This window comes from Streptosporangium sp. NPDC002544 (assembly GCF_040295965.1).
Taxonomy (GTDB): domain Bacteria; phylum Actinomycetota; class Actinomycetes; order Streptosporangiales; family Streptosporangiaceae; genus Streptosporangium.
Genome location: NZ_JBEOWJ010000026.1, coordinates 1 through 115,343 on the forward strand (window position 1 = coordinate 1; position 115,343 = coordinate 115,343).

Here is a 115,343-nt window from a genome sequence, read left to right on the forward strand (position 1 = left end):
CCGACGCCGGCCGGTGATACGACCACAGGCGCTCCATGATCGTGGACTCCAGGTCTCCCAGACCACGCATCAGGTGCGACTCCCATCTACCAGCGAATCATTCAATGCTACCGGCCGTCGTAGACGCCTGGCGATGCGTCACCTCCGCCTCCGGTCCGCGAATCGCCGGGTTCGCGATCCGGGCGGGCCCGATGCCCGGAGCCTCCTGGCGGAAAAGGTGTTGTCCGTATACCCCCCACCCGTATATGGTGACCGGAGTTACGGAGAAGATGCGCAAATCGGGAGAGTGTGATGGCGGAATCGATGCAGCCCATGGATCGCACCGGACACGAGGAGCACCATGGGCATGATCACCACATGCACGCCGACCACCCCCAGAAGGTCACATGGCGGGTGGCCGCGTCGGCGACCCTGCACTGCCTCACCGGATGCGCCATCGGCGAGGTGCTCGGCATGGTGATCGGCACCGCTCTGGGCTGGTCCACCGTGCCCACCGTCGTCCTGGCCGTCGTGCTGGCCTTTTTCTTCGGCTACGCACTCACCCTGGTCGGGTTGCGCAGGGCCGGCCTCGACTGGCGCAAGGCCCTGCGGCTGGCGCTGGCGGCCGACACCCTGTCCATCATCGTCATGGAGATCGTCGACAACGCCGTCATGGTCGCGGTTCCCGGCGCCATGGACGCCGGACTGACCTCCGGCCTGTTCTGGGGCGCCCTCGCCTTCGCCCTCCTGGTGGCCTTCCTGGTCACCACACCCATCAACAAATGGATCATCGGCCGGGGCAAGGGGCACGCCGTCGTCCACGCCTACCACCACTGACAAGTCGCGCGACCCCCGGGAGGCCGCGCCGCCGCCCCCGGCCGCGGACGTCCGGAGAAAGATTCGTCCGGTGACCGCGCATGGGAGCGTGAGCGGTTGACCCATCAGGAGGGCTAGCTGTGCTCGGCGTGAGCGCCATAGTCGCTCACCGTCGGTAAGTACAGCGAAGCGACATCATCCGGGATACATCAGTCTCCACGGAAACCGGGGCGATTCAGTGTGCCGGGGAACACTCGGCCAGTCAGCCCACGTACCGTACTCACGCGTCTCGTCCACCAGACACTCGCCGACGTCGAACACCGCAGCCCTGATCACGACCAGCAGCCTACGACGCACCACCGTCTTCCATATGTCAGCCCCAGGCTCTCATGGCAAATTTCGGTGGGCTCGGCCGCTCGCATTGGGGATGTCCGGATACGTAGCTCTGGTCATGGGAAAAGCCGCTTTGGTGGGGCTTCTGGTCTTATGATCACTCGCATCGTCCGGAGATCGCGAGGAAGGACCCCAAGTGGCCGACAAGCGGGATGAGCGGGACGCCGGTATCGACACGACCAGGCCCAGCATCGCCAGGGCCTACGACGTCGTCCTCAACGGCAAGGACAACTTCGAGGTCGACAGGGCCTTCGTCGCGGAGATCGTGAAGATCGTCCCCGAGATCTACGACGTGGCGACCTACAACCGTCAGATCCTCGGCCGGGGGGTGCGGTTCCTGGCGGAGCAGGGCGTCACCCAGTTCATCGACCTCGGCTCGGGGCTGCCGACGGTGGAGAACACCCACCAGGTCGCCCAGGGCGCGAATCCCGAGGCGCGGGTCGTCTACGTCGACAACGACCCGATGGTGCTGGCCCACGGGCGGGCGCTGCTGGCGGAGAACGACCGTACCGCGGTGGTCACCTCCGACCTGCGCGACACCGAGGCGATCCTCGCCGACCCTGCGGTCAAGCGGCTCATCGACCGCGACCGGCCGGTGGGCGTGATGCTGGTCGGGGTCCTGCACCACCTGCATGACGACGACGATCCCCGGGGAATCGTCGAGGCCTACATGGCGGCGGTCCCATCGGGCAGCTACCTCTTCATCACCCACTTCTGCGCCTCCAGTCAGGACTCCCGTGACGCCGAGCAGAAGTTCCTCGCGCTGCTCGGCACCGGCCGGTTCCGGACGCCGGAGGAGATCACCGCGTTCTTCGACGGATTCGAGCTGCTCGAACCGGGCGTCGTCGCGCTGCCCCTGTGGCGGCCCGACGGGCCGGTCCCGGCGGAACTGACCGTGGGCCAGCGGCTCATGTACGGCGGGATCGCCTACAAGCGATAGTCCCGCGGGTGCCCCGGTCGACCTCCGCGCCGGCGATGATTATAAATCTACATTGTAAAGGGCGGGGGCCGTCGCAGGAAACGGTGACGACCTCGCCGACGCGGTCCGCGACGGTGTGCGCACGTTCCTGCGCACCTTCGCCGCTCGTCCCGCCGCCCCCGCGAGTCCCGAGCCTCCCGTCGCGCGGCACGCCGGGGGTCCGGCGCGGGACTTCCTGCCTCCTGCCGGCCGGAATTCTCATAGTTCCCCGGCTGACCGTGGAATCGTGGACTTCGATGCCCCGGCGGTGTTCGTCACGCCACCGAATTCCCTGGGCCGAGGGCGCCGGCGCCGCGTCACCTGGAACCTTGATCGCCCGAGTACGGGCTTCCGGCCGCTGAATCCGGGTCCTGCCGGAGCGTGGGCGGTTCTCGTCTTTACCGGCGAGGCCGGTCTTTCAGCGTATTTCTTTATCTTTGCGGCCTGCTGCTGATAACAGATCGGTAAGACCGTACTGTCATGGGCCGCATACAGTGTGTGATTTTTGCCAGGCTGGGGGAGGTCGGACGCGATACGGGAGGCGAGATGTACGGTGAGCGTGATCGGACTCACGGCCACGGCCTCAACGCCAGACCGCGAGGGCGCATGCCGTACAGCGACTCGTGGCTCCGGCCACCGGATCCTCCCCGCTCGGCCGGACCCGCGACACTCCCCGAGCCCGATGGGCAGTGGCAGGAGGAAGCGCCGGCACCCCACGGGACCGCGCGGCACCGGAAGGACGAGGAGTCGGGTGACGACACCGCCCGATCGCCGGTCGGCCGCTCCTGGACATACCTCGACAGCAGGCCGTTCTCCATGCCCCCGCCGCCCAGCCCCTGGCGGCGGCCGTGGACGAGGCTCTCGCGCGACCAGCTCCTGGGACCGGCGCTGGTCGCCGGATTCCTCGTCGCCGCGGGGGTCGGCGTCTGGTCGTCCGGCTGGTCCCCGTGGGCCGGGACGCCCACCGCGAGCACGGTGCCCGCGCCTCCCGCGGAGCGCCTCCTCGCGGATCACGACATGGTGTTCACGCCACCCCGAGCCCCGGCGGCGGCCGGGGCGGGGGCCGGGGCGCGGGCCTCCACGGGGGAGCGGAAGACCTCGGCGGGCAAGGGGAGGGCGGCCGGGCGGAGGAAGGCGCCGCGCCGAGACCCGGTGCGGGTCATGCCGGCGGAGCGGGCCCTTTCCGGTCCTGCCGGAAGGTCCGGCAACGAATGGGTCAAGCGGGTGGAGCGGCACCGCGAGAGCGGGGAGGGGCGAGGCTCCGCGCGGACCGGCACCAGATCGGGAGAGGCTGGAAACGCCGCGCCGGTGACCGGAAGCACCGGCCGGGGAGCGGGCAATGCCACAGGAGGCTCCGCCGGTGCCCGGGGGAATGCCGGAAGCGCCGCATCGGGGCGGTCGCGCTCCGGGGTACGGAAGGCCCGGTCACAGCCCCGCACGGCCAGGACGGGTGCCCCGGACGCCAGGTCGCCTTCGCCCTCGGCGTCCAGGAGCAGGCCGGCTGATCCGGCCGCCGGGGGCGGGAGCGCCGCCGGCATCAGCGCCGCCTACGCCTGCCGCCACCTGCCCTCCGGCGACTGGCGCTACGCCTACTGCGTACGGGTCTGGAACGACTACAAGAGCAGGAACGGCCTGCCCTGATCGGGCTCGAAGGCCGGGAGGGCGCGACGGTGCCCCCGTCGTGGCACAAGAAATTGACTGATCGTTCTAATAAAGGGTACGTTCTCGGTCATGGCGAGAACCAAGGAGTTCGATCCGGACGCGGTGTTGCAGCGGGCCATGGAGCTCTTCTGGGAAAAGGGCTATGAGGCGACCTCGATGACCGACCTGGTCGAGCATCTGGGGATCGGCAGGGCGAGCCTCTATGCGACGTTCGGTGGCAAGCGAGAGCTTTACCTGAAGGCGTACGACCGCTACCTGGAGAACGGCGTCGACTTCGTCGACCTGCTCTCCCAGCCCGGCCCCGTGCTTCCCGCCGTGCGGGCGCTGGTCGAACGCTATGCGGAGGAGGCCGCACAGGACGAGCTTCGCCGTGGCTGTCTGGTGGTGAACACCGCCGTGGAGCTGGCGCCGCACGACCAGACGCTGGCCCGGCGGGTCGAGGCGAGCTGGGACTTCGTCGAGGCGACCCTGACCTCGGCGCTGGCCAGGGCCCGCGCCCAGGGCGAGCTGGCGGCGGAGAAGAACCCGCGGGCGCTGGCCCGCTTCCTGCTGACCCTGATGCAGGGCATGCGTGTCATCGGCAAGGGTTCGAGGGACCCTGCCCGGTTGCGTGACACCGCGGAGCAGGCCCTGTCCGTTCTCGCCTGATCCGAGGCCCGCTTGCCGACGAGTTCGGTTTTCGCTGCTCAAATAATAGAACGATTGGTCAAATAATGAGGTGCCATGCCTGCCCTTCCGATCGGCTCCGCAACGCGTACCGGTCCGGCCTTCGCGCGGCTTGGCACCATCGATACCTCCGAATACCCGAGGAGAACGCGTCAGATGAGCAGGAGCCGATTCCACGGCAAGGTCGCCCTCGTCACCGGTGGCGGCACCGGCATAGGCCACGCCACCGCGCGGGCCTTCGCCCGCGACGGTGCCACCGTCGTAGTGGCCGGGCGTAGTGCCGAAGAGCTCGCCCGGACCGTCAAGCTGATCGAGCAGGAGGGCGGGCGTGCGAGTTTCGTCACCGCCGACGTCACCGTGGAAGATGATGTCACCCGTATGGTCGCGACCACCGTGGAGCGCCACGGCGGCCTCCACATCGCCCACAACAACGCCGGGATCTTCGGCCGGGCCGCCCCGGTCGCCGACCTCGACACCGAGACCTGGCGGCGGGTCCTGGACGTCAATCTGACCGGCGTCTTCCTCTCGATGAAGTACGAGATCCAGCACATGCGCGCCCACGGCGGCGGCGCGATCGTCAACACCGCCTCCAACATCGGTGCGCACGGCCGGCTCCCCTGGCTGGGCTCCTATGCCACCTCCAAGGCCGGTGTGAGCACCCTGACCCGTGCCGCCGCTCGCGACCACATCGGCGACGGCATCCGTATCAACGCCGTCAGCCCCGGTGCCTCCGACGGGCCGATGTCCTACCTGCCCGGTGAGACCCGCGAGCGGCGCGACGCCCGGATCACGCCGTCGATCCCCCTCGGACGGGTCGGCACGCTCGACGAGGTCGCCGCCGCCGTGCTCTGGCTGGCCTGTGACGAGGCGGGTTTCGCCGTCGGCCACGACCTCGTCGTCGATGGCGGGGCCACCGCCTGACCGGGTCACGCGCGCGTGCTCTCTCCCTGTCGGACGCGGGCCGGCAGGGGGAGACCGTCCCATCATGTCGCCGGTGGCGGTCCGGTTCGTGATCTGGGTGAGCGGGGTGGCGGATTGCGGCCGATGTCCCAGCTGGGACCGTGGGAGTGCGCGGTGCTCACGATCCTTGGTGTGAACTTGGGGTATCCCGGCGATTACTCATGGTCATCGCGGCGCATGAGGTCACGTGCAGATCAACCCTCAGCACCAACGGGAGTACCCATGCACATCCGCATCGCCGCGACGGGGCTCGTCGCCGTCGGCCTTCTCGCCACCCTGGCCACCGCCGGCGTCGCCACCGCCGCCACCGACATCGCGGTCGTCCCCGCCCCGTCCGCGTGTGCCCAGGAGCACCTCGCGCTGCTGGACGCCGAGGACGCCATCGCAGGCGTCGAGGCCGTCCCGGAGGTCAAGGCCGCCCATGACGCCTTGGTGAAGGCCGGCACCGCCGCGGACGTGGGCAAGCTCTCTCGGCAGACGCCTCCGAAACCGCTCGGGGCAGGCGCGCCGGAGGCGGATCCCGCCACCGCGAAGGCAATGGAGGCGTACAACGCCGCCGGGGCCAAGTATCTGCAGGCGCGCGACGCGGCGCTTTCGAAGGTCACGCCACTGCACCAGAGCTCCAGGGACGCGCTCAAGAAGTGCCTCCAGGCCGGCTCCGCCTGAACCTGATCGGATGACACGGGCCGGAGTCTCCCAAGCCGCGACCAGGGTGGACGGTCAGTGGTGGCCGGGGACTCCGGCGGGGGGCGACACAGGCTGCTACCGAACTTCTGCTCAGGGACGGATCGCCCTGCCACGTGACCACTTCGCACCGGAGGGCGGAGTTCTGAGGAGGCGCCGGTATCGCCCGGGTCTGTCGTGCCTCTCCGTGTTCTTCCAGTGTCCCTCGTGGTTCCGGTTGCGTCGTTCGGCGTGAATACGGATGTCCGGTCGCTGTAATCTCCAACAATCCCGCAAGTGGCGCCGTGTTCGGCTGCGCCCGCAAAATAAGGCTGGACATCTCATGATAAATACTGCTGAAATGGTGTTTTTCGTGAATAAGTAATTCACCCTACGCAAGGGGCAGTCGGACACTCCCTGATGGTGGCGCATGGACACTGCTCTGTCGTTTCGCGTTCTCGGTCCACTTGAAGTCCTGGTAGGTGAGCGACGGGTCTCGATCGGAGGGTCACGCCAGCGCATTATTCTCGCCACGCTCATCCTGCGCGCGGGGCGGGTCGCCCCCGTCGACCTGCTCGCCGGGGCGATATGGGGCGAGCACCCGCCGCCCACCGCCCGCAGCCAGGTGGTCATCTGCGTCTCCGGGCTCCGCCGGGCCTTCCTGGAGGCGGGCGCCCCGGCGAACCTGCTCGGTACCTCCTCGCCCGGGTACATCCTGCAGGCCGACCCCTCCCAGGTCGACGTCCTGCTCGCCGAGCGCCTCGCCGCCAAGGCGAGGGCCGCGGAGAACGCCGGCGACCTCTCCGGCGCCGCCCGGCTGTTCGCCGAGGCGTGCGGTCTGTGGCGCGGTCCGGTTCTGGCCGGCATCGAGAGCGCGTTCGTCGAGTCCGAGGCACGACGGCTGGACGATCGCCAGCTGACGCTGACCGAGGAGCGCGTCCAGCTGGAGCTCGCCCTCGGCCGGCACCGGGAGCTGATCGACGACCTCGCCGTCTTCGTCGACGCCAACCCCCTGCGCGAGCGGCTGCGCGCCCAGCTGATGCTGGCCAGATACCGGTGCGGGCGCCGGGCGGAGGCGCTCGACACCTACCGGATCGGGCGGATGCAACTCGTCGAGGAGCTCGGCATCGAGCCGGGCACCGAGCTGCAGGCCCTGCACGACGCCATCCTGCGCGACGCCCCCGAGCTGACCCCGGCACCCGTCAGGGTGAGCGTGCCTGTCTCCGAGGCCGCCACCGGACCGGAGCCCGTGCCCGCGGAGCCCGTCGTGGTGGCCCCGGTCGAGCACGGGGTGGTGCCCGCGCAGCTGCCCGCGGACGCGCCCTGCTTCGTCGGCAGGACCACCGAGATCGCCGAGTTGGACGCCCTGCTGGACAAACGGATCGGCCAGGGGTTGCTCACCATCGCGCTCATCACCGGGGTGGGCGGGGTCGGCAAGTCGGGGCTCGCCGTGCACTGGGCGCACCGGGTCGCCTCCCGCTTCCCCGACGGCCAGCTCTTCGTGAACCTGCGCGGCTACGACCTCAACGCCCAGCCGTTGACCCCCGGCGCGGTCATGGACCGCTTCCTGCGGGCCTTCGGCATCGCCGGCGAGCGCATCCCCGAGGACCTGGACGAGCGCGCCGGCCTGCTGCGCACCGTCATCGGCAGGCGTCAGGTGCTGCTGCTGCTGGACAACGCCCGGTTCATCGACCAGGTCAGGCCGCTGCTGCCCGGCTCCGGCACCTGCTGTGTGATCGTGACCAGCAGGGACCCGCTGGGCGACCTGGCCGCCAGGGAGGGCGCCAGCGTGATCCATCTGGAGGTGCTGGGCGCGGCGGACTCCGCCGCGCTGCTCGCCGGGGTCGCCGACTCCGTGGTCATGGACGAGGACCCCAAGGCCGCCGCGCTGCTCGGCGAGCTGTGTGACGGGCTGCCACTGGCGCTGCGGATCGTGGGCGCCCGCCTCACCGCCCGCTCGTACTGGACCCCGGCCCGCCTGGCCAAGCGTCTCGCCGACGAGCGGCGCCGGTTGGACGAGCTGAGTTACGGCCAGCTGACCGTACGGGCCAGCTTCGCCCTCAGCTACCGCGACCTGAGCCCCGAGGCGGCGCTGATGTTCCGCAGGCTGGGGCTGCTCGAGGCGCCCGACTTCGCCTCCTGGGCGGGTGCGGCGTTGCTCGACATCGACGGCCTCGACGCCGAGGACCTGATCGACCAGCTGGTGGACGCCCAGCTCGTCGAGGTGCTCGGCCCCGACGGCGCCGACCAGATCCGCTACCGCTTCCACGACCTGGTCCGGCTGTACGCCAGGGAGCGGGCCGATGAGGAGGAACCGCCCGAGGATCGGCTCGCCGCCGTCACCCGCGCCCTGAGCTGCTGGCTCGTGCTGGCCGAGGAGGCACACCAGCGGGAGTACGGCGGGGCCTTCACCCAGCTGCACGGCGCGGTGCCCCGGTGGCGGCCGGCCGACGCGGACGAGCTCCTGGAGCGGCCACTCGACTGGCTGGACGCCGAACGCGGTGCTCTGGTCGCCGCCGTCTCCCAGGCCGCCCACCTCGGCGCGTCCGAGCTGTGCTGGGACCTCGCCGTCACCGCCACCACCCTGTTCGAGGCCCGGAGCCACTTCGACGACTGGCGTACCACCCATGAGACGGCCCTCACCGCCGCTCGCCGGGCCGGTGATCTGCGCGGTGAGGCGGCCGTTCTCTGCTCGACGGGAAGCATGTATCTCTTCCAGCAGGTGCCGGAGCGGGCGGGCGAATGCCTGTGGGCGGCGCGCGAGCTGTTCGAGCGGCTTGAGGACTCGTACGGGATGGCGCTGGCGCTGCGCAACATCTCACTGCTGGACCGGCTCGCGGGCCGCTTCGACACGGCGCTCGACGGGTTCCTCACCGCGAAGAGGATCTTCGCCGCGGTCGGGGACCGCTTCGCCGAGGCCCACGTGCTCGGCGGCATCGCCCAGGTCCACGTCGACCAGGGGAGGGTGGAACTCGCCGAACCCCTGTTGAGACAGGCCCTGGAGGTCTTCCGGCAGCTGGGCAGTGAGCGGGGTCAGGCGCAGATACTCAACAGGCTGGGGGAGACACTGCTGCGCCAGGACCGGCTGGGGGAGGCGGAGGTGACCTCCCGGGCCGCGCTCGCCCTGGTCAGGGAGCGGCAGGACGACATCGGGCAGGCGTACATCCTGTGCGGGCTGGGGGAGATACAGGTCCGCCAGAACCGGCTGGAGGCCGCCGTGGAGAGTCTCGACGAGGCGCTGGCCATCGCCCAGGGGGTGCGCGAGCGTTTCGTGGAGGCGCGGATCCACCTGGCCTTCGGCCAGTTGCACGCCCGGCGCGGCCGGTTCGACGAGGCGGTGGCCTATCTGCTCGAGACCTTCGAGATATCCACCGAGCTGGATACCCGGCTGTGGCAGTTCAGGGCACTGTCCGCGCTGGGGGAGGTGTTCATCCTCAAAGGGGACGAGGCCGCCGCCTCCGATGCGCTGAATCGCGCCCTGGATTGTTGCACCGATACCGATTCCGAGGATTACCGGCGAATCAGGGCGCGACTGGCTACTTTATCGGGAATTTCCGCTGAATCATCAGGTCCATGTGCTGTCGCCGGTGATGTGAGCGACTGACGAGGCTGCGGTGATCGTACCCTGAACGACGGCCACAGGCAGGGTGAAGAGCGCGGCAGTGGCGGTGACCTTCGCGACCCAGGTAATCCACCGAGACATTTTCAACCTCATTCATCCGTGGTGTTTTCTTTCCTTCTTCCGTTCTGCGACAAACGTAGAATGGGGCGCGATCGAGTCGATATCACATCGGCTACCGCTTGATATCCGGGGTCGCGTCACGCATCAGCACCGCTGTGAGCAGCACGTCCGCTCCCCACGCCAGGTGCTCGGGGGCGGTGTACTCCCCGGGGGCGTGGCTCACCCCGTCTCTGCTCGGCACGAATATCATCCCGACGGGCGCGATCCGCGCCACGATCTGGGCGTCGTGGCCGGCGCCGCTGGGCAGGCGGTGGTAGGGCAGGCCCTGCTCGGCCGAGGCGCGGGCGATGAGCTCCCGCAGGCCCGCGTCACAGTCGACCGGAGAGGTGCGCGCACCGGGGACGACCGTGACGCGGGTGCCGGTCGCACCGGCCACTTCGGCGGCGACCTCGGCCAGCCGCGCCAGTGCCGTGTCCAGCGCCCCGGCCGAGGTGTCGCGGAACTCCACCCCCAGCCGGACCCTGCCGGGGACGACGTTCCACATGCCGGGCTCGACGGCGCATGTCCCGGTGGTGGCGCGCAGCACCAGCCGCTCGTCGGCGGCGATGGCCCGCACGGCCAGTACCAGCCGGGCGGCGCCGTCCAGCGCGTCCGCCCGGTGCTCCATGGGCGTGGTGCCCGCGTGCCCGGCCACGCCGTCGACCGTGACCGAGACGTTCACCCGCCCGGTGATCGTCTCCACCACCCCGATCGGTACGTCCAGGCGTTCCAGCACCGCTCCCTGCTCGATGTGCAGTTCCAGGTAGGCGGCGATGTCGCGGGGTGACCAGGCCGCCTCGGCCAGCCGCTCGGCATCGCCCCCGACCGCGGCCAGCAGGTCGGCGACCGGGATGCCGCGATCGTCCAGGGCGCGCGCCGCGCCGGGCGGCAACACCCCGGCGAAGCCGTGCGAGCCCAGCATGCCCATCGTCCCGTGGGCGCCCTCCTCGTCGCAGAAGGCCACCACCGCGAGCGGGTGGTTCAGCCGCACGCCCTCCTCGTGCAGGGTCCTGGCCACCTCGATGCCGGCCAGCACCCCGTAGGCCCCGTCGTAGGCGCCGCCGTCCGGCACCGTGTCGATGTGCGAGCCCAGGACCAGCGCGGGCGCCCCCGGCGCGGCGCCGGGGCGGCGGCCGATCAGGTTGCCGGCCGCGTCGATCCGTACGGCCAGCGCGGCCTCCTCCATGAGCCGCGCGACGTAGGCGCGGCCCTCCACATCCGCGGGGGTGAACGCCAGCCGTGTCACCCCGCCGCCGGGCACCGCGCCGATGGCGCCGAGCCCGGCCACCTGCTCCACCAGACGCCCGGCGTTGACACGGGGCCGGGTCCCCTGCAGGACGGTCATGGCGTACGCAGGGATTTGGGGCGCATGTCCGTCCAGACCCGCTCGATGTGCGCCAGGCAGTCGTCCCGGCCGCCGAGGGTTCCGGTGGCGCTCCACCCGGCGGGCAGGGCCCGGTCGTGCGGCCAGATGGAGTACTGCTCCTCGTGGTTGACCACCACTACGTAGGTGCTCACGTCAGACCTCCAGGTCACCGATCGTGGTCGAGTCGTCCCGCACGGCGCTCGTCCGGGAGGAGCGCGCCGCCCGCGCGGTACGCGGTGTCATCTCGCAAGGGGAAGGCCGGGGCCGGACACCAGGGCGGTGATCGACCGCTCCAGCTCGCCGGCCATCGCGGCGACCGTCTCCGGAAGGAACAGTGCCGTGTCGTACTCCAGGACCGCTCGCGCGTGGCCGCCCAGGTCGGTGACCTCCAGGGCCAGGTCGAACTGCGAGGTGCCCAGCGGCATGACCAGCCGGTCGGCCGTCACCCCGGGCAGCCGGTCGTCGGCCGACTCCAGCAGGCGCCGGTCGTGCAGGGTGAACAGCACGTCGAACGGGGTCCTGCGGTCCCTGCCCAGCTCCGCGGTCAGCTTCGACAGCGGTAGTTCCTGGTGCTCGTAGGCGCCCAGCAGGCTCTGCCGGACCCGGCCGACGACCTCGGTGAAGGTGCGCGCCTCGGCCAGCGGGGTGCGGACCGCCACCGTGTTGACGAAGTGCCCGATCAGGTCGGCGACCTCGCTCCTGGAGCGGCCGGACACCACCGAGCCGACCGTCACGTCCCAGACGCCGGTGCGGCGGGCCAGCCAGACCTTGAAGGCGGCCAGGTAGACCATGTGCGGTGTGGTGTCGGTGGCGCGGCACAGCCCGCGTACGTCGACGGGCAGTTCGAAGGAGTGCTGGGCGCCCTGGAACAGCGGCCGTCTGGGGCGGGGCAGGTCGGTGCGGAGCGCGGTGCGCGGTGCGCCCGCCAGTTGCCTTCGCCAGTAGTCCACCAGGCCGGACAGCCGCTCACCGGTCAGCGACTCGCGTTCCCAGACGGCGAAGTCGACGTAATGGGTGCCGGGCGGCGCCGGTTCGGCCGAGCCCTCGACCCGGTTGCGGTAGAGGGCGCACAGCTCCCGCCAGAAGATCGCGGTCGACCAGCCGTCGAAGACGATGTGGTGCGCCAGGACGAGCAGCACGTGCTCGGTGGGGGAGACCCGGTACAGGACGGGCCGCAACAGCGGGCCGCCGGCGAGGTCGAACGGCCTGCGGTACTCCTGGAGGATGAGCCCGGCGGCGTTGGCCGTCTCCACCACCGGCAGTGGCACCGGCGCCGGGTCCGCCACCCGCTGTACCGGTCCCTGCCTGGTCATCGTGAACGTGGTGCGCAGTGACTCGTGCCGGGCGACCACCCGCCCGATCGCCCACTCCAGCGCCCCGACGTCCAGGGGGCCACGGAGCCGGAACGCGTGCGGCGCGTTGTAGGCGAGGCTCGCCGGGGCCAGGTGGTTCAGCACCCACAGGCTCTCCTGGGCGTAGGAGAGCGGGTAGCCGGCGCCGGGCGTCCTGGGCAGCGGGCGGGGCCCGGTCCCGGCGGGACCGGCCAGCCAGGCGGCCAGCTGGGCGGCGGTCAGGTGGTGGAAGACGTCGGAGATCGACACCTGCACGCCCAGCCGGTCCTGGATCCGCATCGCCACCTGGACCGCGGCCAGCGAGTGGCCGCCCAGGCCGAAGAAGTCGTCGTCCGGGCCGATCTCGCAGGGTTCCAGATCGAGCACCTCACTCCAGACAGCGGTGACGACATCCAGCAACTCGGCCGGGGCGTCCGCGCGCGGGGCCGGGCCGTGTGGGACCGCCGGGGGACTCACCGCCGCGGCGGCCGGGTCCCCGCTCCCTGCCCCGGTACCGGGACGGGGCTCCCAGGCGAAGGCCGTCACCGGACGGCCGGGGTCGCCGGCCGCGAAGTCCAGTACCCGCAGGTAGCCCTGGGCGAGCCAGGCGATCGTGTCCGCGTCGAACAGGTCGGTGTTGTAGCGCAGCAGGCCGGAGATCTCGCCGTCCGCGGCGACCAGCTCCAGCTCCACGTCGAAGCGGACGGTCCGCTGGTCGAGGGGGTACGTCGACAGGGTCAGCTCGCCCAACCGCAGCAGCATGCCCCGCTCGCCCGCCGAGGAGGCGCCCAGCGGCGACGCCGCCTCGGGGGACTCGGTCCGGACGATCTCCCCCCGGTGCGAGGCGCGCAGCGTGAACGCCACGTCGAACAGCGGGGAGCGGCTGGGGTCGCGGTGCGCGCCCAGCCGTTCCACCAGCAGCGGGAACGGGTAGTCCTGGTTGTCCAGGGCGCCGAGCACCGCCCGCCGGGTGCGGTCGAGCAGCTGCGAGAACCCGGGGTTCCCCGACAGGTCGGCGCGGAGTACGACCGGGTTGACGAAGTAGCCGGCGACGTCGGAGAACTCCGGGCGGCTGCGCCCGGAGGTCCAGGTGCCGAGCAGGAAGTCCCGCTGGCCGGAGGCCCGGCCCAGCAGCACCTGGAAGGCGGCCAGCAGCGTCGTGTACAGGGTGGCCTCGCCGCCCGCGGCCAGCTCCCCGACCGCCGCCGACCGTTCGGCACCCAGCCGGAAGGCGTGCGAGGCGCCCCGGAAGGTCTGGTCGGCAGGGCGCGGCCGGTCGGCGGGCAGTGCGAGCACCGGCGGCGGGTCGGCCAGCAGACGCGTCCAGTAGGCCGCCATCCTGGCCCCCTCCGGCCGGGCCAGCATCGTCGCCTGCCAGGCCACGAAGTCGGCGTAGGTCGCGGCGGGTGGCGCGCAGGCGGGCTCGGAGCCGCCGCGCAGCGCCGTGTACGCCTGCCCCAGCTCCTCCAGCAGCGTGAACAGCGACCAGCCGTCGATCGCGATGTGATGGGTGACCCAGAGCAGCACGGGTGCCGCCGCCGGGCGCCGTACCAGCACGACCCGCAGCACCGGGCCGCGCTCCAGGTCGAACGGGCGGGCCGCCTCGGCGCCGAGCAGGGCCGCGAGGTCCTCCTCGGGCGCGAGGGCGACGACGCGGAAGTCCAGCTCCCCCTGCGGGGCGACCCGCTGCACCGGCGTGCCCTTGACGTGCCCGTACGTGGTGCGGAAGATCGGGTGCCGCGCTACCAGCCAGGCGAACGCGCCGCGCAGCGCCTCCGGGTTGGCCTCGCCGTGCACCGTCCAGGCGAACGGCATGTTGTAGGCGACGCCGGCCTCCCCGCGCATCCGGTCCATGAACCACAGGGACTGCTGGCCGTAGGAGAGCGGAAAGGGCGCGGCGCCCGATTTCATCAGCTTGGCGAGCAGGGCGCGCTTGTCCGCCTGGGACAGCGGCGCTCGGGTCTCCATCGAAGTCCTCCAGTGGGGGGTCAGGTCGCCGGGACGGTCAGCCGCTCGACGAGGGAGACGGCCTCCTCCGGGGAGGCGACGGAGTGGAACATCGACTGCCCGGCCAGGGAGATCAGCTCGAACCGCCGCAGGGTCTCGACCAGGCTGATGAAGCCGTCCCAGACGCCCTCGGCGTTCACGATGACCAGTGGTTTCTCGGACATGCCCAGGTAGGTGGCGGAGATCACCTCAAGGATCTCGTCCAGCGTCCCGTAGCCTCCGGGCAGCGCGATGAAGGCGTCCGCGCCGCGCAGCATGTGCTCCTTGCGCCGGTGCAGGCTGTCGGTCAGGTGCGTCTCCTGCGCCGGCGCGGCGATCGCCCGCTCCCGCTCGTACAGGAACCGGGGGATGATCCCCCGGATGGTCGCGCCGGTCTCCGAGGCGGCCCACGCCACCTCGCCCATCAGGCCGGAGCCGCCACCGCCGTAGATCAGGCGGTGGCCCCGCTGCCCGATGAGCCTGCCGGTCGCCCTGGCCATGTCGACGATGATCTGTGAGTTGCTCCGTCCCGCGCCGCAGAAGACGCAGATCTCCAGTGGTTTGCCGCCCCCGCGCACACCCGCGCCGGGTTGGAGGATCGTCGAGGTCATCGCTGTCTCCCTAGGAGGACCGGTAGCGCGTGATCGCCGGCAGGTGCCGTTCGCGGAGTTCGTGGTCGCGCACGCCGAGACCCTCGGCGGGGGCGAGGCAGAGCACGCCGATCTTGCCCTGGTGGGTGTTGCGGCGGACGTCGTGCACGGCCTCGGCGCTCTGCTCCAGGGCGTAGGTGCGCGACAGGGTCGGGTGGACGCGTCCCTGGGCGACGAGCCGGTTGGCCTGCCAGGCCTCGTGGTAGTTGGCGAAGTGCGTGCCGACGACGCGCTTGAGGCTCATCCACAGGTACCGGTTGTCGAAGGAGTGCATGAACCCGGTGGTGGAGGCGCAGGTCACGACCGTCCCGCCGCGCCGGCAGACGTAGACGCTCGCGCCGAAGGTCTCCCTGCCGGGGTGCTCGAACACGATGTCGGGGTCGTCGCCGCCGGTCAGCTCGCGGATACGGCTGCCGAAGCGCCGCCATTCGGCGACGTCGGGGGTGTGCTCGTCGAGCCAGAAGGAGAAACCCTCCGCGGACCGGTCGATGATCAGGGAGGCGCCCGCCTTCCTGGCCAGCTCCGCCTTCTCGGCGGAGGAGACGACGCAGATCGGGGTGGCGCCGCCGTTCAGCGCGTACTGGGTGGCGTAGGAGCCGAGCCCGCCGGAGGCGCCCCAGATCAGCACGGTGTCGCCCTGCTTCATGGCCGCGCCGTTGCGTGAGACCAGCTGCCGGTAGGCGGTGGAGTTGACCAGGCCGGAGCAGGCGGCCTCCTCCCAGGTCAGGTGGGCGGGCATCGGCATCAGCTGGTTGGCCTTGACCAGCGTCAGCTCCGCCAGGCCGCCGAAGTTGGTCTCGAATCCCCAGATCCGCTGCTGCGGGTCGAGCATGGTGTCGTCGTGCCCCTCGGGGTCCTCCAGTTCCACCGACAGGCAGTGCGCGACGACGCGGTCACCGGGCTTCCACTTGGTGACGCCGGGGCCCACCCGCAGTACGACGCCGCTGACGTCCGAGCCGAGCACGTGGTAGGGGAGGTCGTGGCGGCGGGCCAGCTCGCTGCGGCGGCCGTAGCGGCGCAGGAACCCGAAGGTGGGCACCGGTTCGAAGATCGCTGACCAGACGGTGTTGTAGTTGACCGAGCTGGCCATCACCGCCAGCAGTGCCTCGCCGGGACCGACCTCGGGGGTGGCGACCTCCTCGACGTGCAGCGATTTGCGCGGGTCCTTGTCCTCGCTGCGCATCCCGGCGAACATGTCGACCTCGTCGGCGTGCACGGTGACGCCCCAGTAGGACTCCGGTACGGCCAGCGCTTCGAAGTGGCCGGGGTCGCTCTCTCCGGACAGGATCGCGTCTCGGATCGCGGTGGTCATCGCGCTGCCTCCAGGGCGAGTCGGTCGAGCTTGCCGTTGGGGTTCAGGGGGAGGAGGGGAACGGTGCGGAACCGGGCGGGGACCATGTGCGCGGGCAGCCGCTCGCCGCACAGGGAGCGCAGCTCGCGGGGGGAGAGCGGGGTGCCGACCAGGTAGGCGACGATCAGCGGCTCGCCGCCGGGCGGGGTCCGCACGATCACGGCCGCGTCGCTCACGCCGGGCGTGCGCCGCAGCACGGCCTCGATCTCGCCCAGCTCGACGCGGAAGCCGCGGATCTTGACCTGGGAGTCGATGCGGCCCAGATACTCGAAGGACCCCGACTCCAGCTGCCGTACCAGGTCGCCGGTGCGGTACCAGCGCCGCCGGCCGTCGCCCAGGTCGGCCACCGGGAACTTCTCGGCGTTGAGCGCCGGGCGGCCGACGTAGCCGGTGGCCAGGGCGGTGCCGCCCACCCACAGCTCGCCCTCGGCGCCGGTGGGCACCGCGTGGCCGTCCGTGCCGACGACGGCGGTGCGGACGTGGCGCAGTGCCCGGCCGATGTTCGTGGGCCCCGAGGTGTCCTCCACCATCGCGCGGTCCACGACCGTGCAGGTGGAGAAGACCGTCGTCTCGGTGGGACCGTAGATGTTGACGATCTGTTCGCGCCCGCCGGTCAGGTCCATCCAGGCGCGGATGGTGTCGCGGTCGATGGCCTCGCCGCCGAAGATCAGGTAGCGCAGCGCGAGCGGCCGGGGGCTCTGCTCCATGGCCCAGGCCAGATACCTGAACATGCTGGGCACCTGGCAGAGTACGGTCACCCGCTCGGCGTCCAGTGTCGTCAGCAGCAGCCGCGGGTCGCGCCCGGCGGCGACCGGGACGGCGACCACGCGCCCGCCGTGCAGCAGCGCCCCCCACATCTCCCAGACCGAGAAGTCGAAGCAGTGGCTGTGAAACCAGCTCCACACGTCGCCGGATCCGAAGGAGAACCGCTCGCGGGCGGAGCGGAACAGCTCCAGCACCGCGCCCTCGGGGGTGGCGACGCCCTTGGGGGTCCCGGTCGAGCCGGAGGTGTAGATGATGTGGGTGGGGATCTCACCGGAGCGCTCGACGGGCGGCAGCACGTCTCCGGTCGCCCCGGTGACCTCGACCCTCGGCACCCCGGCGAACGGCCATGGCCCGTCCGGGTCGGCGCAGATCGCGCGCAGCTCGCTGTCGCCGGCCATGAACCGCACCCGCTCGGCGGGGTAGTCGGGGTCGAGGGGGACGTAGGTGCAGCCGTGGCCGATCACCGCCACGATGGCGGCGACGACCCGCCAGGAGCGCCGCATGAAGATGCCGACCCGGTCGCCGGGGACCAGCCCCAGCTCGTCGAGCGAGCGGCGGATCTCGGAGGCGGCGCCCGCCAGTTCCGCGTAGCTCACGGATCGGTGTTCGTCGGTGACGGCGAGCGCGTCGGGCCGCCGCCGCACGTGCTCGTAGAAGGCCGAGGCCAGGGAGCCGAATTCTTCGTCCACAGATCAGGACGATCTCCAATAGCACGACATATAGGTATTCGTCGGCGGGCTAGGCTTTCCCCGGCGACCCGGCCGGGAGACTAGGTGCCGTCCGCGTCCCGCGACGGAAGACGCCGGAGCCGCGCCTGGCGATGCTTCTCGGCATGAACGGTGTCGTTTTCGTCTTTCCCGGCCAGGGTGCCCAGTGGCGCGGCATGGGAAGCGCCCTGCTGGAGCAGGAACCGGTCTTCGCCGCGGCGATCCGGGAGTGCGAGCTCGCGCTGGAACCGTACACGGACCGATCCGTCACCGACGTGCTGGCGGGCAGGGCCGACGCCGACCGGATCGACGTGGTCCAGCCCGCTCTCTTCGCCCTCCAGATCGGGCTGGCCAGGCTCTGGGCGGCCAACGGCGTCGTACCCGCCGCGGTGGTCGGGCACAGCCTGGGCGAGCTCGCCGCCGCCCACGTGGCGGGCGCCCTGACCCTGGCGGAGGCGGCCAGGGTCGTCGGCGTCCGCAGCCGGCTCTACCGCAGGCTCAGCGGGGCGGGCGCCATGGCGCTGGTCGGCCTCGGCTGGGAGGAGACCGCCGCCCTGGTCGCCGAGCAGAACGGCCGCCGTAGGGCCGCACCCGAGATCCCCGGCGTTCCCGGCGACGGTGGAACCGGCGCCGGCCGGATCTGCCTGGCCGCCGCCAACGCGCCCGGTTCGACGGTGGTGGCGGGCGACCACGACGCGGTCCACGCGCTCGTCGAGCAGCTCCGCTGGGAGGACGTCTTCTGCCGCCTGGTCGGCGCCGACGTCGCCGGCCACAGCCACCACGTCGACCCCCTCCTGCCGGAGCTGCGCGAGGAACTGGCCGCCCTGGTGCCGAACCGCGCGGGGATCCCGCTCTGGTCGACGGTCACCGGCCGCCCCGGCGCGGTGCTCGACGCCGGCTACTGGTGCCGCAACCTGCGCGAGCCCGTCCTGTTCTGGCCGGTGATCCGGCAACTCCTGGACGCGGGCTACGACACGTTCGTCGAGCTCAGCCCGCACCCCACCCTGCTGTCCGGGCTGCGCGACATCGACGCCCGGCTGCTGGCGTCCGTGCACAAGGAGGACGGCGCCGCCTTCGCGGGCTCGCTCGCCCGCCTGCGCGAGGTGGAGCTCACCGCGGACGGCCCTCTGGGCGACCACCGGGTCGAGGGCCGGCCGGTCTTCCCCGGCGCCGGATACCTGGCGGCCGCCCTGGAACACTCCGGTGCGCTGGCCGGGGTGGAGTTCCACGCCCCACTGCTCCTGGACGCGCCGCGCCGCCTGGCCACCCGGCTCGACGGTGACGCGATCGACCTCACCGTCGAGGGACGGACCCACGCCTCGGCCTCCCGCGCGACCCCGCAGACCGTGGCGCACCTGGAGCTGTCGCCGCTCAGGTCCAGGTGCGCCACCCGGATCGGAGCGGAGGAGCTGTATTCGGGCTTCACCGCAAGGGGCATGCGGTACGGTCCGGCCTTCCAGCGGATCGAGGAGGTCTTCACCGCCCCCGGAGAGTCCCTCGCCCGCCTGCGCGCCGTCTCCCCCCTCTCACGGGCCCGCGACGGCGAACCCGCCGCCGACCCCTGGCCGTACCGCCTCGACGTGGCGCTGCTGGACGCCTGCCTGCAGGCGGCGGCGCCCGTCCTCGCCGAAGGCGACGACCTCTACCTGCCCCGGGCGGTGGCCCGGGTGTCGGTGCTCGGCGAGGTCGGCGCGGCCCGCTGGGCGCACGCCAGGATCGCGTCCGCGACGGGCACCGGCGACGGGGCCAGCAGTGGAGCCGGCAGTGGGGCCGGCAGTGGGGCCGGCGCGCACCCGGAGGCGGACGCCGCTCCGTACCAGAACGCCGGAACGGGTGACGGGACGGAGGTGACGCTCGACATCGACGCCTGCGACGAGGACGGCCGGGTGGTACTGGCACTGCGCGGGGTGCGGCTGCACGGGATCGCGCGCGGCGCCGGGGCCGGCGGCTGGACGTACAGCACGCGCTGGGTGCCGGTGGAGACGGGCGCGGACGAGCCGTTCGACGGCGTGGTCCACCGGGTCGAACCGGGACGGCCCGCCGAGGAGGCACTGCGGTCGCTGCTGGAACTGACCCGGGAGCTGATCGCCCAGCCGGAGCCGGACCGGCTGTGGGTGGTGACCAGGAACGCCCAGCCGGTCGAGCCGGGCGACCCGGTGGACCCCGACGCCGCCGCCGTGTGGGGGATGGCACGCACGATCAGGCACGAACACCCCGAGCTGCGCTGCACCCTGATCGATCTGGACGGCGAGCACGAGCCGTCCTGCTGGACCCCGGCCGACCTGGGCACGGGAGGCGGATCGTCCTCCCGGACCCCGGGCGACGCCGGCGCCGAGCGGCCCACCTGGAGGCTCGCGGGTGAGAACGAGGTCGCGTTGCGAGGTGGCAGGCCGTTCGCGCCGCGCCTCACCCCGCGACCGGCCGGGCCGCGTGGCCCGCACCGGCTCGTCCAGCGCGCCCGGCAGGACCTGGCCACCCTCTGCCTGGCCGAGGACGTTCCCCGGGAGCCGGGGGCGGGAGAGGTACGGATCCGGGTACACGCCGCCGGGCTCAACTTCAACGACGTGCTGCGCGGGATCGGCATGCTGGGCGAGCAGCCGGAGCCACTCGGCTACGGTCTGGAGTGCGCGGGGGAGGTGACCGCCGTCGGCGGCGGCGTCACGGGCCTGGCCGTAGGCAGCCGGGTGGTGGCCCTGGTCGCCGAGATCGGCGCGATGGCCTCGCACGTCACCGTGGACGCCCGGCTGGCCGTGCCCATCCCCGGCGATCTGGACTTCACCGCGGCGGCGACGCTCCCCGCGGCGTACGTCACCGTGCTCTACGGCATGGAGCGGCTGGCCCGGCTGGAGGCGGGGGAGCGGGTGCTGATCCACGCCGCGGCCGGGGGCGTCGGCCAGGCGGCGGTGCGGCTGGCCCGGCGGGCGGGCGCGGAGGTCCTCGCCACCGCGGGCTCGCCCGGCAAGCGGGCCTGGCTCAGGGAACAGGGCGTCCGGCACGTCTTCGACTCGCGCTCGCTGGACTTCGCCGACCAGGTCCTGGAGGTCACCGGCGGCGCCGGGGTCGACATGGTGGTCAACTGCCTGGCCGGACAGGCCGTCGACGAGGGGCTGCGGATCCTGGCGCCCTTCGGCCGGTTCGTCGAACTCGGCAAGCGCGACATCGCGGAGAACCGGCCGCTGCCGCTCGCCCCCTTCGCCAAGAGCCTGTCCTTTCACGCGGTGGAGGCGTTCTCGCTGGCCGGACGGCGCCCGGCACTGGCCGGCGCGATGCTGCGCGAGGTGGTGGACGCGGTCGCGGCGGGCGATCTCGGCCCGCTGCCGGTGACGGCCTTCCCGGCGGTGGAGGCCGAGGCGGCGTTCCGGCACATGGCCTCGGCCAGGCACATCGGCAAGGTGGTGCTCACCTTCGACCGGCCCCGGCTGCGTGCCGACGGCACCTACCTGGTCACCGGCGGTCTGGGCGGTCTCGGCCTGGCCGCGGCCGAGGGGCTCGTACGGCAGGGAGCCAGGCATCTCGCCCTGCTGGGCAGGAGCGAGCCCGGGCAGGCCGAGCGGGAGCGGATCGCCGCGCTCCGCGAGGAGGGCGTGCGGGTCGTGGTGCTGGCCGCCGACGTCGCCGACGCGGGCGCGCTGGAGCGGGCGCTCGACGGGCTCCGCGCCCAGGCGCCGCCCATCCGCGGTGTCCTGCACGCCGCCGGGGTGCTGCGCGACCGCACGATCGCCGCCGTCGACCTCGACGAGGTGGCCGAGGTGTTGCGCCCCAAGGTGGCCGGCACCCGCAACCTGCACCGGCTGACCTGCGGCGACCCGGTGGAGCTGTTCGTGCTGTTCTCCTCGGCGGCCGGGCTGCTCGGCTCCGGCGGCCAGGCCGGTTACGCGGCGGCCAACGCCTTCCTGGACGGTTTCGCGCACTGGAGGAGAAACCGGGGCCTGCCCGCCACCAGCGTCGACTGGGGCGTCTGGTCACAGATCGGGCTCGCCGCCCGGCCGGACCGGGCGGGCAGGCTGGCCGACCGGGGCATGGGCTCCATCGACACCGCGTCGGGCCTGCGGATCCTCGCCGAGCTGCTCGCCGAGCTGCCGGCCCAGGTGGCGGTCGTCCCGCTGGACGCGCCGACCTGGTTCGCGCACAACCCCGGACACGAGCACTGGTCGATCTTCGCCGGGCTGGCGGCCGGCCACGCCGGGGCAGGCCGGCTGAGCATCACGACCCCCCAGGAGCTGGAGCGGGCGCTCGTCGAGTGGGTGGCGGGGGTGCTGCGCACCTCACCGGCCGCGATCGACCCGAAGGCGTCGCTGACCCGGCTGGGACTGGACTCGCTGATGGCCGTCGAGCTGCGCAACCTCCTGGAGGCCCGGCTCGGGGTGCGCCTGCCGGCCCCGGCCTTCCTCGACGGCCCCACCGTCACCGAGCTGGCCGGGCGGGTGAGCGCCCATCTGGACGACCGGCCGGCCGGCGAGACCGATACCCGTGACCCGATGGCGGCGCGGCTGGACGCCCTGTCCGACGCCCAGGTGGACGCCCTGCTGGACGAGCTTCTCAACGACCACATCGGAGGTATGGCATGACATTTCATGATTCGGTGCTGGCGTCGCTGCTGAGCACCGCCGACGAGCACGGTGAGCGCCCGGCGCTGACCTTCCTGGGCAGGGACGAGCGCACCCGGTGGACCTTCGCCGAGCTGGCCCTGCGTGCCCGCCAGGTCGCCACCCGCCTCACCGAGGCCGGCGCGTGCGGCGAGCGCGTGCTCCTGGTCTGCCCCTCCTCCGCCGAGTACGCGCCCGTCTTCTACGGCTGCATGCTGGCCGGGGCCCTGCCCGTGCCCGTCTACCTGCCCTCCCTCGCGCACTTCAGATCCGCCTGGTCGAAGATCGCCTCCATCGCCCGCGACTCCGGCGCCGCCTACGCGATCGCCCCCGAGCCGCTCCCCGACGCGGACGCACTGGCGACCCTGCCCGGCTTCCGCGGCTGGCTGCACTTCGCCGACCTGTTCCTCGGCGACGCCGCCGACCACTGGAGGCTGCCCGCACCCGGCGACCTGGCGTTCCTGCAGTACACCTCGGGATCGACCGGCGACCCCAAGGGCGTCATGGTCACCCACGGCGGTCTGACGCACAACGCCCGCGCGGTGGCCGCCGCCGTCGGGGCCACCCACGAGACGACCACGGTCTCCTGGCTGCCGCTCTACCACGACATGGGGATCATCGGATCGCTGCTGTCGCCGCTGCTGTGGGGCGCGCACGTGGTGAAGATGTCGCCGCAGACGTTCGCCGCCCGGCCGTTCGCCTGGCTGCGGGCCATCTCCGAGTACGGCGGGCAGCTCTGTTACGCGCCCAACTTCGCCTACGAGCTGTGCGCCCGCAAGGTCACCGACGCCGAGATCGCCACCCTGGACCTGAGCGGCTGGCGGGTGGCGATCAACGGTGCCGAGCCGCTCAGGCGGGACACCCTGCGCCGCTTCGCCGAGCGGTTCGCCCCCGCCGGATTCGACGCCGCGAGCCTGCACGGCGGGTACGGCATGGCCGAGGCCACCCTGGTCGTCTCCACCGGACCGCTGTCGGTCGCCGACCCCGGCGTACGGGTGAGGGAGCGCCACTACGTGCGCTGCGGCACCCCGCTGGACGACACGGTCGTCCAGATCGCCGACCCCGACACCGGGCTGGCGCGGGGGCCCGGCGAGGTGGGCGAGGTGTGGGTGTCGGGACCCTCGGTGGCGGCCGGCTACTGGCAGCGCCCCGACGCCACCGCCGAGACCTTCCACGCCCGGCTGCCGGGACGCCAGGAGAACTTCCTGCGTACCGGAGACCTCGGCGTGCTGGACGACGGCGGCGTGGTGATCGTCGGCCGGCACAAGGACCTGATCGTGCTCAACGGGGTCAACCACTATCCCCAGGACGTCGAGTACACCGTCGAGCGGGTCAGCCCCGCCGTGCGGGGCGGCTGCGGCGCCGCCTTCGCCGTCGAGCCCACCGGCGACGTGCCGCAGGCCGAGGCCGCGGTGGTGGTCGCCGAGGTCACGGCCGCGACCGCGGGGGATCTCGGCGAGCTGATCACCGAGATCCGTCTCGCGGTGGCCAGGGAGCACGACGTGCTGCTCGACGGGGTGTTCCTGGTCGAGCCGCGCAGCGTTCCCAAGACCACCAGTGGAAAGATCCGGCGCCGCGAGTGCCGCGCCATGCTGGCGGAGGGCCGCTTCACCGTGCTGGCCGGATGGACCTCGCCCGCCCTCGCGGACGCCGATCCGGTGGCGGCCGGGCGATGAACGTCCTGGACCTGCTGACCTCCCTGGTCGCCGAACGCGCCGGCCTGGCCGAGGTCGACGCCGACCGGCTGTTCATCGACTACGGCATCGGCTCGGCCGACGCGGTCGCCCTCGCCGCCGAACTGGAGGCCCGGCTGGGCACCCCGCTGCCGAACACGGTCTTCTACGACCACCCCACCCCGCGCGCCCTGGCCGGACATCTGGCGGGAGCCGTGGCACAACCGGATCGCAGGATCCCCGGCCACGGCACCTCCCGCGCCCTGGGCGGGCATGAGGCCCCCGCGGGTTCCGCCGAACCGGTGGCGATCGTCGGCATCGGCTGCCGCCTGCCGGGGGCCGACGGCCCCGGACGGCTCTGGCGGCTGTTGGCGGACGGCGTCGACGCGGTCGGCAGGGTGCCGGGCGAGCGGGCCGCGCACCACCCGGGCTGGCGCGAGCCAGGGGTGGGCGAGGGCGGGTTCCTGCCGGACGTGGAGGGCTTCGACCCGGCGTTCTTCACGGTCAACGCCCGCGAGGCGGAGGCGATGGACCCGCAGCAGCGGCTGCTGCTGGAGGTCGCGCACGAGTCCCTGCAGGACGCCGGGCTCCGCCTCTCCGATCTGGCCGGGAGCCAGACGGGCGTGTTCGCGGGCATCAGCAGCGGGGACTTCCTGGTCAGCAGCTTCAGCCCGGGACTCGCCGCGGCCGAGCCCGGCCTCTACACCCCGACCGGTGTGGCGCACAGCGTGGCCGCCAACCGCATCTCCTACGTCTTCGACCTGCACGGCCCCTCGATGTCCGTCGACACCGCCTGCTCGTCGTCGCTGGTCGCCGTCCACCAGGCGGTGACCGCACTGCGGACGGGGCAGTGCGACATCGCCCTCGCCGGCGGGGTCAACGCCATCCTCTCGCCGGAAATCGGCCTGTGCTTCCGTACGGCGGGCGTGCTGGCCCCCGACGGCCGGTGCAAGTCCTTCGGCGCCGGGGCCGATGGCATGGGCCGCTCCGAGGGCGCCGTCATGGTGACGCTCCGGCGCCTGGGCGACGCGCTCGCCGCCGGGGACCGGATCTACGCCCTCATCCTCGGTGGCGCGGTCAACAGCGACGGGCGTACCAACGGTCTGATGTCGCCGAGCGCCCCCGCGCAGGTACGGCTGCTGCACGCGGCATGCCGCGCCGCGGGGGTCGACCCCGGTGACGTCGGCTACGTCGAGGCGCACGGCTCGGGCACCCGGCTGGGCGACCTGATGGAGCTGCGCGCCCTGTCGGAGGTGCTGGGCACGGCGCCGCGCCGCGCCGCGCTGCGGATCGGCTCGGTCAAGAGCAACCTGGGGCACCTGGAGGCGGCGGCCGGTGCGGCCGGCCTGGCCAAGCTGGCCCTCGCGCTCTTCCACGGCACGCTGCCCGCCAGCCTGCACGCCACCGAGCTCGCCGAGGACTTCGACTGGTCCGGCGGCGGCCTGCGCGTGCAGCGGAGCCTGGAACCCTGGACCGGCCGCCTGGCCGGCGTCAGCTCCTTCGGTTTCGGCGGCACCAACGCCCATCTGATCCTCCAGGCACCGCCTGAGCGGCGGCGCACACCCGTCACGCGTGGAGGCGTTCCCGCCCGGCGGCAGACCTGGGAGGACTGCGAGGGGGGACCGCCCGCCGAGACGTGGTCGTATCCACCGGCAGCGGTTTCGCGCACCCGCCACTACCTGCCGCTCTCGGCGCACACGCACGCCGGGCTGCGGGAGCTGGTCGTGCGCTGGCGGACCGCGCTGGACGATCCGGAACTGGACCTGGCGGCGGCCTGCCACACGGCCGGGGAACGGCGCGACCACCACGCCTACCGGGTCGGGGTGACCGGCGCCGACGCCGCCGAGCTGAGCCGGGAGCTCGACAGGGCACTGACCGACCTGGCCGCCGCGACACCCGGGGGCGCGGCACCCGGCGGCCTGGCCCTGGTCTTCGCCGACGAGCCGGGCGCCGGGACGGCCGCCGCGCACGCCGGCCTCGCCGCCGAACTGCGCCGGGCGGGCGTCCGTCCCGACCTGGTGATCGGCCACGGCGCGGGGGAGGTCGCCGCCGCCCGCCACCGCGGCGTGCTGTCGCCCACCGCCGCGGACGCCGTCGCCGGGCACCGCGCCAGGCTGCTGGCCAGGTCGGCGCCGGTGCACGCGCTACGGGTGCGGCTGGCGCGCAGGCTGGCGGAGGCGCTGTGCGCGCGGATCGGTCCCGCGCTCGCGGTGGCCACCGTGGAGGACGCGCAGACCTGTGTCATCGTCGGTCCCCGGGCCGCGCTGGCCACCCTGGCCGCCACCCTCAGCGCGGGAGACGTGCTCTGCGGCGACCTCGGCCCCGCCACCGCCGACCACAGCGCGCTGGCCGCGCCACTCGCCGCCGAGCTGGAACTCGCCCTGCAGGGGCTGCCCGTCAACACCGGTGAGACGGCGGCGCTGTCGACGCTCACCGGCGGGCCGGTCGACGGCCGCGCGCAGGGCGCCCGGCACTGGGCGCGCCACCTGGCCACCCCGAGCCTGCTCGGCGACGCGCTCGCCCTCGCACTGGACCGGGGAGTACGCACCTTCGTGGAGATCGGTGCCGCCGAACTCGGCCCCCGGCTGCGCGGCGCCCCGGGGGGCAGGCAGGCTCGCGTGGTGCGCCACGCCACCGCGAGCGACCTGCCCGGCGTGCTGATCCGCCTCTACGAGCTCGGCCACGACCTCGACTGGGCCGTGCTCAACCCACCGGGGGCCGTGGCGTCCATCCCATTGCTGCCCTGGTCCCGCGAACGGCCCGCGCACCTGCCCGAGCGCCTGCCCGCGTCCGGCCACGCCGGCACCGTCCCGCAGGAGGTGGTCGCGTGAACACCGTCCTGCACGAGGTGGCCCGGCAGGTGAGACAGGCGCCCGGCGCGGTCGCCGCCCTCGACCCGGCCTCCGAGCTCAGCTACGGGCGACTGGCCGCCCGTGCCAACGCGGTGGCCGACGTCCTGCGGGAGAGAGGGGCGCGCCCCGGTGACGTGGTCGGTGTCGCGCTGCCCCGCTCGGCCGACTACGTGGCGGTGATCCTGGGCATCTGGCAGGCCGGCGCGGTCTTCCTGCCCCTCGATCCGGCCCTGCCGCCCGAGCGGCTGCGCTTCCAGCAGCGCCAGGCGGGCATGAGCCTGCTTCTCGACTCCGTACCGTGCGCCGAGGGCACGGCCGAGTTGCGGACCGGTGACGCCGAGCCGGAGCGGTGCGCGTACGTGATGTTCACCTCCGGTTCCACCGGGCGGCCCAAGGCGGTGCTGGTCTCGCACGCCTCGCTGCACAACTGCGTGCGCGCCGTCGCCGAACTGCTCGGCCCCGGCCCCGACGACCGGTACGCCGCCAACCAGACCTTCTCCTTCGACATCGCGCTGCTGGAGATGTTCGTCCCGCTCAGTCACGGCGGGGCGACCCTGGTGACCTCCGAGGCGCTCCAGGCCGCCCCGGAACGGCTGGTGGGCTGGCTGGAGAGGCACCGCGCCACCGTCGTGCACGCCACTCCCACCGCCTGGCGCTTTCTGCTGCCGTACCTGACGCCGGGGCGCGAGGAACTGCAGGCCGTCTGCGGCGGCGAGGTGCTGACCGCCCGGCTGGCCGCCGAGCTGGCCGGGCGCGCCGGGCGCGTCTGGAACTTCTACGGCCCCACCGAGGTCACCGTGTGGTGCACCGCCGGGCTCGTCACCGCCCAAGAGCCGGACCCGCTGCCGGTGGGCAGGCCGCTGGCCGGTTACCACGTCGTCCTGCTCGACGACGCCGGTGAACGGGTACCGGACGGCGAGCAGGGCGAGATCCACGTCGGCGGGCTCGGCGTGGCCCTCGGTTACGGCGGCGCCCCCGAGCTGACCGCCGAACGGTTCGTCGACCACCCCGAGCACGGCAGGCTCTACCGGACCGGCGACCTGGGCCGGCTGCGCCCCGACGGCCGGCTCTGGTTCACCGGGCGCCGTGACCGGCAGGTCCAGCTGCGCGGCTACCGGATCGAGCTGGGCGAGATCGAGTGCGTGGCCCAGGAGCACCCGCTGGTCGAGCTGGCCGCCGCGCACGTCGTGGACGAGGGTCTGCTGCTGTTCGCCCAGGGAGACGTCACCCCCCGGGCGCTGCGCAAGCACCTGGCCGCCCACCTGCCCGCCTACATGATCCCGTCCAGGATCGAGGTGCGCGGCGCCTTCCCGCTGACTCCCACCAAGAAGATCGACCGCGTCGCCCTGCTGGCGTCGGCGAACCGTTAGGAGAAGTCGTGGCCGGATTGCACGAGCTGGTCGAAGCCCAGGTGGAGCGGACCCCCCGCGCCGTGGCCGTCATCGATGCCGACGGCCACACCCTGACCTACCGCGAGCTGGACCGGCGCGCCAACCAGCTCGCCCACCACCTGCGCGAGCTGGGAGTGGTCGCCGACACCCCCGTGGCGGTGTGCGTGCACCGGGGACTGGACCTGGTCATCGCGCTGTGCGGCATCCTCAAGGCGGGCGGAGCCTACCTGCCGATCGACCCCGACGCGCCGCCCGCCCGGGCGCGGCTGATGGTCGCCGAGGGCGCGGCGCCGGTGTCGGTGGGCGAGCAGGCACTCGCCCACCTGCTGCCCGGCGACCTCACCCGCGTCGTGCTGCTCGACCGCGACAGCGCGCTGATCGACCGCCACCCGACGACCCCCGCCGGCTCCGGGGTACGCCCGGGCAACCTGGTCTCCCTCTACTACACCTCCGGCTCGACGGGCACTCCCAAGGGGGTCGCCAGCACGCACGGGGGCTGGGTCAACCGGATGCGGTGGATGCAGGCCGAGCACCGCCTCGAACCGGGCGAGGCCGTGCTGCACAAGACCACGCTCAGCTTCGACGACTCGGCGGTGGAGGTGTTCTGGCCGCTGTCGACCGGCGGGGTGGTGGCGATCCTGCCGCCGGGCGAGCATCGGGACCCGGTGGCGCTGCTGGAGGCCACCTCGCGCTTCGGCGCCGCCGTCGTGCAGTTCGTGCCCAGCATGCTCGCGCTGTTCCTGGCGGCGCATCGCCGCGCCGGGCTGCCGCCGCTGCCGCACCTGCGTCACGTGATCTCCAGCGGGGAGGCGCTGACCGCACCCCTGGCGCTCGCCTTCCACGAGCAGATCGGCGTGTACGGCTGCGGGCTGCACAACCAGTGGGGCGCCACCGAGGTGTCGATCGACTCAACCCTGTACACCTACGACCCGCACGACCCGCACGCGGGCCCGGTCGTCTCCATCGGGACGCCCTTCACCGGCAACACCGTGCACGTGCTGGACGAGGCGGGAGAGCTCGTACCCGACGGCGAGGTGGGCGAGCTGTTCATCGGCGGGATCGGCCTGGCGCGCGGCTACCACCGCAGGCCCGCGCTGACCGCCGAGCGCTTCGTCCCCGACCCGTACGGCCCGCCGGGCTCGCGGCTGTACCGCACCGGCGACCTGGGGCGCCGCCGCCCCGACGGCGCCCTGGACTTCCTCGGCCGCACCGACCACCAAGTCAAGATCCGCGGGGTACGGGTCGAACTGGGCGAGATCGAGGCCACCCTGGACGCCCATCCCGGGGTCGAGCGCTCCGCCGTCACGGTCGCCGGGGAACGCCTGCTCGGCTACGTGGTGGCCTCCGGCGCCGCCCCCGACCCGGCGGAGCTGCGGGCCCATCTGGTCGACCGGCTCCCGCCCTATCTCATCCCCGCGCAGCTCGCGGTGATCGACCGGATGCCGCTGACCAGCAGCGGGAAGGTGGACCGGGCCGCGCTACCGGAGATCGCCCCGCCCGCCGAGCGGGCCGAGGGGCGGCCCCCGGTCACCGCCGTGCAGCAGGCGCTGGCCACCATCTGGGCCGACGTCCTGGACCTGGACACGGTCTGCCTGGACGACAACTTCTTCGAGCTGGGCGGCAACTCCCTGCTCGCCACCCAGGTCATGTTCCGCATCCAGGACGATCTGCGCATCGACTTCCCGCTCTACCTGCTCTTCTCCGCCGAGTCGCTGGAGGAGCTCGCCGAGGAGGTGGCCGAGACCCGCGCCGAGCAGCTTCCGCCGCTGCCGAGGGTGTCCCGCGAGGGGACACTGCCGCTCTCCTACGGCCAGGAGCGCCTCTGGTTCCTGCACCGGCTGGCACCCGGCTCGACCGCGTACAACGTGCCGACCGCCTGCCGCCTGCACGGCCATCTCGATGTGGCGGCGTTCCGCCAGGCGTTCGACGAACTGGTCGCCCGGCACGAGATCCTGCGGACCCGGTACGTGGAGAGCCCCGAAGGCATCCCCGAGGTGCGCGTCGACGCTCACGGACCCCGGCTGAGGTTCGGTGTCGCGCCCGGCGAGACCCGCATCGCCCGCGAGAGCGCCGCCTCCGACGCCCTGCAGGCCGACTGGGAAACCCCCTTCGACCTCGCCGCCGCCGCGCCGGTGCGGGCCAGGCTGACCAGGTTGGACGCCTACGAGCACGTGTTCTCCCTGGTCGTCCACCACGTCGGCTACGACGCCGCCTCCGAGCAGGTGCTCTGGCAGGAGCTGGCCACCCTGTACGAGGCCGCGCTGGCCGGGCGGCCCGCCGTGCTCCCCGAGCCGGCCGCGCAGTACGTGGACTACGCCGCCTGGCAGCGTGAGCACGCCGCGGGTGGCGAGCAGCTCGACTACTGGCGCGCCCAGCTGGCCGGGATCACCCCGGCCGAGCTGCCCATCGACCGGCCGCGCCCGCCCGTGCAGACCTACGCGGGCGCCAGGGTCTCCTTCATGATCGAAGAACGGGTCACCGAGGAGCTGCGCCGACTCGGCCGCGAGGCGGGCACGACGCTCTTCGCCGCCCTGCTCGGAGCCTTCCAGGCCACGCTCTTCCAGGCGTGCGGCGGCGCCGACGTCGCGGTGGGCTCCCCGGTACCCGGCCGTACCCGGCCGGAGACCGAGCAGATGATCGGTTTCTTCGTCAACACGCTGGTGCTGCGCACCCCCTGCGGCGGCGACCCGACCTTCGTCGAACTGCTCGGCCGCGTCCGCGAGGTGGTCCACGGCGCCTACGCCCACCAGGACGTCCCGCTGGAGCGGCTGGTCCAGGCGCTGCGCCCGCCGCGCGCGCCCGGCCGCTCCCCCTTCTTCGACGTCATCTTCAACGGCGTCCCGCTCAGCGCGCTCACCGGCGCCGAGGGCGTACGCCTGCCACAGCTGACGGTGACCCCCATCGACCTGGCGACCCGTACCACGGTCGCCGACCTCGTCTGCTCGGTCGCGGAGACCCCGGACTCGATCATCGGCGAGGTCGCCTACAACACCGGCCTGTTCGACGAATCCACCGTCGAGAGTCTGGTGGATGCATGGCTGCATCTGCTGGGAGCGGCAGTGCGCGACCCGCACGCGCCGCTCTCGGCACTGTCACCAGCCTCCCATGTGTGAACGGAATCCCGAGATGCTGCGCACGATGTTCAAATCCAAGATCCACCGAGCGACGGTCACCCACGCGAACCTGCACTACGTCGGCTCGGTGACGATCGACGAGAACCTGATGGACGCCGCCGACCTGCTGGACGGCGAGCAGGTGGCGATCGTCGACATCACCAACGGCGCCCGCCTGGAGACGTACGTCATCGCCGGGGAGCGCGGCAGCGGGGTGATCGGCATCAACGGAGCCGCCGCCCACCTGGTCGCGCCCGGGGACATGGTGATCCTGATCTCCTACGGCCAGTACTCGGGCGAAGAGCTGCCGGGCTACCGGCCCCGGGTCGTCCATGTGGACGGGGCCAACCGGATCGTCGACGTCGACCACGACCCCGCCCGCCCGGTGCCGGGGGCAGAAGACCAGCTCGCACCCGCGGGTGCGGCGAGGAGGACACGATGAGCGCGCCCACGCACACCCCCGTCCACCAGGCGCTGGCCGACGACTGGACGCTGCTGCTCGGCCTGGACGGTGTCGGTTTCGACGACGACTTCTTCGAGGCCGGGGGCCACTCGCTGGTCGCCATCCAGCTCGTCGCCAGGATCCGGGCACGGCACGGCGTCGAGGTGCCGGTCGCGGACGTGTTCACCCACCCGACGGTGGGCGAGCTGGCGCAGGTCGTCATCGGCCTGCTGGAAGACGGAGCGTCACCCCTCCCACCGCACTCGCCGCTGGAGGTGGAAGGTGCCGGTCGTAGCGCCTGAGACATCCTCGTCCGGGACACCCCTGTCCGAAGAGCCCCCGGCCGTGACCTCTCATGCCGGGACGCCGCTGTCGTACGCCCAGGAACGGATGTGGCTCGGCCACCAGCTGGACCCCGCGGGGACGGAGTACAACGTCTGCCTGGCGCTGCGCCTGCGCGGCCCGCTGAACGTCCCGGCACTCGCCGGGGCGCTCGGCGACGTCGTCGCCCGCCACCAGGCGCTGCGCACCGTCTACCCGAACGTCGAAGGACGGCCGGTGGCCTCGGTGCTGCCACCGGCGCCGGTCGAGCTGCCGGTACACCCCGTGGCGTCGGAGGAGGAGGCCCGCAGGACGGCCGTCGCCGAGGCGCGGCGGCCGTTCGACCTGGCCGCCGGGCCGGTGCTGCGCGTCCAGCTCGCCCGGCTGGCCGCCGACGACCACGTCCTGGTGCTCGCCGTGCACCACATCGCCTTCGACGAGTGGTCCATGGGCGTCTTCCTCGGCGAGCTCGACGCCCTCTACCGGGCACACCTCGCCGGGCTGCCGGACCCGCTGCCCCCGCTGCCCGCCGGGTACGACGAGGTGGTGGCCGCCGAGCGAGCCGTGGATCTGGCGCCCGCCCTGGCGCACTGGCGCGGCGCCCTGGCCGGCCTGCCCGCGCTCGACCTGCCCACCGACCGGGCCCCCGCCACGAAGACCGCCGCCGAGCCCGCCACGGAGGGGGCGACGCTGACCTTCACCGTGCCGGCCGCCACCGCCGCCGTGCTCGGCACCGTCGCCCGGCGCTGCCGGGCCACCCCGTACATGGCCGGGCTCGCCGCGTTCGCCGCGCTACTGTCGCGCCACTGCGGCCAGGACGACATCGCGCTCGGCAGCACCGTCGCCAACCGCGCCGCGCCGCACTCCGAGCACCTCGTCGGCGCCTTCTTCAACACCGTCGTGATGCGCGCCGACCTGTCGGGCGACCCGAGCTTCACCGAGTTGCTCCGCCGGGTCCGCGCCTACTGCCTGGACGCCCTCACCCACCAGCACCTGCCGTACCCGATGCTCGCCCAGGGCCGCGCCCCGCTCTTCCGCGTCCTGTACGAGCTGCACGCCGGCCTGCCGGGGAGCACGGCCCTCGGCGACCTGGCCGTGGAGCCGTTCGAGTTCCCCGACACCGCGGCCAAGTACGACCTCGCGCTGTCCCTGATGCCGGCAGGCGGCCACCTGCTGGGACACCTGACCTACCGCGTCGACCTGTTCGAGCCCGGCACCGCCCGGCGGCTCGCCGAGTCCTTCGTCCACCTGCTCGCCCAGGTCGCCGCCGCACCCGACGTACCGCTCAGCGCCCTGGAGATCCTCCCGCCCGCCGAGCGCGAGACACTGCTCGCGGCCTGCCGGGGGCCGGAACCACTGGGTTCGCCGGACGGTTGCGTGCACCAGCTCTTCGAGCGGCAGGCCCGGCGTACCCCCCAGGCCGTCGCGCTGACCTTCGGCGGGACCCGGCTGAGCTACCGGGAGCTGAACGCCAGGGCCAACCGGATCGCGCACTGGCTGCGCGGCAGAGGCATGGGCCCGGAGAGCGTCGTCGCCGTCCGCCTGCGACGCTCCGACTGGCTCGTCGCCGCCTTCCTCGGCATCTGGAAGGCCGGGGCCGCCTACCTGCCGCTCGACCCCCAACTGCCGTCCGCCCGGCTGGAGTACATGCTGGCCGACTCCGGTGCCCGGCTGGTGCTGGACGATGAGGCCGCCCTGGAAGCCGAGAGCGCCGGATATCCCTCCGGCGACCCGGACCCGACCGCCGCGTCCGGCAACCTGGCCTACCTCATCTACACCTCCGGCTCGACCGGGCGTCCCAAGGGCGTCATGGTCGGGCACCGGGGCCTGGTGAACTTCCTGCGCTGGTGCGTGTCGGCCTACGCCGTCGGCGGCGTGGGCGGGGCCCCGCTCTTCTCCTCGGTCGCCTACGACATGGTCGTGCCCAACATCTACACGCCGCTGGTGGTGGGCCAGTGCCTGCACATCGCCGCCGAGGACACCGCCCTCGACGAGCTGGGCACCGCGCTGTCGGCCCGGCCGTACGGGTTCGTCAAGCTCACCCCCGGACACCTGGAGGTCCTGGCCGGGCAGCTCTCCGCCGAGCAGGCCGCGGGACTGGCCGGGGTCCTGGTGGTGGGCGCCGACGCCTTCCCCAGCCGGGCGCTGGCGTTCTGGCAGGCGCTGGACCCGGCACCGGTGCTGCTCAACGAGTACGGCCCGACCGAGGCGTCCGTCGCCAACTGCGTGCACACCGTGACCGGCCCGATCGGCGGAGAGCTGGTCCCCATCGGCAGGCCCATCCCCGGCACCGCCATGTACGTGCTGGACGACGCCATGCGTCCGCTCCCGATGGGGGTGCCCGGCGAGTTGTACATCGGCGGCGAGTGCGTGGTGCGCGGCTACCACGGCAGGCCCGCGCTGACCGCCGAGCGCTTCCTGCCCGACCCCTTCGGCCCGCCGGGCTCGCGGCTCTACCGCACCGGGGACCTGGGCAGGCTCCGCGCCGACGGGGAGTTCGAGTTCCTCGGCAGGCTCGACGACCAGGTGAAGGTAAGGGGATTCCGTGTCGAGTTGGGAGAGGTCGAGGCCGCCCTGGACGAACTGCCGGGCGTCGAGCAGTCGGTCGTCATCGCCGCACCCGTGCCCGACCCCCGAACCGAACCCGGAACCGTACCGGTACCCGAGCCCCGGCCCGGATCCGGAACCGCGCCCGCACCCGGGCCCCGGCCCGGACCTGGAACCGTACCCGTCCCCGAGCCCCGGCCCGGATCCGAAGCCGCACCCGGATCCTCTGGACCCGCATCCGCGATCGGTTCCGGCTCCGGAGGAGGGCGAAGGCTCGTCGCCTACGTCGTCGGCACCGCCACGGCGGCCGAGATGCGCGCGGGCCTGGCCCGGAGCCTGCCCGAGTACATGGTGCCCTCGGTCTTCGTGCCGCTGCCCGCGATCCCGCTCAACCGCAACGGCAAGGTGGACCGATCCGCGCTGCCGGAGGTGAACGCCGCCACCGTGCGGGACGCGGAGGAGGAGCCCGCTCCGCGCCGGGCGCGTACCGCCGTCGAGGGGCAGATCGCCGACCTGATCGCCGGGCTGCTCGGGATCGGCTCCGACGACGTCGGCGCGGACGAGGACCTGTTCGCCAGGGGTATCGACTCCCTCGGCGCGGTACGGCTGATGGCGAGCGTGGAACAGCGCCTGGGCGTGAAGGTCAAGCTCCGCAGGTTCCTGGCCAACGCCACGGTCAGCGGCCTGGCCACCCTGGTGTCCGCGGCCGTCCCCGGTTCCGACCGTGGCTTCGGGCACGCCTCCGACGGGTCTTCCAACGGGTCTTCGGGGCACGACCCGGCCCCCGGCGCCGGCAGCGGCCCCGATCCCGGCTCCTCCGGTCTCGGTCACGGCCAAAAGAACGGCTCCGGCCCCGCCCGGGAGCCCGGCCACGGCGCCGACCTGGGGAGTGACGGTGCTCCGGCCGCCTCGCTCCCCGTGATCACCCCGCTGGCCGTCTCCTCGTCCGCCGGAGCCCCGCTGTACTGCTTCCATCCGCTCGGCGGCTCCGCGCGCTGCTACGCGGGGCTGGCGGCCAGGCTCGCCGCGCACCGGCCGGTCCACGCGCTGCAGGCGCTGGAGTCGGGGGTGAAAGCCGGTTCGCTGCCGGACATGGCCGCCAGGTACGCCCGGGAGCTGGCCGGTTCGGGGCTGGACCTGGCGCGTCCGTACACGCTCGCCGGCTGGTCCGCGGGCGGTGTGCTGGCCTTCGAGACGGCCAGGCGGCTACAGGCGCTTGGCCACCACGTCGACCAGGTGGTGCTGATCGACTCGGTGCTGCCCGAGGTGTTCGTGACCGACCTGCTGGGCGAGCTGGCCGAACTGGAGACGCTGATCGACCGGCTGGCCCCGCTGGGCGCCGCCGAGGCCCGGCAGGCCCTGCTCGATTCCAAGGTGGGCTTCTTCGCCGGGCTGGGCATGACGTCCTCCCAGGTGGCCGCCTACCACGAGGCGTACGGGCCGGAGCTGCTGCGGCTCTGGCGCGACAGCCTGCGCGGCCTGGCCGGCTACCGGGCCGGCTGGTTCCACGGCCGGGTCACTCTGTTGGCCAGCGAGTCGCATCCGCCCGCGCTGCGCGCCGTCCAGGAGGCCGGGTGGCGCCAGACCGTCTCCGACCTGACCGTCCACGAGATCCCCGGAGAGCACCACGAACTTCTCCGCGCCCCGCACGTCGACCTGATCAGCCGTTTCCTCGTCGGCTGAGGGCGCTGGCGGAGGATCGGCCTTGGCTTCCTCATTTGTTTTTGGGTACCCTCGATCTTCAGGTCGAGAGGCGCTGCAACGGGTTCAGGCCCGCCACGCTCGACCGCGATCTTCCACCAAGGGCGCCTCCCACAACGGGAGGTGGTCTGGTGAACGATTCCCTGCGGCACGACGACGAGCACGGGCGTGACAGCGGAGCGGGTCACGGGAACGGCGTGCCGAAAGCGGGCGGCCGGGCACTGCGGGAGCTGCTGGAGCGGCGGATCGCGGTGCTCGACGGGGCCTGGGGCACGATGCTGCAGGGCGCCTCGCTCACCCCGGCCGACTATCGCGACGAGCGGTTCGCAGAGCACCCGCGTGACCTGACCGGCGACCCGGACCTGCTGAACCTGACCCGCCCCGACGTCATCCTGGACATCCACCGCCGATACCTCGCGGCGGGCGCGGACATCACCACCACGAACACCTTCACCGCGACCAGCGTCGGCCAGGCCGACTACGGGCTGGAGCCATGGGTGCGGGAGATGAACCTGCGGGGCGCCCAGCTGGCGCGCCAGGCCGCGGACGAGGCGGGCGGACGTTTCGTGGCCGGCTCGATCGGCCCGCTGAACGTCACGCTCTCGCTCTCCCCGCGCGTCGAGGACCCGGCCTACCGGGCGGTGACCTTCGACGAGGTCCGCGCCGCCTACGCCGAGCAGATCCAGGCACTGGCCGACGGCGGGGTCGACCTGCTGCTGATCGAGACGATCTTCGACACGCTCAACGCGAAGGCCGCGATCGCCGCCGCGCGCGAGGTCGCCCCGCACCTGCCGCTGTGGATCTCGGTGACGATCGTCGACCTGAGCGGGCGTACGCTGTCGGGGCAGACCGTCGAGGCGTTCTGGAGCGCGATCCGGCACGCCGAACCGCTCGTGGTCGGCGTGAACTGCGCGCTGGGCGCCAAGGAGGCGCGCCCGCACGTCGCCGAGCTGTCGCGCCTGGCGGACACCTACGTGGCCTGCCATCCCAATGCCGGCCTGCCCAACGCGTTCGGCGGCTACGACGAGACCCCGGAGGAGACGGCGGCGCTGCTCGACGAGTTCGCCAGGGCGGGCATGGTCAACATCGTCGGCGGGTGCTGTGGGACCTCGCCGGGGCACATCGAGCGGATCGCGGCCGCCGTGTCCGGCCTCCCGCCCCGCCAGATCCCGGCGCCGGAGGCCCGCACCCGGTTCAGCGGCCTGGAGCCCTTCGAGATCGGCCCGGACACCGGATTCGTCATGATCGGGGAGCGCACCAACGTCACCGGTTCGGCGCGTTTCCGGCGCCTGATCGAGGCGGACGACCACCAGGGCGCCGTCGATGTCGCCCTGGAACAGGTGCGCGGCGGGGCCAACCTGCTCGACGTCAACATGGACGCCGACCTGCTCGACAGCGAGCGGGCGATGACCACCTTCCTGAATCTGATCGCGACCGAGCCGGAGGTCGCCCGTATCCCGGTCATGATCGACAGTTCGCGCTGGAGCGTGCTGGAGGCCGGGCTCAAGTGCGTGCAGGGCAAGGGCGTCGTCAACTCGATCAGCCTCAAGGAGGGCGAGGAGTCGTTCCTGGAGCAGGCGCGGATCATCCGGGGCTACGGGGCCGGCGTGGTGGTCATGGCCTTCGACGAGCAGGGACAGGCCGACACCGTCGAGCGCAAGGTGTCGATCTGCGCCCGCGCCTACGACCTGCTGACGCAGAAGGCCGGGTTCGCCGCCGAGGACATCGTGTTCGACCCCAACGTGCTCGCGGTCGCCACCGGCATCAGCGAGCACAACGGGTACGCGAAGGCGTTCATCGAGGCGCTGCCGCTGATCAAGCAGCGCTGCCCGGGAGCGCGGACCAGCGGCGGCATCTCCAACCTGTCGTTCTCCTTCCGAGGCAACGACGTCGTACGCGAGGCGATGCACTCGGCGTTCCTCTTCCACGCCGTGCGCGCCGGCCTTGACATGGGCATCGTCAACGCCGGGCAGCTCGCGGTCTACCAGGACATCCCCGCCGACCTGCTCGAACTCGTCGAGGATGTGATCTTCGACCGGCGTCCGGACGCCACCGACCGGCTCGTCGCCTTCGCCGAGACGGTGAGCGGGTCCGGCACACGTCGGGTCGTGGACCTGGCCTGGCGGGAGGCGCCGGTGGAGGAGCGGCTGGCGTACGCCCTCGTGCACGGCATCGTCGACTTCATCGAGGCCGACACCGAGGAGGCCCGGCAGCTGAAGGCGCGCCCCCTGGAGGTGATCGAGGGGCCGCTGATGGACGGGATGAAGGTCGTGGGCGACCTGTTCGGCGCGGGAAAGATGTTCCTGCCACAGGTGGTCAAGAGCGCCCGGGTGATGAAGCGCTCGGTCGCCTACCTTGAGCCCTACATGGAGGCGGAGAAGGAGCAGGCGCGGCTGGAGGGACGCCTCGACACCGGCCGGGGCCAGGGAAAGGTGGTGCTCGCCACCGTCAAGGGCGACGTGCACGACATCGGCAAGAACATCGTCGGCGTCGTCCTGGGCTGCAACAACTACGAGGTCGTCGACCTCGGGGTGATGGTCCCGGCCTCGGTCATCCTGGACACCGCGGTCGCCGAGGGCGCCGACGTCGTCGGGCTCTCCGGGCTGATCACCCCGTCGCTGGACGAGATGGTCACCGTCGCCGAGGAGATGCGGCGCCGCGGGCTGAAGCTGCCCCTGCTGGTCGGCGGCGCCACGACGTCGCGCCAGCACACCGCGGTCCGTATCGCCCCCGCCTACGACCACAGCACGGTCCACGTGCTCGACGCCTCCCGCGTCGTCGGCGTGGTCTCCGACCTGCTGGACACCGAGCGGGCCGGAGAGCTGGACGCGAGCAACCGCGCCGACCAGGAGCGCCTCCGTGAGCAGTACGCGGGCAAGCAGCGCACCCCCCTGCTGGCCGTCGACCGGGCCCGGGCGAACCCCGAGCGGGTCCCGTTCGACGATCTGCCCGTCCCCGACTTCACCGGCGTCCGCGTCGTGGAGCCGGACCTGGCCGCCCTCCGGGAGATGATCGACTGGCAGTTCCTCTTCCTGGCCTGGGAGCTGAAGGGCAAGTACCCGGCGATCCTCGACCAGCCGGTGGCCCGGGAGCTCTTCGACGACGCGAACACCCTGCTCGACCAGATCATCGCCGAGGGCCACTTCCAGGCCGTGGGCGCCTACGGCTACTGGCCCGCCCACTCCGAGGGCGACGACATCGTGCTTGAGCACGGCCTCCGCCTGCCGATGCTGCGCCAGCAGACGGCCAAGCCCGAGGGGCGGCCCAACAGGTGTCTGGCGGACTACCTGGCCCCGGCGGGGGATCACCTCGGCGGGTTCGCCGTGGCGATCCACGGCGCCGAAACCCTCGCGGACGTCTACCAGGCCCAGAACGACGACTACCGGGCGATCATGGTGAAGGCCCTCGCCGACCGGCTGGCCGAGGCGTTCGCCGAGCACATCCACCTGCGGGCGCGGCGGGACTGGTTCGAGCCGGACGCCGACCCCCGCATCGAGGACCTGCACGCCGAGCGCTTCCGCGGCATCCGTCCCGCGCTCGGCTACCCCGCGAGCCCGGACCACAGCCAGAAGCGGGACCTGTTCGACCTGCTCGGCGCCGACCGGCTGGGCATGGGCCTGACCGAGTCCTTCGCGATGACACCCGCGGCCAGCGTCAGCGGGCTGATCTTCGCCCACCCAGGGTCGCGGTACTTCACCGTGGGGAGGGTCGGCAGGGACCAGGTCGAGGACTACGCCCTGCGGCGCGGCCTGGACCTCGCGGAGGTAGAGCGCTGGCTGCGCCCCAACCTCGCCTACGACCCCGAGTGATCCGAACCGTCGGCCGGTGCCGTGGGTCGCTGACGGCCCGGCCGCCGGGATGTGGTTCATCCCGATGACCGGTGGCGGAGGTCGGGGAGGGGCGAGGGTGACGTGCTCGCTGCTCGCCACGGGAGCTCGTGACCGCGTCCGAGGTAGGCCGGTCCCACGTCTCGCACCACGCCGCCGGCCATCGCGACGATCGAACGGCCCCCAGCCGCGCTGGGGGCCGTTCGCCGCGTTCAAAGAGCGGGAGATCAGACGCCGAACGCCGCCGGGTAGCGGATGACGCCGCCCGGGACCGGCCGTTCAGGGTCGAGGGCGAGCGCCATCATGTACTTGTCCTCGACGTCGAAGGGCGGGCGGATGCCGTACCCGGAGGCCGGGGTGAAGCCGAAGCGCGGGTAGTACTCGGCGTGGCCGAGCACGACCACCAGGTTCTCGCCCTGCTGGCGGGCGGCGTGCAAAGCGGCGCGGATGGCGGCGGAACCGGCGCCTTGCCGCTGATGTTCGGGCCTGACGGCGCACGGGCCCAGAGCGAGGGCGGGTGAGTCGCCGACGTGGCAGCGGGTGAGCAGCGCGTATCCGGTGAGGTCGCCGCCAGGGGCCTCGGTCAGCCAGGACATGCCGGGCAGCCACGCCTGCGGGTCGGCCCGCAGCGCCTCGACGAGGTCGGCCTCGTGTGGGCTGGGGAAAGCAGCAAGGTTGATGTCGCGGATGGCGGCGACGTCGCCGGCGCTCTCGGGGCGGGTGGTCCAGGAAGAGGTCATGGTCGGGTTCGTCTCCTTGTCCTGCGGGTGCAGGACGTAGCCGGTGTACTGGTAGTCCGCGCCGTGCTCGCGGCGCATGGTGATCTCTTGCAGGGTGGCCGTGACCGCCTCGCGCATCCCGGGTACGGCCAGGTCGGCCGCGTGGGCGCGCTGTGACAGCAGGTGGCGGGTGGTCGCGTCGGAGCCGGGGCCTTGACGTGCCAGGTTGTCGTGCAGGGCGAAGAACGCCGCCACTGCGGGATCGCTGATCGGGTCGTGCGGGCTTTCGGGCATGGTGGTGCGGGCTGCTGACGGACGATGAGTGGTCGGAAAGGTCGGTGGGACGCGGCCGGTCATGGCTGCTGGTCCCGGAACCTGTAGGTGGCGCGCAGGTGACTGGTGATGGCCTTCTGCCGGTTGACGCGCTCGTCGCGCAGCCGGGCATCGGTACGTGAGGCCGCCCAGACGTTCTCCCGTTGCAGCTTGCGGTAGCTGCGCAGACGACGTTCGGGCAGTTCACCCGCCCCGATGGCGGCCTGGACCGCACATCCTGGCTCGGTGTCGTGGGCGCAATCGCCGAAGCGGCAATGCGCGGCGAGGTCTTCGATCTCGGCGAAGACCTGCTCCAGGCCGTCGGCGGCGTCGTGCAGGCTGATCCCGCGCAGGCCGGGCGTGTCGATGAGGACCCCACCGCCGGGCAGGGGGACCAGCTCGCGGCGGACGGTGGTGTGGCGGCCCTTGCCGTCCTGCGCGCGTACCGTGCCGGTGGCCAGCAGCTCCTCGCCGAGCAGCGTGTTGCCGAGGCTGGACTTGCCCGCACCCGAGGGGCCGAGCAGCACGGTGGTGCCGCGCAGCAGCGCGGCCAGCACGTCGATGTTGTGACCGGTGGCGACGCTGGTGACCAAGATGTCCACGCCGGGTGCCAGCGCGCCGGCCTCGGCGTGGACGGCCTCGGGATCGGTGGCCAGGTCCGCCTTGGTCAAGACGATCACTGGCTGTGCCCCGCTCTCCCAGGCCAGGGCGAGCAGCCGCTCCAGTTTGGCCGCGTCCAGGGGCGTGGCCAGGGACAAGGCGATGACGACCGTGTCGACGTTGGCGGCGAGCACCTGCCCGTGGGAGGACCTGGACGCCGACGAGCGCACGATCGCGCTGTGCCGCGGCAGCAGCGCCGCCAGGTGCGGCTCGGCGCCCGGGCGCAGCGCGGCCCAGTCGCCGGTGCAGGGCGTCAGGAGCGGGGCGGGCGGGTGTGGCGCGACGAACGTGGCCCGCATCGGGCCCGACGCGGTGATCGCCGTGCACAGGCCGCGATCGACCCGGGAGATCCGGGCCGGCACCAGGCCCGCTTCGTGATGTTCGGTGAAGGTTTGGTCAAGTGCGCCGGTCCACCCGTACCGGGACAGGCCGGATGGAGCGGTGTATGTGTGTGGCAATGTGAGAGACCCTTGCGGAGAAGGGGCCCCGACGAGACGCGGACATCACCCTGCCTGGCGAGCCGGGTGGCTCAAGGCTGGGGGAAGAAGTGGGTCAGACCAGGGCCCGGGACGTGAGGTTGGTCCGGGCGCTGCGCATGGCAGCGGTCTTCACCGCGGTCATCAAACCTCACCTCCCTCCCACGAAGATCCAATACCGAACGAACGGCAGCCTAGCACCCCGGCAGGGTCGGTTGTACCGCTGCCGTTCCCGCTCTTATCCGCCGACGCCTCCGACCTGGTGTTCGGCCAGGTCGGCGATGCGCGGGGAGAACCGGTACCCGCAGATCGCGAACAGCCCGAACACCAGGCCGGCGTAGCCGGTGGTGTCGGTGATGATCGTCTCACGACACCCTCCAACCCTGAAACGAAGGTGCGCCGAACGGGTACGGTGTCGCGGACCGTAATTTCCGCTTGCGTTGCGTGACAAACTCCAGTTCCCTGGGATTTTGTCGCTGTCCGAGGAGATGTTCGGGAGGGCTGGCGCTATCGCTGTCCATCGGCCCAAGGTCCTGGCTTCCGTGGGGCCTCCCGCTGGCGGCTTCGCCGTTTTCCTGGTCAGGAGGGGGAACCATCCTTCACTATTTTCGTGGACGTAACCGTCGACCGCCGACAAGGATTGATCGTGGACGAGACAGAGTTTCCGCCCTCCCTGGGTAAGGTTGCGCCACGTGGACTGGCGGCCAACGGGATAACCCGTTACGAACAGTTGGCCGCCCGGTCCGAACGCGAACTCCTGGACATCCATGGAGTCGGACCGAAGGCCATACGAATCCTTCGTGAGGAGTTGGCATCCCGCGGTCTGAGTTTCCGCGATGACTGATGCTTGACGTGCTGGGATGTGCTGCTGCCGAGACGGCCGACATCCTGGGCACGTCGGTCGGTTCGGTGACGAGCGCACTTCAACGTGCGCGGGTGACCCTCGCAACGAAACAGGCGCCGCCGGTCCCGCTGGATCCGTCGTCTGAGGTGCTGCTCGCGCGGTACTGCGAAGCGTTCGAGAACGATGACGTTGACGCCTCGGCCGGGCTTCTGCACGAGGACGGCACGACATCGATGCCTCCATTCCCCTGGTGGCTGCGCGGTCGCGCAGACATGGAAGCCGCATTGCGAGCAGCGGGCACCCCTTGCGCCGGCTCGCGCGTTGTGCCGGTTCATGCGAACGGGACAACCGCGGTCGCACTGTACTCGCCAGACGAGATCGGGCACCTGCGCCCGTTCGGGCTCACGGTCATCGAGTGGCTCGATGGCCAGATGATCGCCGGGACCACGTTCCTTGAACAGCCATCGCGGATGTTCGAGATGTTTGGTCTGCCCGATGAGTTTCGGGAGGCTGCCTCGTATACCTTGGCATGAGCAACTACATACACCTTGGCGAGGTCGATCTCTGGTACGACGAGAAGGGCACTGGGGAGCCTGTCGTCCTGATGCACGGCAACTTCAGCGACTCTCGGGACTTCGCAGGGAACCTTGACACACTCTCCTCGCACTCGCGGCTGTTGCTGCCCGAACGCCGGGGCCACGGGCACACGGCGGACGTCGCCGGTCCCATCACCATCGACAACATGGCGGCGGACATGATCGCGTTCGCTGAGCGGATAGTCGGCGGCCCGTCCTCGCTTGTCGGATACAGTGCGGGCGCCGGCGTCGCCCTGTGGGTCGCGACCCAGCGCCCCGACCTCGTGTCGCAGCTCGTGCTGATCAGTTGCGCGTTCGACCCGGCCGGCCTGATCGTGCGACCCGATGCCGGCGGAGAGTGGCCGCCCCAAGTGATCAAGGCATATGGTGAGGTCTCGCCCGATGGCGAGGCCCACTTCCCCGTCATCGCACGCAAGATCGCAGCATCCGTCGATGACGGTGCGCCACTCACTTCCGAGGCCCTGGCACAGGTGAAGTGCCCCACGCTCGTGATCGCCGCGGACGACGACATCGTGACCCTTGAGCACACCCTGGAGCTGTATCGGGCTCTCCCCGACGGATACCTCGCGATCGTCCCCGGATCGAGTCACCTGCTGCTGTTCGAACACCCGGAACTATGCACGCGGCTCGTCGGCGATTTCCTCGCGGGACGACGCGGACCACGGTGGATGCCTGTCTCCCGTGCCGGAGAGTGAGCTAGGCCGTGTCTCACAACCTCCAAAGTGAGACGACTCGTCATTCCCGGTAGCCCCAGCTCGGCGGGATGGTCTGACACCAGCAGGCCGCCCGGACGCCCTGCGCGGCGGGATACCTTCACGGCGACCTCGGTGCCCTCTGCCGTCGTGGCTCGCAGGACCGAGGCATCGGTGTCCTGCCCGCCGGCGACGAAAGAGGGCACCGAGCAGCGGAAGCCGAAAATCGCTTCGATCTCACCCTGCAGCACTGCGACGTCGACCGCAGGCCTGGCCGGGGCCGAGAAGGCGCTCATCCCGTCACCGTCCCAGCGCCCGCGGGGAGCGAAGAAGCGTGCGCGTGCACCCACCAGGCGAGCGGAAGTGCGATCAGCACCACCGCCTGGATCGCGAGCAACGCCGGAGCGACGCCCCAACGGTCTGCCACCAGGCCGGCTCCCAGGGCGACGAGCGCGTAGAGCACGCTGCCGAGCAGCGACGCAAGCGAACCCATCGTCGCGCGTTCCCGGTCGGTGAACTCGCGCTGCAGCAACGTCTGCTGGGCGATTGTCGACATGCCGTAGGCCGGTGACCCAAGCAGCACGGGCGAAAACACCGTCGGCTTGACCAGCGCCACGAAGTTCGCCACGTTGTCGAACAGTTCACCGAACAGCAGAGTGCGGGCCGCGCCCACCCGGCCGATCACCCAACCACTGACGCGGAAGCCGACGAAGGCCACGCCATGGCCGAAGGTGCGCCACAGGCCCAGCGCCCAGAGCGGCCACAGCCCTGCCACGAAAACAGGCGACAACTGGGCCGCGCTTTCGCTGCTGTAACGAAGCGCCGACACCAGAGTCATCCGGCGGAGCACCGGATTACGGCGGATGCCGCGCAGGGCCGATCCGAGATGCACCAGCACGTTCGATTCCAGCGGGCCGTGCACCCGCGGTTCCCGGACCCGCAAGGCGACGAGCACGCACAGCACCTGCGGCACGACCGACAGCACGACCACCACACGCAGCGACCACGCGCCGGCGACCACACCACCCATGGCTGCCGCCAGTGCGAGCGCGATCTGGAACATCGAGTTCACCCGGCCCGAGTGCCGGGGGAACTCCTCCTCCCGGCCGGCTTCGAGCAACGTGTCGTAGAGCAGAGACTCGTTGTTGCCGCTCCACAGTGAGGTCGCCAATCCCTCCAGCACAACAGCTGCCAGGAGGAGGCCGTAGCCCGAAGCGCCGGCGTACCCGAGATGGGCGGCCACCATGACGACGGCACCGGTGATCATCGTGCCGCGTCGGCCGAGGCGGTCGGAGAGCACCCCGGTAGGGACTTCGAACGCTGCCGAAGACAGCATCTTCACCGCCAGGAGGCTGGCGGCAGCGGTGTACGAGCCGGTGACTTGCGCGAAGTAGATGACCATAATCGGCCCGTACATGCGGAAGTCGCCGAAGAAGTTGAACCAGCTCAGCAGGCGGACATTCCGGTTGACAGCCTGATCAGCGGAGTTCGGAGCAGGCGGAGCTGACCTCGACCGTTGAGATTTCCTGCCGAACGGGGCAGCGATCAGGCGTTCGACCAGGACACGTACACGGAGCAGTGAAGAATGACGAGCGGACACAGCAGAACTCCCGGAAAGGCGAACGGAGACGCCAAACAGCGCCAAGGGCCGGTGACACGTGTCACCTCGCCCCGGCGACCGGGATGTGTGCTGACTTTGCTGCTACACGCGCGGCGTTACAAGCCTGCGACTGCGGTCACCAAGGGGCGAACGGAAGCTCCGGTCATCGTTGTAGACATCAGTGCTCCTCAATTCCCCAGGCGGACGGGATTCCGCAACAGCTTCAACTCTAGTGACCGAAGGACCTACGTGTCCGCTGAATCACGGACACAACGGCGGGTGACCGCGCCTCATGGCCGCTTGAGCCAATCCAGGACGGCGGCGAGGACAACGCCGCCGCGGTAGACAACGGCATGCTTGTCGTAGCGGGTGGCCAGGCCGCGCCAGTTCTTCATCCGGTTGAAGAACCGTTCCACGACGTTGCGGTTCTTGTAGTCCTCGCTGTCATGGGAGACGGGCCGTAGGTCCGCAGTCGCCGGCCTTCGATACACACGGAGTCACCTTGATTCTCGATCTGGTGGGCAAGGCGCTCAGCCTGCGGATGTAGGGCCCGGTTCACGGGGACGCTCCGGTTCCGCCGTTGGGAACAGGATCATGCTCAGCAGGTGAGGGGTGCGGCCGGGCGCGGGTTGGTTGTCCGTCCTTGACGCGAGGACGCCGCGCAGCGCGTCGATCATCTCGGCGAGCTCGTCGGGGGTGAGCCAGAGGGTGCCCTGCCGGTAGCTCACGGAGTCGGCCGTCGGGTCGGCTCCCTCCCGGTCGAGGTAGGCGTTGAACTCGGCGTGCAGGGCGGCCATGGCCGCGGCGAACCCCTGGCGGTGCTCGTCCAGGGACATCGACGCGGCCGTCTCGGCGTCGATCCCCGCGTGCTCGCGGCGTAGCCGGTAGTGGCGTTCGACGGCGCCGTGCACGCGCTGCTCGTCGACGACTTCCAGCACTCCTGCCTCGGCCAGCAGGCCGACGTGCCGGTACACGGTGGTCTTGGGGACATCGGTCAGGCCGGCGCACAGGTCGGACGTGGTGCGGGTGCGACCGCCGGACATGGCGTGCACGATGCGCAGCCGGACCGGATGGAGGAGCAGCTCAAGGGTGTCCACCGCTCCACGATCCCACATCTGGTACCGTTCCCGAAATTGGGAAAGTAAATGCCGATGGCGTGGTGATCGCCTTCGCCAGGCCGGTGCCGACAGTGAGGGAGTCAGCGATGCAACGTCAAGCGGCCGAGGTAACGCCCCCGGTGGGACGGCACTACCAGGTCGGGGACCGGACACTGTTCCTTCACCGGTCGGGTAACGGGAGCCCGGCGGTGGTGTTCCTGCCCGGGGCCGGCTCATCCGGCATGGACGGCTTTATCGTTCAGCAGCGGGCCGCTGAACTCACCACGAGCGTGCTCTACGACCGGGCCGGAACGGGGTGGAGCGACCGGGCCGAGCTGCCACGCACCTCCACCCAGGTCACCGACGAGCTGCGCGAGCTGCTGCGGGTCGCCGGCGTGTCCGCTCCCTACCTGCTGGTCGGTCATTCCCTCGGCGGCCTCTACGCACGCCACTATGCGCAGCGTTTCCCCGACGAGGTGGCGGGCCTGGTCCTGGTGGAGCCCGAACACGAGGACTACGACTCCTACATGCCCCAGAAGCTGAACGAGCTGTACCAGGCATGGGACCCCGACGAGGCGTTGCCCGAGGAGTTGCCCGACGAGATCGTCCAGTTCTACCGCGGCCTGTTCGCCCGGGAGATGGCCGACTGGCCGCAGGAGATTCGCGGGCCGCTGATCGAAGGTCACGTCAGCCCGGAATGGCTGAGGATCGGCGGCCAGGAGGCGGCCAACCGTTACCAACTCCATGACGAGGTACGCAACGCGGGACCGATGCCCGACGTCCCGCTGATCGTGCTCACCGCTACGGCGATCGACCCCTTCAAAGAAGCGGTCACCCAGGGCATACCCACATCGCTTCTCCACGAGGAGGCCGAAGCAAAGACGCGGCTCTACACCGCGCTGGCCGAATCGGTTTCGCATGGCGAGAACCGCGTGATGGATGACGCCGGACACGCCTCCGTCATCTTCCGCCGCCCCGATGCCATCCTCCAGGCGATCCAGGACCTACTCGGCGGACTCGGCAACTGAATAGTGGCCGAACGCGGTGTCGTCGCTCGTCCAGGTAGCGGGATGCCATGGACGGGCGACAGCCGTACCGGAACCCGCTCAGCCCCCCGGACACGGCCGAGGGCGAGACTCACCTCGATGACCAGCGGCGGAGGTCGGCCAGGCCGGGGCGTAGGTCGGGGAGGGGCGGGAAGATCAGGCGGTTGCCCGAGAGGGTGGGCAGGGCGAAGGCGACGGCCTTGCCGGGGGTGGCGGTGGCGAGGGTGATGGCCGGGTAGGTCTGGCAGTGGCCGCCGGAGAGCTGGTGGGCCAGGAGCAGGCCGCGGCCGTCGCCGGGACGGGCAAGACCTGGCCGGGGACCAGCGGAGAGTATTCCCTCAGCAAGAAGCACCCCGTCATGGCGAAGGTCCTGGCCGGTGTGACGCAGGTAGAGGAGTGGCCGGTCACCGCGTGTGGAGAGGTCGCCGCGATGAACGCGTACCTCAACAGCACCGGCATCACCGATGTGTCCAAGATCCCCAGGGACACCCTCTACTTCCATGCCCAGACCTGGAACGCCATGGCCGGCAAGTGGCAGGCCCGCTCCGGGTGCGGGAACTGCCGCCAGTGGGTGACGAAGATCGGCGCGGCCTGGATCTGAAACCCGCCCTCGCCGCCTGTTTCGCCCGCCGTTCTATTGTGCACAGTGACGGCCGGCCTTGCCCGGGACGGCGAGGCAAGGGCCGGGGCGCCGATCCCCAGGTCGTCAAGGTGCTGGGCATGGAGGTGTTCCGATCCGACGTACCGGCCACGGCCGGGCTGGACCGCAGTGCCTCCGGTGGAGTGGTGGAACAGACGGCGCCACGCCATCTGGGTGGGGAAACTCGTACACCATTTCCGTGGACGCGACCGGGGGGAGTTCAATGTGTGCTCAAGTCGTGCGGCACAGCGGGTCGGATCGCCCTGTGTACCCACCAAGCGCAGGCGTAAAGGGTGAGCGCGCAGGCCAGCGCGGCGCCACCGCCCTTCGCCGAGTCCGAGAGGATTCCCTCCACTACCTGTTGGACAGTTGCCTGGTCGGCTGCGGCAGGTCCGCCCCGGTAGTCCTCCAGGGTCTGCATGTTGACCACGGCGCCGGTGAGGGCGGCAACGGTCAGCGCTGTTATGACGCTCCAGCGTGCCGCTGCCGGAAACCCGGCCCGGACGGTGGTGTCGGCGGGGACTCGGCTCAGGCGGCGCCACAAGTGCGCCGCGATGGCGACCAGCCCTCCGACCGTGCTGACGTGCTGGACCACCCGCGCTACCGTGAGATCCCCCGTGACGTAGGACCGCAGGACGCTCAGGTGAGTGACCACGTAGCCGTCGGCGTGCGTGAAGGAGTCCCATACCAGGTGGGACAGGATGCCGATCACGACGGACAGCAGCACCCAGCCTGTCCGGCGCAGGCCATCACCGCCGCGCTCGGCTGGCCTGGCCGGGGAGAGCCGGGCGGGCAGCAGGTCGGCGGCCGGGCGGCGCACCAGCCAGTACAGCATCAGGAGAGCCAGCGCATACGGCACCCCCAGGGCGATGCCGGACAGGCTGTGGGAGACGGTGGCGTTGAGGAACGGCTCGTACCAGGACTGGGCACTCACGGGTATGCGCGCGCCGGCAAGGAAGTACGGCGCGTCCGGAGCCATGGCTCCGCAGACCAGGGCGGCCGGGGAGAACGGGTGGCGCAACAGCGGCAAGACGGCTGCGGGGTGGGACAGCGTGAACGGCATCGAGGTTCTCCTCCGTGCCGGCGCGGTCCTGCGGGGGCGAGCGCCGGGTGCGGTCGGACATAGGACGGCACACGCAGCCCTATGAGCCGAATAGTTGAATAACTCCCCCAAGGATATATGCCGGTTACCTGACTATTCAGAGGGGTGGTCAGCAAACACGAAGCCGCCCCTCGAGTTGAGGAGGGCTGCTGGCGAAGGGCTTTAGCGCCGGCTGGGCCGGCCGCGAAGGCGAAGTGCGTGCACGCCGGCGGCCAGCGCACCGGCCAGCGGCACAACCGCGGCGATCCCCAGGACGGGAAGCGGCTGACCCCAGGCTCCTGTGTAGGCGTAGGCAAGGAACGGCGGGCAGGCTGCGGTCATCACGGCCGTCTCGGTCAGCCCCGGTGACCTTGACCGCCAAGCCAGCGTGAGGCCGGTGGTCGCGAGTACAAGCAGGGGCCACATGCCGTAGTCGGTGCTGATCGGCAGTACGTCCGCGTAGAGAGCGGTCACCGGCAGCCACGCCGCGGCAGCCATCGCGCCGGCTGCGGCACACACCCTGGGCCCCGGCATCAGATCGGGCGGACAGGCCAACACGACCAAGGCGGTGAGCAGCGCCATGGCTGGGGTGACGATCGGGTCGCCGAACGCGGGCCCGCTGACGACAGCCGCGACGGCCGACCCCGCGAGTCCGACGGCGACCGCGACCACACCTCCCCGCCATCGCCCTGTCAGCGCCGTGACCGCCCCGACGACGACCAGCGCCGAAGCGAGCAGCAGCGCGCTCCACGCGTCGGCGAAGAAACGCACCGGGGCCGGTGAGGCGACCACGCCGGCATACCAGCGGCTCAGATGCACACCGCAACCCGCCGCCGCCGCGGCCACCGCGAACGGCGCCGCGCTTGCCAGTAATCGTCCTGCGGCTGTCGCGGAACTCACGCCCAGCCTCATCCGCACCGCGTGACCGGCGATGTCCGCGGCCTCCCGGAACCTGCCCGCAGGGGAGGCTTCCGTCGCGGTCTGCTGATAGACGGCAAGGATTTCCTCACCGCACTCCAGACGATACCGCCGCGGATACAGGCGCAGAACCAGCCCGATCACGCCTGCGTCACCGCCACCCCGGAGGCCCCCAGTCGCCGGCGGGCTTCACGGGCGGTGGCCGCCATCCGCTCCGCCGCGGCCGCCAGCCTCTCCCGCCCCAACGGTGCCAAAGCGTAGACCTTGCGGGCCCGGCCGTCGACGACCTCCTCACGATGCACCTCGATCAGCCCTTCCTTCTGCAGCCGATCGAGGGCACCGTAGAGGGTGCCGGTACGCAAGATCACTCGGTTACCGGAGAGTGATTTCACCTCCTGGGCGATGGCGTAACCATGCCGCGGCTCGTCCGCCAGGGCTGTCAGCACCAGAAGAGTCGGCTCCTGCAATACACGCTCGCTCATCCACTCAACATATGTCGCCCAGCGACCTATCGACAATGCTGGGGCGCCGCGGTGTCCGGTGTCGACTGTTGTCCTGGCGGGTCCGGCGCGCTGCGTGGGCCGGGCACCGCCGCCGCCGTGACGGCCAGGTCGAGCCGGTTGTTCATTGCGCGTACCCCTACCCTGCTGTTCACCGTCGCCTACGAGATGCTCGGCCGACGGGCGGAAGCCCTACCTGACCCCGTTGGTTCCCCGCCCGGATACGGCCCCCGGCACCCCGAGCGGGGGCATAGTTCACCCCGATGACCAGCGGCGGAGGTCGGCCAGGCCGGGGCGGAGGTCGGGGAGAGGCGGGAAGATCAGGCGGTTGCCCGAGAGGGTGGGCAGGGCGAAGGCGACGGCCTTGCCGGGGGTGGCGGTGGCGAGGGTGATGGCCGGGTAGGTCTGGCAGTGGCCGCCGGAGAGCTGGTGGGCCAGGAGCAGGCCGCGGCCGTTCTCGGCGAGCAGGGGCAGGCCGATCTCCTTGACCGAGTGCAGCAGGTTGAGGATGAGGCGGACCTCGTGGGTGTTGGGGTCGCCGTCGACGATCTCGCACCAGCTGGGGGTGCCGTCCAGGCTGAAGACGCGCAGCTCGTACGGGGGACGGGCGTGCTTTTCGGCGTTGGCGGCGAGTTCGGCGACGATGAGTTCGGCGGTGTCGATGTCGTCCTCGGGCAGCCCCGTGTGCTGGAGCACCTCGCGGACGATGGCGCGGGCGCGGCGGGAGACGGTGCCGGGTCGCAGCACCTTGACCAGCGCACGGATGTCACTCCGCCCCGCCGCGTCGCTGTCTCGTCCCGTCGTCGTCCCGTTGTCCAGCCTGGCCGTGCTGCTTTCCCATGCCGTCGTCCCGCTGTATAGCTCCGTCGCGCTGCTGTCCTGTCCCGTCGTGCCGCTGGCCTTGCCCGGGGTTTCGGCGTTTTGTCCCGGCGTCTCGATATTCCGGTCCGTTGTTCCGGTGTCGTACCTCGGCGGGGCGACCGGTCCGGCCGGGGTGAAGGGCTTCCAGTTGTGGGCGGGTGGGGGAGCCGGGCTTTCTGCGGGGTGGTGCGGGGCACCTGGGGGGATGTCGCCGGCTGGTGGCATGGGCGTGCTCCGTTCGCTGTGGGGCTGTGCCCAGCAGGAAACGCCAGCATGGTGACGAGGGTGAACATCGACATCTGATCATTGATCACTGTCCGATGAGACCCGGCCAACGGCGAACGTGGCTGGGTGTCAGCCGGTCGTATCGAGCGTTGGTGGGCGAAAATCTGTCGTTTGGCCGGGGGGATGGTGGCCGGGGGCCTGTGGACATCACAATGAGTGGTGATTCGACTACCAAGGGAGAGTGATCGTGGGGAAGGTAGGCGGCGGGAAGGGGCGTCCGGATCTGCTGAGGGCGCGGCTGGAGCGGGGGATGACGCAGGAGGAGGCTGCGGGCGCGGTCGGGGTGGCCGTGGGGACGTGGGGGAGGTGGGAGCGGAGCGAGCAGGGGATCCGGCCGCACAGCCGCAGGAAGATCGCGGCGGTGTTCGAGGCGGAGGCGGGGGAGGTCGAGCAGTGGATAGAAGGGTGGGCCCTCGGGGAGACATCTTCGTGGCCGGTCGCGGAGTACGGCGACACATCGACGGCGGCTAGCGTGAAGTCGGCCGCCTTGCTGTGGAGGTATGAGATGGACGAATCCCGCCGCCACCTGCTGACCGCGTTGCCGTTCGTGCCTTCGGTTTTGGCGGGGTGGATAACGGCGTGGAACTACAGCGACCCGCCTCAGGCGGTCGCGCAGCGAGGAAACAGGCGCACGGTGGGCCAGGCCGACATCGACCGGATCAACGAGGCGCGCAAGGTTTTCAGTAACCTGGACGACCAGTTCGGGGCCGGTCTGGTCCGCCCGACGGTGGTTCGGTACCTGGACACCACGGTGACCCCGTTGCTGCGAGGCCGCTACGACGACCAGGTGGGATCGGCGCTGATGTCGGCGGCGGCCGGAATGACTTGGTTGGCGGGTTGGACGGCTTTCGACCTGAACCAGCACGGTCAGGCGCAGCAGCACTTCGGTCAGGCGCTGCGGCTGGCGAAGACGGGGAACGACCCGCTGACCGGTGTCTGGATACTGGTGACGATGACCTCGCAGGCGCTTCATTTGGAGCAGGCCGCCCTGGCGGTGTGGCTGGCCAGAGCCGCGGCCGATACCGCACGCCGCGCACAGGCATCTCCGCATGTCATGGCGCTGATGCTGACCAAGCAGGCATGGGCGACGGCCATGCAGAGTGGGGCGGCCGAGACCCACGACAGGCACGGTGCCAAGCAGGTTGAGCGGCTGCTCGTCGAGGCCGAGCGTGCGTACGCCCAGGGGACCATCGACCGCGACCCGGCGTGGATCGCCAGGTATGACGAGGCGGAGTTCAAAGCACAGATTGGCCGCTGTTGGAGCCTGATCGGCGAGCATAGGCGGGCTGCGGACTGCGCGGAAGCGGCCGTGGCGGAGTTCGGCAACCGTTTCCCGCGATCCGCCCAGCGCAACAGGCTGCACACGGCCGAGGCGTACCTGGGGATGGGCGAGCTGGAACAGTCCCTCGCCGCCGCCCGAGCCGCGATCCCGGCAACGAAGGCACTGACCTCCGCCCGCTCGACCGACCTGATCCGGCAGTTCGCCGACCGGCTTGAGCCGTACAAGGGCAGCATGATGGTCCGTGAGTTCCGCGACCACCTCAACCACGAACTCGCCGCCTGACCACTTGCGGGACGGAGCTGCAACCGGTGAGCGGGTCTCACCGGTTGGTTCACCTCGTTTCCGCGACTGTCTGAACCGTGAGCTTGTTGCCTGATCGTGTGTGGGATGGGGGTGGTCGTTCGGTGGGCGGGTCTCGCCTGGTGGTTCACTTCGTTTCCGTGACCGTCTGAACCACGAACTCGCCGCCTGACGATCAGGCCGGGTCCGATGTCGTAGGGGAGCGGGAAAGGCTGCCCGTCCGGAGCGGATTCGGCCCGGCAGTACCCCGGACCGCCCGCCAAGCCACCAGATGGACCCGCCCACGGCGCCAGAGGCGGGCTGGAGAGACGTCTCATGGATCGCGGTAACACCGTAACGGCAACTGGCAACGGATTTGCATGCAAGCTGCATGCTAGCGTGGAAGGATGGGAATCATTCAGATTCGAGATGTCCCCGAAGCGACCGAGCGGACGCTGAAGGCGCGAGCCGAGCGCGAGGGAAAATCACTGACGGCCTACCTACGTGACCTGCTGAACGAGGAGGCGGCCACCCCGGCGCTGGACGAGGTGATGGCCAAGATCGCCGCCGACGAGCCGGTGCCGTACGACCCCGATTTCGTCCGCGAGACGCTGCGCGAGGACCGCCGGTGAGCCTGGTCGTGGACGCCTCGATCATTTTCCGCCTGCTGGCCAACGTGAAGGGCGACGACCTTCTCCGTCGGCGGCTGGCGCGCAAGGTGCACGCCCCGGCGCTGATCGACGTGGAGATCGCCTCGGTGGTGCGCGGACATGTGATCACCAGTAAGCCGGAGGTGCGGATCTCCGAGACGCGGGGCCGGATCATGCTGGAGCGCTATGCCCAGCTGCGGATCGTCCGGCATCCGATGCTGCCGCTGCAGCCGCGGGTGCTGGAACTGCGCGACAATCTCACCGCCTACGACGGCATGTACGTGGCCCTCGCCGAACTGCTGGGCATGCCGCTGCTGACCGACGACGCCAAGTTCGCCGGCGCGACGGGACACCGAGCGGAGATCCACCGCTACCCACCCCCGCTGTCGTAACCACGAAACAGCGGAGGTGTAATCGGTTGGCTGGTAGGTCCGCCTCCAGCTCAGCCAGGAGCCGCTGCCGTAACCACGAAACGCCAGCGGCGTAACCGGGAGAAAGCGCGAACGCCGGGCTCCCGATCTCACCGGGGAGTTCCCGGCGCCACTTCCGCGCCCCCAGAGGACACGCTTATCGCACTATGCGGTCGGGGCCCACTCGGTGGCGAAGGTTTCCATCTGTTTGAGGACGAGGTCCACGGCCGCGCGTTCCTCGTCCGGAGGATAGTCGAACCTCGTGAGCAGGCGTCGGATGCGGTTGCGCAGCTTGGCGCGTACTGGCTCGCGGGAGAGCCAGTCGACGGTCAGGTTCTTGCGGATGTCCGCGACCAGCGCGCGGGCGATCTGTGCGAGGATGTCGTCGCCCATCAGGGCCTTCGCCAGGCCGTGGTTGGCCACCGCGTCGTAGAAGGCCAGTTCGGCGTGGTTGAGCGGAGGGTCGAAGCGCTCGCCGCGCCGGGCCTCCGTGGAGACCTCCTTGGCCATGGCGACCAGCTCGGCGATCATTTCGGCGCTGCTGAGCTGCTGCCGCATGTAGCGGATCATCAGGTCTTCGAGCCTCTTGGCAAGGCTCTCCCGGCGGATGATGTTGTGCCGGGTCACCTCGCGCATCTTCTGCTCGATCAACCGGCGCAGGGCCTCGGCCGTCAGGTGCGGGGTCTCGGTGTTCTGGAGCTCGCGCAGATGTTCACCGTTGAGATGGGTGATGTCGAGGTTGCCGAGGCCGGCCTCGGCGTACAGGTCTGTGATCGTGTCAGCATCGACGACGGAGGCCGCGAGCTGGGAGAGGTAGACGTTGACCTCCGAAGCCAACGGCTTGCCACTGGCCTCGCGGTCCGCGGCGTCCAGCTTCATCATCCAGGCACGCACCTCCCGGAAGAAGGCGATGTCGTTGCGCCATGAGGTGAGGTCCTCGAAGCGCTCCGAGATGTCCCTGCTGGCCGCACAGAGCCGGTAGAACCGCTCCAGGCGTGTGGCGCCCTCACCTCTTCGAGGCGGGCGATCCGGGCGTCGAGAAATCGGTTGTTCTCGCGGGCGGTCTTAAGCCGCTCGGTGAGCTGCTGGTTGTCGGTGGTGAGTTTCCGGTTGTCTCGGCGGAGAGTCCGGTTCTCTAGGGTTTTTCCGGCCTATGAAAGTGCTGTTCGTGATGTCCGTGGAGGGCAGTGACCTGGGACATCCCGACCTCGTTTGTCGACCGACGTCGTTATGTTCGCGATGTCAGCACAGTTGGTATGGAGGTCACATGGCACAGAGACTGGCGATGGGGCAGCTCAGGGTTCAGAAAGTGCGGCATCGAGACGGCAGCCGTTCATACACCATCTTCGACTCGACGAGCGGGCTTCATCCGGCATCGAACCCGTCTCCTGACGACCCGGTCCGGCAGGCCGCCCCGCCACCGCGCTCGGGCGGCCTGCCCGGCCTCGCTGCCGGTCCCCGCTGGATCATCGGGTTCGGCGGATGAGGTAGCGGACGTGGGGCGTCTCCAGCCACTCCTCGTCGAGTTCCCTGCCGGTGAGCCGGCCAATGGCCGTGAGGGCCGCCGTGATCATCTCCTCGGTGGGCGATCCCACGTCCACGGGAACGTCCCAATCGGTGGGCATCCGCAGACCCTCGGCGTGCTCGTGCAGCGGGTCCAGGATCTCCTCCAACGGCGCGGAGAAGGTGAGCCGGCCGTCGATCGCGTACTCCACGCGGTGCGCGCCATCACCGTGCCAGCCGATCGCGATGGCCCTGCCGCCGTCGCGCGAGAGCTCCGACAACCGAGGTTCTTCTGTGACGTCCATCCACTGGATCTGCACCGCCAGGGTCCAGGCGTCGCAAGGGCCGACGAGGATGATCCCGTCTTCGTCACCAGGCATCTCATCACCCTCGAAGCCGAGTCCGATGTCCTCCAGCGTGAGCGCCGTCGCGCTGCCTGGGTCGGCGCCGAGCCGCCGGGCGGTCTCTTCGACCGTCAGTCCTTCAGCCCAGACAGCGGCGAAGCCGTTCGCGATGTTCTCCCAGCGGGACTCGAGCAGGTCGTACAGGTGGGTGGGGTTCGGCATGTCCATCCAATCGAACATGGGTGTGCCGCTCCCCGGTCGCGGGGAGCGGCACACCGGACTGGCTATCTCAGATCACGCTCACCCAGAAGGCGTCCTTGTGGAAGACGTGGTTCCGGACTTCGAAGAGCTGTTTATGGTTTCCGGCGTTCTTGTTGTGCTCGGTCAGCAGGGGCCTGATGGAGAAGTTCCAGCTCTGCGAGTGGGAATCATGGTCGTTCGCACGATATCCCGGCCCCTCCTTGGTATGGCTCTGGCTCACTTTCGGTGGTGACCAAGCGTGATCGTGGGCGATAAAGACGCGCTTAAGACGAATTAGCTGGTCAGAAGGATGTCATAGCCCAGTCAGGTGAGCACGGTCGGGGGCGAGCACACGGAAGCTTTTTCATCCTGATGGTCCGGTGCAGCAGGTCCTCGCGGAACGGTGCCCCCGGTGAATCTCACAGGAGCTTGTAGCGGAGCGATCCACCGGCTGCGGCCGGCCCGCGGGACCATAGAGGATGGATCTTGCTCACCTCGGTTCGGGGATGGCTCCGCACAGGTAGGTGGACCCCTCCAGCAGTTCCGGTGTCAGCGTGATTCCGGTGAGACGCTCGGCCAGGAGGAACGCCGGCCCGTCGCTGGGGTAGAGGTGTCTGTAGTCGGAGTCGATCCGCTGCATGGTCTCCGCGACCTCGTCCGGTACCTCTTCTGAGTAACCGTCATCAGCGATGAAGCAGAACCGGATCTCTCCGTCTTCGATCCAGTAGAAGTACTCGACGCCTTCGACGTCGCGGAAGTGGGAGACGAGGCGGGTTCCCGCCGACAACGACGTGATGATTCCTTCATCGGCGCCGAGCCCGCCGTTGGGCTCGACGATGAACACCCAGTCGCCGATGGCGACGGCGCCGAAGAACATGCCGTCCCAGGTGCCGTAGGTGCCGGGTCCGGAGTAGGAAGCCTTGATCAGTTCATCGAGCGTCATGGGTGTGAAATCCTCCGGTCGGCCACCGAGCCGGGTCACCAGTTGCTCGGGTGTCAGGCCGCGGACGTAGGTCAAGCAGTAGGCCTCCGCCAGGTCGGGGAAGCGCTCGTAGGAGAACCAGGCATAGTCGTCAGGGGTCGCGATCATTTCGTCATGTTCGCAGCACCGACCGACGCAATGAACCTTTTCATTATTGAGCGATCCGGTGGTTCTGCAGGACGGCGATGGCCTTGCACAGGTGCCCGGCCTTGTTGGGGCTGCAGCGGAGGATGCGCCAGCTCTTGAGCTGGGCATTCGCCCGCTCACCCGGGCCTCGAAAGTGGGCGTGTGACCGGTTGGCCCGCTTCTGGGCCTAGGGCTTGTTCCTGTGAAGCCCCTGGCTGGGATGGGTCTGGTTGTGGTGATCAACCCATCTGGCAGGAGCTTCTCTACGTCATCAGGCGAACGCCGGACCCGCGATCATGCCGTGATGGACAGACCTCGCCCGGGGGATGAAAAGGGTTCACGATGAAGGCCACCGCAATGGGAAATGCGGTTGACGCGGGAACATATGTCGACTTGAGATAGCAGGACGCATATGGTCGGCACTCCCTGGAGAGAGCCACCGCTGAGGCGCCGAAACGAATTTGGGACTGCTGATCCCTTTACCAAACCCAGCAGCCCTGTCCGGGCCGTTCTTACGTGATCACCGCCTGCTCGCCGGAATGCCTTCCGAGAGCCGCCGGGGCGATCGGCATTTCGGTCATTACTTGTTATCTCTCCATGCAATGTCCAGTATTGTTTCTGGAACACCGGCACGGGCGGGCTCCTTTTCGGTGAGTGGGGAGCGTTCCGCACGGTCATCTACGGCCCTGGCATCGCCGATGACAGGTGACCCGGTTTCGGCCTGCGCGGTGAGACTGTCGCATCGTCGGCGAGCGCGTAAACGAGCAGCTGAAGCGCATCATTCGGCAAGGTCTGGCAGGCCGCCGGGATTCGGATCCTGGCGGCCCCTTAAATGTCCAAATAGATGTAAGAGGTCCCATGTGCGGCGAGTGTTCACCGGTTTCAGCCCACCGGTATCCCGGGTGAATATCTGAGTGAGTTCCGCCGACAGTGGCGTGTCTTTTGCGCGCTACGTGCCCGATTCGCAGACGTGGCGGCAGTGGACTTATGGAACCGCTTTACCTGGCCGATCTCACGGGACGGGCCGCGCGAATCAAATGATGACAGCAGCCGGTATGGGCTTACAAATGCCGCGCGCAGCGTCGAGGAAACGTGCCCGGCTGCTGGTGACCGCAGTCTTGTCGTCAGGCCCTCGCATCGGGTGGATGGCGCACAGGGCCGCCCCGGTGGCCGTCGCGACGGCGGCCACCTTTAGAACCCAAGAAGCTCTTGGGGCCTGATGTCATTCGGGCCCGGTCTGTGTCAAGCAGTCGGCATCAGAGAGGTGCCGTTCTCTGGACGGCCCCGGCGAGGACGAGAGATACGGCGGCCAGCACAAAGAAGCCTCCAGGAAAGGCGATGTTGTGGAACACGCGGGCGCGAACGTGGGCGGCGATGGCGCCGATGAAGAACAGAACAAGCCCGACAGCGGCAGCGATGCCGATGAGCCGAACACCCAGGAGCCCGAGTAGGAGCCCGGCGGCTCCAGCGGCTTTCAGGGCGGCCAGCAGCGGGATCCAAGACTGCGAGATACCCACTTCGGTTGAGTTGGCCAGGACGAACTCGGCCCGTGCGAGGTCGGCGAAGGCGGCCCCGGCGTTGGCCACGATCGTGATGACGGTGACGACGACGTAGGCGATGAACATTCGTATGGCCTGCGTTCAGCCGAAGCGATAGGCGCCAAGGACGTCGAGTGGCTGGGGTGTTGGGGCGGGCCCCACAGCCCACCTGGCCACGGTCGCCTGCAGCTGTCGCGCCGCAGCGATGCCGGGCAGTGGATTCTCGACGCCCTCGTCAAGATCCAGCAGGGCGACGAACTCGGTGCTACCGGTACGGCGCAGGTACGCGTACCGGACGCCTTCCGGCTGCTCTGTCGCCACCGCCGCGAAGGCCGTCTCGATCGCCTCGACGACCTCCGCGACACCTTCGTCGGCCACCTGGTAACGAATCATCAGAACAGGCATGGTGTCTCCCCGCCGATCGTGTGAGTGTTGGCGAGCCGCTGCCCGCCTGCTGGGTCAAGCCTCACCGAGTGCCAGGTTGGCGTCCAATACCTGCATCTATAACCTGACGGCATGGATATCGACACCCGGTTGTTGCGGTACTTCATCGCCGTGGCAGAGGAAGGGAGCCTCACCCGCGCCGCGGAACGACTGTTCGTATCGCAACCGGCGCTGACCAAACAGATCAGGCAACTCGAGATCCAGCTTGGAATGCGGCTGTTCACGCGATCCCGGGCCGGCATGGCCCTCACCGAACCGGGTCAGGCCCTGGCGAAGCGGGTACCCGCCCTGCTGGCCGGCTGGGACCAGGTGCTGCGGGAAACCAAGCACGTGGCGAACCGGGCCGCCCGCCTGTTGCGGGTCGGCTTCATAGCCAGCGCCGCCAACGAGGCCACCCAGCACATCGTCGCGGCGTTCGCCCGCCGTCGGCCAGGCTGGAGAGTCGACATGCGGCAGGCCGCATGGTCGAACCCGGCCGCCGGACTCGCCGACGGAGATGTCGACGTCGCCCTGCTGCGCCTGCCCTTTCCCGGCCAGGACACCCTGCGAGTGGAGGTGCTGTTCGCCGAACCCCGCTGGGTCGCGCTCCCCACGGCACACCCGTTCGCCACGCGCGACCTGATCCCTTTCCGGGACCTGTGGGATGAGCCGTTCGTGGCAGCCCCATCGGAAACAGGCCGGTGGCGGGACTACTGGCTGGCCGCCGACGAGCGTGACGGCCACCCGGTCCGCGTCGGCGCCGTCACCGACCATCCCGACGACTGGCTGAGCGCAATCGCCAACGGCTACGGCATTGCCCTGGCCCCCGAATCCGCCGCCCGGTTCTACGCGCGCCCCGGCGTCACCTACCGGCCCGTTGGCGGCGTCAGCCCCAGCCAGGTCGGCGTCGCCTGGGCACCCGCCGGCGACACCGACCCCGTCATCCAGGATTTCGTCCGCTGCTGCATGGAAAGCAGCCCACCCCGACCCGACGCGACCGTCACTTGATCAACATCTTTCCCGGTGATTCCGGTGCGCGTAGATGTCGTCTCATCTGGAAAGTCGGCGATGGCAACCAAGGAACCGCCGCGCCGACTCACCCCTGGCACCTGCCTGGCTCGGCAGCTCGATGAAGGCGTACCAGGCCATGATCGCTGTCTACCCGATGGGGAGGGCGAGGGAGATGAAGAGTGTGCGGCCGGCCGCCGCCTCCGCCTCGTCCTCGATCCACACTGTCGTGGGGTTCTTCGGCAGGTAGCGCACCTTTACCGTCGAGCCGGGATTCCTGCGTTCGCGCATAATGATGACGCGTGATTCGAACCGCGCCGGATTCGATGGGACGGCGTGGCGTCCCATCGAATCCGGCGCGAGATGCTCGACCTCGTCTCTCAGGCGGTCTATGCACGGCCGCGGCAGAATCGGGTCGATCGCGGCCCGAAGCCGAACCGATTCAGCCCCGTCCCCCTCATCGGCGCAGGACTTCAAAGGTCAGGCGTTCACCGCGTGTCGCCCCGGCCGCCGCCTACCCGCGACGAATGCCTCCGCAGCCGAGGCGACGCGCTTTCGACCGCTCACCTGCCGCGAGCGTCCGGTCCGGCCGCTCCTGCAGTGAACGTCAGGCGGTGGTGATCGTGACCGTGATCGCAGAGACGAGAGTAAGGCAGGTTTTTCTGCATGGATACAGAGGGGTCTCCATCTTGCTGGGAAGCATGTCCAGAGAGTTGATGTCGAGTTCCATTACTTCTCTCCTTTCGTTGGGGAGGACCTCCACCGATACTGCGGCGGTCTCCGTAACCGCCGGTCCATCCGGCGGAGTCTGTGTGGTCGGACCCGGTGTGCTGCCTGCCGTGCCGCTTCATCGGCGCGGGCGGGAACTTTCTGCGCGGGGGACCACCCGCCTACCGTGCGGCGCGTGAACGGGGGCGGTGAATCGGACGCAGGGTGTCGAGCTCCAGGAGCGGCGTCCATGTCTTCGGGGCAGGGCCGTGCCGCCCCGCCACCGCGGTAACCGCCGACACCTCGTGTCGCCGGCCCGATCTCGTCACAGGCCGAGCAATGTGCCGTCTCCGTCGCGGACCTGCCGGTATGTCGAGTTCATCGGCCCACCGGGTGGTGTCTGCCTCGGTGCCGACCGCATCACCGCTCACTTCGCCCTCTTCCTCGACCAGGATCGCGCTCCGTGTCCGTGCCGGTACGGCGAATTCGTCGTACCAGGACAGCATCGTGGCGGGCACTTATGAACCACTTTCGGCTGGGATGACAAGGTGTTCCCGACTCTTGGGTCAACTTTCGTCGATCACCGAAGCGACCGGGACGGAAGACACTGTTTTCGGCAGGCCGGATGCCGTTCGCCACAAAACAGCAGCTGGTCACGACCGTGCTCACCCGGGCGCTGGAGGCCGGGGTTCCATTTCGCCGGTTCACCGCCGATGAGCCCTTTTGCGCCGCCGATAATCCGCGGGCGCTTAAGAAGCCTTAACCATCCTTAACGGTCGTTTATGCTGATCTTGAAAGGCTGAGGTGGCCGGTCATGGTTCTCGATTTCCGGCTCATCGCAGAAGAGGGTGTAGTCGGGGTCCGTCGGTTTTCATGCTCGGCTGCACTCCTGTCCGGGCGCGACGAGACGTGCGCCGGGGAACGAGCTATGCACCGTCGCTGCCATCGCGCAGGGAATGGATCATGCTCTGCAGGATCCGGAACGCGTCTGACCGCTCGGTCTCGGTCATGCCGGCCAGCATTCTGACCTCGACGGACCGGACCGCTACGGTCGCCTTCTCGAGGCTCCGTCGGCCACGAGGCGTGAGCCGCGTGGGAAGAACCTTCCCGACGGGTGCCTCCGCAGGCCTGGTCACGTAGCCGTCTCGTTCCAGGGCCTGGAGCAGCACGTTCATCGTCTGCCGTGTCACGAACGCGCCCCGCGCGAGCTCGGAGTTCGACAAGCCCGGTCGTTGAGCCAGCAACTCGAGGCAGGAGTAGTGCGTCACGCCCATCCCGAGCGGCCGCAGCACCTCCTCCATGGCTGCACGGAGGGCGCTCGACGCCTCTTTCAGCAGGTAGCCCAGTGACGTCTCCAGGTCGACGCCGACACCGTTTTGACTCATGTCAGCATTCTGACATAGATTGACCTGTGTCAGAAAACTGACACGAAGAGAAGGAGCATCATCATGCCCGCCACCGGCCCCGACTTCATCTCGCTCCAAGCGCGCGACCTCGACGCTTCGCAGGCGTTCTACGAGCAGTACCTCGGCCTCGTCCGCTCGCAGGCCGGGCCTCCGCACGCCGTCGTCTTCGAGACGAAGCCGATCGCGTTCGCACTCCGCGACGTCGTTCCCGGCACCGATCTCGCATCCGTTGCTCAGCCCGGCATCGGTACCGCGATCTGGCTCCACGCCACAGACGTCCAAGCCATTCACGATGCTCTGGTCGCCGACGGTCACACCATCGTCTCCGCACCGATCGACGGCCCCTTCGGCCGGACATTCACCTTCGCCGACCCCGACGGCTACCAGGTCACTCTCCACGATCGCGCCTGACAGGCCAAACGCCACCGGACGATCACCGGCCCCCGAAGACCGCGGTTGATGGAGAAGCTGATCGACTCCCTCGGCGCCGGCGTCCCGGCTGCCCTCACCGAGCTCGTCACGCTCGGCCGGACACTCAAGAAGCGCGCCGACGACGTGCTCGCCTACTTCGACCGCCCCGGCACCGGCAACGGACCCACCGAAGCGATCAACGGACGACTCGAACACCTACGCGGCTCCGCTCTCGGCTTCCGCAACCTCACCAACTACATCGCTAGGTCCCTGCTCGAGACCGGCGGCTTCAGGCCGCGACTACACCCTCGTCTCAGGAAACGGGAGCGGACGGATCATCAAGGACAGGTTCGTAGCGAGGGTGCGGTGGTTGCGGTGCGGTAGAACTCGGCTGCGGTGACGGTGGCGGGGACGCCGAGTTCGGCGGCGACCGCGGTGATCGCGGTGGCGCCGACGGCGAGGTCGGCTTGGCCGTCGGTGGTGAAATACGGTGCGATGAACGTCTCGTAGTGGGCTCGGGCTTCGTCTGAGGTGTGCCGGCCGAGGAACGTCTGGATGTGCCGCACCGTGGTGTCGGGTTCGTTGTGGATCACCTGCAGGGCGCGCCGGTGGGCTCGTACGACGGCCTGGACCGCGGGGTCGTCCGGGTGGATGTAGGTGGGGTCGACGGCCACGCCTACGGTGGGGATCCGGAAGTGGTCGCCGACCCAGGCCGGCACCTGCCAGCCGTGCTCGGCGGCTATCGCCTCCGGTGCCATGGTGCTGCCGACCAGGGCGGCGTCGATCCTGCCATCGTGCAGCCAGCGCAGGTCCATGCCGTAGTCACCGGGCGGGCGGACGATGGTGTGGATGTCGCGGTCCGGGTCGAGGCCGGCCTGGCGCAGCACGATCCGGGCGAAGCACCCGGGTGCGGTGTGGGGGGCGTGTACCGCCAGCCGCCGGCCGGCCAGGTCGGCCAGGGAGGTCAGGCCGGGGCGGGCGAGGAACCAGAACAGCGGGCGGTGGGTGTTGACATTGAGTGCGACCCAGGGGATGCCGTCGGTCAGTCGGGACAGCAGTGCCCGGCCGAGCCCGATGGTGGCGCCGTGGCGCAGCCGCTCCTCGTCCCAGGAGCAGCCGTCGCGCAGCGCGACGTGGACGCCCTCGTCGGCGTAGTAGCCCTGCTGGTCGGCGATGTAGGCGACCAGTTCCTCGTGCAGGCCCCGCCCGACGTAGGTGAGATCGATCGTGTACATGAACGTTTTTCCTTGATCGTGTCACCGCCGTGCGCCCGCGCGTGCCGCGGGCCCGGCTGCTGCGGTCCATGGCGCTGAGGTGACGGTGTGCCGGATGCGGTCCGGCCGACGGCCGGACCGGGACGGTATGGCCCCGCGTGCGGAGCACAGCGGGGCGTCAGTACATGGACATCCCGCCGTTGACCGCGGCCGTGGTGCCGGTCATGAAGGCGTTGTCCTCGCTGGCGTAGAAGGCGACCGCTTGGGCGACGTCGCCCGGGTGTGCCAGGCGGCCCAGGGGGGTAGCGGCCACCTGCCGCTGCTTGTGCTCCTCGTCGAACACATCCGCCATGCGGGTGTCCTCCACCGGGCCGGGCTCGACGACGTTGACCGTGATGCCCCGCGGGCCCAGTTCCTGGGCGAGGTACCGGGCGAACTGCGCCAGTGCGGCCTTGGCCGTGCCCAGTGCGATCATGCCCTCCCGGGGCCGACGGCTGAGGCCGGTACCGAGATAGATGATGCGTCCCCAGCCCTGTTCGGTCATGGCGGGCAGGACGGCTTTGGTGACCGCGAACGCCGCACGCATCTCGTCGTCGAGCTTGCCGCCCAGTTCTTCCCACGTCATGTCCTGGAACGACTTGATCACATACGGGGTGAGCGCGTTGTGCACGAGCACGTCGATGCCGCCCCATGCCGCCTGGACCTGCTCGATCATGCTCTCGACCGCCGCTGCCTCGCGCACGTCGGCCTGCACGGCCATGGCCTGGCCGCCTGCGGTCTCGATGCCGGCCACGACCTCCTCGGCTGCCGTGCCGCTGCGGAGGTAGTTGACCACCACGCGCATCCCTCGCGCGGCCAGAAGGCGCGCGGTGGCCGCGCCGATTCCGCTGCTGGCCCCTGTCACCAACGCCACCCTGCCGGTTGCCCCGGACACGGTCCCACCTCCTGCTCATCATCGCGGGCCGTCGGCATGACCGCCCGGAGTTGTTCATCGTCGACGCCGGGGGTGCTGAGCGGATCGCCCCGTAGAGCACGGTGTCGACGGTCGCCCGCAGCAGATCGGCCGAGGTCCAGTCGAGTTCGCGCGGCAACTGCGAGGTGAGCAGTTGCCGCGGCGCGTGTGATCCAGCAGGTCGAGCCTGACACCGCAACTCTAAAGACGGGGCCACTTCAAGCCGACATGTCGGTCTGGGAGCACATCACCGATCCGAGACGGGTCCAGCTCAAGCCACCCGGGTGGGGCACTTCAAGTCGCCATAACCATGCCAGGCCGCCCGAGGTAACCGGGTTGGCCGGATGTCCACCGACAACGACCAGACGCTCAACTTCTGTCTCTCGGCGAGAACTCCACTGTGGTCGGGCCGGGCAACCAGGAGTAGATCACGGTTGCGGGTCGTCCGGAAGGAGCGGGCATGACAGGTGCCGCAAAGCTCGTCAGGTCGCCGTCGCGGGTCCCGGCCTGCGGCGGTCGTGGCGTATCAGGGGGGTGCGGGTGGCGTGTCGAGTCCGGTCAGCCGCGACAGCGCGGCGAAGCCGTCGTCGGTACCGGGCCAGTGCCGGCGTACGGCCTGCAGTCCGGCGCGGCGGACCACCGAGCGCAGTACGGCGACCACGATGATGGCGTCGTCGGCATAGCCGAGCACGGGGATGAAGTCGGGTACCAGATCGAGGGGGAAGGCCAGGTAGGCCAGCAGCAGCGCCAGTCGTACCCGCACGCCGCGCGGCAGGTCGCGGTCGGCGGCCAGGCGGCGGATCAGCCGCAGCACGTCCGGCAGCAGCCGCAGCGCCTCACGCAGCAGGCCGCCGCGCGGCCGCACGACGGCCAGTACCACAAGCAGCGCCAGCCAGGTGACCAGCAGCGCGACCGCGATGCCGATCAGCAGGTCCCATCCCCACGCCCCGGTCACCGCCGGCCGCCTTCCCGCTCGTCCACCGTGGCCGTTACGACCTCGGCGGGGGTGTCGGCGGCCGGCGCGTCGGCCACGGGGCCGAAGCGGCCGGCCTGTGCTCGGCGTTCCAGCCGGCGGCCTGCCGGCCGAACAGCGCCGTGACCGTACGGGCCGGCTCCGGGTGTCCAGGCCTGGCCGCAGGCGATCCGCCGGGCCGGCTCCTGCAGGCCGCCCGCGTCACCGACATCGGGTTTGCCCGCAACCGCGGGAGACAGGGCGAACAGGCGGCGAACAGTCATCGGGGCCCTCCCGGGGCGACAGCAGGTCAGTGGGCGCGGACCTTACCTGGAGGCCAGGAGTTCGGCCAGGTCGGCGGGCAGGGGCATGGGCTGGGTGAGGCCGGCACGGGCGCGGCCGGTGTTGCCTTCGGGGTAGCGGCCCAGCGCCGAGCCGGGCGCGGCCACGATGATACGCACCACCTGGCCGAACGCTTCGCGGCGGTCGCGCTGAGCGACGGCCAGGACGAACATCGCCAGGTGGTTGCGGGTGTGGGGCCAGGGCCACGGCTGGGAGATGATGTGGGCCCGTTCCAGATGCCGCCAGCGCGCCGCAGCGTCTCCGGTGGCGCGGGCGGCGTTCATCTCGGCGCGGTAGGCGGCCCGCACACGGGCGGGCATCGGGCGGCCGATCATCGATCGTGCTCCTTCTCAGCGGTGCAGCAGCCGTCCGCGCATCCGGCCGAGGCGCCTGACCCGCCGACGACGGTGGCGGTGGGGACGGCACAGCAGGTGTCGCCGCGCCAGGCCTCGCGACCTTCCTTGACCGCGACGGCCGCGATGACCAGGGCGGCGATCGGGTCGGCCCACGACCAGCCGAAGGCGCTGTTGAGTGCCAGGCCCACGAGCAGCACGGCGGACAGGTAGGTGCACAGCAGCGTCTGTTTGGAGTCGGCCACCGCCGAAGCCGAGCCGAGTTCACGGCCGGCACGGCGCTGGGCGGCCGACAGGAACGGCATGATCACCAGCGACAGGCCCGCCAGGATCAGGCCGGGCGTGGAGTGCTCGGCCTCGCCGGCCCCGGCCAGGGCGCGTACGGCGTCGACGGTGACGTAGGCGGCCAGCACGAAGAACGAGAGCGCGATGACCCGCAACGCCACCTTCTCCCGCCGCTCGTGGTCGGTGGCCGAGAACTGCCAGGCGACCGCGGCGGCCGAGGCGACCTCGACGATGGAGTCCAGGCCGAAGCCGATCAGCGCGGCCGAGGAGGCGAGGGTGCCGGCGGTGATGGCCACGACGGCTTCGATCACGTTGTAGGTGATGGTCGCGGCCACCAGCAGCCGGATGCGGCGGCGCAGTACGGCACGGCGGGCCGGTGCGGGTCCGAGGCCGGGCAGATTCAGCGCGGTCATGCGATCGTGCCTCCAGCGGGCAGGTCGGCGTCGCGGTCGAGGCTGCCGGGGCCGGAGACGGGGCAGAGCGTGACGGAGTGACCGGTGGCGGCCAGCAGCTGCTCGGCCGCGCCCAGCAGGTCCATCAGCTCGGGCCGGGTCAGCGCGTAGAACGACTGGCGGCCCTCAGCCCGGTAGTCGACCAGCCCGCAATCGCGCAGGCAGGCCAGGTGCTTGGAGACCGTGGACTGGGCCAGGCCGAGCTGTTCGGTCAGGTCCACCACCCGGGCCTCGCCTCGGGCCAGGCGTTGCACGATCTTCAGCCGGGTCTCATCGGCCAGCGAGTGGAACAGCGCCGCCGCCGGCGGGATGCCCGCGGCGATGTCGGCGTTCACGCATCGGCCGGCATCATTATCAATCGCCATATGGCGATGATAGCCAGAAATGGTTATGTGTTGGCAAGAGTGCTCGACCTCGAAGTCCGGCACCCGCTAAGGGCGACGCCGCGCACTCTGGAGCCTGGATCGAGGCCACCGGGCGGCAACCCGATGCGGGGGCGGCGGATCGGTGAGGAAGAGCGGGCCGGCTCGGCGCCCGTCCAGCAGGCAGGGCAACAGCCGTGCGGTGGCGGTGCGCCAGACGATGACATCGACCGCGCCGCCGGCATCACACCGTGCTGCGGGGTGGATCGGAGGCGCGCCGCCCCCCGGGTCCGGTCACGCTATCGGGGGGGCAACACACAGAACTCATTGCCATCGGGGTCGGCCATCACCACCCGGCTGACCCCGCGCCGGCCGATGTCGACTCGAGTCGCTCCGAGGGAGACGAGACGGTCGGCCTCCGCCTGCTGATCACCGTGCGCAGATGGAGCGAGGTCGAAGTGCAGCCTGTTCCTCCCTGTCTTCGGCATCAGTGGCGGACCGCCCCACGTGATCTTCGGACCGCCATGGGGCGAGCGGATCGCGGTCTCTTGGTCCTGGTCCCAGACCAACGGCCAGCCCAGCGCCTCGCTCCAGAAGTACCCGACCTCCTGCGAACCGTCGCAGGCAAGCGCTCCGATGAATCCGCAGTCGGCAAGGAAGTTGTTGCCCGGTCCGATGACGCAGAACTCATTGCCTTCGGGGTCGGCGAGCACCACATGACCTTCCTCCGGGCGTTGCCCGATGTCGATGTGCCGCGCACCGAGTCCGAGCGACCTCGCCACCGTCTGCTGCTGGTCCTCCAGGGACGTGCTCGTCAGATCGAAGTGCATCTGGTTCTGGCCGGTCTTCTTCTCCTGGGTCGGAAGACATCGGATCCGGAACCCGGTGTCATCACTCGGCAGGAGCGCGATGCCATCGTGGGGGTCGCCTGCCATCTCCCAGCCCAGGACTCCGGCCCAGAAGCGTGCGAGACGGAGCGGGTCGTTCGCATCGAAGCAGAGCGCGACAAGCTGAGAAGTCATCCCGCATCTCCAATCTGCTGACTCACAGGCGCAGACAGGGCACATCGTCCTGGCGCATGACGGAAGCAACGCTAGCCCGCTCGAGGACTGCGACGCCAACGCATATAAGTCAGAAGGCGACGCTTCCGGCGCACGACCCGCGATCAGGACAGTGGGCGACTGACTCATCGCCGCCGTCACCGAACACCTCGCTCCACCCCGCCGAGGCCGGTAGGGCTGTGCGTTCAGCTGACGTTGATCACGACCTTGCCGCGGCTGTGCCCGCTTCCGACGTCGCGCTGTGCCTCCGCGGCGTGGTCGAGGGCGTATTCCGCTCTGATGTGTACGGAAATTTGGCCCTTGTCGTGGTAGGAGAGCATCTCGGTGAGACCTTCGGCGCTGCGGACACCGGTCCAGTCGCGGATGCCGAGGGCGGCGATCTCGTCGGAGAAGACCATGGTCACCACGCGGTCCGGGTCGTGAGCGATTCCGAGCGCCGCGCGGAGCCCGTCGGCCTCGAATCCGAGAGCGGCGTCGACGCCGTTCGGGGCGATGGCGCGGAGCCGTTCCACGAGCCCGGGCCCGTAGGCGATCGGGACCGCCCCGAGGGATCGCAGGTAGTCATGGTTGGCCTCGCTGGCGGTGCCGAGCACAGTGCTCGCCCCCATCGCCTTCGCGAGTTGGACCGCCATCGTCCCCAGCCCGCCGGACGCGCCGTTGATCAGGACGATGTCGCCGGTGGTCACGCGCATCTGGTTGAGGGCGTTGCGGGCGCCCTGGGCGGCTCCGGAGAACCCGCCGGCGATCTTCCACAGCATGTCGGCCGGCTTCGGCACGACCTGGTCGTACGGCACCACGACCCATTCCGCGTAGCTGCCGAGCGTGCTGAACCCGAGGACGGCGTCGCCGACCGAGAATCCCGTGACGCCCGCACCGATCTGGTCGATCGTGCCGGCGAACTCGTTTCCCGGCACGATCGGGAAGTCGCCCACGAGCGCGCGGGGAAAGCGTCCCTCGCGGACCCCGCAGTCGAAGGGCTGGACCCCGGCGACCTTGACCCGGACACGCACCTGCCCGGCTTGCGGGTGAGGCTCGTCCAGTTCGACGGTGCGGAGCACCTCTGGGGGACCGAACGAGGACAAGGCGGCGGCTCTCACTGATGTCTCCTTCACTCAGTGGGCTGGGCGTCGCCTGCTGGAGGCGCCCATCTCATGGTGAACAGCTCGTATCCGGGGGGTCGGCCGGGCACCAGTCCGGCGGGCGTGGCCCTGAGGCCGTCGAGCGCGATGGTGATGACGCGTTCTCTCGCGTTCTGGGCGGCGTCGTTCAGCTCGGTCCGCCCCTGCCGGTGCAACTGGTCCTGGAGCGGAGACTTCGAAAGTTGTTCGATGAGCAGCTCAAGATCGACCGGAGTAACCCCGGCACGGAGCACCTCGGCCCGGTGCGCGCGCTCGACGAGCATGGCCACCGCGCGGTCGCCCTGTTCGGCCAGCTCGGTCATCTCGGCGGTCACCTCGAAGGTGCCGGCCACCGGCGCCAGCGAACCGGGGCCTGACCGGATCGAGGACATCGCGTAGTGCCTCAGGCCCTCCCATGGATCGCCCATGGCAAGCCCTTCCTTCGCCGCGTCGAGATACTCGCGCAGCGCGATCAGGCATAGCCGCTGGAACAGTTCCTGCTTCGTGCGGTAGCGCCGATACAGCGACCCGACGCCGACTCCGGCTCTGGCCGCGATCGACGCCACCGAGGCGTGCGCGCCGTCCGCCGCCAGCACCTCGCGGGCCGCTCGCAGCAACGCCCGGTCATTCCGGGCGACCTCCTCGCTGCGCCATGAACGCGAACTCGTCATGGAGGCAGTCTACACAGTTGCGGAGTAATTCGCTCCGCACCTATGGTTCGCTGCGGAGCGAATCGCTCCGCAGCGTAGGGAGGACCTCATGACCACCGGCACGACCGGCGTCGACGACACCGATCCGGCGCCCGATCGCAACCGACTTCCCCGGCCACTCCGCCCGTTCCGCACGGGCCGATACCGGCTCCTGGCCACCGCGCTCGGCCTGAGCCTGGCCGGCAGCGGCATGTGGGCGGTCGCGGTGGTGTGGCAGGTGATCGCGATCGGCGCGGGTCCATCCGAACTCTCCCTGATCGCCACCGCGAGCGGCGTCGGACTGGTCGCGACCGCCCTGCTGGGAGGCGTCGTCGCCGACCGCGCGTCCCGGCGGCGCATCATCCTGCTCGCCCAAGCGGCCAAGGCGCTGGGAGCCGGCTCGGTCGCGGTCGCCGCCACCATGGACCTGCTCACTCCCGGACACCTCATCGCGGTCGCCGCGGTGCTCGGGATCGCGGACGGGTTCTTCTATCCCGCCTACTCCGCGCTCGTCCCCGCGGTCGTCCCGCAAGACGATCTGCTCGCTGCCAACGGGATCGAAGGCGTGCTGAGACCGACCCTGATGCAGGCGGCGGGACCCGGCGCCGCCGGCGCACTGATCAGCGTCTTCGCACCGGGTATGGCGTTCGTGGCCATCGCCGCCGTGCATCTCCTGGCCGCGACCTGCACCGCCATCATGCGCGAGCCCGAGACGCGCGACCGTACGGCACGGGCGGGCAACCCCGTCCAGTCGGCGGTGAGCGACCTGCGGGCCGGGTTCGCCTACCTGCTCACGACGCCGTGGCTGGTCGGCACGCTGACGTTCGCCGTCACCCTCGTCCTGGTCGCCGGCGGGCCGATCCAGGTCCTGCTCCCGTTCGCGATCCGCGACCAGGGGGCGGGCGGGCCGCAGGCGTTCGCGCTCGCCCTCGCCTGCTACGGCCTCGGCGGTGTGATCGGCTCGCTCACGATGTCCGCGCTGCCCCTTCCCCGGCGCTACCTGTCGGTGATGCTCCTGGCCTGGGGCGGCGGCTGTCTTCCGCTCGCCGTCCTCGGGGCGGCCGACCAACTGGGGATCATGATTGCCGCGCTCTTTCTGCATGGCGCCCTCACCTCCGGCGCGGGCGTTATCTGGGGAACACTGCTGCAACGTCGCGTGCCGCCCGCCATGCTCGGCCGGATCTCCAGCCTCGACTTCTTCGTCTCACTCAGCGCGGCCCCGCTGTCCATGGCGCTGGTCGGACCGGCGGCGGCCGAATGGGGAATCCGGTCGGTCTTCCTCATGGCGGCCATCGTCCCGCTGACGGTCGCCGTACTGGCCATCGCGCTCGCCCGCCTCAGGCGTGACGAGCTCGACCACCCCCTCACCGGCGCGAGATGAGCAGGTCACGCACCACACTGCCTTGAGGATCAGCAAGATCCAGACCCTTTCCATGAACCGGCGCTGATCACTGGACATGTGCTCCCTCAGGAAGGCGTCGATCCGTGCATTAAGGTTGCGGGCGGCTTCGAGTCCGCTGCCGGTCTTGCGGACGATGTCTCAGCGCCGGTCTTCGGCCAGAGTGAGGGCCAGGTCGAGGATCAGGGAATGTCCGGTGTGCTCGCCGGCGCGATGCCTTGCCTTCTTGGCTGGTCGCGGGAGTCGTGTGCGGAACCGGCGGACTGCCTCGCCGCCCCGGTAGGTAGCCCACCCGCATCCCGCGGTGCCTGCCGGTCTCGCCCTGGCCGGCCTGTCGCGCTGCCCGCCGCCGGTCACGCCTGCGGGGCGTGACCGGCAGCCGAATGTCAACGGGTCACACGATCTGGATGGCGACGACCTTCGGAGGGCGGTTCGGGAAGGTGATGTCGTGCCAGCGCTCGATCTTCACCGAGTCGCCGTTGGCGTCGTAGTAGATCAGGTCGTTGTTGCCCGTGGAGATCCGGTCGACCCACCATCCGCCGAAGTCGGTCTTTCCGCTGTTGGCGTAGCAGTCGACGCTCTGGCGGCCGTCGAGGTGCGACCAGATCTTCAGGAAGTTCTCGCCACCAACGCATTGGACGTGGTCGATGGCGAAGGCGGTGCCGCCCGGGATGGTGATGGTGAAGGCGGCGGCTGCGGCGAGCGCCACGGCCATGGAACGGGCGTTCTTCTTGCTCTTCGAGATCACAGACTCTCCTCCTGCGGAGACCGGCGCGCACGGCCCCGGCCCTGTTGGTGACGTCGCGTCCTGACGGAACGGTGCTTCGTCGGGCCGGCAGACGGCCGACTGCGCACCGGAGCGGCCCCTCGCGGCCGCGCTTTTCCGTGACGCAATTGGGTGGTCCGGTGACTCAAAGTAATACCACCCTTTGTCCGGCCAACACGGGGTCCCAGTAGTAACGACGCAGGAAACAACGGATATGCAGATCAGCTGCTCGCCTTCCAAGCTGTGCCCGAGGGTCCTTAAGGGAGCTTTGACCTGCATATCCGTTGAAAATTTCGCCGATATTACCGGGCCCCCTACCCAGAGCAACACGTTTGACGAACGAAAGGCGCTCCTCGATGGCGCTCATCGGCTTGGTCCGGGTCAGCACCGACAAGCAGAAGACCCAACGTCAGCTTCGGGAGGAGGACGCCCAGTTCGAGGCCGCGCTCGCCCTGGCCCGCCAGATCAAGGCGCACGCCCCGCACTGCCGCGTCATCCTGACCGTGTACGAAATGAAACGACTCGGCCGCCGCCCCTTCCGCCGCCGCTGAGCCGATCAGGCCTCCCGGGTCAGGAACTGGTGGAGGCTCCGGCAGGCCCGGGTCAGCGAGGTCGAACCGCGCTTCTTCGCGTGGGCGGCCACCTCGGGGATCTCGCCCCGCGCGCCGGCCCACGCGGCGATGTCGGTGGCCAGCACGACGGCGTCGATGTGCGGACGCCGGGCCCGCTCGCCCTCCCTCGGAAGGAAGACGGCCAGGAAGTGGCGCAAGATCGTCCATACCTCGGCGTGCGCGCCCTGCTTGGCGGCCAGCTCCAGTGAGGGCAACGCGGGGTCGGCCTCGTAGCGGGTGCGGCGGCCGAACAGGCCCAGCAGGCGGCCCGTCTCGGCGGCGGGGAGCGCGCCCTTGGCCGCCAGCTGAAGCAGTGGAGGCACCACGTCGTCGCCCTCCACGGTAAGGAAGTAGGCCAGCGCCAGGGCCGTCGCCGGGCCGGACGCGCCTTCGGCCAGGGTCAGGTTGCGGAGGTCGTCGATCGCGATGTCGGGCGGGTCGAAACGGTCGATCAGGCCGATCGCCAGATGGGCAGCCGCGAGCTCCCGGTGGTGGGGCGTCATACCGGGCCAGAAGTGACGTGACACGCGCCGGAACGGGCGCATCTCGGGCGCGGTCAGCAGGGCGTCGAGGTGGGCGAGACCGGTGGGCTCCACGGGTTGCCAGCTCACATTGGCGATGCCGCGCTGGTCGAGGACATGGTCGTCGTAGGGCACGGCGCGGGAGCCGAGGTCGAGGGTCCAGGTCAGCTCCACCTCCGGTGGTGGGGGCGCGCCGCGCTCGAACCAGCGGGCCACCACCGCAGCCGCCGCCGAGCCGATGCCCTTCGCGCGTTCGGCCAGGTCGGGGGCGGGATCGGGCGGGAGGCGCAACAGGGCCTGTGCCACGTCCAGCGGGAGCGGTTCGCAGCCGGATTCCGCGCACACAGCCAGGCGGTCGAGCAAGGTCTCGGGGTCGAGGTGGCCGTCGGCGCGGGTGGGGGTGGCCAGCAGTACCGGGGGCAGGGCTCCGGCCTTCGCCGCGCGCAGGAGTTCGTCGAGGCGGGACAGGAGGAAGGCGTGGGGGCGGGCGCACTCTCGCAGGTGGGGGAGGCGGTTCCAGGGAGCGGGGGCAGGTCGCGCCTTCAGGTCGTAGAGGTCGGTCTGGACGTCGATCGTCCGCAGGATCTCCTCCTGTACGTAGTCGGGCATCTCGTGGAGCGGGACGATCGTGCGGAGGCCGGGGAACAGCTGGAAGGCCGTGGCCGCGACGTTCACCATGCCGTCGTACAGGGCCTGCCCGAGATCGCCGGACAGGCCGGGGAAGGCCTGCTCCGCGTCGGCCCGCTGCTCCTCGGAGATCGTCTTCCGGTACGACGGGCGCTGCCTCGGCGGACGGGACATGGGCGGCCCCGGATCTTCGCCGGGGTTGACGAGTTCCCTGGCCAGCGCGGTGCACCAGTCACGCGGGGAGTGCCACGTCGGCGCGTCGTAGAGCACCGGCCGCAGGTGTTCGCCGAACCGCCGGGCCAGCGTTTCCTTCAGGGAGTCCGGGTTCGTATGCGCCTCCCGCGTGACCGCCGCCAGCCACGCCTCGACGTCGATCCAGCCGATCTCCTCCGGCGGGCCGCTCTCCAGGCTAGAGGTGGGGAACGGGCCGGGGATGGTGGCCTCGGGCAGGCGGCCGGGGGTGAAGTCGCTGGTCCAGCCTTCGGTGAAGCGCTCGAAGAGCTGCCGGGCTGAGGCCGGGGGCAGCAGTTCGGCCGACTCCAGGATCGGGGCGGGGTCGGTGAGGTGGTCGGCGTGCTTGAGGGTGAGGGTGACCGCGCGGTCGCGCACCTCGTGAGAGGCGTGCGCGTACGCGTTGGTCAGCGCGGTGACGTGGTCGGCCACACGTTCCGGTGTGGTGGCGAGGTCGCGGTCGAGCCAGGTCAGGCCCTTCACGGCGAGCTTGGCCTCTTGGCGGAAGGTCATCGCCTCGATGGCCTCGGCGACGTCCGCCGGGTCGAGCCGCGCCTGGCGTACCTGCTGCCAGGCCAGCTCGGCTACCGGGCCCGGCGCGGCGGGCAGCAGCCGCAGGTAGTCGCGCAGCCGCCCGGCCGACTCCTCTGGCGTGGGCGCCACGAGCGTGTGCAGCCGGACGAAAAAACGCAGGTCCTGCGCGTCGCCGCCGAGCAGGAAACGGCTCACGCAGCCGGTGATGATCTGCTCGCGCGACAGTGTGCGGGCGGCCAGGGCCAGCCAGCGGGACGGCTTCGGGGTGAGCGTCTCGTTGACCAGCGCCCGGCCCGCGCCGGCCGCCTCGAAGATCTTCGGAAGCAGGTGGGGCGTCAGCGGGTCCTTGGCCACGCCCACCGCCGACAACCAGGCCGCCACCAGCGGCTCGTGGTCGGGTGGGGTGGCCTCGCCGTCGCGCAGCAGTTCCAAGGCCAGCGGCACGATCCGGTCGTCGGGACGGCGGATGCGGCGCGCGAGCCGTACCGCCAGATCGGCACGCCAGGCCACCGGGCGACCGGAGACCGCCTTCACCAGCCGGTGCGGGCTCGGCGCGCCGGACCAGCGGGGATTGAGGTCGCGTTTCATCAGCCAGGTGACCACCCCGGCCGGGCCGGGAATGGTCGCCGCGCCCACCATCATCAGCACCTCGGACCGGCCGGTGACCTGCTCGTCGGCGGTCCAGTCGAAGGCGTCCCAGCCGACGGTGGCGGCTAGTAGCGGGCTCTCGCGAAGCTCGGCGAGCAGGCCCGGCAACCCGGCGGCGACGGTGGCCCGCTCGGCGTCGGTGAGCTTCGGCAACCGCAACGCCAGACCCTCGGCGTCGTGGTTGAGCACGAGATTCCTGATCTCGGTACGGATGTCGTCAGAGGTCATGACGTGGCTCCGGTGAGGAAGAACCAGGGGGCCACGGCCGGGCCGGACAGGGCCCGCCCGCCGGAGGTCGCCAATCCGAGACGACCGTCGACAAGGGAGGAGGGCGCGGCGTACGTGTACGCCTGCGTCGCTGGAGTCATGGCCGGGACATTAGATCGCCTCACCGACAAACCGGCGCGGCAGATATCGAGGAGATGAAAGGATCCTGTGAACATCCATGCCCCCCGCCGGACGAACCGGGTAATTTGTCGTGCGCCAGGGGAGGGGGACGATGTGAAGCACATCCGCGTTTCCGACGCCGAACGTGACCGCGCCTGTGTGATTCCGCGTGAACACTTCGCCGTGGGCCGCCTGAAGAAAGACGAACTCGACAACCGCGTCAACGCCCTTGCGGGTACAGCCGGGCCATGATCAACGGCTTGGCGTTAACCGCTGTATCAGTCCCAGGGCCGTCGCACAGTCCTATCGTTGGCTGATGCGCGCACACCATATCGACCACCCAGCCGATCTCGACGTGGTACGTGAGTCCTATGACCGGGTGGCCGACAACTACGCCCACATGGTGGTGACGACGGGAGTCGGCGACATCCGTAGCCATCCATGGCTCAAGGCATCGATCGACGCCTTCGCTGACACCGTGAGCGAGCTTGGGCCTGTCCTCGACGTCGGCTGCGGACCCGGAACGGTGACCGCCTATCTTGCCGAACGCGGACTCGACGTGTCCGGGGTAGACCTCTCTCCTCGCATGATCGAGAACGCGCGCCGTCTTCATCCGCAATGCCGCTTCAGCGTCGCCTCTGCCACCGACCTCGACCTTGGTGAAGCGTCCCTTGGCGGCGTGCTCGGGTGGTGGTCACTGTTCAACCTCCCCCGTGACGTCCTTCCTCAGGTTCTCGCCCTGTTCGCGCGCGCGTTGAAGCCAGGCGGACACTTCATCACCGCAACACACGTCGGCGACGAAGACGCGGTGCGCACCGAGGCCTACGGAGGCGTACCCGTTCGTTGGACGACACACAAATGGCGACCGGAACAACTCGTGGACCTGATCGAGCAGGCTGGGCTGCGCCCGGTCGCCGAACTTCGGCTCCCCGCAGATGAGCAGAGCGGGCCGGGTTTGGTCGTCATGGCCAAGCAGCCCGGCTGAGGATCGGGCGTCGGAAGCGGCACAGGGTCTCGTGCCGGGCAAGGCTCCTCCGGACGGTTGCGACGCCGGTTGAAGGTGCTGCTCTGGCGGGCAGCAGTCGGCGTGGCGACCGCGACCGGAGCGGGCCTCGTCATGATCATGGCCGACTGGATCAATAGCCTGTTATGGGCCGTTCCTGAACTTGTTGAACCTGCCGAAGTGCCGGTCGACGATCCAGCGCGTCGGTTTGTTCGGGCGGTTGCAGACGGCCCAGTTGAAGGTGAGCCGCCATACGTAGCTGTCCAGGGCGGCGAACGTCCTGGACGACACCACGCTGCGGTAGTAGGTGGCCCAGCCCCGCACGATGGATCGAGCCGGGCGATGACCGCCTGGGCGTTCGAGCCGCGCAGACTGCGCATCTCGGTCGCCAGCCGCGGCTTCAGCCGCTTGACCGCCGTGCGGCTCGGCATGGTCAGCTTCGGATCATGTCCCTGGTGGGGAAGGACCCGCTGGCCTCCAGCAGCCGGGAGTGGTCGATGTGATCGAAGGCCGCTGCCAGGTCCGCGTCCAGCACCCACAGCCGTTTCGCCGGTTTCCGGCTGGTGGCCTGGTGGATGGATTCGATCGCGTCATGGCAGCTCCGGTCCGGCCGAAGTCCATAGGATCGGGGCTCGAATCGGAACGGTCTCTCGGAACGCGGAGGTTGTGAGAGGGATTTTGCGAACGGCGACCTGGGGGAACGCCTCGCCGGACCAGGGGGCGCTGACCTCGCACAACTGACCATTTCTGCGAACCACACGAGCTACATCCGGGTCCGCGCGTACGCTTGCAGCGCGTCGCGGACGAACGTCGCCCCCGCGGCGTCGTCGTACATGGCGGCGAAGCGGGGGTCGTCGACGAACATGTCCCCAATGCCGTTCACCATCTCGATCGAGCGCTCCCGGTCGCCCTCGGCGGTGGGGGTGCCCGGGATCTGACTCAGCCACTGGACGTGCCGGGCAGCCAGTGACTGAGCGTGTTCCGATGTCGGCGAATCCCCGGCCTTCGCTGCGGCGACCCATGCGGCGACGAGGTCTTCGGTGTCCTGCTTCCAGGCCCGCTGCTGGTCGAGGCTCTTGCCATGCCACCAGTCGTTGCTCACTTGGAACGCGCGCTCGCCCCAGCGTGAGATCACCTCGTCCTTGTAGAGGTCGTTGAACCCCGCCAACATGACATCCATCCGCGGTTCCGTCCCCGACTGCAGGGCCTCGAGCGTGTGCCGCACAGACCGGATCTGCCGTTCGATGCGGTCCCGTTCCTCTTCCAGCGCGGCGATGTGGGCGCGGAGCCCGTCGAGCGCGTCCACCTCCTCGGCCAAGACCTCGGCGATGGCCGGCAAGCCCATGCCGAGCCGGCGCATGAGCAGGATCCGCTGTAGCCGGGCGACCGCGGTGGGGTTGTAGTAGCGGTACCCGTTCGCGCCGACCCGGGACGGGACCAGGAGCCCGACGCGGTCGTAGTGACGCAGGGTACGGCTGGTGATGCCGGCCCTCGCCGCGAGTTCCTGGATCGTCCACTCCATCGTTCCAGTGTTACCCGCGGCGGAGAGTAGTTGCGATGATCTCCGAGGCGTCGGCGTGCAGGGCCTGCGCCGCCGTCTGCCCGGTCGCCGCCAGGTAGGTGTCGACCAGCCGGTTGCCCGCGGCGTACCCCGCGCCCATCGGCAGTCCTACCGGGGTGAGGCCGAAGCGCTCGGCGCTTGGGTCGCCGTGCACCCATGCAGTGAAGTTCTGCATGCCTGTCACGTCGAGCCCGGTGAGCACCTTGCTGAAGATCTCGTCATCGTGCAGGTGCGGCACGCCGATGCGGGCGGGGCCGAGCTCGTCGCCGTAGAGCTGGCGGGCGAAGGCGTCGGCCAGGCCCTCGCCGACGATGTGATCGCCGACCGTGACGGTCATCGGGTCCCACACCACCCCGCCCGGGCTCCACCGCAGGTTGTGGTGCAGTTCGTGTACGGCGGTGGCCTCCAGCCGCTCCACATTCTCGGGGAAGGGCCAGAACGTGATGGCGATGTGGCCCGAGATGCCGCCGAACCCGGTCAATCCTTGGCAGGGACCCATGAAGTGTTCGTCACCCGGATCGCCGAGGACGAACAGCACGGTGATGTCCGGGGCCTCCAGCCCCGGCGTCGCCTCCAGCAGCACGGCGAGAGCGTCGTCGAGCGCGCGTTCCATCCGCTCCCAGGCCCCGGCCGCAGCCAGGGTTTCGAGCGCGTCGAGGCAATGCTCCTCGTCGCGGTCGATGGGGAACCCGGACGTTTCGAGGTGTACGGCAACCAGGTCGACCTCGCCGGGGTTGTAGCGGTACATACCCTTGTTGGGCTCCAGCATCGAATGCAGCAGGCCAACGCGGTCCGCGACCGGGGCCAGCAGAATCCGCCGCATGGCGGAGTAGGTGTCAAGAACAGTGATCGACATGGCCCCGATGCTAGAAGTTGACGCAGCGTCAAGGTCAAACCAGCGGCGCTCTTCGTCGAGGTACGGCCGGCATACCGTCACTCAGTCCCGTCATGACCGGCGGTTCGCCGCTGCGATGGACTCACGCAACTTGGTCGGCCGCTGTTCCAGTGTGCGCGGCTCCTCGGTCTTGCGGTCCGCGGTGAACAGCATCCACCGCTGAACCCCGCCGTCGCCAACTACGCCAGAGAACCTCCTCGGAGGCCTGCGCCCGGAGACCGCGGACATCTACCGGGTGAAGAGCCTCCCGGTCACCTGAAACGTGTGACCGCAAGCCGGTGACGGGGCAGGTCGCGTACGGCCGCCCGCCACCGCTGTGGTTGCCCGCCTGCGGCGATCGCGTCCGCGGCATGCGGGTCGACCTGGCGGAACGCGCCCTCGTCCATCCCACGCCGCAGCGCCCTGACGATGGCGGCTCTTCGTCTTCGGGGGCAGGGGCGGAGTGGAAGACCACAGTGTGCAGGCTGCCTGGCCGGGCGATGGTCTCGATGGCCGGTGTGCATGAATCGGTATGTGGAAGGTTCCCAGTGAAGGAGCAGGTGGGTCAGCCGGCCTACGACCTGCCTGCTCCTTAACGCCTGGGCACGCTCAATCCAAGACCATCAGATGTTCAGGTCTCGGCGTTGATGCATACGGCCGTCCCTGCCGAGCTCGATGACAGTGTCGACTCCAATCCGCTCGAGGAACGCGAAGTCGTGGCTGACGACGAGAAGGGCCCCGCGGTATGCATCGAGGGCCTCCGCGAGCTGCTCGACGCTGGCGATATCGAGATTGTTGGTGGGCTCATCCAGGACCAGCAGCTGAACCGGCGGCTCCGACAAGAGGAGTCGCGCGAGGGAGACGCGGAACCGCTCGCCGCCGGATAGCGTACGCACCGGACGATCGGCGCTGTCGCCCCGCAGAAGAAGCCGGGCGAGCTGGTTGCGGATGGTGCCTGCCGGCGTCCCAGGGGCGACCGACTGCACATTCGCCATCGCGCTCGCATCGTCGTCGAGCCCGTCGAGACGCTGGGGGAGGTAGCCGACGAGCTCGGTCAGGAGACGCCCATGCGGCCGATCGGGCGCGGGAGCCGTGCCGCGGATGAGCTGCTCGATCAAAGTCGACTTTCCGGTGCCGTTCGCCCCGACAAGCGCGACCCGCTCCGGCCCTTGGATCACGAAGGTGCGGTCCTGGTCATGCAGCTCCGCGAGGCGCCTTCCGCGCGGAACGTCGGGATCAGGCAGGACGAGGGTGATGTGCTCCTCTTCGCGTACGCGGGCGTCCGCGGCGTCGACTGCGGCTTGGGCCGCCTGGACCTTGTTGTCGAGCGTGGAGCGCAACGAGCCTGCGGACGCCTGGGCCTTGCTGGCACGGTTGCCCGCCAGGATCTTCGGGATGCCGCCGTCCCTCTGGGTCTTCTTCGCAGTGCGTTCCCTGCGCGCCAGCTTCGTCTCCGCCTCGACGCGCTGCCGCTTCTCGACCTTGAGCGCCTGCTGGGCCGACCGCGCGGCTTGGACCGCCGCCGCCTGCTCTTGCTCCTGGTATTCCTTCCAGGCGCTGTAAGGGCCGCCGAAGGTGTCGAGGGTGCAGCCGTAGAGCTCGACGGTGTTCTCCATGTGCTCCAGCAGTTCGAGGTCGTGGCTGACCACGACGAGGGTCCCCGGCCACTGGTCGACGAAGTCGGCGAGCTTGGCGCGGGTAGGCAGGTCGAGGTTGTTCGTGGGCTCGTCGAGCAGGGTGATCGGAGTGCGGCGGATGCGCAGCCCGGTGATGGCGATGAGCATCGCCTCTCCGCCGGAGACCTCGGCCACGCGGCGGTCGAGGTCTCCGGCGGTGAATCCGATCTGATGTAGGGCTTCGTCGGCGCGGGACTCGATGTCCCAGTCATCGCCGATCGTGTCGAAGTGGCGCTCGTCGACGTCGCCGGACTCGATGGCCCTCACCGCGGCGATGATCCCATCGATCCCGAGGAGCTCGGCGATCGTCGCCTCTTGCCGGAGCGTGAGCGTCTGGGGCAGGTAACCGACCTCGCCGATGGTGTCGATCTGGCCGACGGTCGGCTGCAGGATGCCTGCGATCAGCCGCAGCAGCGTCGACTTCCCGGCACCGTTGCGCCCGATCAAGCCGGTGCGGCCGGTGCTGAAGGTGCCGTTGACGCCCGAGAGTGCAACCGTGCCGTCTGGCCATTCGAAGGTCAGATCGCGGAAAGTGATGGCGGACTTCGTGGACATGGGTGATGTTTCTCTTTCTTCTTCCCGTCAGTCGCGGAGGGGCGTGACGGGGACCGGTTCGGTGTTGACGGGAGCGGCGATGGTGGGGTCCGCCGCGAGGTATTTGGCGTGGAGCTGACCGCAAGCGGCATCAATGCCGGTGCCGAACTGCCGTCGCCTCGTCGCGTGCACGCCGCGCACGGTCAGCCCGCGCACGAACTCGTCTACTCGGATGGAGGACGGGGCTCGGTAGTCCGGCGGCGCTCCTGCCGCCTCGTTGTAGCGGATGACGCTGACGTGGAACAGCTCGGGCCGAGACCGTGCACGGACCAGTTCGGCGAGAGCAGCGAGATGGTCGTCGCTGTCGTTGACGCCGGCGATGAGCAGGTAGGCGAGGTAGACCTTTCGGCGGCTCGTGGCGGTGTGCCGGTCGAGGATGTCGAGGCTCTGCGGGAGCGGAAAGCATTCCTCGAGCGGGATGATGCGGGCACGCTCCTGCGCGAACGGTGAGTGCACGGACAGGGTGATCGTCACCTGTGGGTGCTCGTCGACCAGGCGGGTGAGGTTCGGCGCGAACCCCACGGTGGACACGGTCACCCGTCGTGCGGACATCCCCGCGTAGCCCGCGTCGGTCAGCAGGGTGAGCGCGTCGAACACGTGAGGGTTGGCGAGCGCCTCTCCCATCCCCATGAACGCGACACTCGCGGGTCGGGGCAGCCCTTCGCGGGTCCAGTGCGGGTGCATCATCTGGGCGACGATCTCGTCGGCAGTGAGGTTGCGAACCAGGCCCACCGCGCCGGTGGAGCAGAAGGTGCAGCCCAGGCCGCACCCGGCCTGCGACGAGATGCACATGGAGTCCCATCCGGCTCGATAGTGAGACACGACGGTCTCGATGCGGGCGCCGCTTTCGGAGGCGAACAGCACCTTCTCAACCTGTTCGTCTCGTTGGACTTCCAGCGGGGTCAGGGGGTGCAGCCGTGGACCGAATCGTTCCGCGAGATCGGCACGCAGGCCGGCCGGCAGCGCATGAACGTCGGCGAAGGTCTCGGCCGTCGAGCTCTGCCACGCGGCGATGAGCTGACCAAAGCGGAACGCAGGTGCACCGGTCTGTGCGAGATGGTCGCGAATGCGCATCCAGCGGCTCCTCGTGGTCAGGACAGTGCTCACGTGTCACCGCCCGTCGGAGGCAAGACCTCACGACCCCGGTAGACGCCGCAGTGCCGGCATGCGCGGTGCGGCGGGGTGGGCTTGCCGCAGGCGGGATTCGTGCAGGTGGTGAGCGTCGGGGCGCTCGTCTTCCAGTGAGCGCGACGGTGACGGGTGCGGGAACGCGACGTGCGGTGCTGCATGGCCATGGCCTTTCGTGAGTGGTTGCGAATGCCAACGGAACTGGCGGGACAACCGACCACGGGCCGTGAGTCACTGCGGCGAGAGATTCGATCAGTGCTGCCGGGGCACCATCTGCCTGCGGAGCTGGGCCGCTGCCCGAGTGCTGGGCGATGGATGGATGGCACGGGGAGGATCGAAGTCGCGCGCGTTCGCAGGCACAAACCGGGGACCGAGGTCGGTGCGGTGCGAACGTGCCGGCACGTTTCACGCAGAGGTGTCAACGCCTCGGACGGGCGGACTCACGCTGCTGCGCTAGGAGAACGGTCATTCACCAGCATGGGCATCGCCCACACGGATGAAAGCCACCGGCAGTTCGGTGGCTAGATTCTGTCGACCTCAATCATGGCACCCATCGTAACAAGGACCTCCTATGAGTTCGAACCCGATTCACTCCCGCGGAAGGTTTCGCCGGCGGAACTCACGGGTTTCCGCTTCTCCAGGTGGGAGATCGCCTCCAGTTCCTCTTCGGCCACGGTTCGGGCCGTTCTTGAGACGGCTCGACCGAAGTTGACGGGATCCCGTCTGATCTTGCCGATCGGGCGGGATCTTGTCGTTTCGGGGATTTCCGGGCCGGGCTGGCCACGAGGGGGCACAAGGTGTTGGCGAGCGCTTCGGATTGGCTTCATTTCCGCAGGCCATCACCATCGTGAACACCTCAGCCATACTGCCCCGCGACTTTCCTCCCATCACCGACGGCGCGGCGCGTAGGACGCAAGAGCGGTGAAGTTCACGTCCGCATCGGGCCAGCGGCGGCGCAAGGCCTCGGCCAGGCGCTGGCACAAGCCCGCCAGTTGTGGCAGGGCATGGTGTTCTCGTGCGACAGAGGCGGCGGCCTCCAAGGTCGCGACGAGTTGGGCGCGGCTGTCATCACCTGGTGAGCGCGTATCCAACACCGGCAGACGCCAGAGGCGGGTCAGCGCGAACGCCACGCACGCCGCGGTCAGGGCCACCCCATAGAGTCGCTCGTCCTCAGCCTGTGGCACCCCGGCCGCCAGGGCACGCCGGTAGATCTCGCCAACCTGTGGCAGCGGCGTGGAACCGGCAGGCCATGCGGACACACTCACCCGCATCCAAGCTGGACCAGGAACGTGCAGGCAGACGGCGTCGTGCAGGACATGGGTGAAGCCGGCGAACTCGAAGTCGATCAGACGTGCATCAGGCGGTCCGTCCGCACAGACCAGCACGTTGTTTGCTTCCGGATCGCCGTTGCTCAGTGCCAGGAACGGTCCTGGATCTGCAAGTTCCGCCAGCGCCAGGGCGAACTCGCGCTCCACCGGCCCGGTGATCGGCACTCCCAGCACCTCGGCCTGCGGCAGTCCCTCTTGGCGCAGCCGGGCGACATGCCCAAGCCGATCAGCCTCCGGATCGACCTGACCCAGGCGCTCTCGCCGCCGGTAGTACAACTCTGCCCGTCCAGCGGTGAACGCGCCGAGCTCCCCACGAGCACGAGCGAAAGCCTCCAGACGTACGGCATGCGCGAAGGCACCGTCCCCGCGTAACAGTCCGTCCAGCGCGACTCGTGGCGCGAGATCCTCCAGAATGACATGCCCCGCGGGAAGATCCTCCACCAGGACACGTGGTGCCAGATCGACCTTGAGATCCTCGGCCAGGAACCGCAGCGCGGCCACCTCTGTGCGTAACCGCCACGCCTCGGTGTGCTTGCCTGCGGCGTGAGGACCCATCCACTTGACGATCATGGTTTCGCCGCGGTCGGTGCGAACACGGGCGACCCGCCACGGCTCCAACCTGGTCCATTCCACCACGTTGATCACTGACACAGCCTAGAACGGAACAGGCGAGCACGGCCCGGACTCCATTTCAGGGAAACGATCAACCTCCGGCCGGGAAGTGATCTTTCATCGTGCCCTGTCGAGCCAAGTCGGCCGTACTCGTGAACACCCCGGTTCATCGCGGTCAGGAGGGGCCTGTTCCGGATGGTGCCTGGATGATCTCGATGGGACGATCGAGCAGAGTCCGGGCGATGTTGGCGTAGTCGATCGCAGTCTGGCAGCTGAGGTTGAAGGCGGTCGCCAAGTGCAGGGGATCCGCGTCGACACTGAGCGTTTCCCTGAGGACGCGGTCGACGCGGATCCGTTAAGATCGCCTCGGCCGGTTCGAACAGCTCATCGCGCCGCGCGGTGAGACAGTCGTACACCTCCTGGCGGAACTCCGACAGCTCTGCCGGCGCCTCGATACGCGAGCCTTCCCTCCATGGTTCTGGGACACTCGCGGTCGCGCACGCCAAGATGGATCCCACGGCCACCGCCTTTTCCTCGATGTCGTTCAACTCGACGATGAGACGGTGGCCGTCCGCCGTACAGCCTCAGGCCACACCCGGGCGGACACAGTCCGCTACCGCCTTTCGTGCCCTCGGGTATGACCGTTCACGGCATATGCGAAGGCCGGAGGCTAAACGACAAGCTCAGGGAGCTGTGGGATCAGCGGCGGGGGAGGGCGAGGGCGCAGAGCGCGAAGACGACGGCGAAGGCGGCCTGCACGGTCATGCACACGGCGAGCGCGGTTGTGTACGTGACGCCGACAGGTGCGACTGACCCGACGGTAACCGCGGCGAGTAGCCCGCCGGCCACGGCGACGCCGAGGCCCATTGCGGCTTGTTGTGTCGTCTGGAGCGCTCCTGATGCGGCCCCGGCGGAAGCCGGGGGGACGTCGGCGATCATCGCGCCCACGAGGGGCCCGAACATGAGTGCTTGCCCGATGCCGACGCCGATCAGCAATGCAGCGAGAGTCCAGGAGTTCAGGTTGGCGCCTTGTAGGAACACCGATGTCGCGGTAATCGCAAGCAGTGCTGCCTGGATGACTCCGCCGATGATCAGCAGCCGGCGGAATCCGAAGCGCGGTGCGAGTTTTCCGGACCAGACGGAGACGACGAAGAAGCAGAGGGCGAATGGAAGCAGCACGACAGCGGCGTGCATCGGGGTCCATCCCAGCCCGGTCTGTGTGGTGAGGGCGTAGAGGAAGGTGAATGCGCCGAAGGCTGACTGGAGCATGAGTGCCATCACGAGTCCAACGCGGTAGGAACCCAGGCGGAAGAGGGGCGGCGGGACCAGTGGGACGCGGTCGCCGCGGTGCAGTTGGAGCTGCCATCTCCAGAACGCGGCGAACAGGACGGGGACGGCGACAAGCAGTGCCCAGCACCATGCGGGCCAGCCGAGCATGGCGCCCTGAGACAGCGGGACGAGCAACGAGAGGAGGGCGGAGCCCAGAAGCACGGTGCCGATCAGGTCAAGTGAGCGGTGGCCGGGGGAGCTGGTTGCCGGCACCCAGCGCAGGGCAGCGAGAAACGCGACGACACCCATGATGACACTCACTGCGAACACCATGCGCCAGCCGGCGCCGAGGAGCGGGACGGAGAGCAGCACTCCGCCGAGGACCTGCCCGATCGCTGTTGCGCCTCCCGCGGTGGCTCCGAACAACGCGACCGCTCTGGCGCGTTCGCGCCCCTGCGTCGATGCGGTGATCGTTGCGAGCACCTGGGGAACCATCGCTGCCGCGGAGACGCCGGTGAGGGCGCGCGCGGCGATCAGGACGATGATGGTGGGGGAAAGGGCCGCCATCAGGGAGAAGAGGGTGAAGCCGGCCATGCCGAGGAGGAACAGGCGGCGGCGTCCGTAGAGGTCACCGAGGCGGCCGCCGAGTACCATCGGCACCGCGAAGCTGAGTGAGTACACCGAGACCACGAGCGATTGCTCGGCAGGGGAGGCGTGCAGTGATGCGCCGATGTCGGGGACGGCGATGCCCGCGGCGGCGAAGCTGACCACCGCGAGGAGCAGAGCGGAGAGGGTGGCGAGGAGTCCGGGAAGCCCGAGCGTTCGTGGTTGGGATGGGATCGTTGGGGTTGAATCGGTGTGCGGGGTGGAAGCTGTGGTCACGTGTCGAGCCTGCGTGTTCGCGGATCCGGGTACCAGAAGCCTGTTTATGGGGGTAGTAGCCGAACCTGGCTGGGGAACCTTGGGTGCAGCAGTATGGAGTCATGACCGACACGATCTCCCCGATCGCCCGGCGTGAGCTCGGCGACTTCCTCCGCACCCGACGCGAGCGGTTGAGTCCCGACAGGGTCGGGCTTCCGGCTACCGGACGACGTCGCACGCCGGGCCTACGGCGCGAGGAGGTCGCAGTGCTCGCAGGGGTGGGGGTTACGTGGTACACCTGGCTCGAACAGGGTCGGCCGATTAATGTCAGCATGCAAGTGCTCAGAGCGGTCGGCCGGGCATTGCATTTGGATGAGGCGGAAACGCAACACTTGCGGAGGCTTGCCGGCGTGCGGACACCGCCCACCGATCCGGTCGTATGCGACCCGGCTCTGCTGACGGCCTTCCAGCCGGTGCTGGACAAGCTGGATCCCTATCCCGCGTGTCTGCAAACGCCCTTGTTCGATGTGGTGGCGTACAACCGCGCCTACCAGTACCTCTTCACCGACATGGACCTGATCCCATCCGGTGAACGGAACTGCGCTATGCAATTCTTCACGGACCCGGACTGGCGCAGCCGGTATGTCGATGACGACATCGTCGCGACCAGGATGGTGGCGAGGATGCGTGCCGCGGCGAGTGCCGGGGCGGCAGGAGCGGATACCTCGAGCGTGGTCGCGCGGTTGCTGGAGCAGTCGGACGAATTCGCGCAATTGTGGAGCCGCCACGATGTGCTTCTCCAGCACTACGAGGTGAAACGCCTCGAGAGTCCGCTTGTGGGGCTTCTCCAGCTGAACTTTGTCTCCACCGACGTCACGGAGACGGGCCACCGGCTGATGGTGATGACTCCCGACGATGAGGAGACATCGCGGAGGCTGGAAGAGTTGTCAGCCCTTGCCGCGAGTGTCGCGTAGTGGTGTCCTGACGTGCCTCTACCCGGCAACGACGGCGTACGCGCCCGGACGCGACTCCGGCCCGGCTGTAGGCGCAAGGAGACTCTCCCGAAGCAGGGCTGTCACCGGCCCCGCCGGACTGGCGACGCTGCGCCGCCTGGTCAACGACGGCGTCTCGGTCACCGAGGCCGCGTGCACTCTCGAAATCGGCCGCTCCACCGCCTGCTCAGCGCTCAGGAACGGTTGAGGTGTCTGGGTAGGGGTCGGTATCGGTTGACCGGTCAGCGCTGGGGCGGGCCGAATCCTGCGATTTCGCCGCTGTCGTGTCGCTAGAGCAGGGCCTCGGCACCGTTTTCGAGGATCCGGGCCGTGTCCGCGGCACGGGGGAGCATGGTCTTTTCGTAGGTGGCGATGGCGTCGGCGACCGTGGTGGAGCCGGCCAGCTGACCTTCTCGACGGCGCGGCCCCACTGTACGGTCCCCGGCTCCAGCGAACTGAGCAGCAGATCACGCAACTGGCCCCGGTCGATCTCCGGTTTGAAGAGCTCGTCTTCGGCCGGGACGTGGTGGCCCAGAATCAGCCCCGTCGGATCCAACAGGCGCATCTCCTGTCCCTCCGGGCGTGCCAGCCGGAAGAACTCCTCGATCAGGCCGGCCTCGCGCAGGGCAAGTTGCCCGTCGTCGGCGTGCAGGTCGAGGGTGCCGCCCTGGTTGCGCGCCGCCGGGTGGGTGTCGCGGTCGCAGACCGTCACGGGAATGCCGTGCTTCTGCAGGATGCGAGCACAGGTGAGGCCACCGACCTGCTCCGATGATGCTGATTCTCGCTGTGGCCGGGGCTGGTTCGCGAGTCAACAACCCGATGATGACCACACCCCTGCGGTCTGCTGACCCAAACCTCACACCAAATCCCTTTGTCAGCAGGCTCTTACAGTAGTTCCACATCAGTCCTCCTCTGCCGGCACCCCGAAGCGACGCAGTTGCTTTGCTTGTTCGGCCGGCCCCTGTCTGGCCAGCAAGCCGACCAGCCGGTGGGCGGCGTATGGGTTACCGGTAGCAGCGCGGGTGCGGAGTTCCTCCACCTGCCCCTGCTCTGCCAGCAAATCGACCAGCCGGAAGGCGGCGCCTGTGTCGCCGCTGTCGACGCGAGCACGTAGTTCCTCCACTCGCCCCTGCTCTGCCAGCAGATCGGCCAGGCAACTGGCGGCGTGTGTGTCGCCGGTGTCGGCGCGGGTGCGGAGTTCCTCTGCCCGCCCCTGCTTTGCCAACAGTCCGGACAGCTGACGGGCGGCGTGTGTGTCGCCGGTGTCGGCGCGGGTGCGGAGTTCCTCCACCTGCCCCTGCTCTGCCAGCAAATCGACCAGCCGGTGAGCGGCGTGTGTGGCGTCTCCGCCGCCGGCATCGGCGTGGGGGCGCAGGATCGTGATGGCCTCCTCCGCTCGCCCCCGCTTGATTAACAGACTGGCCAGCCGGTGGGCGGCGTACGTGTCGCCGGCATCGGCCCGGGCGCGTAATTCCCCTGTCTGTCCTTGCTCGACCAGCAGGCCGGACAGCCACTGGGCGGCAGGTAGGTCGCCGGTGTCGGCATGAGGGCGCAGGGCCGCGATGCCCTCCTCCGCTCGCCCCCGCTTGACCAGCAGGTCGACCAGCCAGCAGGCGGCGTATGCGTCGACACGGGGGCGCAGGGCCGTGATGGCCTCCTCCACCCGCCCCTGCTCAAGCAGCAAGTCAGCCAACCGCTGGGCGGGAGATATGTCGCCGGCATCGGCGCGGGGGCGTAGGGCCGTGATGGCCTCCTCCACCCGCCCCTGCTTGACCAGCAGGTCGGCCAGCTCTACCGCGATGGATATATAACCGGTATCGGCTGTATCGCTGGTGTCGGCGTGGGGGCGTAGGGCCGTGATGGCCTCCTCCACCCGCCCCTGCCCGGCCAGCAGTTCGGCCAGTCGCCGGGCGGCAGGTACGTCCCCGGCATCGGCGCGGGCACGTAGGACCGCAGTGGCCTCCTCCACCCGCCCCTGCTCGGCCAACAGCCTGGCCAGCCACCGGGCAGCGCGTGCGTCGCCGGTGTCGGCGCGAACGCGTAGTTCCTCTGCCCGCCCCTGCTCGGCCAACAGGCTGGCCAGCCGCACGGCGGCGTATGTGTCGCCGGTGTCGGCGCGAGCACATAGTTCCTCCACCAGCTCTAGCTCGGCCAGCAGACCGACCAGCTGTAGAGCAGCGTATGTGGCGTAGTCGTCGCCGGCGTCTTCGCCGCCGGCACGGGTGTGGGGGCGCAGGACTGCGACGGCTTCCTCCACTTGCTCCTGATCGAGCAGCAGGTTGACCAGCCGCTGAGCGGCGTATGTGTCGCCGGTGTCGGCGCGGGCGCGTAGTTCCTCTGCCCGCCCGTGTTCGACCAGCCGGTTGACCAGGTGGTAAGCGGCGTATGGATCGCCGATGTCGGCGCGGGCGCGCAGGACCGCGACGGCCTCCTCTGCCCGCCCCTGATCGACCAGCAGGCCGGACAGCCGTAAAGCGGCGATGTCGTCGCCGGCATCGGCGCGAGTGCGCAGGACCGCGATGGCCTCCTCCACCCGCCCGTGTTCGACCAGCAGGCCGACCAGACTGCTAGCGGCGCTTTCGTCGTCGGCATCGGCGGCGTGCCGGTAGAGAGGTTCGGCGTAGCAGTACAGCAACCGATCCTGCGCGGCCCTACCGGTACTGGCCTGGTCGGCGGGGTCGGTCAGGTGCTCACATAAGGCCCGCCAAGTCGCGCCGGGCACCTTCGTAGCGCGCCGCTGAGCCCCGGCGTGCTGTTGCAGGTAGTCGGCGACCAGGTAGCCCGAGGGGCGCCCCATCGTGCCGGGAGCGGCGACCGGGGCCAACGCCGCTGCGGCGCCGTGTAGGGTCTCGGTCGCATACGCCAGCGCCCCCTCGAACCAGTTGGCCGGCGCGGCCGCCCTCTGGCGGGCGTCGCAGTAACCGGGCGAGGCCGCGCGCAGCAATTCCGCACTCAGCGGAGATTGCACACCGAGCCGGGTGGCGTCGACGGCCGCGTTCAACACCGCCGACTGGTAGGGGTCGGCGCCGCGCCAACGGTCGATCAGCTGCGGGGCCGCGGCGATGACCTGCGTCAGGCCGTAGTCGGCCGACTCCAGCGCCAGCGCGATCCTCGGATCGGCCACGGAGGCGGCGCGGGCGCGTTTCCGCTCGGCCAGACTGAGCGCGGCATCGAGGTGAACGATGCCGGCCAGGTCCAGGAGCTCGCGTTCGGCGACGTAGGGATCCTCACCGCCGGAGCAGGGCGGGGCGGTGTAAACGGCATGACGCTCAGGCCACACGGTGGCCACCACGACCGCTCCCGCCTGCAGCAGCGCACGGACGGTGGCGGCGCGCAGCCCGGCCGGGCCGCCCAGGTAGCGTTGCAGCTCATCCAGCCACACCACCAGCCGCGACGGCGGGTCGGCGGCCGCCTGCCGGACGTGGTCGGCATCGGCCGGGTGCAGCAGCCACCACTGCGGCACCAAGGCGTGGATCGCCTCATAGGCGCAGCGGGTCTTACCCACCGACGAGGAGCCCACCAGCACCACCAGGCCACCCCGTTCGGCGGCCCGGCCAACCAGGGCACGTACCCCGCGCGGATCGGTGTCGGTGTCGCGTAGCACGTACACCGGCAGTTCACCTGTGGCGCCCGGGGCCTCGATCGCGGCATGCACTCCCAACAGGCGCGGATCGGCCTGTTCCACCCGCACCACCCCGGCCAGCGCCGGCGCGACCGTCAGGGCGCGCTTCCGCGCCGACCGCCACGACCCCCGAGCCTCCTCGGGCACGTCGCAGGCGGTCAGGAACAGCTCCAGCGTCTCGGCTGACGGGCGCGTCTCACCGGACAGCAGGTCGCTGAGGGTGCTGGACGCCAGCCGGGCGGGCCGCACCGCCTTGGCCAGTTCGCTATAGGAGCGCCCCGCCCGCAACGCCTCCAGCGCCGCGGCCAACTCGGCCAGGGTGTGCACCTGCGCTGGATCGGCGCCCGCAGAAGGGGGCCGATCTGCTGAAGGCCGCGTCATCGCATCCCTTCGTCATCCTGTCGCATCGCCGGCCGCTACCGGCGATGACCTCCGTCCGGTCCCGGCGGCGAACAGCGCCGGACACCCTGTCCAGGTTCGGCCCGGGGAGAATCCGCCGAGGAAGTACCAGCTTGCCTTCCGCAGGTAGAGAGCTGCAGCGATTCGTCCGGCTTTGTTCGCCGCCGCTGCCGGACTCTCCGGACGTCGGGTGCACTGGGCATCAGCACCACACAGCGTTGGTCGGCTCACCCTTCCTCACGACCCCCGAGACTTCCTGGAGTCCGTCATGCACGACCTGCCCGCCTGGATCCCGCTGGCCGTCAGTGCCTTGAACCTGGCTACCGCTCTCGTCGGCTGGGCCAGTGCCCGCACCCGCTGCCCCGGCCAGGCAACCGGCGGCCGCACTTCTGACGAACCCCCAGCGGCCGATCCGACCCGACCCACCGGCCGATGACCACGGGTGGGGAGCCGGACCATCCGTGCGTTTTACCGGATCAGGGTCTCCTGAGCGCCGACCGTGGTGTCGGACAGCCGCCTCATTCGCGGCTCGTGGCCCCGCGGTGGCCTCGTGCCGGACCTCCGGCCTCCCCACCGCGCAGGATGATAGCCGCCGCGAGCAGGGAGAGTGCGCAGGCGGACCAGAAGACGGCGGACAGGCCCGCCAGGGTGGCGAGCAGGCCGGCGGAGGCGGCGCCCAGCGGCATGGCGCCCATGCCGATCAGGCGGCAGGTGGCGTTCACCCGGCCGAGTAGACCCTCGGGGATGAGCCGCTGGCGCAGCGAGACGGAGACGACGTTGGTGACGGCGTTGGCCGCGCCGATGCCCGCGGCGGCGGGGAAGACCACCAGGGGAGAGGGAAGGAGGAGAGGCACCACCAGCAGCAGGGCATTGAGCAGTGTGACGCCCACCAGGGCGCCGTTCTCGCCGGTCAGACGGGTGAGTGAGCCGGAGAGCACCGAACCGGCCACCGCGCCGGCGGCCAGGGTCGCCGCCAGGAGGCCGTACTGGCCGGGGGTGAGTCCCACCCGGGAGCCGTCACCGACCACCCAGAGCACGAAGACCGCGAAGTAGGCGCCGTAGGCGAGGTTGAGCACGCCGGAGTACGCGGCCAGGCCGCGCAGGGCGCGGTGTCCCCACAGGTGGCGCATGCCGTCGGCGATGTCGGCGCGCAGCGCCTGGGCAGGGGCGGCCTCCGGGCGGAACCGGCCGCGCATGCCGAGCAGCAGCAGCGCGCCGGCCGCGTACAGCAGGGCGGCCGTGCCGAACACGGTGGTGGTGGCGATGCCGACCAGCAGGCCCGCGAGCGGGGCGCCGAGGAAGTGGTTGCCGAGGGTCTGAGTGGCGACGAGCCGACCGTTGGCCGCGCCCAGCCGGTCGCCGGTCACGGTCATCGGCAGCGCCGACTGGGCCGAGGTGTCGGCGAACACCTCGGCGGCACCGGCGAGCAGCACCGCCGCCACCAGCACCGGCAGGCTCAGCAGGTCCAGCCAGGCGGCGGCGGCCGTCGCGGCCAGCACGGCGGCGCGGGACCAGCCCGCCAGGACCATGATCCGGCGCCGGTCGAGGCGGTCGGCGATCGCGCCCGCGTGCAGGGCCAGCAGCAGCCACGGCAGCGTCGTCGCGGCACTGACCAGCGCCACCTGCGCCGGTGAGCGAGTGAGGGAGACCGCGAGCAGGGGGACGCCGACGAGCAGGACGCCGTCGGCCAGGTTCGACAGGCCGGACGCCGCCCACAGGTGATGAAACGAGCGCCCCAGCCCCGGGCGGCCCGCGTTTCCCCCGGCCCGCTGTTTCGGTGGTTCGTTCGCCGTGGTGCTCGTCGCCTGTGTTTCCGCGGGCCGGTCTCGGTCGGTGTCCGCTGTTCGCTGTTTCGGCGGTCTGTTCTCAGAGAGGTCCGCCGCTCCTCGTTCCGCGGGCCTGCCGGTGTCCGCTCTCCACTGTGCCGACGTGCTGTTCTCGTCCGTTCGCATGCTCTCCCCGCCCCGGTGGGTTCTCATCGGCCGGTGGGGGCGAGCAGTTCGGCGAAGACCCCGATCGCCCGGTCGACGGCGTCCGCGCTGACCCCCGCGTGGGTCACCGCCCGAATCCGCCCGTGCCCCAGCTCCTCCACCCGGACGCCTCTGCGCCGGGCCGCCGCGATGAACGACCGGGTGGTGTAGCGCTCGTCGCGTACCCGGAAGAAGACCATGTTCGTGATCGGCGGGCCGGGGTTCAGCCGTACGCCGGGCAGCCGTGCCAGTCCGCGGGCGAGGCGGGCGGCCTTCTCGTGGTCCTCGGCCAGCCTGCCGGTCATCTCGGTGAGGGCGATGATGCCGCAGGCCGCGATCATGCCGGCCTGCCGCATGCCGCCGCCGAGCATCTTCCGCATCCGCCTGGCCTGGGCGATGATCGCCCGGTCGCCCACCAGCACCGATCCGATCGGCGCGCACAGGCCCTTGGACAGGCAGATCTGCACGGTGTCGGCGTAGAAGGCGATCTCCGCGGGGGTGATGCCCAGCGCGACCGAGGCATTGAAGATGCGCGCCCCGTCCAGGTGCAGCGCCACGCCGTGCGAGCGGGTCAGCTGGGCCACCTCGGCGAGGTAGTCGAGCTGGAGCGGCAGGCCGCCGCACCGGTTCTGCGGCGTCTCCAGGCTGACCAGCGCCGGAGGGGCGATCTGCGGGTCGGTACGGTCGACGGTGCACGCCTCGGCGATGTCCTCCAGGCTGATCGTCCCGTCGGGCAGGTTGGCGAGCGGCTCGTAGACGATGCCGCCGCACATCGAGGCGCCCCCGGCCTCGTAGACGTACAGGTCGGACTCGTGGCCGACGATCGCCTTGCCGCCGCGCGGGCAGTGCGCGAGCAGCGCGGCGAGGTTGGCCATGGTGCCGCTGGGCATCAGGCAGCCCGCGGCCTTGCCGAGCAGGTTGGCCGCCAGCCGTTCCAGCTTGGCCACCGTCGGGTCCTCGCCGTAGACGTCGTCGCCCAGCGGCGCGTTCGCGGCGGCCTCCAGCATCGCGGGGGTGGGCAGCGTGAAGGTGTCGCTGCGCAGCTCGATCTCGCCGCCGCCGTCGTTCTCTCCGGCGACCAGGTGGGGGTTGTCCAGCACGCTCGTCATGGGATTTCCAATCGGGGGAGTTCTGAGTACGGAGGCCGGGGCGGAGATTCAGGAGAATGAGGTCCGGTACTCCTGGCGGGGGATCTCGATCGGCGGAAACTCGTGGAGCAGCACGGGCCGCAGGTGGCCGAGCGCGGTGTTCAGCGTCTCCTCCAGCTCGCGATGGCCGGGCGCGTGCGCGATCACATAGCCCAGCCGGTCGTAGCTGCTGCGGGCCGGCCGCACCTCGAAACCCTGCGGTGCGGTGACGGCCACCGTGTCGACGCCCGGCACGGCACCGGCCTCCCGCGTCCCGGCCACCTCCCGCAGGACGGCCTTCCCCCGCCCGGTCGCGGCGCGCTCCGGGGGCAGCAGGAAGGCGATCCCCGCCGGGGCGAACCGCTCGGGCAGCGGCAGCTGCTCCAGGTCGACCGCGGCCCGTAGATGGGCGTCGAGCAGGTCGAAGCCACTCGCCCGCGCGATGACCTCGGGGATCATGCCCCCCGCGGGACGGGCGTTGATCTCCACGACGTACGCGTGGCCGTCGATGAGCTTCATCTCGATGTGGGTGGCACCGTGGGTGACGCCGACGGCGGCCAGCGCGCGGAACGCGGTTTCGACGAGGATTCGGGTCTCGTCCGCCGGCAGCGGCGCGGGGAAGACGTGCCCGCGCTCCACAAAGTGCGGCGGCGCCGTCACCCGCTTGGCGGTGACGCCGACACAGCGGTGCGACCCGCCGGAGCCGACCGTCTCGACGCTGTACTCGGGGCCTGCCAGATAGCCCTCGATCAGCGCGGTCCTCGCGGTGGCCTGGCCCCGTACGTTGACGGCGGCCGAGATGATCCGGCGGCAGTGGGCCGCCACCTCCCCGGGCGTGTGACAGAGCACCACGCTCAGCGAGCCGGTGTCGTCGACGGGCTTGACGACGCAGGGCAGCGCGATCCGCGACAGCGCGATCACGACTCGGGTGTCGATGTCGTCGCAGGGGCCGACCAGTTCGAAGGCGGGGGAGGGCAGCCGGGCCGCGGCCAGGATCCGGCGGGTCCGCCCCTTGTCCCGGCAGGCGGCGACGGCCTCCGGCGGGTTGCCGGGCAGCCCGAGGTCGGCGGCCAGCCCGGCGACCGCGACGGTGTAGAACTCACTGGTCGTGGTGACCCCGGCGATCTCCCCCAGGGTGCGGCGCAGCTCTGCCGCCAGGGTGGCGGGAGAGTCCGTGTCGCAGGTGACGATCCGCACCCCGGTGGCCGCCAGCCCGGTGTAGCGGGCCGGGTCGGCGGTGGCCAGCACCGGGGTGAACCCCAGCGCGGCGGCCTTGGCGAAGGCCAGCATCCCGGAGCCGGTGGTGTTGGACTCGACGAAGACGAGGACGGGGTTCATACGTACTCCAAGGACCGGCCGAGCGTCGCGTAGGACCAGGTCACGGCGGTGTCGGTGAGCTGGATCGATTCGGGGGCGAGCGGTGGGCGCAGGTCGGTCAGGCCGTGCGCCGCCCGGTACTCGGCGCTGTAGATGGTGTTGACGTACCGGTCGCCCCGGTCGGGGAAGATCACCACCACCGACACGTCCGGGTCGAGCCGCGAGCCGAGCCAGCGCGCCACCTGGTAGGCGGAGCCGGAGCTGTTGCCCGCGAAGACCTTCTCGTGCGAGGCGAGCTCCAGGGTGGCGGCGAAGGCCTCCCGGTCCGACAGCCAGTGGACCTCGTCGATGACCGAGAAGTCGACGTTGGCCGGAACCAGGCTGTTGCCCAGTCCGCTCTGCAACCGCTTCGGCACGTCGGGCTGGCCGAAGATGGCGCTGCCGACGGCGTCCACGGCGACCACCCGCAGTGCGGGGTTGGTCCGGCGCAGCGCCCGCGCCGTCCCGCACAGCGAGCCGCCGCTGCCCACCGCGCCCACCAGTACGTCGACCCGGCCGATCTCCGAGATCACCTCCTCGGCGAGGCGGTCGTAGGCGGCGGGGTTGGCCGGGTTGTCGTACTGCCTGGGCCAGAACGCGCCGGGGTTGGCGGCCAGCACGGCCCGCAGCCGCTCCAGCCTGGCGCTCTGCCAGCCGTTGCCGGTCATGGCGGGCACGATGTCCAGGGTGGCGCCCAGCGCCTCCAGCTTGGCCATGGTGATCGGGTCGATCCGGGGGTCGGTGACGATGTGCACCTCGTGGCCGAGGTACGTGCCGACCAGCGCGACCCCCATGGCCAGGGTGCCCGAGGAGCTCTCCACGATCAGGCCGCCGTCGGCCAGCACCCCCTCGGCCCTGGCGGTCAGGATCGCCTGCCTGGCGACGCGGTCCTTCATTCCGTACGGGTTGGCCAGCTCCAGTTTCGCGTGGACGGTCGCCCCGCCGGTCGCGCGCAGCCGCATCAGCGGAGTACGGCCGATGGCGTCGATGGCGTCAGTTCTGAGTGTCATGTCCGGCTCGTGCTCCTACAGACGATGAGGGGCCGCCCCAGCCGCTCCAGCTCCGTGAGGGCGCGGGCCAGCCGGGGACCGTGCTCGGGATCGTGCCGGGCCAGCAGGATGCCCAGGCACGTACCGCTGTGACCGACGACCGTGCCGAGCCCGCCGACGTCGTGGCAGATCTCCTCCACCGCCGCCAGATGGGGTTTGGGGTTGAAGGTCTGGAACAGCCGGGCGCTGGCGGTGGCGACCTGGCCCACAGCGGCCAGGTCGTGGTCGCGTACGGCGTGGGTGAGCTGGTCGAGCAACTCGCCGTAGCGCACCGCCCAGTGGGCGGGAATCGGCTTCCTCGACCGGTTGAAGGCGACGGTGTCGACGCTCTCCCCGTCGTCGATCCCGGCGATGGTCAGCTGGGGGAGCGTGCCCATCCGCCGGTGCAGCCGCACCTGCCGGTGGAAGAACGCGGTGATCCCCGGATGCATGACCCCGTCGGACGGCTCGATCTCGGCCATCATCTGTTTCAGCAGCCGGTTGGGGAGCTTGAGGCGGAAGGCCGAGTCCACCGCGCGCGCGGTGGCGACCAGGTCGGCGGTGGAGCTGGCCATGCCCTTGCCCTCGGGGAGCGCGCTGTTGAGCATCAGCCAGCCGCCGGTGTGCACCCCGTAGTGGGACATGATCCCGGTGGCGAGGCGCCGTGCCTTGTTCTTGTGCGGCGGCGAGACGATCACCTGGTCCAGCTGGGGATCGGGTTCGAAGGCGGCCTCCACGTACAGGTCCACGGGGAAGGTCACCAGGAAGTCCGTACCGGATCCCAGGATCCCCTGCAGGAGTTCGCCGAAGGTGCCTGGGGCACGCCCTCGGCCGGCCCCTCCGCTGCGGCCGTCGCTCTCCCGGATCGGCATCTGGATGGTCATGTCAGCTCGCCCGCCTTCGTGCCGGTGGTGTGTTCCCAGGCGTCTCGCAGCCATCGGGACCGCTCGGCGGCTCCCCGGTCGACGGCGGCCAGCCGGTCGCCGACCTGCTCCAGGAGGAGATGGACCTGCTCGGGGTGGGTCGAGCCGGTGGTCTGCTTGCGCCACACGCCCGCCTCCGGATCCAGCAGCTCGCGTACCTCGTCCTCCGTGAGGGCCAGGGTGAAGCCGAGCCGTTCGCCCGCGGCGACCAGGTCCGGCGCCGAGAGCAGGCCGGGGGTGAGGGTGTCCGCAGGGCCGAGCCGCTCCAGGGCGGCCGAGATCCACACGCCGACGAGCACCTGCGCGTCCCTGGCCGGCACGCCGTGCTCCAGGGTGAGGTGGTTGGCGACGGTCGAGGCGGCCATCAGCTCGTCCCGCACCACCCGGCGGGCCCGCTCCGGGTGGAACCGCACGTCCGTGACCACCCGTTCGAACAGCGCCAGCATCGTGTGGCAGGTCGTGAAGAGGTCCTCCAGGAAGCGGGTGCTCTCCTTGGAGACCTCCACGAGGTTGGTGTAGCCGGTGTTGCGCTGACCGATCATGAGGTCGTACGAGAGCCCGACCAGGTGGCCGCTCATCCCGCGGACCCGTTCCAGGATCGGGAAGTTGCGCTTGTGCGGCATCGCCGAGGAGATGCCGGCGAGCTCGTCCGGCAGGTCGATGAAGCGGCAGCTCGACCCGCTCCACCAGATCAGGTCGGTCAGGAAGCGGCTCAGCGTGGTGCCGAGCACCGACAGCTCCCCGGCCGTGCGCAGCACCCAGGAGCGGGAGGCGACCGAGGTCAGCGCGTGCGGCTGCGGGCCGTCGAAACCCAGCGCGACCGCGATCCGCCCCCGGTCCCACGGCAGTTCCAGACCGGCCATCGCCCCGGCGCCCAGCGGGCAGAGGTTGACCGTGTCGAACAGCGCCTGCAGCGACTCGGCGGCACCGGTCACCGCCTCGGCGAGCGCGGCCAGGTAGAAGCCGAAGGTCATGGTCTGCGCGGTCTGGTGCTGGGTGTACCCCGGCATGATCGACTCGGTGTGCCCGGCCGCGGTCTGCAGCGCGGCGCGGGCCAGCCGGCTCACCGCGGCCGCGGTCTCCAGCAGCCGTTCCCTGCCGAGCATGAGCTGGGCGCAGGCCTGGACGTCGTTGCGGCTGCGGTCGACGTGCCAGGCGTGCGCGCTCTCGGGTACGTGTGCCTGGACGCACCTCTCCAGGGCGAACAGCGGGTCCGACATGGCCGCCGCGCGCTCGGCGCCGACCTGCTCGGGCGTCAGGTCCAGCACCGCCCGGCGGATCCGCTCGGCCGCGTCCCGGTCGAGCAGCCCCATGCGGGCGTACTCGCCGGTGTGGGTCAGCTCGATCCAGCGGTAGTGCCGCAGCAGGGTGCGCGTCTCCCAGTCGAACCGCTGGGTCAGGACCGCGTCGTCCAGTAGCGGCGCCGGGCCCCGTCGTATCCGTCCTGTCGGAAGCATGCGTCTCACGCTGCCAGCGCGCATGGGGGGTGACCAGGAGGAATGACCGGCGATATCGAGGCGATATCCGGCGATAACCGGCACTTCTTACGTTGGCGGCATCTGATCGTCACCGGGAGGATTCACGTGAGGTCTGCACTGTTGTCCGACAGCCTGGGATTCGCTCAGCTGCTGCGTACCCATCGCGACAAGGCGCGGCTGACCCAGGAGGAGCTGGCGGAACGCGCCCGCCTGAGCGTGCGCACGCTGCGCGACCTTGAGCGGGGTCGCACCCGCTACCCGCACCGTACCTCGGTGCGCCGCCTGGCCGCCGCCCTTGAACTGACCGGTGAGGACCGGGTGACCTTCGAGGCGGCGCCGCCCCGCTCGCTCGGCGCTCCCGTCGTGGCACCGCCTCCGGAGTGGGGCCTGCCCTCGGTGAGCGGCACCGTCGCGCTGAGCCGGCTCCCGCTGCTGCGGGAGGTCGAGGAGGTGGTGTCGGTCGCCTCCGGTGGCGGGGAACCCGCGCTGGTGACCGTCACGGGCCCGGCCGGAGTCGGCAAGACCACCCTCGCCGTCCAGTGCGCCCACGTGCTGCGCCAGCGGATGGCACTGGACGTGCTCTTCCTCGACCTCGGCCGGGACCGGCGCGGTCCCGGCGAGCTGCGCACCGCCGTGCGGCTGGCGCGCATAGCTCGCATGACGTCCCCGGCCTCGGGCGGGCGGTGCCTGCTGCTGGTCGACGACGCCGACGGCGCGCGGGACGCCGACCGCCTGCCGCCACTGCTGACGCTCGGCTTCACCGCCGTCGTCGTCACCGGCAGGGAACCGCTCGCGGGGCTCGTCCCGTCCCGGCACCTCACCCTCGCGCGTCTGAGGTGAGACGGTGACGAACAGCTCGACCACGGATATCCGGGTCCTGATCTGCTACTCGGAGAGGCTGCTCCGCACCGCGCTGTGCTCGATCCTCGCCGCCGAACCGGGGCTGCGCGTCGTGGGGGACGCCGGTGACGGATTCGAGGCGGTCTCCAAGGCCCGCGGCCTGCGGCCCGACGTGGCACTCGTCGACGAGCGGCTCACCGGCCTCGACGGCATCCAGGTCACCGAGCGGCTGCGCGCCGACTCCCTGGCCGGTCCGGTGCGGAGCGTCATCCTGACCGAGCAGCCGGAGGCCATGTTCGACGCGGTACGCGCCGGAGCCCGCGGCTTCCTGCTGCGCTCCAGCGACCAGGACGAGCTGGTGGGGGCGATCAGGGCCATCGCGCGGGGGGAGGCGTTCTTCGCGCCGCAGGTCGCCAGCAGTTTCCTGCGGCGGTTCGAGAACGGGCTGCCCTACCGCCCGCCCGAGGCCGTCAAGTCGCTCACCGAGCGCGAGCACGAGGTGCTGGTCCTGGTCGCCGACGGGCTGAACAACACCGAGATCGCGAGCAGGCTGTACGTGAGCCAGGCGACCGTCAAGTTCCACGTCTCCAACCTGCTGTGCAAGCTCAACCTCCGCGACCGCCTGCAGATGGCCGTCTTCGCCCACAAGGCCGGCGTCGTCTGACCCGCCCGCCGCGCCGGGCCCGGCGAGGGGGCGCGGGGCGGCAGGGGCTGGGGAGTCATTCCCCGGGGCGGCAGACGGTACCGGGGGCGGGAAGTCTCAGGTCGACGAGGTAGCGGGTGGCGTGCCCGATCACGCATCCGTTGGCGGGGCCACCGTTGCCCGGCAGGTAGAGGGCGTGGCCGGGGCCGTCGTATCGTGTGCGCTGCTGGGCATCGTTGGCGCGACTACGATGCCGTCCACACTTGCCTTGATCACCAACATGTTCCGCGACGAACGGAGCGCAGGCAGGCCGTCGCGATCTGGGCGACCTGCCAGTTCACCGGCCCGGGCGCGGATCTGCGCTGCGGTCGCTAGGAGAGAGGCTCTTGATCGGCTAAGACGTCGATGACCTCGTCGATGTAGCGGTAGGCGGTGGCGCGGGAGATGCCGTGGTCGCGGCCGAGGGCGGCCCGGTCGGTGCGGTCGCGAAACCAGCGCAGTCCCATCACCGCCTGTGCGAAACAGGTCAGCGCCCGAGATCCCTTGCGGGCGCCCAATCGGCGGCGTTCGGCCGCCAGCAGCGTGGAGAGATGGTGAACCAGTTCCCGAGGAACGGCGAGCGCGGCACGATAAGTGATCACGTGGGGCTTTCTGGCTGAAGAAGACTTGTGGTGAGACCTCTTCTACCGAAAGCTCCACGCCTATTTCACCGGCATCGCGATCCATCCCGATTCCTGTCGCAGTACCACTCTGGCGACATCAAATCCCAACTGTCCGGATCGATCCTGCTGAGATCACCTCAATGGCTCCACTCCGTTGTCAATGTGCCTCGCACCCCGGCGGCCGCAAACCCCGAGTCGAGGCATCCTGCCACCGCGCATGCCCTCTCGTGCGCGCGCTGAACTTCCGGTTCACACGCGTCACACGATGGAGATCGATCGCACCTGGGTGTTGCCCTTGGTTTCGACGTATACCTTGTAATCGCCGACGGTGTAAGTGCCGGCAGCGTTGTTGTTGATGGTGAACGTGGCCGTCACAGGAGACTCGCTGCCGTCGATGTGGGTCTGCTTCACCGTGATGGTCAACTCGTTCTTGTTGCCCTTCAACTTCTTCACCGCCGCCGACGGCTTGGCATCGATGACCGCGTTGGCGACTGTCACGTAGACCGCATCGGGTGAAGAGAACTCCGCGTTCTTGTGCCCATCACCGAACAGGAAGAAGCCCCGTTGTTCGATGGCTCCGCGCCCGGGGAACGGATCTGGGTTTGAGGCCAAGTACGTCGGATTGACCGTGTACAGGTCCGTCTTGGAATCCGCGAGGATGGCCTGCACCCCGGTGTACGGGGCATCGGTGATCGCGAGGTTGACCGACAGGTAGATGGCGTCGGGGTTGTTGGCCGAGATGCGCGAGGAGAAGTACTTGTCCGCACTCTGCCCCGCAGGAACGGCCAGCGGCACAACCGCGTCGCCGACGAGAATGTTGAACTGGAAGTCGCCGTAGCCGCCGGCCACGAACTTCGCCCAAGCCGCGTCCGACATGTAGTCGGGGCGCTCCACCTTGAACTCCAAGCGCATCGGCGACACGTACGTGGTGTTCAGGTACTCGGTGTCGGTCAGGGGCAAGTAGACCCCTCCCGGGGCGTGCCCCAGTGCGAAAGCCGAGGCCGTCGGAGTCGAGTTGCCGCGCCCGTTCCACATCGGGATGTTGAACGAGGTGGCGCCGAGCAGGGCCTGGGTGCCCAACTGGCTTGTGCTGACAGCGGCCGACGCGTCCTTGTAGGTTCCGATCGTGACGTCGAGCAGGTCGAGGTCCGCCCGGTCGGAGTTCAGCCCCGGGATGCTTGCCCACATGAACTTGGCACCGGCGGGCCCGGAGTACCTGGCCATCTCCAGCATGCCATCGGCCATCATCTTGGTCATCTGCACTGCCGAGTCGACCTTCATCCGCTCGTTGGCCGTGTGCCACCAGCGCTCGTTACCCGGGATCACCGCGCCGAAGGCGGTCATCTTATTGCGGAAGTTGCTGGCCAGGGTGCCGCCGGTCGTGCCCTGCGGATAGACCACGTCCCTGAGGGAATATGGATCCGCAAACTTCTCCGGGTTGCGGTTGATCGAGGCTTGGTAGCTCCCGAACTGAAGAGCCGTCAGCGGGTTGTCGTGAGTGACGTACAACCCGGCGCCGACGGGCGAGCCGAGGTTGCCGATGGTGAACCCCTTCGCCTGGAAGGTGGCCGTGACCGCCGTCGTTGCCTGGCTGGAGTCAGCCGCGGTGACGTGCATGCTGCGCACATACATCGGCATGCTGAGGCTGCCGGAGGCGTCCGTGTAAAAGCTCGTCGGGGTCTCCGAATTGATGCCTCCCATGAGGGCAAAGGTCAGGTTCGGGGTGCCGTTGCTCGGGTTGCGCAACAGGCTCGCCGGGATGCCCATGTACTTGCCGATGTAGGCTTCGCCTTCGACACCGTCGCGGAAGAACAGGTCGGCGATGCCGTCGGCGGCTTTCTTCAATTGCATGTCGGCGGCCGTGGTTCCCAGTGCGCCGAGTCCCTTGGAGAGGAGGAACATCCCCCACACGACGGCATTCTTGCCGTACTGCGGGGTCGGCATCTCCATCGCCACATCGGTGTTGATCTCCAGCGTGAGCGAGTCGCCGGTGATCATGGTCTGCACCTTGGGGGTGGTGCGGGGAGCAGCCGGGAGCCAACCCTTCGTGGTCGCGGCGGCGGTGATCGCCGCTACGAATCGGTCGCGCTCGGTGGAGCCGGCCCCCGCCACGTCGAGGGTGAAGATTGCCCGGGAGGCGATCTGCGTGGTGCTGCCGTAGGCGATGTCCTTGAGCGTCGGATCGCCTTCACGCAGGGTGACGCCGGCTGTGGCATCCGTCAGCCGGAAGGCCTTGGTGCTGTCTGCGGACAAGCTCATCGACGCCGACGGGGTCACCGATCCGGAGTTGCCGACGATGACCGGGAACCGCGAGTCGGAGGTGTAGGCCGCAATCGGGATCTCCTCCCGGTTGAGGTTCTTGTAGGCCCAGTTGTCGTAGAAGCTCGGGTTCGAGTTGTACGGGATGGACTGGAAGGTGGCGGTGTTCGTCGTCGAGGGCGTGCCGGGACCGCCGTCTTCGTAGATTCCCATGACGATGCGGATGCGTCGGTCGAGGGGCAACCCCGCCTCGAGCAGCGCCTTGGCCGCGAGCAGCGTCGCCAGCGTCGGGCCGCTGTCGTCCTGCACGCCCGCCCCGTAGACCCAGCCGTCCTGGACATAGGGCGAGTGGTACGCACCAGGAGTGCCGAGGTTGCCATCGGCGTTCCGCCAGCGCGCCAGCTGGGCTGGCGAAACGGAAGCCGTCGGCGAGTCGAGGTGGCTCAACGCCATGACCATCTCCGGGGCGTCCGGGTCACCGATCTCCGCGTAGACGTACTTGTCGGGCTGGCGTTGGACGACCACCGGGAAACCCAGGTCGGTGGCCAGCTTGACCACCCAGGCGAGCTTGGCGACCTTGCGGTCGTACTCGTTCTGGTTGGCTTCGGTGTTGCTGACCGGGAAGGGGTACGCCGTCGCGGCCGTGCCGCCTCGGGAGATGGAGTCGTAGCTCGACCCGTCCAGCATCGCCCCGATCAGACTGAGCGGGTCGTAGGTGCCGTCCCCCGCCCGCGCGCTGTTGACGCGTCCAGCCAACGCCTCGACTTCCGCGTGGATCGCGTCGCGCTCGGCGTCGGTCACCGACAGATCGTAGGTGACACTCGGCTGGAAGCGCTCCTCGCCGAAGCTGGTCGCGGACGCGTTAGCCACTACACCCATGGACAGGAGCAATGACATGCCAAGTGTCAGTGCAAGAGGCTTCTTCCGCATCACCGTGATCTCCCTGAATGGTCAGACCCAAAAAACGTAGGATGATCTTCGTTGTACGCGAGACCCTTTCAGGCTCTTCCCAAGCTTGTCAATGAGGTGATCTCGTGCGCCCAGTAGAACTGGAGCCGTGACATAGCGGCTGATCTGCATGTTCGTAAGCGCCGGTGTGAGTCCGGTCCGGGTAGCTGCCAGGAGGCCCGGTAGCAGGCTGGCGGCTTCGTCTGGAAACGGGCGGGGTCGAAGCCCAGCGTCAAAAGCCCTGTAAAGGGGAGCGACGATGCGGTCCGTAGCATGACGCGAAGCCTGCGGCGTCGTTACTCAGCCGTCTTCGGACGGGACAAGGGAGAGCCGAGTCCCTCGAGATCGGGGTGAAGGCCATGGAAGCGGCGAAGAGCCTGGGAATTGCAGCCGCGAAGAACTCCCCGGCGTATGGGGCGCGGAACGTATCGATAGTGACGGCGGGAACTGGGGAGGCCCTCCCGGCCCGGTGACCTGCGAAAGGTGTTACCGGAGCGTGGCGTCCTATAACCGGTCGACGCCGGGAAGTGGATTGCCGGCCGGGTGGGCGTCGGAGGCGGCCGTAGTACTGCTTGAGCCGACCGGACAACATAACCGGCGGTGAGGGAAGGGCCGCTACTTCGTCGATGCATATTGAGGTGGAGAAGGGGCTCGGTGAGTGCCGTTTTGGCTATTCCCGCCGCCGTGGGGCCGCGTGTTCCGCGTGATCCGGTCCGCGCCTTGCAGCATGTGCTCTACTACCGCGGAGCGGCCCCGCCTCCACTCGTCCTTGCTGCGCTTTTCACCACGCACGACACCGCACTCTCCAACCGCGATAGGCCCAGCGCGGGCCCGGATGCCCACACACCACGCCCATGGAAGCCACCTCGCGTGTCACGTCGAGCCTTTCAGGTCCAGTACGGCTTCAGATCATGTTCCAAGGTCAGGGCGCCGACCGGTCCGGTACGGCGATGGAGGTCACCGCCAGGCCGTCGGCCACCAGCCAGCGGCCGGTGAAGCCGGTCAGTTCCCGGCCCGCCACCAGGGGGCCGGGGACGAGCAGGCGGGCGGTGAACGTACCGGACGGGTCGAAGGTGAGATGGGCCTCCTCGAAGCCGAGCCAGCGCCTGGCCAGCGGGAACCACGCCTTGTAGACGCTCTCCTTGGCGCTGAACAGCAGCCGGTCCCAGTGCACGCCGCCGTCGAGCCGCGCGATCGCCGCCCGCTCCGCCTCCAGGGAGACCGCGTCCAGGACGCCGTCGGGGAGCGGCTCGTGGGGTTCGGCGTCGATGCCGACGGTCAGCGCGTCACGGGAGACGGCAGCGGCGCGGTACCCGGCACAGTGGGTGATGGCGCCCACCACCCCGCCGGGCCATCCCGGAGCGCCGCGCTCGCCGGGCAGGATCGGCGCCGGCGGCAGCCCGATGCGGGCCAGGGCCTGGCGGGCGCAGTGGCGCGCGGTGGTGAACTCGCGTCGCCGCTTGTCCACCGCGCGGGCGATGACCGCCTCCTCCTCGGGGAACAGCGTCACGCCCGGCGGGTCGTCGAAGGATTCCGCGCTCGCCACCCACGGCGGCAGGATCTTCTCGATCATGCGACAGGCTGCGGGCTGGGCAGGATGCGCCGTAGCCGGCCGGGCGTGGTGGAGCGGGGACGCCATTCGCGCGGATAGCCCAACGAGACCTCCTCGAAGCGGACCCCGTCGTGCCAGGTGGTCCGGGGGATGTGCAGGTGACCGTAGACGACGGTGGCGGCGTCGAAGCGCAGGTGCCAGTCGGCGGTGCGCTCGGTGCCGCACCAGATCGCGAACTCCGGGTGGCGCAGGATCAGGGTGGGCTCGCGCACCAGCGGATAGTGGTTGACCAGCACCGTCGGCACGCCGGGCGGCCTGGCCGAAAGGCGCCGCTCGGTCTCGGCGATCCTGGCCTCGCACCACGCGTCCCTGGTCGGGTAGGGGTCGGGGTGCAGCAGCATCTCGTCGGTGCAGACCACGCCCTTGTCGTACGCGCGGGCCAGCGCCTCCTCCTTCGTCGCCACGCCGGGCATCCGGAAGGTGTAGTCGTACAGCACGAACAGCGGGGCGACGGTGACCGGGCCACCGGGCCCGCTCCAGGTCGGGTACGGGTCCTCCGGCGTGACCACCCCCAGGTTCCGGCACACCTCGACCAGGTGCCGGTAGCGCTCCTCGCCGCGCAGCTGGACGGGGTCGCTGGGATGGGTCCACAGCTCGTGGTTGCCGGGCGCCCAGACCACCTTCTCGAACCGGTCGGCGAGCAGTCCCAGGGCCCACGCGACGTCGGAGACCTTCTCCGAGACGTCCCCGGCGACCAGCAGCCAGTCGGAGGCGGAGGTGGGCCGCAACTCCTCGACGATGCGCCGGTTCTCCTGGTAGCCGATGTGCAGGTCGCTGATGGCCAGCAGTGACGTCATGCGTGGCCCGTCCCCGGCGAGGCGGCGGCCGCCGCGGGCCGCCCGTCGCGCGCCGGCACCGGGAGTGCCCCCGGTACCTTCTCGTCAATCATCGTCGCCTCCGTCCCGCCCGCTTCCCCGGGCACGGTCACGCCCCCGTGATCACCAAGCAGAAGAACCCTCTCACGATCGCTCCCCTGAGGCACACCCCGGTCCGCCACTAAGTTGTCTCCGGCCGGTGCCATACGAGTACGGCGATACTCATGCGATTGCCGTGGATGGCGATGATTCTTGGCGTATGACTACCTTCGACAGCATGCCAGCGTGCTGCATCGCGCCCCCCGACCTGCTCGAGGCGGTCGCCGAGCAGGGCACCCCCGAGGAACGGGAGGCGGCGCTCCGGACCCTGACCGCATCGGAGACCTCCCGGGCGCAGCGTGCGTCGGTCACCGGCGCGCTGAGCCGGCTCACCCTCACCATCGCCGACGTGGCGCCCGCCCCCGGCATGGTACGTACCGTCTACGACGCGGAGAACGGCGGCGACTTCGACCTTCCCGGGAAGAAGAGGCGAGGGGAGGGCGATCCGCCGTTCGGTGACGCGGCGGTCGACGAGGCGTACGACGGGGCGGGGGCCACCTACGACTTCTACCGGACCGTCTTCGGGCGCGACAGCATCGACGGGCGGGGGCTGGAGATCGTCTCCTCGGTCCACTACGGGAACGACTACGACAACGCCGCCTGGATCGGCTTCCAGATGATCTACGGTGACGGCAGCGGGCAGATCTTCAACAAGGGGTCCCTCACCAAGGCCGTGGACATCGTCGCCCACGAACTTACTCACGGCATCACCCAGTTCACCGCGCACCTGGTCTACAGCAAGCAGTCCGGGGCGCTCAACGAGTCGTTCTCCGACGTCTTCGGGTCCCTCGTAAAGCAGTACGGCCTCGGGCAGAGCGCGGAGCAGGCCGACTGGCTGATCGGCGAGGGCATCCTGGGCAGCGCCCTGCGTGGGACGGCCCTGCGATCGCTGAAGGCGCCGGGGACCGCCTGGTCGACCCCCACGGGCGGTCATGACCGCCAGCCCGCGCACATGCGCGACTACCTGGACCTGCCCGACGACGGCAACCCCGCCAACGACCACGGAGGCGTCCACCTCAACTCCGGCATCCCCAACCACGCCTTCTACCTCGCCGCCACCGCCATCGGCGGCAACGCCTGGGAGCGCGCCGGCCGGATCTGGTACGTCACCCTCACCGAGCGGCTCCGGCCGCGCTCCGACTTCCGGCAGGCCGCGGAGGCGACGGTGCAGGTGGCCGGAGAACTGTTCGGCGCCGACGGCGACGAACAGCGCAAGGTACGCGCGGCCTGGCAACAGGTCGGGGTTCTCCAGGCGGGGCCGGTTTAGGATCGTGCTCATGAAGGTCTCGATCGTCCGGGGTGGCGGCATCGCCGGTCTGGTCACGACCACCACGGTCGACTCGGCGTCGCTGGCGCCGCAGCAGGTCGCCGAGCTGCGCTCCAGGGTGGAGCGGGCCGGGCTGTCCGATGCGCCGGAGCGCTCCGGCGCCTCCGGCGGGCAGCCCGACCGCTTCGACTACGAGCTGACCGTCGAGGACGGCGGCCGGGCGCACACGGTGCGCGCCGGTGAGGGCGACCTTTCCGGCCCGCTCCGTGCGCTCATTTCGTACGTGACCTCGCTGCCGGGCAGGCAGGAGCGGGTCGGCCCGCCCGGCTGACCCCGCTCGGGTGCCAGAAGGAGTGTCACGCCGAGCGGGTGCGACCCGTTCCGGTGATGTCCGGACGGGCCGCACCGCAGAGTCGCTACGAGGTCAAGGGGCCAGGCGGTGCAGGTCGCGTGGGAACAGGGGGGCGCGGCGGGTCCTCGTCGGTATGGGCGGCCAGGAGTTCCCGGGCCTGGGTGAATCTGCGGGACGGTCTCTTCAGGACAGCCGCCGTTGGCTCTCTTTCGCCTGTCCTGGCCCCGTGACCACTCGTCACCGTCAACGTGTCGCCGGAAGAGTACGCGTGCGCTGTCATGTCTCGCAGCCGTGATCGCGGCGTGTCTCGTAGCGGTCTCGCCGAGAGGGTCCGTCCTCGCCCGGATCCTTCTGGCAGACCCGCCGGGCTCGCCGTGCCGGAGACCTCGGTCGCGCGGAAGGCCCCGTAGGTCGCGAATCGGATCCCACGCCGAATTTCGGTGCCGGTTACGCCTCATCCCCTTTTGAAGGGGATTTCACAGTGCGAAATTCCGTGCCCTCGTTGGTTTTGGAGTGGGAATCCTCACGTGCGGGTTCAGTGATGGCATGATTCGCCAATGCGTGCAGGTCGCAGGGGCAGTGAGATTTCTAGTGTTTGTTGGATCGATTACACCTTGGCGGCAAATATCTACACGCTCGGATTGCCGGTGCGGGGGGTCTTTTGACGATATTGGAGGTAAATGTGAAACGGGTCATCATCGCCGTGGCCGTCACTGCCCTCGCGGCAGCCGCGCCGATGCCCCGGGCGCAGGCCCGGCGGGCGATCGCCGAACCGGGCGCGGAGGTCGAGTACGTCGTGCTGTACACCGAGGGCGCGCGTCCCGCCGACGCCCAGCGGGTCATCAGGGCGGCGGGCGGAAGCATCCTCAAGGAGAACGCCGCGGTCGGCGTCGCCACTGTCACGACAAGGAACAACCGCTTCGCCGAGGCGGTGCGCGACGCCGACGCGATCGACGACATCGCCCACAACCGGTCCATCGGCCGCGTGCCCACGACCGCCAGGGGAGTCGCGGGCCGCCCGGCGGTTCAGGCCAGGGCGGTGGAGAAGGCCGGTGACGGCGCCCCCGCCGCCTCCACCTTCGGCGGGGCCGCTCCCACCGCGGAACCGCTGTCGGAGCTGCAGTGGGACATGAAGCAGATCCACGCGACGGTGGACGGCTCCTACCGGCACCAGCAGGGCGACCCGGGCGTGCTGGTCGGTGTCATCGACACCGGCGTGGACGGCTCCCACCCCGACATCGCGCCGAACTTCAACCGCGAGCTGAGCCGCAACTTCACCGTCGACATCCCCGTCGACGCCGACGGCAACGAGGTCGACGGCCCGTGCGCGGCCGAACCGGACCACTCCTGTAACGACCCGGCGGACGTCGACGAGAACGACCACGGCACGCACGTGGCGTCGTCGATCGCCTCGCCGGTCAACGGGCTCGGCATGTCGGGTGTGGCCCCCAAGGTCTCGATCGTGAACCTGCGGGCCGGGCAGGACTCCGGCTTCTTCTTCCTGCAGCCCAGCGTCGACGCGCTGACCTATGCCGCCGACATCGGCGTCGATGTGGTCAACATGAGCTACTACATCGATCCGTGGTTGTTCAACTGCGTCGACAACCCGGCGGACTCCCCGGCCGAGCGGCTGGAGCAGGCCACGATCATCAAGGCCGCCCAGCGGGCGCTCACCTACGCCTACAACAGGGGCGTGACCCTGGTGTCCGCGGCGGGCAACGGCGCCACCGACTACACCAAGGAGCTCGCCGACGGCTCCAGTCCCGACTTCGCCGGTGTTCCCGGCGAGCGGCCCCGCCCGCGCACGATCCCGCCGAGCTGCGTCTCCATGCCCAGCGAGGGCAGGCACGTGATCTCGGTCTCCTCGACCGGGGTCAGCGGGCGCAAGGCGTACTACTCCGACTACGGCGACGGTCACGTCGACGTGGCCGCCCCGGGGGGTGACGTCTACGACACCGGGGACGGCACCCGCGACGTCACCAGGGCGACGCTGGCGGCCTACCCCGAGGCGCTGGCCAGGCAACGCGGTCAGCTCAAGTCCGACGGCACGCCCAACGTCACCAACGTGGTCCGCAGCTGCCGGGGCGAGGTCTGCGCCTACTACCAGTATCTCCAGGGCACCTCGATGGCCTCGCCGCGCGCCGCCGGGGTGGCCGCGCTGATCGTCGCCAAGTTCGGCCGGCCCGACCGGGTGCACGGCGGCAAGACGCTGCATCCCGCCGTGGTGGAGATGGTGCTCAAGGGCACCGCGACCAGGACGGCCTGCCCCGTCCCGGCCGCCCACACCTACACCAGGCATCTGCCGGACGGCGGCACGGCGACCGCGACGCACACGTGCGAGGGAGGCGGTCCGCGTAACGGCTTCTACGGCTACGGGATCGTCGACGCCCTGCGGGCGGTGCGCTGACCCGAACCCGGTGTCCGGCCCCCGCGGCGGCCGGACACCGGGCCGGCCCCGCCCCGCGTGGAGACACTGTTGGCGAAGTAGATCAAAAAGCAGCGGCCCCATGATCATATCCGTGATCATGGGGCCGCTATCGTTTTTCCTGCTCGCGGATGGAGTCGTGGGTGTCGCTGCGTTCGACAGGTCCTGACCAGATTCCGGCGGCCACCTTGGCGGTGGCGCGCGCCGGCCTTCCCGAAGGGGAGCATGGCGATCCGGATCCGGGACGAGCTGGGTGTCCTGTTCCAGGGTGAGGACTTTGCTGTGGCGTTCTCCACACGTGGCCGCCCTGCCCTGTCCCCCGCGCGGCTGGCACTGGTGTCAATCTTGCAGTTCGGCGAGGGGTTGTCGGACCGGCAGGCGGCCGAGGCCGTGCGAGCCCGGATCGACTGGAAATACGCGCTCGGGTTGGAGCTCACCGACTCCGGCTTCGACTACTCGGTGCTGAGCGAGTTCCGAGCTCGCCTGCTTGCGGACAGTGTCTCCGTCACGGGGTCCGGCGGCCTGGGCTACTCCCTGCGTAGCCTCAGAGCCTACCGCTGGTGGCCTGGCAGGTCCGGGCGGGGCGTGTCGCATCCCCGCGCTCGCCCTCGCTCCGCGGGACGCGAGGGCCACACAGGTCAGCGCCGATAGCCGATAGCGACGGCCAACGTCTGCACACCAGACACCCGAGGATGCTGGGTGATCAGATCCACCGCCATCGCGCGGATAGCTGGCCGAGCGCGCACTTCCCCGAGCGACTCCCGGCACGCATTCAGCAACGCCGACACGGTCTGCTCAGGTTTGCCCCACTGCCACCACGCCCGCGCCAGGTCGGTGTACAAGCGCCCTCGCCGCTCGGGGGTACGCAGCTGACTGGGGTGCACATCACGCCCCGCGCGTAGAGCCGCCCCAGCGTCGCCGAGGGACCAGTGCACGCCGATCTCATAGAGGCTGACGTGCGCGCTGGTGAACGGCTGACCGGGAGTCCCGGGAGTCTGCGGGGGCAGACGGTTGGCGATGCGAGCAGCTTGCCTGATCATGTCGAGAGCGCGATCCCGATCTCCTGCCTGCGCGGCAGTGTAGGCGCAGGTGCACAGCATCTGGGCGTAAGCGGCGACGCGGGCCGACGTATCAAGACCTGTGGTTTCCAAACGGTGAGTGGCCTGCAGAGTGAGCCGGTCGGCGATCTTGGCTCGGCCATCGTGGCGCAGCACGATACTCAGCGCACGTGCCGAGGTGGCCATGCTGATCGGGGAGCCGGACAAGCCCGCGAACGTGCTGGCGCGGTCTGCGGTGATCCTGCTCGCCTCGTATCGACCGATCTTGCTCAGGGCCTCGGTCGCCACGTCGTAGCATGCGGCGGCCTGCGCGTAGGCGGCCGGCGTCGTTTGGGTTTCGGCCGCTTCGTGGGCCAAGGCGAGCATGTCGGGCAGCTCGGTGACAAGTTGGGTGAGATCGCCGCTGTCGAAGTTGGCTCGGGCCCGAGCCAGCCGAGCGGCGATCTGCGCGGAGACTGGAGGGCTCGACGGCGTCGGCAGGACCGCTAGCGCGTCATCGAGCTGGGAGAGTAGGTGAGCAGGGATAGCGAGCCCGGCGGCGGACAGCAGGGTGCGGCGGCGCATCGAGTCGTCTTCCTTCGCTTGAGTTGCTACCACCGTAACCGCCGGAGCGATCAAAGCACCGAGGACAGACCTGGGAACTCCGGCCGCGTCGGCGACGTCGCGCAGCACCTGGAGGTCGAGCCCGGCCCGCCGCCCCGTCTCCAGCCGGGAGATCGTCGACGCCGAGTAACCCGCCGCCTGCCCTAGGTCGGACTGCTTCCAGCCCCGTAACTGCCGCGCGAACCGGATGACACCGCCGACGTCACGGGCTGCGACCAGTGCCCGCACCTGCGGCGACTGCCATTGATCATCATTGTGCGTGCTTCGTTGCCCGCCCATCGCGACTCCTGGCCACGACACCCTGGTCACGGCCACCGTACGCCTGCCGCCCCTCTCCAAGAAGCTGGATTTGCAGATCCTGCACATGGCGTGCGCACCTGGCACATGCGCT

The 115,343-nt window shown here is 70.1% G+C and carries 96 protein-coding genes, 3 pseudogenes and 1 riboswitch; of the genes and pseudogenes, 37 read left to right on the plus strand and 62 right to left on the minus strand.

Annotated elements, in window-relative coordinates; all coding sequences use genetic code 11:
- The first annotated feature begins 291 nt into the window (after positions 1 to 291).
- From ABT061_RS32475 to ABT061_RS32505, 7 genes are all read left to right on the plus strand, one after another.
- Positions 292 to 816: a DUF4396 domain-containing protein gene (locus tag ABT061_RS32475; RefSeq protein WP_350925186.1), complete on the plus strand. Its 525-nt coding sequence runs from the start codon at positions 292 to 294 to the stop codon at positions 814 to 816.
- 508 nt (positions 817 to 1,324) lie between these two features.
- Complete coding sequence (locus ABT061_RS32480; RefSeq protein WP_350925188.1) at positions 1,325 to 2,128, plus strand: SAM-dependent methyltransferase; 804 nt, start codon at positions 1,325 to 1,327, stop codon at positions 2,126 to 2,128.
- A 624-nt stretch (positions 2,129 to 2,752) separates the two neighbouring features.
- Positions 2,753 to 3,787, plus strand: coding sequence for a hypothetical protein (locus tag ABT061_RS32485; protein ID WP_350925190.1), 1,035 nt, complete (start codon positions 2,753 to 2,755; stop codon positions 3,785 to 3,787).
- A 90-nt stretch (positions 3,788 to 3,877) separates the two neighbouring features.
- Positions 3,878 to 4,456, plus strand: coding sequence for a TetR/AcrR family transcriptional regulator (locus ABT061_RS32490; protein WP_350925192.1), 579 nt, complete (start codon positions 3,878 to 3,880; stop codon positions 4,454 to 4,456).
- Between the two features lie 174 nt (positions 4,457 to 4,630).
- Complete coding sequence (locus tag ABT061_RS32495; RefSeq protein WP_350925194.1) at positions 4,631 to 5,395, plus strand: SDR family NAD(P)-dependent oxidoreductase; 765 nt, start codon at positions 4,631 to 4,633, stop codon at positions 5,393 to 5,395.
- 261 nt (positions 5,396 to 5,656) lie between these two features.
- The gene (locus ABT061_RS32500; protein WP_350925196.1) at positions 5,657 to 6,100 is read left to right on the plus strand and encodes a hypothetical protein; all 444 of its coding nucleotides are present in this window, start codon (positions 5,657 to 5,659) and stop codon (positions 6,098 to 6,100) included.
- 427 nt (positions 6,101 to 6,527) lie between these two features.
- Positions 6,528 to 9,701 (plus strand): AfsR/SARP family transcriptional regulator, encoded by a 3,174-nt coding sequence (locus tag ABT061_RS32505; RefSeq protein ID WP_350925198.1) that lies wholly within the window; start codon positions 6,528 to 6,530, stop codon positions 9,699 to 9,701.
- Between the two features lie 190 nt (positions 9,702 to 9,891).
- On the opposite strand, the gene ABT061_RS32510 is transcribed toward ABT061_RS32505, so the two are convergent.
- From ABT061_RS32510 to ABT061_RS32535, 6 genes are all read right to left on the minus strand, one after another.
- Entirely contained in the window at positions 9,892 to 11,163 is a 1,272-nt protein-coding gene (locus tag ABT061_RS32510) for a Zn-dependent hydrolase (RefSeq protein ID WP_350925200.1), read from the minus strand.
- Positions 11,160 to 11,336: an MbtH family protein gene (locus ABT061_RS32515; protein WP_350925202.1), complete on the minus strand. Its 177-nt coding sequence runs from the start codon at positions 11,334 to 11,336 to the stop codon at positions 11,160 to 11,162. The genes ABT061_RS32510 and ABT061_RS32515 overlap by 4 nt, the downstream gene beginning before the upstream one ends.
- Positions 11,337 to 11,423: 87 nt before the next feature.
- Complete coding sequence (locus ABT061_RS32520; RefSeq protein ID WP_350925204.1) at positions 11,424 to 14,483, minus strand: condensation domain-containing protein; 3,060 nt, start codon at positions 14,481 to 14,483, stop codon at positions 11,424 to 11,426.
- 20 nt (positions 14,484 to 14,503) lie between these two features.
- Positions 14,504 to 15,112: an LOG family protein gene (locus tag ABT061_RS32525; protein WP_350925206.1), complete on the minus strand. Its 609-nt coding sequence runs from the start codon at positions 15,110 to 15,112 to the stop codon at positions 14,504 to 14,506.
- 10 nt (positions 15,113 to 15,122) lie between these two features.
- Positions 15,123 to 16,463: a crotonyl-CoA carboxylase/reductase gene (gene ccrA / locus ABT061_RS32530; RefSeq protein WP_350925208.1), complete on the minus strand. Its 1,341-nt coding sequence runs from the start codon at positions 16,461 to 16,463 to the stop codon at positions 15,123 to 15,125.
- Complete coding sequence (locus ABT061_RS32535) at positions 16,460 to 17,956, minus strand: amino acid adenylation domain-containing protein (protein WP_350925210.1); 1,497 nt, start codon at positions 17,954 to 17,956, stop codon at positions 16,460 to 16,462. The genes ccrA and ABT061_RS32535 overlap by 4 nt, the downstream gene beginning before the upstream one ends.
- Positions 17,957 to 18,099: 143 nt before the next feature.
- On the opposite strand from ABT061_RS32535, the gene ABT061_RS32540 reads away from it, so the two are divergent.
- From ABT061_RS32540 to metH, 9 genes are all read left to right on the plus strand, one after another.
- Positions 18,100 to 22,542, plus strand: a complete 4,443-nt coding sequence (locus tag ABT061_RS32540; protein WP_350925212.1) for an SDR family NAD(P)-dependent oxidoreductase — start codon at positions 18,100 to 18,102, stop codon at positions 22,540 to 22,542.
- Positions 22,539 to 24,236 (plus strand): fatty acyl-AMP ligase, encoded by a 1,698-nt coding sequence (locus ABT061_RS32545; protein WP_350925214.1) that lies wholly within the window; start codon positions 22,539 to 22,541, stop codon positions 24,234 to 24,236. The genes ABT061_RS32540 and ABT061_RS32545 overlap by 4 nt, the downstream gene beginning before the upstream one ends.
- Positions 24,233 to 27,064: a beta-ketoacyl synthase N-terminal-like domain-containing protein gene (locus ABT061_RS32550; RefSeq protein ID WP_350925216.1), complete on the plus strand. Its 2,832-nt coding sequence runs from the start codon at positions 24,233 to 24,235 to the stop codon at positions 27,062 to 27,064. Before ABT061_RS32545 ends, ABT061_RS32550 begins: the two co-directional genes overlap by 4 nt.
- Positions 27,061 to 28,455, plus strand: coding sequence for an amino acid adenylation domain-containing protein (locus ABT061_RS32555; protein ID WP_350925218.1), 1,395 nt, complete (start codon positions 27,061 to 27,063; stop codon positions 28,453 to 28,455). The genes ABT061_RS32550 and ABT061_RS32555 overlap by 4 nt, the downstream gene beginning before the upstream one ends.
- 8 nt (positions 28,456 to 28,463) lie before the next feature.
- On the plus strand, positions 28,464 to 31,589 hold the full coding sequence (locus tag ABT061_RS32560) for a non-ribosomal peptide synthetase (RefSeq protein WP_350925220.1): 3,126 nt from the start codon (positions 28,464 to 28,466) through the stop codon (positions 31,587 to 31,589).
- Positions 31,590 to 31,602: 13 nt separating this feature from the next.
- Positions 31,603 to 32,031: an aspartate 1-decarboxylase gene (gene panD, locus ABT061_RS32565; protein ID WP_350925222.1), complete on the plus strand. Its 429-nt coding sequence runs from the start codon at positions 31,603 to 31,605 to the stop codon at positions 32,029 to 32,031.
- Positions 32,028 to 32,333, plus strand: coding sequence for a phosphopantetheine-binding protein (locus tag ABT061_RS32570; RefSeq protein ID WP_350925224.1), 306 nt, complete (start codon positions 32,028 to 32,030; stop codon positions 32,331 to 32,333). Before panD ends, ABT061_RS32570 begins: the two co-directional genes overlap by 4 nt.
- Before the next feature lie 43 nt (positions 32,334 to 32,376).
- The gene (locus tag ABT061_RS32575) at positions 32,377 to 36,582 is read left to right on the plus strand and encodes a non-ribosomal peptide synthetase (RefSeq protein ID WP_350925226.1); all 4,206 of its coding nucleotides are present in this window, start codon (positions 32,377 to 32,379) and stop codon (positions 36,580 to 36,582) included.
- A gap of 59 nt (positions 36,583 to 36,641) precedes the next feature.
- A riboswitch (S-adenosyl-L-homocysteine riboswitch) is annotated at positions 36,642 to 36,717 on the plus strand.
- Between the two features lie 14 nt (positions 36,718 to 36,731).
- Positions 36,732 to 40,409 carry a methionine synthase gene (gene metH, locus ABT061_RS32580; RefSeq protein ID WP_502991527.1) on the plus strand — a complete coding sequence of 1,226 codons (3,678 nt, stop codon included), beginning with the start codon at positions 36,732 to 36,734 and terminating at the stop codon, positions 40,407 to 40,409.
- A 245-nt stretch (positions 40,410 to 40,654) separates the two neighbouring features.
- Here the strand turns inward: metH and ABT061_RS32585 are convergent, their stop codons facing one another.
- The 3 genes from ABT061_RS32585 to ABT061_RS32595 form a co-directional block, all read right to left on the minus strand.
- Positions 40,655 to 41,167, minus strand: coding sequence for a GNAT family N-acetyltransferase (locus ABT061_RS32585; protein ID WP_350925438.1), 513 nt, complete (start codon positions 41,165 to 41,167; stop codon positions 40,655 to 40,657).
- A 332-nt stretch (positions 41,168 to 41,499) separates the two neighbouring features.
- Positions 41,500 to 42,480: a ribosome small subunit-dependent GTPase A gene (gene rsgA, locus ABT061_RS32590; RefSeq protein ID WP_350925228.1), complete on the minus strand. Its 981-nt coding sequence runs from the start codon at positions 42,478 to 42,480 to the stop codon at positions 41,500 to 41,502.
- Between the two features lie 352 nt (positions 42,481 to 42,832).
- Positions 42,833 to 43,363, minus strand: a complete 531-nt coding sequence (locus tag ABT061_RS32595; RefSeq protein ID WP_350925230.1) for a Tn3 family transposase — start codon at positions 43,361 to 43,363, stop codon at positions 42,833 to 42,835.
- Positions 43,364 to 43,437: 74 nt separating this feature from the next.
- Between ABT061_RS32595 and ABT061_RS32600 the strand changes: the two genes are divergently transcribed.
- Entirely contained in the window at positions 43,438 to 43,971 is a 534-nt protein-coding gene (locus ABT061_RS32600; RefSeq protein ID WP_350925232.1) for a nuclear transport factor 2 family protein, read from the plus strand.
- A complete protein-coding gene (locus ABT061_RS32605) occupies positions 43,968 to 44,729 on the plus strand; it encodes an alpha/beta fold hydrolase (protein ID WP_350925234.1) in 762 nt (253 codons plus the stop codon). Before ABT061_RS32600 ends, ABT061_RS32605 begins: the two co-directional genes overlap by 4 nt.
- Positions 44,730 to 45,018: 289 nt before the next feature.
- Here the strand turns inward: ABT061_RS32605 and ABT061_RS32610 are convergent, their stop codons facing one another.
- The 3 genes from ABT061_RS32610 to ABT061_RS32620 all read right to left on the minus strand — a co-directional run bounded on the left by ABT061_RS32610 (position 45,019) and on the right by ABT061_RS32620 (position 47,423).
- Positions 45,019 to 46,326, minus strand: a complete 1,308-nt coding sequence (locus tag ABT061_RS32610) for an MFS transporter (RefSeq protein ID WP_350925236.1) — start codon at positions 46,324 to 46,326, stop codon at positions 45,019 to 45,021.
- 290 nt (positions 46,327 to 46,616) lie between these two features.
- Positions 46,617 to 46,817, minus strand: a complete 201-nt coding sequence (locus tag ABT061_RS32615) for a transposase (protein ID WP_350925238.1) — start codon at positions 46,815 to 46,817, stop codon at positions 46,617 to 46,619.
- A 39-nt stretch (positions 46,818 to 46,856) separates the two neighbouring features.
- Positions 46,857 to 47,423, minus strand: a complete 567-nt coding sequence (locus tag ABT061_RS32620; protein WP_350925240.1) for a helix-turn-helix domain-containing protein — start codon at positions 47,421 to 47,423, stop codon at positions 46,857 to 46,859.
- A gap of 107 nt (positions 47,424 to 47,530) precedes the next feature.
- Between ABT061_RS32620 and ABT061_RS32625 the strand changes: the two genes are divergently transcribed.
- Positions 47,531 to 48,451 (plus strand): alpha/beta fold hydrolase, encoded by a 921-nt coding sequence (locus ABT061_RS32625; protein ID WP_350925242.1) that lies wholly within the window; start codon positions 47,531 to 47,533, stop codon positions 48,449 to 48,451.
- Between the two features lie 109 nt (positions 48,452 to 48,560).
- Here the strand turns inward: ABT061_RS32625 and ABT061_RS32630 are convergent, their stop codons facing one another.
- A complete protein-coding gene (locus tag ABT061_RS32630; protein WP_350925244.1) occupies positions 48,561 to 48,821 on the minus strand; it encodes a hypothetical protein in 261 nt (86 codons plus the stop codon).
- A 6-nt stretch (positions 48,822 to 48,827) separates the two neighbouring features.
- Here ABT061_RS32630 and ABT061_RS32635 point away from each other — a divergent pair, with 6 nt between their 5' ends.
- On the plus strand, positions 48,828 to 49,070 hold the full coding sequence (locus ABT061_RS32635) for a hypothetical protein (protein ID WP_350925246.1): 243 nt from the start codon (positions 48,828 to 48,830) through the stop codon (positions 49,068 to 49,070).
- 259 nt (positions 49,071 to 49,329) lie between these two features.
- On the opposite strand, the gene ABT061_RS32640 is transcribed toward ABT061_RS32635, so the two are convergent.
- From ABT061_RS32640 to ABT061_RS32655, 4 genes are all read right to left on the minus strand, one after another.
- On the minus strand, positions 49,330 to 50,172 hold the full coding sequence (locus ABT061_RS32640; protein ID WP_350925248.1) for a DUF4184 family protein: 843 nt from the start codon (positions 50,170 to 50,172) through the stop codon (positions 49,330 to 49,332).
- Positions 50,173 to 50,373: 201 nt separating this feature from the next.
- Positions 50,374 to 51,252, minus strand: a complete 879-nt coding sequence (locus tag ABT061_RS32645; protein WP_350925250.1) for a hypothetical protein — start codon at positions 51,250 to 51,252, stop codon at positions 50,374 to 50,376.
- A complete protein-coding gene (locus ABT061_RS32650; RefSeq protein ID WP_350925252.1) occupies positions 51,249 to 51,590 on the minus strand; it encodes a PadR family transcriptional regulator in 342 nt (113 codons plus the stop codon). The genes ABT061_RS32645 and ABT061_RS32650 overlap by 4 nt, the downstream gene beginning before the upstream one ends.
- Positions 51,591 to 51,863: 273 nt before the next feature.
- Entirely contained in the window at positions 51,864 to 52,694 is an 831-nt protein-coding gene (locus ABT061_RS32655; RefSeq protein WP_350925254.1) for an ATP-binding protein, read from the minus strand.
- Positions 52,695 to 52,941: 247 nt separating this feature from the next.
- Here ABT061_RS32655 and ABT061_RS32660 point away from each other — a divergent pair, with 247 nt between their 5' ends.
- From ABT061_RS32660 to ABT061_RS32670, 3 genes are all read left to right on the plus strand, one after another.
- Complete coding sequence (locus tag ABT061_RS32660) at positions 52,942 to 54,318, plus strand: NsdA family TPR-like regulatory protein (RefSeq protein ID WP_350925256.1); 1,377 nt, start codon at positions 52,942 to 52,944, stop codon at positions 54,316 to 54,318.
- Positions 54,319 to 54,722: 404 nt separating this feature from the next.
- Positions 54,723 to 54,947: a FitA-like ribbon-helix-helix domain-containing protein gene (locus ABT061_RS32665; RefSeq protein WP_350925258.1), complete on the plus strand. Its 225-nt coding sequence runs from the start codon at positions 54,723 to 54,725 to the stop codon at positions 54,945 to 54,947.
- Entirely contained in the window at positions 54,944 to 55,357 is a 414-nt protein-coding gene (locus ABT061_RS32670) for a type II toxin-antitoxin system VapC family toxin (RefSeq protein ID WP_350925260.1), read from the plus strand. The genes ABT061_RS32665 and ABT061_RS32670 overlap by 4 nt, the downstream gene beginning before the upstream one ends.
- A 183-nt stretch (positions 55,358 to 55,540) precedes the next feature.
- Here ABT061_RS32670 and ABT061_RS32675 read toward each other — a convergent pair whose 3' ends face one another.
- The 7 genes and pseudogenes from ABT061_RS32675 to ABT061_RS32705 form a co-directional block, all read right to left on the minus strand.
- The gene (locus tag ABT061_RS32675) at positions 55,541 to 56,419 is read right to left on the minus strand and encodes a DUF3387 domain-containing protein (protein ID WP_350925440.1); all 879 of its coding nucleotides are present in this window, start codon (positions 56,417 to 56,419) and stop codon (positions 55,541 to 55,543) included.
- Positions 56,420 to 56,841: 422 nt separating this feature from the next.
- A complete protein-coding gene (locus ABT061_RS32680; protein ID WP_350925262.1) occupies positions 56,842 to 57,462 on the minus strand; it encodes a hypothetical protein in 621 nt (206 codons plus the stop codon).
- Positions 57,463 to 57,511: 49 nt separating this feature from the next.
- Positions 57,512 to 57,703 (minus strand): hypothetical protein, encoded by a 192-nt coding sequence (locus ABT061_RS32685; RefSeq protein ID WP_350925264.1) that lies wholly within the window; start codon positions 57,701 to 57,703, stop codon positions 57,512 to 57,514.
- 249 nt (positions 57,704 to 57,952) lie between these two features.
- Positions 57,953 to 58,552, minus strand: coding sequence for a DUF6461 domain-containing protein (locus ABT061_RS32690; RefSeq protein WP_350925266.1), 600 nt, complete (start codon positions 58,550 to 58,552; stop codon positions 57,953 to 57,955).
- A 43-nt stretch (positions 58,553 to 58,595) separates the two neighbouring features.
- Positions 58,596 to 58,757 (minus strand): annotated as a pseudogene (locus ABT061_RS32695) (IS5/IS1182 family transposase); the annotation flags it as partial.
- A 1,069-nt stretch (positions 58,758 to 59,826) separates the two neighbouring features.
- A complete protein-coding gene (locus tag ABT061_RS32700) occupies positions 59,827 to 60,195 on the minus strand; it encodes a DoxX family protein (RefSeq protein ID WP_350925268.1) in 369 nt (122 codons plus the stop codon).
- 15 nt (positions 60,196 to 60,210) lie between these two features.
- Positions 60,211 to 60,513, minus strand: a complete 303-nt coding sequence (locus tag ABT061_RS32705; protein WP_350925270.1) for a hypothetical protein — start codon at positions 60,511 to 60,513, stop codon at positions 60,211 to 60,213.
- A gap of 111 nt (positions 60,514 to 60,624) precedes the next feature.
- Here ABT061_RS32705 and ABT061_RS32710 point away from each other — a divergent pair, with 111 nt between their 5' ends.
- Positions 60,625 to 61,539, plus strand: coding sequence for a LysR family transcriptional regulator (locus tag ABT061_RS32710; protein WP_350925272.1), 915 nt, complete (start codon positions 60,625 to 60,627; stop codon positions 61,537 to 61,539).
- A 150-nt stretch (positions 61,540 to 61,689) separates the two neighbouring features.
- On the opposite strand, the gene ABT061_RS32715 is transcribed toward ABT061_RS32710, so the two are convergent.
- The 3 genes from ABT061_RS32715 to ABT061_RS32725 form a co-directional block, all read right to left on the minus strand.
- Positions 61,690 to 62,016, minus strand: coding sequence for a hypothetical protein (locus tag ABT061_RS32715; RefSeq protein ID WP_350925274.1), 327 nt, complete (start codon positions 62,014 to 62,016; stop codon positions 61,690 to 61,692).
- A gap of 130 nt (positions 62,017 to 62,146) precedes the next feature.
- Complete coding sequence (locus ABT061_RS32720; protein ID WP_350925276.1) at positions 62,147 to 62,269, minus strand: ALQxL family class IV lanthipeptide; 123 nt, start codon at positions 62,267 to 62,269, stop codon at positions 62,147 to 62,149.
- 904 nt (positions 62,270 to 63,173) lie between these two features.
- Positions 63,174 to 63,632 carry a MarR family winged helix-turn-helix transcriptional regulator gene (locus ABT061_RS32725; RefSeq protein ID WP_350925278.1) on the minus strand — a complete coding sequence of 153 codons (459 nt, stop codon included), beginning with the start codon at positions 63,630 to 63,632 and terminating at the stop codon, positions 63,174 to 63,176.
- 63 nt (positions 63,633 to 63,695) lie between these two features.
- Here ABT061_RS32725 and ABT061_RS32730 point away from each other — a divergent pair, with 63 nt between their 5' ends.
- Together ABT061_RS32730 and ABT061_RS32735 are read left to right on the plus strand one after the other, a co-directional pair.
- Positions 63,696 to 64,064 carry a VOC family protein gene (locus ABT061_RS32730; RefSeq protein WP_350925280.1) on the plus strand — a complete coding sequence of 123 codons (369 nt, stop codon included), beginning with the start codon at positions 63,696 to 63,698 and terminating at the stop codon, positions 64,062 to 64,064.
- 45 nt (positions 64,065 to 64,109) lie between these two features.
- A pseudogene (locus tag ABT061_RS32735) lies at positions 64,110 to 64,379 on the plus strand (transposase); the annotation flags it as partial.
- A 23-nt stretch (positions 64,380 to 64,402) separates the two neighbouring features.
- Here the strand turns inward: ABT061_RS32735 and ABT061_RS32740 are convergent.
- The 10 genes from ABT061_RS32740 to ABT061_RS32785 all read right to left on the minus strand — a co-directional run bounded on the left by ABT061_RS32740 (position 64,403) and on the right by ABT061_RS32785 (position 71,826).
- A complete protein-coding gene (locus tag ABT061_RS32740) occupies positions 64,403 to 65,299 on the minus strand; it encodes an ABC transporter substrate-binding protein (protein ID WP_350925282.1) in 897 nt (298 codons plus the stop codon).
- Between the two features lie 157 nt (positions 65,300 to 65,456).
- Positions 65,457 to 66,212, minus strand: coding sequence for an SDR family NAD(P)-dependent oxidoreductase (locus tag ABT061_RS32745; RefSeq protein WP_350925284.1), 756 nt, complete (start codon positions 66,210 to 66,212; stop codon positions 65,457 to 65,459).
- 544 nt (positions 66,213 to 66,756) lie between these two features.
- Positions 66,757 to 67,185: a YkvA family protein gene (locus tag ABT061_RS32750; protein WP_350925286.1), complete on the minus strand. Its 429-nt coding sequence runs from the start codon at positions 67,183 to 67,185 to the stop codon at positions 66,757 to 66,759.
- Entirely contained in the window at positions 67,182 to 67,466 is a 285-nt protein-coding gene (locus ABT061_RS32755; RefSeq protein WP_350925288.1) for a hypothetical protein, read from the minus strand. The genes ABT061_RS32750 and ABT061_RS32755 overlap by 4 nt, the downstream gene beginning before the upstream one ends.
- A gap of 42 nt (positions 67,467 to 67,508) precedes the next feature.
- The gene (locus ABT061_RS32760) at positions 67,509 to 67,859 is read right to left on the minus strand and encodes a DUF3703 domain-containing protein (protein WP_350925290.1); all 351 of its coding nucleotides are present in this window, start codon (positions 67,857 to 67,859) and stop codon (positions 67,509 to 67,511) included.
- Positions 67,856 to 68,575 carry a cation efflux transmembrane domain-containing protein gene (locus ABT061_RS32765; protein WP_350925292.1) on the minus strand — a complete coding sequence of 240 codons (720 nt, stop codon included), beginning with the start codon at positions 68,573 to 68,575 and terminating at the stop codon, positions 67,856 to 67,858. The genes ABT061_RS32760 and ABT061_RS32765 overlap by 4 nt, the downstream gene beginning before the upstream one ends.
- Positions 68,572 to 68,979, minus strand: a complete 408-nt coding sequence (locus ABT061_RS32770; protein WP_350925294.1) for an ArsR/SmtB family transcription factor — start codon at positions 68,977 to 68,979, stop codon at positions 68,572 to 68,574. Before ABT061_RS32770 ends, ABT061_RS32765 begins: the two co-directional genes overlap by 4 nt.
- 296 nt (positions 68,980 to 69,275) lie before the next feature.
- A complete protein-coding gene (locus ABT061_RS32775; RefSeq protein ID WP_350925296.1) occupies positions 69,276 to 69,998 on the minus strand; it encodes a VOC family protein in 723 nt (240 codons plus the stop codon).
- A 224-nt stretch (positions 69,999 to 70,222) separates the two neighbouring features.
- The gene (locus ABT061_RS32780) at positions 70,223 to 71,134 is read right to left on the minus strand and encodes an NADP-dependent oxidoreductase (RefSeq protein ID WP_350925298.1); all 912 of its coding nucleotides are present in this window, start codon (positions 71,132 to 71,134) and stop codon (positions 70,223 to 70,225) included.
- An 11-nt stretch (positions 71,135 to 71,145) separates the two neighbouring features.
- Positions 71,146 to 71,826 carry a TetR/AcrR family transcriptional regulator gene (locus ABT061_RS32785; RefSeq protein ID WP_350925300.1) on the minus strand — a complete coding sequence of 227 codons (681 nt, stop codon included), beginning with the start codon at positions 71,824 to 71,826 and terminating at the stop codon, positions 71,146 to 71,148.
- 88 nt (positions 71,827 to 71,914) lie between these two features.
- Here ABT061_RS32785 and ABT061_RS32790 point away from each other — a divergent pair, with 88 nt between their 5' ends.
- Entirely contained in the window at positions 71,915 to 73,225 is a 1,311-nt protein-coding gene (locus ABT061_RS32790) for an MFS transporter (protein ID WP_350925302.1), read from the plus strand.
- Between the two features lie 412 nt (positions 73,226 to 73,637).
- On the opposite strand, the gene ABT061_RS32795 is transcribed toward ABT061_RS32790, so the two are convergent.
- Positions 73,638 to 73,991: a beta/gamma crystallin domain-containing protein gene (locus tag ABT061_RS32795; protein ID WP_350925304.1), complete on the minus strand. Its 354-nt coding sequence runs from the start codon at positions 73,989 to 73,991 to the stop codon at positions 73,638 to 73,640.
- A gap of 374 nt (positions 73,992 to 74,365) precedes the next feature.
- Here ABT061_RS32795 and ABT061_RS32800 point away from each other — a divergent pair, with 374 nt between their 5' ends.
- On the plus strand, positions 74,366 to 74,560 hold the full coding sequence (locus ABT061_RS32800; RefSeq protein WP_350925306.1) for a hypothetical protein: 195 nt from the start codon (positions 74,366 to 74,368) through the stop codon (positions 74,558 to 74,560).
- A gap of 5 nt (positions 74,561 to 74,565) precedes the next feature.
- Here the strand turns inward: ABT061_RS32800 and ABT061_RS32805 are convergent, their stop codons facing one another.
- Both ABT061_RS32805 and ABT061_RS32810 read right to left on the minus strand, forming a co-directional pair.
- Positions 74,566 to 77,409: a hypothetical protein gene (locus tag ABT061_RS32805; RefSeq protein WP_350925308.1), complete on the minus strand. Its 2,844-nt coding sequence runs from the start codon at positions 77,407 to 77,409 to the stop codon at positions 74,566 to 74,568.
- The gene (locus ABT061_RS32810) at positions 77,406 to 77,549 is read right to left on the minus strand and encodes a hypothetical protein (RefSeq protein WP_350925310.1); all 144 of its coding nucleotides are present in this window, start codon (positions 77,547 to 77,549) and stop codon (positions 77,406 to 77,408) included. Before ABT061_RS32810 ends, ABT061_RS32805 begins: the two co-directional genes overlap by 4 nt.
- 133 nt (positions 77,550 to 77,682) lie before the next feature.
- Between ABT061_RS32810 and ABT061_RS32815 the strand changes: the two genes are divergently transcribed.
- Both ABT061_RS32815 and ABT061_RS32820 read left to right on the plus strand, forming a co-directional pair.
- Positions 77,683 to 77,820 carry a DUF1707 SHOCT-like domain-containing protein gene (locus ABT061_RS32815; protein WP_350925312.1) on the plus strand — a complete coding sequence of 46 codons (138 nt, stop codon included), beginning with the start codon at positions 77,683 to 77,685 and terminating at the stop codon, positions 77,818 to 77,820.
- A 64-nt stretch (positions 77,821 to 77,884) separates the two neighbouring features.
- The gene (locus tag ABT061_RS32820) at positions 77,885 to 78,553 is read left to right on the plus strand and encodes a class I SAM-dependent methyltransferase (RefSeq protein ID WP_350925314.1); all 669 of its coding nucleotides are present in this window, start codon (positions 77,885 to 77,887) and stop codon (positions 78,551 to 78,553) included.
- A 162-nt stretch (positions 78,554 to 78,715) separates the two neighbouring features.
- On the opposite strand, the gene ABT061_RS32825 is transcribed toward ABT061_RS32820, so the two are convergent.
- The 9 genes from ABT061_RS32825 to ABT061_RS32865 all read right to left on the minus strand — a co-directional run bounded on the left by ABT061_RS32825 (position 78,716) and on the right by ABT061_RS32865 (position 88,495).
- Positions 78,716 to 78,895 (minus strand): group II intron maturase-specific domain-containing protein, encoded by a 180-nt coding sequence (locus ABT061_RS32825; RefSeq protein ID WP_350925316.1) that lies wholly within the window; start codon positions 78,893 to 78,895, stop codon positions 78,716 to 78,718.
- Positions 78,896 to 79,004: 109 nt separating this feature from the next.
- Positions 79,005 to 79,316, minus strand: a complete 312-nt coding sequence (locus tag ABT061_RS32830) for a reverse transcriptase domain-containing protein (protein ID WP_350925318.1) — start codon at positions 79,314 to 79,316, stop codon at positions 79,005 to 79,007.
- Positions 79,317 to 79,334: 18 nt separating this feature from the next.
- The gene (locus ABT061_RS32835; protein WP_350925320.1) at positions 79,335 to 80,093 is read right to left on the minus strand and encodes a MerR family transcriptional regulator; all 759 of its coding nucleotides are present in this window, start codon (positions 80,091 to 80,093) and stop codon (positions 79,335 to 79,337) included.
- 10 nt (positions 80,094 to 80,103) lie between these two features.
- Complete coding sequence (locus ABT061_RS32840; RefSeq protein WP_350925322.1) at positions 80,104 to 80,988, minus strand: DUF2268 domain-containing putative Zn-dependent protease; 885 nt, start codon at positions 80,986 to 80,988, stop codon at positions 80,104 to 80,106.
- A 641-nt stretch (positions 80,989 to 81,629) separates the two neighbouring features.
- On the minus strand, positions 81,630 to 83,237 hold the full coding sequence (locus ABT061_RS32845) for an ABC-F family ATP-binding cassette domain-containing protein (protein WP_350925323.1): 1,608 nt from the start codon (positions 83,235 to 83,237) through the stop codon (positions 81,630 to 81,632).
- A 27-nt stretch (positions 83,238 to 83,264) separates the two neighbouring features.
- Complete coding sequence (locus ABT061_RS32850) at positions 83,265 to 84,350, minus strand: radical SAM protein (RefSeq protein ID WP_350925324.1); 1,086 nt, start codon at positions 84,348 to 84,350, stop codon at positions 83,265 to 83,267.
- 29 nt (positions 84,351 to 84,379) lie between these two features.
- Positions 84,380 to 84,571: a 50S ribosomal protein L32 gene (rpmF, locus tag ABT061_RS32855; RefSeq protein WP_350925326.1), complete on the minus strand. Its 192-nt coding sequence runs from the start codon at positions 84,569 to 84,571 to the stop codon at positions 84,380 to 84,382.
- Between the two features lie 720 nt (positions 84,572 to 85,291).
- Positions 85,292 to 86,377 (minus strand): hypothetical protein, encoded by a 1,086-nt coding sequence (locus ABT061_RS32860; RefSeq protein ID WP_350925328.1) that lies wholly within the window; start codon positions 86,375 to 86,377, stop codon positions 85,292 to 85,294.
- A gap of 666 nt (positions 86,378 to 87,043) precedes the next feature.
- Positions 87,044 to 88,495 (minus strand): MFS transporter, encoded by a 1,452-nt coding sequence (locus ABT061_RS32865; RefSeq protein ID WP_350925330.1) that lies wholly within the window; start codon positions 88,493 to 88,495, stop codon positions 87,044 to 87,046.
- Between the two features lie 101 nt (positions 88,496 to 88,596).
- On the opposite strand from ABT061_RS32865, the gene ABT061_RS32870 reads away from it, so the two are divergent.
- Positions 88,597 to 89,448, plus strand: a complete 852-nt coding sequence (locus tag ABT061_RS32870) for a helix-turn-helix transcriptional regulator (protein ID WP_350925332.1) — start codon at positions 88,597 to 88,599, stop codon at positions 89,446 to 89,448.
- A 205-nt stretch (positions 89,449 to 89,653) separates the two neighbouring features.
- Here ABT061_RS32870 and ABT061_RS32875 read toward each other — a convergent pair whose 3' ends face one another.
- The 8 genes from ABT061_RS32875 to ABT061_RS32910 form a co-directional block, all read right to left on the minus strand.
- Positions 89,654 to 90,178 carry an FAD-dependent monooxygenase family protein gene (locus tag ABT061_RS32875; protein ID WP_350925334.1) on the minus strand — a complete coding sequence of 175 codons (525 nt, stop codon included), beginning with the start codon at positions 90,176 to 90,178 and terminating at the stop codon, positions 89,654 to 89,656.
- 189 nt (positions 90,179 to 90,367) lie between these two features.
- A complete protein-coding gene (locus tag ABT061_RS32880) occupies positions 90,368 to 93,415 on the minus strand; it encodes a hypothetical protein (RefSeq protein WP_350925336.1) in 3,048 nt (1,015 codons plus the stop codon).
- Between the two features lie 590 nt (positions 93,416 to 94,005).
- Positions 94,006 to 95,439 carry an MFS transporter gene (locus ABT061_RS32885; RefSeq protein ID WP_350925339.1) on the minus strand — a complete coding sequence of 478 codons (1,434 nt, stop codon included), beginning with the start codon at positions 95,437 to 95,439 and terminating at the stop codon, positions 94,006 to 94,008.
- Between the two features lie 23 nt (positions 95,440 to 95,462).
- On the minus strand, positions 95,463 to 96,566 hold the full coding sequence (locus ABT061_RS32890) for a GntG family PLP-dependent aldolase (RefSeq protein ID WP_350925341.1): 1,104 nt from the start codon (positions 96,564 to 96,566) through the stop codon (positions 95,463 to 95,465).
- A 48-nt stretch (positions 96,567 to 96,614) separates the two neighbouring features.
- The gene (locus tag ABT061_RS32895; RefSeq protein ID WP_350925343.1) at positions 96,615 to 97,922 is read right to left on the minus strand and encodes an ATP-grasp domain-containing protein; all 1,308 of its coding nucleotides are present in this window, start codon (positions 97,920 to 97,922) and stop codon (positions 96,615 to 96,617) included.
- Entirely contained in the window at positions 97,919 to 98,950 is a 1,032-nt protein-coding gene (locus ABT061_RS32900) for a PLP-dependent cysteine synthase family protein (RefSeq protein ID WP_350925345.1), read from the minus strand. The genes ABT061_RS32895 and ABT061_RS32900 overlap by 4 nt, the downstream gene beginning before the upstream one ends.
- Positions 98,947 to 99,852, minus strand: a complete 906-nt coding sequence (locus ABT061_RS32905) for a GHMP family kinase ATP-binding protein (protein WP_350925347.1) — start codon at positions 99,850 to 99,852, stop codon at positions 98,947 to 98,949. Before ABT061_RS32905 ends, ABT061_RS32900 begins: the two co-directional genes overlap by 4 nt.
- A complete protein-coding gene (locus ABT061_RS32910; protein WP_350925349.1) occupies positions 99,849 to 101,348 on the minus strand; it encodes an argininosuccinate lyase in 1,500 nt (499 codons plus the stop codon). The genes ABT061_RS32905 and ABT061_RS32910 overlap by 4 nt, the downstream gene beginning before the upstream one ends.
- A 126-nt stretch (positions 101,349 to 101,474) precedes the next feature.
- Here ABT061_RS32910 and ABT061_RS32915 point away from each other — a divergent pair, with 126 nt between their 5' ends.
- Complete coding sequence (locus ABT061_RS32915) at positions 101,475 to 102,209, plus strand: helix-turn-helix domain-containing protein (RefSeq protein WP_350925351.1); 735 nt, start codon at positions 101,475 to 101,477, stop codon at positions 102,207 to 102,209.
- 4 nt (positions 102,210 to 102,213) lie between these two features.
- Positions 102,214 to 102,873 (plus strand): LuxR C-terminal-related transcriptional regulator, encoded by a 660-nt coding sequence (locus tag ABT061_RS32920; RefSeq protein WP_350925353.1) that lies wholly within the window; start codon positions 102,214 to 102,216, stop codon positions 102,871 to 102,873.
- A gap of 350 nt (positions 102,874 to 103,223) precedes the next feature.
- Here the strand turns inward: ABT061_RS32920 and ABT061_RS32925 are convergent, their stop codons facing one another.
- The 4 genes from ABT061_RS32925 to ABT061_RS32940 form a co-directional block, all read right to left on the minus strand.
- A complete protein-coding gene (locus ABT061_RS32925) occupies positions 103,224 to 103,493 on the minus strand; it encodes a hypothetical protein (protein WP_350925355.1) in 270 nt (89 codons plus the stop codon).
- Between the two features lie 279 nt (positions 103,494 to 103,772).
- A complete protein-coding gene (locus ABT061_RS32930; RefSeq protein ID WP_350925442.1) occupies positions 103,773 to 106,703 on the minus strand; it encodes a M20/M25/M40 family metallo-hydrolase in 2,931 nt (976 codons plus the stop codon).
- A gap of 940 nt (positions 106,704 to 107,643) precedes the next feature.
- Positions 107,644 to 108,294, minus strand: coding sequence for a 4'-phosphopantetheinyl transferase family protein (locus ABT061_RS32935; protein ID WP_350925357.1), 651 nt, complete (start codon positions 108,292 to 108,294; stop codon positions 107,644 to 107,646).
- Positions 108,291 to 109,130, minus strand: a complete 840-nt coding sequence (locus ABT061_RS32940; protein ID WP_350925359.1) for a metallophosphoesterase family protein — start codon at positions 109,128 to 109,130, stop codon at positions 108,291 to 108,293. The genes ABT061_RS32935 and ABT061_RS32940 overlap by 4 nt, the downstream gene beginning before the upstream one ends.
- A gap of 277 nt (positions 109,131 to 109,407) precedes the next feature.
- Here ABT061_RS32940 and ABT061_RS32945 point away from each other — a divergent pair, with 277 nt between their 5' ends.
- From ABT061_RS32945 to ABT061_RS32960, 4 genes and pseudogenes are all read left to right on the plus strand, one after another.
- Positions 109,408 to 110,514: a M4 family metallopeptidase gene (locus tag ABT061_RS32945; RefSeq protein WP_350925361.1), complete on the plus strand. Its 1,107-nt coding sequence runs from the start codon at positions 109,408 to 109,410 to the stop codon at positions 110,512 to 110,514.
- Between the two features lie 10 nt (positions 110,515 to 110,524).
- Positions 110,525 to 110,845 carry a protealysin inhibitor emfourin gene (locus tag ABT061_RS32950; protein WP_350925363.1) on the plus strand — a complete coding sequence of 107 codons (321 nt, stop codon included), beginning with the start codon at positions 110,525 to 110,527 and terminating at the stop codon, positions 110,843 to 110,845.
- A gap of 703 nt (positions 110,846 to 111,548) precedes the next feature.
- Complete coding sequence (locus ABT061_RS32955) at positions 111,549 to 113,273, plus strand: S8 family serine peptidase (protein WP_350925365.1); 1,725 nt, start codon at positions 111,549 to 111,551, stop codon at positions 113,271 to 113,273.
- Between the two features lie 161 nt (positions 113,274 to 113,434).
- Positions 113,435 to 113,780 (plus strand): annotated as a pseudogene (locus ABT061_RS32960) (transposase); the annotation flags it as partial.
- Positions 113,781 to 113,929: 149 nt separating this feature from the next.
- Here ABT061_RS32960 and ABT061_RS32965 read toward each other — a convergent pair.
- Entirely contained in the window at positions 113,930 to 115,231 is a 1,302-nt protein-coding gene (locus tag ABT061_RS32965) for a helix-turn-helix domain-containing protein (RefSeq protein ID WP_350925367.1), read from the minus strand.
- Positions 115,232 to 115,343 lie beyond the last annotated feature (112 nt).

Excerpts from the sequence above, each read along its gene's own strand:
- ABT061_RS32475 (WP_350925186.1), top strand. The coding sequence starts at position 292 with ATGGCGGAATCGATGCAGCCCATGGATCGCACCGGACACGAGGAGCAC.
- ABT061_RS32485 (WP_350925190.1), top strand. The coding sequence starts at position 2,753 with ATGCCGTACAGCGACTCGTGGCTCCGGCCACCGGATCCTCCCCGCTCG.
- ABT061_RS32490 (WP_350925192.1), top strand. The coding sequence starts at position 3,878 with ATGGCGAGAACCAAGGAGTTCGATCCGGACGCGGTGTTGCAGCGGGCC.
- ABT061_RS32495 (WP_350925194.1), top strand. The coding sequence starts at position 4,631 with ATGAGCAGGAGCCGATTCCACGGCAAGGTCGCCCTCGTCACCGGTGGC.
- ABT061_RS32500 (WP_350925196.1), top strand. The coding sequence starts at position 5,657 with ATGCACATCCGCATCGCCGCGACGGGGCTCGTCGCCGTCGGCCTTCTC.
- ABT061_RS32505 (WP_350925198.1), top strand. The coding sequence starts at position 6,528 with ATGGACACTGCTCTGTCGTTTCGCGTTCTCGGTCCACTTGAAGTCCTG.
- ABT061_RS32510 (WP_350925200.1), bottom strand. The coding sequence starts at position 11,163 with ATGACCGTCCTGCAGGGGACCCGGCCCCGTGTCAACGCCGGGCGTCTG.
- ABT061_RS32520 (WP_350925204.1), bottom strand. The coding sequence starts at position 14,483 with ATGGAGACCCGAGCGCCGCTGTCCCAGGCGGACAAGCGCGCCCTGCTC.
- ABT061_RS32525 (WP_350925206.1), bottom strand. The coding sequence starts at position 15,112 with ATGACCTCGACGATCCTCCAACCCGGCGCGGGTGTGCGCGGGGGCGGC.
- ccrA (WP_350925208.1), bottom strand. The coding sequence starts at position 16,463 with ATGACCACCGCGATCCGAGACGCGATCCTGTCCGGAGAGAGCGACCCC.
- ABT061_RS32540 (WP_350925212.1), top strand. The coding sequence starts at position 18,100 with ATGAACGGTGTCGTTTTCGTCTTTCCCGGCCAGGGTGCCCAGTGGCGC.
- ABT061_RS32545 (WP_350925214.1), top strand. The coding sequence starts at position 22,539 with ATGACATTTCATGATTCGGTGCTGGCGTCGCTGCTGAGCACCGCCGAC.
- ABT061_RS32550 (WP_350925216.1), top strand. The coding sequence starts at position 24,233 with ATGAACGTCCTGGACCTGCTGACCTCCCTGGTCGCCGAACGCGCCGGC.
- panD (WP_350925222.1), top strand. The coding sequence starts at position 31,603 with ATGCTGCGCACGATGTTCAAATCCAAGATCCACCGAGCGACGGTCACC.
- ABT061_RS32570 (WP_350925224.1), top strand. The coding sequence starts at position 32,028 with ATGAGCGCGCCCACGCACACCCCCGTCCACCAGGCGCTGGCCGACGAC.
- ABT061_RS32585 (WP_350925438.1), bottom strand. The coding sequence starts at position 41,167 with ATGACCTCTTCCTGGACCACCCGCCCCGAGAGCGCCGGCGACGTCGCC.
- ABT061_RS32595 (WP_350925230.1), bottom strand. The coding sequence starts at position 43,363 with ATGGATGTCCAGGAGTTCGCGTTCGGACCGGGCGGCCAACTGTTCGTA.
- ABT061_RS32600 (WP_350925232.1), top strand. The coding sequence starts at position 43,438 with ATGCTTGACGTGCTGGGATGTGCTGCTGCCGAGACGGCCGACATCCTG.
- ABT061_RS32605 (WP_350925234.1), top strand. The coding sequence starts at position 43,968 with ATGAGCAACTACATACACCTTGGCGAGGTCGATCTCTGGTACGACGAG.
- ABT061_RS32625 (WP_350925242.1), top strand. The coding sequence starts at position 47,531 with ATGCAACGTCAAGCGGCCGAGGTAACGCCCCCGGTGGGACGGCACTAC.
- ABT061_RS32635 (WP_350925246.1), top strand. The coding sequence starts at position 48,828 with ATGGCGAAGGTCCTGGCCGGTGTGACGCAGGTAGAGGAGTGGCCGGTC.
- ABT061_RS32640 (WP_350925248.1), bottom strand. The coding sequence starts at position 50,172 with ATGCCGTTCACGCTGTCCCACCCCGCAGCCGTCTTGCCGCTGTTGCGC.
- ABT061_RS32650 (WP_350925252.1), bottom strand. The coding sequence starts at position 51,590 with ATGAGCGAGCGTGTATTGCAGGAGCCGACTCTTCTGGTGCTGACAGCC.
- ABT061_RS32655 (WP_350925254.1), bottom strand. The coding sequence starts at position 52,694 with ATGCCACCAGCCGGCGACATCCCCCCAGGTGCCCCGCACCACCCCGCA.
- ABT061_RS32665 (WP_350925258.1), top strand. The coding sequence starts at position 54,723 with ATGGGAATCATTCAGATTCGAGATGTCCCCGAAGCGACCGAGCGGACG.
- ABT061_RS32680 (WP_350925262.1), bottom strand. The coding sequence starts at position 57,462 with ATGTTCGATTGGATGGACATGCCGAACCCCACCCACCTGTACGACCTG.
- ABT061_RS32690 (WP_350925266.1), bottom strand. The coding sequence starts at position 58,552 with ATGATCGCGACCCCTGACGACTATGCCTGGTTCTCCTACGAGCGCTTC.
- ABT061_RS32700 (WP_350925268.1), bottom strand. The coding sequence starts at position 60,195 with ATGTTCATCGCCTACGTCGTCGTCACCGTCATCACGATCGTGGCCAAC.
- ABT061_RS32705 (WP_350925270.1), bottom strand. The coding sequence starts at position 60,513 with ATGCCTGTTCTGATGATTCGTTACCAGGTGGCCGACGAAGGTGTCGCG.
- ABT061_RS32710 (WP_350925272.1), top strand. The coding sequence starts at position 60,625 with ATGGATATCGACACCCGGTTGTTGCGGTACTTCATCGCCGTGGCAGAG.
- ABT061_RS32720 (WP_350925276.1), bottom strand. The coding sequence starts at position 62,269 with ATGGAACTCGACATCAACTCTCTGGACATGCTTCCCAGCAAGATGGAG.
- ABT061_RS32725 (WP_350925278.1), bottom strand. The coding sequence starts at position 63,632 with ATGAGTCAAAACGGTGTCGGCGTCGACCTGGAGACGTCACTGGGCTAC.
- ABT061_RS32730 (WP_350925280.1), top strand. The coding sequence starts at position 63,696 with ATGCCCGCCACCGGCCCCGACTTCATCTCGCTCCAAGCGCGCGACCTC.
- ABT061_RS32740 (WP_350925282.1), bottom strand. The coding sequence starts at position 65,299 with ATGTACACGATCGATCTCACCTACGTCGGGCGGGGCCTGCACGAGGAA.
- ABT061_RS32755 (WP_350925288.1), bottom strand. The coding sequence starts at position 67,466 with ATGACTGTTCGCCGCCTGTTCGCCCTGTCTCCCGCGGTTGCGGGCAAA.
- ABT061_RS32760 (WP_350925290.1), bottom strand. The coding sequence starts at position 67,859 with ATGATCGGCCGCCCGATGCCCGCCCGTGTGCGGGCCGCCTACCGCGCC.
- ABT061_RS32765 (WP_350925292.1), bottom strand. The coding sequence starts at position 68,575 with ATGACCGCGCTGAATCTGCCCGGCCTCGGACCCGCACCGGCCCGCCGT.
- ABT061_RS32770 (WP_350925294.1), bottom strand. The coding sequence starts at position 68,979 with ATGGCGATTGATAATGATGCCGGCCGATGCGTGAACGCCGACATCGCC.
- ABT061_RS32775 (WP_350925296.1), bottom strand. The coding sequence starts at position 69,998 with ATGACTTCTCAGCTTGTCGCGCTCTGCTTCGATGCGAACGACCCGCTC.
- ABT061_RS32785 (WP_350925300.1), bottom strand. The coding sequence starts at position 71,826 with ATGACGAGTTCGCGTTCATGGCGCAGCGAGGAGGTCGCCCGGAATGAC.
- ABT061_RS32790 (WP_350925302.1), top strand. The coding sequence starts at position 71,915 with ATGACCACCGGCACGACCGGCGTCGACGACACCGATCCGGCGCCCGAT.
- ABT061_RS32800 (WP_350925306.1), top strand. The coding sequence starts at position 74,366 with ATGGCGCTCATCGGCTTGGTCCGGGTCAGCACCGACAAGCAGAAGACC.
- ABT061_RS32805 (WP_350925308.1), bottom strand. The coding sequence starts at position 77,409 with ATGACCTCTGACGACATCCGTACCGAGATCAGGAATCTCGTGCTCAAC.
- ABT061_RS32810 (WP_350925310.1), bottom strand. The coding sequence starts at position 77,549 with ATGACTCCAGCGACGCAGGCGTACACGTACGCCGCGCCCTCCTCCCTT.
- ABT061_RS32820 (WP_350925314.1), top strand. The coding sequence starts at position 77,885 with ATGCGCGCACACCATATCGACCACCCAGCCGATCTCGACGTGGTACGT.
- ABT061_RS32830 (WP_350925318.1), bottom strand. The coding sequence starts at position 79,316 with ATGGTCAGTTGTGCGAGGTCAGCGCCCCCTGGTCCGGCGAGGCGTTCC.
- ABT061_RS32835 (WP_350925320.1), bottom strand. The coding sequence starts at position 80,093 with ATGGAGTGGACGATCCAGGAACTCGCGGCGAGGGCCGGCATCACCAGC.
- ABT061_RS32840 (WP_350925322.1), bottom strand. The coding sequence starts at position 80,988 with ATGTCGATCACTGTTCTTGACACCTACTCCGCCATGCGGCGGATTCTG.
- ABT061_RS32845 (WP_350925323.1), bottom strand. The coding sequence starts at position 83,237 with ATGTCCACGAAGTCCGCCATCACTTTCCGCGATCTGACCTTCGAATGG.
- ABT061_RS32850 (WP_350925324.1), bottom strand. The coding sequence starts at position 84,350 with ATGCGCATTCGCGACCATCTCGCACAGACCGGTGCACCTGCGTTCCGC.
- rpmF (WP_350925326.1), bottom strand. The coding sequence starts at position 84,571 with ATGGCCATGCAGCACCGCACGTCGCGTTCCCGCACCCGTCACCGTCGC.
- ABT061_RS32870 (WP_350925332.1), top strand. The coding sequence starts at position 88,597 with ATGACCGACACGATCTCCCCGATCGCCCGGCGTGAGCTCGGCGACTTC.
- ABT061_RS32885 (WP_350925339.1), bottom strand. The coding sequence starts at position 95,439 with ATGCGAACGGACGAGAACAGCACGTCGGCACAGTGGAGAGCGGACACC.
- ABT061_RS32890 (WP_350925341.1), bottom strand. The coding sequence starts at position 96,566 with ATGACGAGCGTGCTGGACAACCCCCACCTGGTCGCCGGAGAGAACGAC.
- ABT061_RS32895 (WP_350925343.1), bottom strand. The coding sequence starts at position 97,922 with ATGAACCCCGTCCTCGTCTTCGTCGAGTCCAACACCACCGGCTCCGGG.
- ABT061_RS32900 (WP_350925345.1), bottom strand. The coding sequence starts at position 98,950 with ATGACACTCAGAACTGACGCCATCGACGCCATCGGCCGTACTCCGCTG.
- ABT061_RS32905 (WP_350925347.1), bottom strand. The coding sequence starts at position 99,852 with ATGACCATCCAGATGCCGATCCGGGAGAGCGACGGCCGCAGCGGAGGG.
- ABT061_RS32910 (WP_350925349.1), bottom strand. The coding sequence starts at position 101,348 with ATGCTTCCGACAGGACGGATACGACGGGGCCCGGCGCCGCTACTGGAC.
- ABT061_RS32930 (WP_350925442.1), bottom strand. The coding sequence starts at position 106,703 with ATGCGGAAGAAGCCTCTTGCACTGACACTTGGCATGTCATTGCTCCTG.
- ABT061_RS32935 (WP_350925357.1), bottom strand. The coding sequence starts at position 108,294 with ATGATCGAGAAGATCCTGCCGCCGTGGGTGGCGAGCGCGGAATCCTTC.
- ABT061_RS32940 (WP_350925359.1), bottom strand. The coding sequence starts at position 109,130 with ATGACGTCACTGCTGGCCATCAGCGACCTGCACATCGGCTACCAGGAG.
- ABT061_RS32945 (WP_350925361.1), top strand. The coding sequence starts at position 109,408 with ATGACTACCTTCGACAGCATGCCAGCGTGCTGCATCGCGCCCCCCGAC.
- ABT061_RS32950 (WP_350925363.1), top strand. The coding sequence starts at position 110,525 with ATGAAGGTCTCGATCGTCCGGGGTGGCGGCATCGCCGGTCTGGTCACG.
- ABT061_RS32965 (WP_350925367.1), bottom strand. The coding sequence starts at position 115,231 with ATGGGCGGGCAACGAAGCACGCACAATGATGATCAATGGCAGTCGCCG.